The sequence below is a fragment of the Qipengyuania flavescens genome (assembly GCF_029688735.1).
GTDB lineage: Bacteria > Pseudomonadota > Alphaproteobacteria > Sphingomonadales > Sphingomonadaceae > Qipengyuania.
In genome coordinates, this window is sequence record NZ_JARULD010000003.1 from 57121 (window position 1) to 171786 (window position 114666).

The following is a 114666-nucleotide window of genomic DNA, read 5'->3' on the forward strand; positions in this document are numbered from 1 at the left end:
CGACGAAGTTCCGGGTGATTCGGATGCGCCGACCGAGCAACACGGCATGTGTGGGCACGGCCATTGTCATCATGGGGCAAGCTTTGCCAGCACCGTGCAGAAGGATTCGGTCCCTCATTTGGTTGTGGTTCCCGATGCGCCTCCCTCCGAGGCGCTCGCTTCCGACATTACCGACCGACTGAAGCGCCCTCCTCGCGCCTGACGACCGTCACCGCGCTGCATGCCGCAGCGCAGTTCGGATTGTCAGCAGAGGAATTTTCGGAAAATGTTAGCCATTCATTGGCGAGGAGTCCTCCTTGGAGGGCTGTTCCTCGCCGCTCATGCCACGACCGTGGCGGCGCAGGAGCGTGAGCTTCTGACGCTCGAAGACGCGCTGAGCCGCTCAGGTGTCACGGGCGAAGTCGATGAAATCTCCGCGAACCCGCGTATGGTGGGACCGCGCGCCGAAGCGGATGCCGCTCGCTCGCTCGTCGGACAGGCGCGTCTCCGACCGAACCCCGAAGTTTCGTTCGAGGTCGAGAATATCGCCGGAAGCGGCGCTTTTTCCGGACTGCGGGCTACCGAATACACGCTTGCGGTGGGGCAGCGCCTTGAACTTGGCAACAAGCGGGGGACCCGGGTCGAAGCTGCCCGGGCGCAAGCACAGCTTGCAAACCTTCGCGCCGACCTGTCCGATGTCGAACTCGGCTACCTCGTCCGCGAGCGATATGTCGCAGCGGCGGCCGCTGCATCGCGCGTGGAACTGGCCCGCGATGTGGTCGAACGGAACGAAGAGCTCGCTCGCATTGCAGGACTGCTGGTCGAAGTAGGCCGTGAGCCACCTTTGCGCGCCTTGCGTGCAGAGGCGGCTCTGGCAGAGGCGCGCGCCGAATTGCAAGCGTCTCAAGCGGCCAGTCTCGCGGCGCGCACTGCTCTCGCGTCTCTCTGGGGCGTTCAGGACGTGCCCCCTGTAGTCCCGGCGGACTTTCCGGACATCCGGCCACCTGGAGTTGCACTGGCTGCGGCGAGAGGGCTCCAGTTGCGGGTGGCGCGCGCCGAAAGCAGGGCTGCTGCGGCAGATATTGATCGTGAGCGCAGCTTGCGCGTTCCCGATCCGGTCGTCTCGGCCGGTGTGCGCCGTTTCGAAGAAAGCAACGACAACGCATTCCTTGTAGGCGTCTCGATCCCGCTTCCGTTCAGCAATCGCAATCAGGGCAATATCGCGGCTGCAGAAGCGAGGCTTCGCGCCGCAAATGCACGCGAGGCCGTGGCACTGGCGGATTTTGAACAATCGGTAACCCGGGCGCGGGCGCAGTATCTCGCTGCTGAGGCGCGCGTCGAAACGCTTTCCCGGACATCGCTGCCCCAGGCCGAAGAGGCGCTGCGGCTTGTCCGCATCGGCTACCGCAACGGCCGCTTTCCGTTGATCGAGGTGTTGAGCGCTGCCGAAGCGCGCGATGCAATTCGTGAAGCCCTGATCGCTGCCCAGCAGGACCGGGGGCAGGCTGCTGCTGAATTGATCCGGCTGGCCGCACAATGAGGAATATTCAAATGAACCGCAAGAAACTGGCGATCATCGCCGGAATCGTCATTTTCGCTACAGCTTTGCTTCTGATGCTTTGGCCTGACAGTGAAGTCGATACCGGTGGCGTCGAAGAAGCAGCCGAAACAGAATTGCCGGAGGGCCTCGTTCTGATCGGCGAAGAACAGATTCGGGCTGCCGAAATTGTAATCGGTACAGTACGTTATGGTGCATCCGTCGACCTGGTATTTCCGGCCACGGTAGCCGCTAGTCCGACCGCAAGTGCGCGTATCGATGCGCGCGCATCGGGTGTGGTACGCACTGTGGGCAAGACGCTTGGTGATTATGTCCGCCAGGGCGAGACTGTTGCACGGATTGAAAGCGCCGATGCTGCTGCGCTCGCCTCGCAGCTCAGTGCAGCTCGTGCTCGCGTGACCGAACTGTCGTCGGCATTTGATCGTGAACATCGCCTTTTCGAGGCGAATGTTACCGCACGGCAGGATCTGGAAGCCGCGCGCGCCAATCTCGATGTCGCCCGTTCCGAATTGAACCGGGCCCAGGCCGCGGTCAGCGCTGCCGGGGTAAGCGGTGACGGTCGCTCGCTCGCCGTCACCAGTCCCCTATCCGGACGCGTGACGGCTGCGCCAATCGTACTTGGCTCCTTCGTCGATGCCGGCGAGGAACTGTATCAGGTCGTCAATCCGAACGGTCTCCAGGTCGAAGTCGCGCTACCGTCGGAAGATGCCTCGCGCATCCAGCCCGGCGATGAGGCAGCACTGATTGTTGGCGATGGTCGCGAGATCGGCGCGCGCGTACGCTCTGTCACGCCTTCGCTCGATCCTGAAAGCCGAAGCGCGACAGCTGTCCTCAGCATCTCGCGCGCTGTTCCAGGTCTTCAGCCTGGCTCGTTCCTTCAGGCTCGCATCCGCCCTTCGGGAGAAGTGGATCAGACCCTTATCGCGGTTCCTGAAGATGCCGTGCAGGTGCTTGAGGGCCGCGATGTGGTGTTCGTCCGGACTCGCCGCGGGTTTCAGGCGCGCGAGGTGGAAACGGGCAGCCGATCCGCCGGGATGGTGACGATCCTGTCCGGCCTCGAAACGGGTCAGCGTATCGCGACCGCCAATGCCTTCCTGCTGAAAGCCGAGCTCGAAAAGGAGGGCGCAGAACATGGCCATTGATCAAACGTCGTCCCATTCGGACGAGAATAGCCATCACCATGGCCTGATCGGGATGATCCTCGATGTTGCCGTGCGATTCCGCTGGGCGATTATCGTCCTCACCATTTTCGCGGCAATCTATGGCGCATTCAATCTGTTGCGCCTGCCGATCGACGCGGTGCCGGATATCACCAACACACAGGTGCAGATCAATACCAGCGCGGCTGCGCTTTCGCCTTCTCAGGTGGAGACGCAGGTGACCTTTCCAATCGAAACCGGGCTTGCCGGGATCGAGGGATTGGAGATGACCCGATCGATTTCGCGCAACGGCTTCAGCCAGGTCACCGCCATCTTCGAGGAAGGCACCGACATCTACTTTGCTCGCCAACAGGTGAACGAACGTCTCGCGCCGATCGGCGCCTCGCTGCCTGAAGGGGCGGAGCCGACCATGGGGCCAATTTCCACCGGGCTTGGCGAAGTGCTCATGTATACAATCGAATACGAGCATCCCGGCGGCAAGGGAGCGACCACAGGCGGCCGGACTGGGTGGCAGAGAGATGGCAGCTTCATAACCGAGCGCGGCGACCGGCTGGAAAGCGAGGTCGCCAAGGCTGCCTATCTGCGTACTGTGCAGGACTGGGTCGTGGCACCCCTCATGCGTTCGATCGACGGCGTGGCCGGGGTCGATTCAATCGGCGGTTTCGAGAAGCAATTCCTCGTTCAGCCCGATCCGGCACGGCTTACAGGCTACGGCCTGTCTTTCGACTCCCTGATCAATGCGCTCGAGGCCGCCAATCTCGCGGCGGGCGCCAATTTCGTGGACCGGGCCGATGAAGCCCTGCTCGTTCGCGTCGATGCGCGACTGGGCGGAATCGCCGATATCGAGGAGGCTGTCGTCGCGACGCGCGAGGGTGTGCCCATCCGCATCGGCGATGTAGCGAATGTCGAAATCGGGGGCGATCTGCGCACGGGGGCTGCTTCGCTGAATGGCGACGAAGCGGTCGTCGGCACTGTGTTGATGCGCAGCGGTGAGAACAGCCGCACCGTATCGGCTCAGGCGGCAGACCGACTGGAAGAGGTGCGCGCATCGCTACCCGACGGCGTGGTGGCAGAAATTGTCTATAACCGCTCTTCGCTTGTCGATGCGACGATCGCCACGGTCGAAAAAAACCTGGTCGAGGGCGCCTTGCTGGTTATCGCGGTGCTGTTCCTCCTGCTCGGCAATATCCGGGCCGCCATTATCGCGGCCCTGGTCATCCCGATCTCGATGCTGATGGCGGCCATCGGCATGAACAGGCTGGGCGTCTCGGGCAATTTGATGAGCCTCGGCGCGCTCGACTTCGGCCTGATCGTCGATGGCGCGGTGATCATCGTCGAGAACAGTGTCGCGCGGCTTGCCACGCGCCAGCATCGCGAAGGCCGGCTGCTCAGCCTGGGCGAACGCCTTACCGAGACGCGGCTTGCCGCGCAGGAGATGATCAAGCCGACGGTCTACGGACAGGCAATCATTTTGCTGGTCTATGCGCCGCTGCTCACCTTCACCGGGGTCGAGGGCAAGACGTTTTCGCCAATGGCGATTACGGTCATGCTCGCGCTGGCTTCGGCCTTTGTGCTGTCACTCACCTTCGTGCCCGCGATGATTGCGGTCCTGCTTAACAAGAAGCTGACCGAGAAGGAGGTGAAACCGATCCGTATGGCAAAGGATCGCTACGGTCCCGCTATTCGCAAGACCATTGCGCGTCCTTGGCCGGTTATCGGTGCTGGTGCTGGCCTGTTTGCTGTCGCGGCAATAATGTTCGGCTTTCTTGGCAGTGAGTTCACTCCCCAGCTCGACGAGCGCGACATAGCGGTGCAATCGCTTCGGATTCCTTCGACCTCACTCGAACGATCCTTGGCGATGCAGCGGCGGGTCGAAGACAGGCTCGAGGAGTTTCCGCAGGTCGAGCTGGTCTTCTCGCGAACCGGTACGGCAGAAGTCGCCAGCGATCCCATGCCGCCCAACGCATCGGATGCCTATGTCATTCTGAAACCGCGTGAGGAGTGGCCAGACCCGGATTTGCCAAAGGATGAACTCGTTGGCGAGATGGAGAGTGCACTTGGCGGTCTTGTCGGGAACCTGTACGAGTTCAGTCAGCCTATCGAACTACGTTTCAACGAACTGATCGCAGGCGTACGCGGCGATGTGGCGGTCAAGCTGTACGGCGACGATCTCACCGCACTGACCGAAGCGGCGGGCGACGTTGCAGGCGTACTTCGCGGTGTCGAGGGTGCGGCCGATGTAAAGGTGCAGCAGGTGACGGGCTTTCCGACGCTCGACATCGCTTTCGATCGTCCCACCATCGCGCGGTACGGTCTCACGGTCGAGGACGTGGCGCAATCCGTTGCCATCGCCCTTGGCGGCCGACCGGCGGGCCTGGTGTTCGAAGGCGACCGCCGCTTCGATGTCGTCGTACGCTTGGCAGACGCAACGCGCGACGATTTCGACCAGCTAGGAGCCCTGCCGATCGTCCTCGAAAACGGCGTCACGGTTCCGCTGCGAACGCTGGCCGATTTTGAGGTCGTCGATGGTCTCGCCGAAGTCCGGCGCGAACAGGGTCGCCGGCTCGTCATCGTTTCCGCCAACGTCCGCGAACGCGATCTCGGTTCCTTTGTCGAAGAAGCGCAGGAAGGTGTTTCGGCCCAGGTCGATCTGCCCCCTGCCTCCTTCATCGAGTGGGGCGGGCAGTATCAGAACCTGCAGGAAGCGCAGGCTCGGCTCGCGATCGTGGTGCCCATCTGCTTCGCCGTTGTCCTGCTCCTGCTGTACATGGCGCTTGGTGGATGGGTTCCGGCCCTGGCGGTGTTCAGCGCCATCCCGATGGCCTTGGCGGGCGGTGTGTTTGCCCTCGTGTTGAGAGGCATGCCCTTCTCGGTATCGGCGGCGGTCGGCTTTATTGCCCTGTCGGGTGTGGCTGTGCTCAACGGTCTCGTCATGATGACCGCGATCCGGCAGCGTCTTGAAAGTGGTATGCCACTTGATGACGCGATCGCAGATGGCGCGCTCGCGCGCCTGCGACCGGTGTTGATGACCGCGCTGGTGGCCTCACTCGGCTTTGTACCCATGGCTCTTGCAACCGGAACAGGGGCCGAAGTGCAGCGTCCTTTGGCTACGGTCGTCATTGGCGGCCTGATCACTGCGACCGCACTCACGCTGTTCGTCCTTCCCGCGATCGCGCGGCTCGTACTGCACAGTTCCGACGACGAGCGAAGCTGGCGCGAGAAGTGGTGGGACCGTCTGCGTCGCAATGTGACGAGCGATGAAGAGCGCGAACTGAAGGACATCGCATGACCGATCGGGAAAGGAGAATACGGTGCTGGCACTGAAGGAAGAGAACGGACTGCTCTGGATACGCGCCGGAGGCAGGCTGGAGGATGAAGACTATAACCGCTTTGTTCCCCAATTCGAACGTATCGCGGAGCGCGAGGCCGGCACCGTCCCGATGGTAATCGAGCTCGCGCCTGATTTTTCGGGCTGGGACCTCGGAGGTCTCTGGCGCGATCTCAAGTTCGACGTCCGGCATAAGGATTGTTTCGGCCGGATCGCCATAATCGGTGACAGCAAATGGGAAGAGTGGGGCACGGAGATGTCATCGTCGCTCTTCCGCGCCGAAATGAAGTTCTTCCAACCATCACAGCGTAGTCATGCCGAAAGCTGGGTACGAACCGGGGAGGACGCAGCATGAGTGGCGGTCATGAGGTCGATGTCGGGTCGCCTGAAAAGCGCAAGACCCTGTGGGTTGTCCTGTGGCTTAACGTGGCCATCGCGATCGGCTTTTTCGCGGTCGGGTATTTTGCCGATTCCAACGCGCTGTTGGCAAACGGCCTCGATAATTCATCGGATGCAATCGTCTATGCGCTCAGCCTGCTTGCGCTAACCCGCTCGCGGACCTGGAAGCGCGGAGCCGCGCGCTTCTCCGGCATCATGCTGCTGATCTTCTCTGCTGGGGTCATTTTCGATGCTTACCGTCGGTTCGTGGAAGGTTCCGATCCGGGCGGCATGCTGATGATGGCGATGGCGTTCGTCGCGGGATTGGTGAATCTCTACTGCCTGCGCCTGTTGCAGAAGATGGAGAACAAGGACGTCAATATGCGGGCGGCGACAACGTTCAGCTTCAACGACTTCATCTCCAATGGCGGGATCATCATCGCCGGCATCGTTGTGCTGATTACCGGTGCCAACTGGCCCGATCTGGTGGTCGGAATAGCGGTCGCCTGCATAGCGCTCTACGGCGGAGTGCAGATCCTGCGCGATACGCATATGGATGTGCATGAGGAGGCGGGGACCGTCCACGGCGAGAAAAGGAATTGACGCTATTCGATACTTTGTTTGCCGCGCAGGACCTTTCGCGGGTCCTTGTCCTGGCGATGCTAGCAGGCATCGGGGTCATGATTGGCGGCAAATTGGCGAAAGGCAATTGGAACTTCCTGCATCCGCTCCTGCCAGGCGGCGTTTCGGGTGCCTTTACAGCCCTTGCCGTCTTGCTAACTCTTCCGCTGGGACAATCCCCTCTCACCCGCTGGGCACTCACTGGTTTGATGCTGGCGGGCGGGCTGCTACTTCTGCTTTTCAGCGAGCTTGGCCGATACGCAAGACTCAGACGGGGTGATGACGGACCCGAGCGATGTTTCGATAGGCCAACCCTGGTTCGTCGCATCTCGGTGTCGATTGCGTTCGAAATCCTGCCTTACAGCGTTCTCTTGGGTGCTGCCGCTGCGGCATCCGCCACGACAGCAGTGGCGGTGTCTGCAGCGCTTGTTTTTGCGAACCTGGAAATAGGACGCCAGGCGATCGATGAATACCGATCCGCCCAAGTGAGCAGGATGGACCAGCTTGCGCTACTTGTCCTCTTTTCCCTGCTTTTCATCGGCATCGCTCTCTTGACCTTTTGGGCGCTGCACGGATTCACCGACAGCGGGCGAGGTTGGCTAGCGGCTATTATCCCGGGCTTTCTTATAGTTGCATCGGCGCGCGCGCTGCTTCGCATGGGAACCGGATCGGTCGCCGCCAATCACATGACGCTCCCGGCATTTGTCGGAGGATTCGCCCTGCTCGGCCTCGCGATCTCGGCGCTTGGAGAACTGTCGCGCGAACTCGATGTTTCGAACAGCACGTTCCAGCATTCCCCCGCGCAGTCCGTTACGACGACCAAGAGAAGAGAAAAAGGAGGCAGGTAATGGCACAATCCGGCGGTCATGCCGGGCACAGTCACGGCGAAGAGAACATGAGCGACGGCCGCCTTGTATTGGCCGTCGCCCTCAACGTCCTGCTGACTGTTGCCCAGATCATCGGGGGGATATTGTCGGGTTCGCTCGCACTGATCGCCGATGCGCTGCACAACTTCAGCGACGCGGCATCGCTTGGACTGGCTCTGTTTGCGAGGCGGATCGGGCGCCGGCCAGCCGACAAGCTTATGACCTTCGGCTATGCTCGTGCGGAAGTCGTGGCAGCTCTCATCAATCTGACGACTTTGCTTATCATCGGCTTCTATCTGCTCGTCGAGGCGATCAACCGTTTCGCAGACCCTCAACCCGTTGAGGGGTGGACCGTAATCTGGGTCGCCGGGATAGCGTTGGTGATCGACGTGGTTACGGCGGTGATGGTCTACGCCAGCTCGAAAAACTCCCTCAACATGAAAGCCGCCTTTCTGCACAATGTGTCCGATGCGCTGGCTTCGGTCGGTGTGATCGTGGCTGGCGTACTCATTCTGCGATACGAACTTTATATCGCCGATCTGATCATCACCGTGGTCATTGCTGCCTATGTGATCTGGCAAGGCGTCACTTTGTTGCCTCGCACGGTGCGGCTCTTGATGGGTGCGGTGCCGGACGAAAGCGAGTTCGATCGCATTGTGTGCGACCTGCGTGACACAGAAGGCGTGGCCGACGTCCATCACGTCCATATCTGGAGCATCAGCGAGCATTATCGCGCGCTTGAGGCGCATATCGTTCCTGCCGAATCTTCGTTGCAGGCTTTCGAGGATGTGAAGGCGCGGGCTCGCGGTATGCTCGAGACGCAGCACGCCATCGCCCATGCAACGTTCGAAGCCTGTCTCGCTGCGGACTGTGATCCGGACATGATCCCGGACCATCAGGTCGAGAAGAACCATCACCATGACCACGACCATTGACAAGCGCGGCGATCGGGTCGGTCGCTGTGGGCAAGCAGCTTGGCAGCGCACGGCATGAACCGCCCTGCAACTCGTAAAATGAGGACCAACGAATGAAAGCATCCGATCTCATGGTCGCCGCACTCGAAGCCGAGGGAGTCGAATATGTTTTCGCCGTTCCAGGCGAAGAGAACCTGGATCTCCTGGAATCGCTGCGAACTTCCGCCATCACGCTGGTTCTGGCCCGTCACGAACAGGGCGCTGGCTTCATGGCGGCGACCTATGGCCGCCTGACCGGCAAGGCAGGTGTGTGCCTGGCAACGCTCGGGCCTGGTGCCACGAACCTGACCACACCGGCGGCCTATGCCGCGCTCGGGGCCTTTCCGCTCGTCATTATTACCGGGCAGAAACCGATCAAGACCTCGAAACAGGCCCAGTTCCAGATTGTCGACGTCGTTTCCCTGTTTACGCCGCTCTGCAAGGCTTCGACCCAGATCGTGAACGGCAATCGCATTCCCTCGCTCGTTCGCGAAGGGTTCCGTCTGGCGCAGGAAGAAAGACCCGGAGCCGTCCTCCTGGAACTGCCCGAAGATATCGCTGAAGAGGAAACGATCGAACCGGTCATACCGCCGCATGACAGGCGTTATGCGGTCGCCGGAGATGCTGCGCTCGACGAAGCGGCCCGGCGTATTCTTGCTGCGGAACGGCCCTTGCTATTGATCGGAGCTGGAGCGAACCGCCGCCGCGCTTCGAAAGCGTTGCGCAAATTCGTGTCTGATACCGGCTTTCCCTTCTTCGACACCCAGATGGGCAAGGGCGTGGTCGATGAAGATAGCGAACTCTATCTGGGCACTGCGGCGCTATCGTCGGGCGATTATGTTCACTGCGCGATCGAGAAGGCCGATCTGATCGTCAATATCGGTCACGACGTGGTGGAGAAGCCGCCCTTCTTCATGGAGCCGGACGGTCAGACCGTCATCCATATCAATTACAAGGCGGCTGAAGTCGATCAGGTCTACTTCCCGCAGCTCGAAGTCATCGGCGACATCGCCGGATCGGTCGAGCGGCTGGGAAGCCGCCTCGATGGCAAGCTGCAGTGCGACCGCAGCTATTATACCGCCCTGCATCACGAGATTGCTTCGCACATCTCCGAGACCAGCGACGACGAACGTTTTCCGATGGTCCCCCAGCGCGTGGTTGCCGACGTACGCAGCGTAATGGCGCGCGATGATATCGTTGCGCTCGACAACGGCATCTACAAGATCTGGTTCGCCAGAAACTACATCGCCCACGAGCCTGGCACCATCCTGCTCGACAATGCATTGGCGACGATGGGCGCGGGCCTTCCATCGGCCATGATGGCTGCGATGCTGGCGCCGGGGCGCAGAGTGCTCGCGGTATGCGGCGATGGCGGGTTCATGATGAACTCGCAGGAACTGGAAACGGCCGTCAGGCTTGGACTGAACCTTGTCGTTCTCGTTCTGAATGATGCAGCATACGGGATGATCCGCTGGAAGCAGGACCAGCTTGGCTTTCCGGACTACGGCCTGACCTTTTCCAATCCCGACTTTGTCACCTACGCACAAAGCTATGGAGCGACCGGCCACCGTGTCGAGCGAAGCGCGGATCTGGTTTCGGTCCTGAACGCCGCATTCGAGGCTGGCGGCGTGCACCTTGTCGACCTGCCCGTCGATTATTCCGAAAACAAGAAGGTGCTGATCGACGAACTCGGCGCAAAGGTGTGCGAGCTATGAAAACGATCGTTCACAATCCCTTCGACCGCTCGCCGATTGCAGAAGTAGCGCTTGTCGACTGGGCTCAAATCGATGAATGGCTGAATGAAGCGCAGTTGCTCCACCGCGACCGCCATGGCTGGCTTGCCGTGCACGAGCGTATCGCCATCCTCCGGCGGGCTGCGGATATCATGCGCGAACGAGCCGAGGATCTGGCTCTCCAGATCGTCAGGGAGGGCGGCAAACCCCTGGTCGATGCGCGCGTGGAAGCCAGTCGCGCAATCAACAGCGTCGACTTGTGCGTTCAGGCGCTCAGCGATGGCGGCGGTCACAAGATCCCCATGGACCTGACAGAAGCGGGTGCGGGAAGGACGGCATATACATTCCGCGAACCGATCGGTCCTGTCGTGGCGATCTCGGCATTCAATCACCCCCTCAACCTGATCGTCCATCAGGTTGGACCGGCGGTAGCAGCCGGGTGCCCCGTTCTCATCAAGCCTGCGCTGGAAACGCCTCTGTCATGCCAGAGCTTCGTGAGCATTCTTCATGAAGCCGGCCTGCCCGAGGCCTGGTGCCGGTTCGCACCTTGCGGCAACGATATTGCCGAAAGAATGGTAACCGATCCGCGCACGGAGTTCTTCTCATTCATCGGTTCTGCGAAGATCGGCTGGATGCTTCGCTCGAAGCTGGCGCCGGGAACCCGCATTGCTCTCGAGCACGGCGGCGCGGCGCCGGTAATCGTGGACAGCGGCGTGGAGCGCGCAGCAGTGATCGCCTCGTTGCTCAAAGGCGGGTTCTATCATTCGGGTCAGGTCTGCGTTTCCGTGCAGCGCGTGTACGTCCCTGCTGCAGAATTGAAAGACTTCGCTCATGACCTAAGGCGAGCTGCCGAAAAGCTGGTAGTGGGCGATCCCGCCGATGCTGAGACCCAATGCGGACCCCTGATCCGAACGGAGGAAGTTGACCGCGTCGAACGCTGGGTCGATGAAGCCATCGCAGCAGGAGGCACCCTGGTGTGCGGGGGAAGCCGTCTGAGTGACACTCTTTTCTCCCCGACCGTCATTGTCGATCCTCCCGAAAGTGCCAAGATATCCCGGGAAGAAATCTTCGGCCCCGTGATCTGCGTGTATGGCTATGACGATATCGACCTGGCTATCGAGCAGGCCAATGCCCTGCCTTACGCCTTTCAGGCCGCTGTATTCAGCGATCGGCTGTCAATCGCCAATCATTGCATACAGTCTCTGGCGGGATCGGCTGTGATGGTGAACGACCATACGGCATTCCGCGTGGACTGGATGCCTTTTGCAGGGCTGCGCCGCTCCGGGCTTGGCGTCGGCGGGATCCCCTACACTATGGCGGATATGAGCATTGAAAAAATGGCCGTCTGGAACTGGCCTGCGGCGGCATCATAGCCCGTTCGACAGACCCGGGATGGCGACACGGGCAGCTTCGCACTCGTCGGCCTTTCCCGAAGTTAAGTCTCTTATGGGCGGCCGACAAAAGCCGTGCATTGGCGAGCCTGACCGAACTGGCGCACGAGGCGCGGACATCAAGGCTCGGCGGTACCCGCAAGTGCATCGATGATGCGGCAATCGCCTACAGTGTCTTGCTCGCAGGCAGCGATCATACGCCCAAGTTCCGTCCGCAACGCCTCCAGGCTCGCGATCTTGCGCTCGACCTCGCCGAGATGGCTTCTGGCCAGAGCGTCGATGCCCGCGCAGGACCGGTCGGCATCATCGGAGAGATCGAGCAATTCCCTGATGCGTGCCATGGAGAAGCCGAGATCACGCGCGCGCCGTATGAAGTTAAGGCGCGCTTCCTCTGCTGGTCCATAATCGCGATAATTGGCCCGCGTGCGTGGAGGGGCAGCGAGGATACCCTCACGCTCGTAGAAGCGGATTGTTTCGGATTTGACGCCGGTTATCCGGGCAAGTTGACCAATTCTCATGACAAAGGCTCCTGCCGCTTGACCTTGTAGTTACTACAAGGTGCATAGGGCGGATCGACGCAAGGAGTCGAGTAAATGGGAAAGACCTGCTGCGGCCCCGATGAGGCCGGTGCAAACAACAACGATCCGACATGGCGGCGCATTCTGTGGATCGCACTGGGCCTTAATGCAATCATGTTCGGCGTGGAGATCGTGGCAGGCATTGCTGCGGATTCGCGCGCCTTGCAGGCCGACGCGCTCGACTTTCTCGGTGATGCGGCAAACTATGCTATCAGTCTCGGTGTAGCGGGGATGGCGCTCGTCTGGCGCGCGCGTGCGGCTCTCGTAAAGGCGGCGACCATGCTGGCTTTCGGCCTGTGGGTGCTCGGCTCGGCCATCTGGGGTTTCTTTGTCGGGGCGTCGCCCGACCCGGGAACGATGGGCGCCATCGGTTCTCTTGCTCTGGCGGTAAATCTCGCCGTCGCCGCGATGCTGTTCCGGTATCGCTCGGGCGATGCGAACATGCGCTCGGTGTGGATCTGTTCGCGCAACGACGCGATCGGTAATATCGCCGTGCTGGCGGCAGCGATTGGCGTTTTCGGCACCGGCCGTGCGTGGCCCGATCTGGTTGTGGCGAGCATCATGGCAGGACTGGCGGTGTGGGGAAGTGCCGAAGTCTCCAAACAGGCCCGTGGCGAACTGCGCTCTACCTAAACTCCAGAATATCCCCGCGATCGGGGGTTGGAGGAAATACATTTCCGTCTACACCCTGCTATTGCGGATTAATTGCAACAGATATAGAGACCCCTCATGCATCGCATCGTCTCCGCCACCGTCCATCCGGCACTGCGGCTCATTCTGCTGGCGCTTGCGCTGTGTCTGTCCGTCACCGCGAACGCGGAAGAACCCGACGTGCGAACCACCTGGCGTCTGCTCGATTATATCGCGGTCGACTACGCCTCCGCCGTTTCCGAGGGACGTGTTGCCGACGAATTCGAATATCGCGAAATGGTGGAGTTTTCCGATGTCGTGGCGCGGCAGATCGCTGCATTGCCGGATACTAAAGACAATCAAGCACTCATCCGCCGATCGGACCAGCTGCGAGCTCTGATCGCCAATAAGGAACCCGCCGAGCGAGTTGGGCGCTTAGCGCGCGCGCTGGCAGCCTCGTTGCTGACAGCCTACCCGGTTCCGCTTGCCCCTTCGCAAGCGCCCGACCTTGACCGCGCCCGCACTCTCTTCGCGCAGAACTGCGCCTCGTGTCACGGCGCCGCCGGAAGTGCGCCACCGGCCGCAATGCAGGCACTTGATCCCCCGCCGATCGACTTCACCGATATCGACCGGGCGCGGCAGCGCAGTGCGTTCGGGCTTTACCAGGTCATCACGCAAGGGCTGGAAGGAACGTCCATGGCCAGCTTCGCATCGCTGTCCGACGAGGATCGCTGGGCGCTTGCATTCCATGCCGGCAGCATTGCTTTTGAAGATGTGGCCAAGGGCGAGCGTATTTGGCGGGAAGATGATGGCATACGCCAGCTTGTCCCCGATCTCGAGACGCTCGCCGCGCTCACACCGGAAAGTCTGGCCGAGCAGATCGGCGAGGACCGTGCGCTCGCCGTCATGGCCTATCTTCGCGCCAATCCCGATGCGGTGGGACAGGCAAATGACGCAGGTTCGCTCGCCTTCGTTCGCGATACGCTCGATCGCAGCCTGTCAGCTTATCGGGCTGGCAACCGAGAGGAAGCGCGGCAGCTTGCCCTGTCTGCCTATCTCGACGGGTTTGAACCCCTGGAGGCCCTCCTGGCAACGCGCGATGGCGGTTTGATGCGGGAGGTAGAACAGGCGCTCGGGCAATTCCGGGCCGGAATAGAGTCCGGTGCGAATCCATCCGAACTACAGCAACTAAGGGCTCGCATCGATAGTCTGCTGGCAAGAGCCGAGGAAGCGTTGGCTCCTGAGGCGGCCAGCGAAATCTCGACCTTTCTCGGGGCGTTCACCATTCTCCTGCGCGAGGGGATCGAAGCAATTCTGGTTGTGATCGCCATGATCGCCTTTGTGAAAAAGTCGCAGCGCTCCGAGGTATTGCCCTATATCCATGGTGGGTGGATCGCTGCTCTTTTCGCAGGTGTCGCCACCTGGGTCGTAGCAACCTACTTCGTAAGCATCAGCGGGGCGAGCCGCGAGATGACCGAAGGGATCGGCGCGCTGCTTGCGGCTGTCATTCTCGTATCGGTCGGGATCTGGATGCATGGCAAATCCCAGGCCGAGGAATGGCGGCGCTATATCCAGGAAAAAATGGGCAAGGCGCTTTCGCGCGGATCGGCATGGTTTCTCTTTGGTCTTGCATTCGTGGTCGTCTACCGGGAAGCGTTCGAGACTATCCTGTTCTACGCTGCCCTGTGGAACCCGCAGAGCAGCGGCATCATACTGGCAGGTGCCTTGTCCGCAGTAGCGCTGCTGGCGCTCATTGCATGGGCCATGCTGCGCTACAGCCGCAAACTGCCGATCACCCAGTTCTTCCGCTACAGTGCTATCCTGATTGCGATCCTTGCGGTCATTCTCGCGGGCAAGGGCGTGGGCGCTTTCCAGGAGGCCGGAGTTCTTTCCGCCACTTTCATTGCCGGCTTGCCGCGCCTCGCCGAACTCGGCTTCTTCCCGACTGTCGAGACGATCGGCGCGCAATTGCTCACGCTGCTGGCCCTGATTGCCGGATTTCGGGTAAGTCGATCACCATCGGGACCGCAGCCGGCAGCTGTCGAGGGATAGGAGATCCCGGTTTGCGATCAGCGGGGTCCGGTGCCGAGACGGCGCGCGAGCCACAAGGTGGCCGTGGGAACCGCGACCCACATCACGATCGGTACCAGGCCGATTTTGGTCCCGGGCACAAGCGGCATGATTGCACTATAGGACCACCCCCAGTCGGCACCGACAGCCAGCACTTCGACCATGGCAGTAATGGCCAGGCCGATTCCCAGGAACACGACAAAACGCGAGATCGGCCAGTCTACGAGCCACGGCGTTTTACCACTGCCGACAGAGGCGCCGAGATAAGCGGCCACCATGATCCCGGCATCGCCGAACGAGGCCAGGCCGCAGCGACGTGCTGCCTCGGCAGGCGACAGACCTCCCGACTGGTAGAAAGGAAGCTGGAGCATCTCCCAGGCGAAAGCGATGAGAATTCCGAATATCGCGATCCAGAGGGCTGGATGAGCACCGCGCCATTCGCGCGATTCCTCAGAGATTTGGTCCTGATCCTGCATCGTCTGATTCGTCACTCCTGCGATCTCCGTCCCGTCCCCATCGCTCAGGTATCGAATTTGGGAAGAGCGAGGGCGCGCAGGCGCAGGGCGTTGCCGATCACCGATACCGAAGACAGGCTCATCGCTGCGGCCGCGATCATCGGGTTCAAAAGCAACCCGGTCCATGGATAGAGGACACCTGCTGCGACCGGTATGCCGAGCGCATTATACGCAAAGGCAAAGAACAGGTTCTGCCTGATGTTGCGCATAGTGGCCCGAGACAGGACGAGCGCCTGAACAACGCCGACGAGGTCGCCGCGCACCAATGTCACGCCCGCGCTTTCGATCGCGACATCGGTACCCGTTCCCATCGCGATGCCGACATGCGAAGCGGCAAGCGCGGGTGCGTCGTTTATGCCGTCGCCGGCCATAGCGACCCGGCGACCCTCGCTCTTCAACTGCTCGATCTTGCGATGTTTGTCCTCGGGCGAGACGTTCGCTTCGACTTCGTCGATACCGACCTGGCTTGCTACCGCACGCGCGGTGGCTTCGCTGTCGCCGGTAAGCATCACGATCTTGATGCCGCGCTCATGCAACGCGGCAATAGCGGTGCGGCTGGTTGCCTTGATCGGATCGGCGACCGCGATAAGGCCTGCCGGTGCCCCGTCCACGGCCACGAACATCACCGTCTGTCCGAGGCTTCGGCCTTCGTCCGCCGTTGACCGCCAGCCTTCTTCGAGCGCCCCCATACGCTCCATCATCTTTTCATTCCCGATCGCGACCAGGCGCTTGTCGACATTTGCCTGGATACCTTCGCCGGTCACGGATTCGATATCGGAAGCGTCGAGAATGGCAGCGCCCCTGTTTTGAGCCCCTTCCACGATCGCGTGGGCGAGCGGATGCTCGCTTCCTCTCTCAACGGCAGCGACAAGGCTCAGCAATTCCTGCTCGTCGAAATTTGGCTGCGGTTTTACGTCGACAAGATCAGGCTTGCCCCGGGTCAGCGTTCCGGTCTTGTCGACGACCAGCGTATCGATCTTTTCCAGCGTTTCGAGCGCTTCGGCGTTCTTGATCAGGATCCCGTGCTGCGCGCCCTTGCCGGTACCGGTCATGATCGACATCGGCGTCGCCAGTCCGAGCGCGCAGGGACACGCGATGATCAGAACGGCGACCGCGTTGACGAGCGCGTAGGCAAGGGCCGGTGCCGGTCCCCAGATGGCCCAGACGACAAAACTCACGATAGCGACAAGGACGACGATGGGTACGAACCATCCGGTGACCTGGTCGGCGAGCCGCTGGATCGGTGCCCGGCTGCGCTGCGCCTCCGCCACCATCTGCACGATCTTCGAGAGCATGGTGTCCGCGCCGACCTGCGTCGCGCGCATGGTGAAGCTGCCGGTCTGGTTGACAGTGCCCCCGATCACGGGATCGCCAGCGCTTTTCTTGACGGGAATGGGTTCGCCACTGATCATGGATTCGTCGATGGCACTGCTTCCATCCTCGAGCGTGCCATCGACGGGGACCTTGTCGCCCGGACGCACGCGCAGCAGGTCCCCCGACGTCAATTCATCGAGCGGTACTTCGCGCTCGTCCCCGCGACCGAAGATCTTCATCGCGGTCGGGGGTGCGAGTTCGAGAAGCGCTCGCAAGGCGCTCGATGTCGATCCGCGCGCCTTGAGCTCGAGCACCTGCCCGAGCAGCACGAGGGTCGTGATAACCGCTGCGGCCTCGTAATAGACGCCGACCCGGCCCGCATGATCGCGGAATGCCTCGGGAAAGATGTCCGGGGCGAGGGTTGCCACAAGGCTGAACAGATAAGCGATGGCAACGCCGAAGCCGATCAGGGTGAACATGTTGAGGTTCATGGTTCGGACTGATTGCAGCGCGCGGGTGAAGAAGGGCCAGCCGCCCCAAAGCACCACCGGAGTGGCCAGCAGAAGCTGCAGCCACTGCGCGGAAGCGGGTTCGATGATCTGATCGAACGGTCGCGACGGGATCATGTCGCCCATCGCATAAGCGAAGAGCGGCAGGGTGAAGAGCGCGCTCCACCAGAACCTTCGCCGCATGTCGACCAGTTCGGGATCGGGACCCTCGTTCAAGGTGACCGTTTCGGGTTCGAGGGCCATCCCGCATATCGGGCAAGAGCCCGGCCCCGGCTGCCGGATCTCCGGATGCATCGGACAGGTGTATATGGTACCTTCCGGGACATGCTCGACAGCATCGAGGTGCGCCTTCGAAAGATACATCTCCGGATCCGCGCGGAACTTGTCGAGGCAGCGCGAGGAGCAGAAGTAATGGTCGCCACCCTCGTGTCGATCGACGAAGCGGGCGCCGTCCATCTTCACGCTCATTCCGCAAACGGGGTCGGTCGCCATACCCTCGATTGCATTGTGCCCATCGCTCATCTGTCGTTCTCCCCTAATTGGCCATCACCACGAACTGCCCCATCATGCCTGCGTCCTCGTGCTCGAGGATATGGCAGTGATACATGTAGGGAGTGTCGGGATCGGTATTTTCTTCGAACCGCAACAGCAGCCTGACCTGTTCACGCGGGTTGACGATTACGGTGTCCTTGAAGCCCGCCTCTTCCGCCCGCGGAGGCCGACCGTCCCGGTCGAGCAAGCGGAACTGCACGTTATGAATATGAAAGGGATGGGCCATCATCGATGCGTTGGCGATTTCCCATATTTCCCACTGACCCACCGGTACGCGCTGATTGATGACGTCCATGTCCATGGTTTCGCCGTTGATCGACATGCCCCGGCCCATCATGCCCATATCGAGCACGAAACGGCGGCTGCGAACGGCGAGTGAGGGGTCTGGCGCAGCAAGCGCGGCCAGAGTGGGCGGGAGCATTACTGGAGTTGACGCGCCTGAGGGGCGCATATCGAGGATCGAAAACGTGCGCCCCTGCCTCTCGCGATCGGCCCGGTTTCCCATCATTCCGCCGCCCATCATACCCCCGCCTTGCCCGCCCATCATGCCCATGGCGTTAGCAGGGCTGCTGGCAATCAGCCGGAGCGGGCGCCCTTCGGAAAGATCGACGATCACTTGTGCGCGTTCGCCTGGGGCAAGGGTAAGACTGCGAACCTCGCTTGGCGCGGCAAGCAGGCCGCCATCGCTTGCGATGAGTTGCATCGGACGATCACCTTCGAGCGAGAAGGTGTAGAACCGCGCATTCGATCCATTGAGAAGCCGCAGGCGCAGCGGACCGGCGGCGGCCTCGAAAACGGCATTGGCCGTTCCGTTCACATAGATGCGCTCACCCATCACCCCCATCATCCGCGAGTGCATATCGAGCGGGTAAACAAGGCGGCCCGCGCCGTCGATCACGCGATCCTGCACGACGAGCGGTATGTCATCTACACCGTACCGGCTCGGCAGATCGAGGCGATCCTCTTCCTCGTCGCGCACGTAGATCGGGGCAGCAAGTCCGGCATAGACCTGTGGTCCGGCCCGGCGATGCAGATGCGAATGATACCAGTATAACGAAGCGCGCTGGCGTATTTCGAAGGACGGGCTCCAGCGCTCGCCGGGCCGTATGAGCTGGTGCGGCCCGCCATCCGCTGTGGCGGGAAGTTCGAAACCATGCCAGTGGACGGTCGCATCTTCGGCAAGCTTGTTGTCGATGTGAAAGCGAACCTGTTCGCCGCGGCGCATTTCGAGGGTCGGGCCGAGATAGGATGCGTCGATACCGATCGTCGGTGACGCCGTGCCGGGCACGAATTCTTTCTCGCCCGGTGTCAGGGACAGGCGAAAGACACGCTCGCCCCGTTCGATCGTTCCTGCCTGTAGCCGAGGTATGGCAAGAGGATTGCTTTCGCCTCCCTGATCGAGCGACATCCTGCTTTGCGTACCGCAACCCAGCAGCGGCAGCGCGGCGAAACCCGTCACCGCGAGGCCGGCGCTCTTGATGAAGTCGCGGCGATCCTTAAAGTCGGGCCTGTCGATACCTGGCATATTCACCTGTTTTTGCGTGGGAGGCACCGGCGCAACCGGGCGCCTCCCACCCACCGTCCTATCGCGGCGTTACCGAGGTAACGACGCTGCCTTCGGTTCCAGTACGAAATTCAAAGGCTATTCCCTCACCGACACTGACCTGTTCGAGGATTTGCGCGTCGGCTTCGAAGGTCATGGTCATCGCGGGCCATCCGATACTTTCGACCGGACCATGCTCGATGGTCACCGTGCCCGCCTCGGAATCGATGGCTGTAACCGTTCCCTCCGCGCTGGCGCTCTGCTCGCCGCCGGTCTCCTCCGCCATCGGCATTTCGCCTGACATGGGCATGCTGTCCGAGTTCGCCATGTCGTCTGACATCATGGTCTCTGAGCTGTCGTCTGCAGCGTCGCAGGCTGCAAGCGCCAGCGGTGCCGCGAGCAGGATCATGTAGGTTGGGGTACGCACTCTTCTTCTCCTTGAGGGTTGGCCGGTTTTTCCGGACGGGGGCGCCGCAACAACAGATAGGCGGCGGGAAGCAGGAACATGGACAGGAGCGGGGCGGTGATCATGCCGCCAACCATCGGCGCGGCGATGCGGCTCATGACTTCCGAGCCCGCGCCGGTGCCGATCAGGATCGGAAAGAGACCCGCAAGGATGACTGCGACGGTCATCGCCTTGGGCCGCACGCGCAGGAGCGCGCCTTCCCGGATGGCCTCGTCTACTTCTTCGGCGCTCAGATCACCGCGTCGCCGCTCCAGTGCGGCTTTCAGGTAAATCAGCATCACTACGCCGAATTCGGCGGAGACGCCGGCGAGCGCGATGAAGCCTACCGCAGTCGCCACCGACTGGTTGTAGCCCATCAGATAGAGCAACCAGTATCCGCCCGTCAGCGCGAAGGGCAGCGTGCCCATGATCAACAAGGCTTCGTCCCAGCGCCGGAAAATGAGATAGAGCAGCAGGAAGATGATCGCGAGCGTCGCGGGAACCACGATCTTCAGTCGTTCATAGGCGCGCGTCAGATATTCGAACTGGCCCGCATAGGACAGGCTGACGCCGGGAGGCAGATCGACCCCCGCGGCGACGGCCTCCTGCAGATCGGCGACCACCGAGGTAAGATCGCGGCCCCGGACGTCGACGTAGATGTAGCTGGTCAGTCGGCCCTGTTCGCTCTTGAGCATGGGCGGACCATCGCTGACGGCGATACGGGCGACAGTGCCGAGCGTGATCTGTTGGCCGGACGGCGTCAGAACCGGCAGGGCCCTGAGATCATCGACGCTGTCCCTGATTTCGCGAGGATAGCGCACATTGATCGGATAGCGCGCCAGCCCCTCTACGGTCCGTGCGACATTGGCACCGCCTATTGCACCAGAGACGATCTGCTGGATGTCGGCAATGTTGAGCCCGTATCGCGCGGCCGCCATCCGGTCGATATCGACATCGACATAGCGACCGCCCGACAGGCGCTCGGCCAGGGCGGAACTCACGCCAGGCACGGTCTTGGCGATACGCTCCACATCGAGTGCAACGCGTTCGAGTTGATCGAGATCGTCGCCTGAAACCTTGACCCCGATCGGGCTCTTGATCCCGGTCGCGAGCATGTCGATCCGGTTGCGGATCGGCGGCACCCAGACATTGGCGAGGCCCGGCACCTGAACGACCCGGTCGAGTTCCTCGACCAGCAGATCGGGCGTCATTCCCTCGCGCCACTCCTCGCGCGGCTTGAAGCGGATCGTCGTTTCGAACATGGTCAGGGGTGCGGGATCCGTCGCCGTATCGGCGCGCCCCGCTTTGCCGAACACCGTTTCCACCTCGGGGACCGACTTGATCAGGCGATCGGTGCGCTGCAGCAGCGCCGAAGCCTCGCCGGGGGAAAGGCCGGGCAGCGCGCTCGGCATATAAAGCAAATCGCCTTCATCGAGCGGCGGGAGGAACTCGCCGCCAAGCCGGGTGAGGGGGATCGCGGTGGTCAGGAAGATCAGCGCCGCGATCACCAGCGTTGCCTTTGGGCGCCGCATGACCCAGTCGAGCCCCGGACGATAGATTTTCGTCAGCCAGCGGTTGAGAAAATTGGAATCCTCCGAAGGGATCTTCCCACGGATCAGCCATCCCATCATTACCGGCACCAGCGTTACCGACAGAATGGCCGCGGCCGCCATGGCATAGGTCTTGGTGAAAGCGAGCGGAGCGAACAACCGCCCTTCCTGCGCCTGCAGGGTGAAGACCGGTAGGAACGACAGCGTAATGATCAGCAGACTGAAGAACAACGCCAGTCCCACTTCCTTCGATGCATCGGCGATGATCCGCCAGCGTTCCTTCACCGCGAGCACGGTATCGGGATTCTCGTGTTCCCATCGCTCGAGATGCTTGTGCGCGTTCTCGATCATGACGACGGCAGCATCGACCATCGCACCGACCGCGATGGCTATTCCGCCCAGCGACATGATGTTGGCATTGACGCCTTGGAAGCGCATCACGATGAAGGCCGCGAGCACGCCCAAAGGCAGGGTGATGATGGCGACAAGTGCCGAGCGCGCGTGCCACAGGAAAAGGGCGCATACGATCGCGACGACGATGAACTCCTCGATCAGCTTGGTCGTCAAATTCTCCACCGAGGCGTCGATAAGCTGCGATCGGTCGTAGGTGGTGACGATCTCGACGCCCTCGGGAAGGCTCGCCTGCAATTCGTCCAGCTTTTCCTCGACCGCCTGGATTGCGCTGCGAGCGTCCGCGCCCTGTCTGAGAACGATGATGCCGCCGGCGACCTCTCCTTCGCCGTTGAGCTCGGCAATGCCGCGGCGCAGCTCCGGCCCGACCTGGATTGTGGCGACATCGCCAAGGGTAACCGGAACCCCGCCAGTTGCAGTCCTGAGGGGAATCTCGCGGAAATCGTCCAGCGTCGTCAGATAGCCCGACGCGCGTACCATGTATTCGGCCTCACCCATCTCGACGATCGAACCGCCGGCCTCCTGGTTGGACGACTGGATGGCGTTTACGATCTCGGCATGCGTGACGCCGAACGATGCCATCCGGTAAGGTTCGAGCACGATCTGGTATTGTTTCACCATACCGCCGACACTCGCGACTTCGGCAATGCCGGGGATCGTCTTGAGCTCGTAGCGCAGAAACCAGTCCTGCAGGCTGCGCAGCCCGGCAAGGTCATGACCGCCCGTGCGATCGACAAGCGCATATTCGTAAATCCACCCCACGCCGGTTGCATCGGGTCCCAGCGTGCTCGTGACGCCATCGGGCAGGCGGTTCTGCACTTGGTTGAGATATTCGAGCACGCGCGACCGTGCCCAGTAAAGGTCGGTACCGTCCTCGAAAATGATATAGACGTAGCTGTCGCCGAACATCGAGTAGCCGCGTACGGTCTTCGCTCCCGGCACCGACAGCATGGTCGTGGCCATCGGGTAGGTCACCTGGTCCTCGACAATCCGGGGCGCCTGGCCCGGATAGTTGGATCGGACGACAACCTGGACATCGGACAGATCGGGCAAAGCATCGACCGGAGTTGTGCGGACGGCCCAGAACCCGCCAAGGGTCACAGCTATGGCGGCGAGGACGATGAAAAGCCGATTGGCGATCGAGGCATCGATAATGCGCGCGATCATTGCCCGGCACTCCTGATGGTCTCGATACGGGGGCCGGCGTCCTGCTGGGTGAAGGTAAAGCGCACTCTATCGCCTTCCTCGAACCCGCTGATCTGCGCTGCATTCTTCGTGCGGAAACTCATCGTCATGGCGGGCCAGTCTAGCCGCGGGACAGGTCCGTGCCGCAGCGTGACGGAGCCATCGGCAATCTTCTCGATCGTCCCCATTGCGCTGAATGTCACTGGTTGGTCTTCACCGTCCCGGTTCGGACCTGCCTCATCGATCGCACGAACATCAAGTCCTGCCAGGCTTGCCTCGGAATCGAGCAGGAACTGGCCCGAGGTCACGACCTCTTCGCCTTGCGAAAGGCCGGCCAGCACTTCGGTCCTGCCTCCCGCCTCACGGCCGATCCGGACTTCGGCAGGCATGAAGCCGCCCTCGTCCTGCTTGATCATGACGATGGTGCGGCGCCCGGTCCGGATCACCGCTTCGGAAGGAACCAGCAGAGCGCGCCGGGTGTCGGGGGTCAGCGAGACCTGCGCGAACATGCCCGGCTTGAGCCGTCCGGAAGGATTGGGCAATTGTGCGCGGACGGTGATTGTCCGGCTGGCATCCTGTGCGCTCGGCAAGATCGCGATGATCGGTCCGGAAAATCTCTCATCGGGAAACGCGGTCAGGGTTGCACTGACAGGTTGGCCGACCCGGATATTCGCTGCTTGTGTTTCGGGCACCGATGCCTCGAGCCAGATCGGCGAGAATCCGGTTATTTCCGCCAGGGTCTGGCCTGCCATCACGGTCATGCCGGGTCGCACGCCGAGCATGGTGATGGCCCCGCCGGTCGGCGCGGTGACCGTGATCGTCGCCTGCGCGCGGCCGGTCCGGCCCACCGATGAAATTTGCCCATTCGACATGCCGAGCAGCCGCATCCGCTCGCGCATGGCCTGTGCAAGCTGTTCATCGCCGCTGTTCAGGACGGCCAGATATTCCTGCTGCGCTCCTCCCCATTCGGGTACGAGAATATCGGCCAGCGGCGCGCCTCGGCTCACCACATCGTCTGGAGCACGCCCATAGGTTCGTTGTACAAAGCCGCCAGCCCTTGGCTGGACAATTGCAACGTCCCGCCCATTGTAAGCGAGAACACCGGTAACGGACACGTCCGGCTCAAGTACGCCGTATTCGGCCTCGGCGGTGCGGATGCCGAAGTTCTGGACAAGCCCCGCGTCGATCTGAACCCCGGAGGTGGCCTCCTCGCCAGCGCATTTGGGAACAAGTTCCATATCCATGAACGGCGATTTTCCAGGCTCGTCGAAACGCTGTCCCGGCACCATCGGATCGTACCAGTAAAGCACGTCCTCACATTCGGCGCTGGATGATCCCCCGTTGCCATTTGCCTGACTTCCGCTCTCACCCCGCTGCGATAACCCGTATCCTGCGGTGACGCTGATCAGGGCGACCGTTGCCGCCATCGTCCAGGATTTCTGGCGCGGCGACAGTTTGTCCCACGCGGCTCCCATTTTGGCTCTCATGGCTGGAACTCCGTATAGGTCAGTCGCAAGGTCGTCGCGGCTTCAACTGTCGCCTCCTCACGCTCAAGGATCTCGATTTGTAGGAGCGCCAGCGCCTTGATCGCTTCGATGACGTCCAGCAGTTCGGCGCGGTTTGCCGCGAAGCTGGCCCTTTCGAGATCAGCCCGGCTTTGGGCGAGGGGTAGCAACTCCTCCGTGGCTCGCTGCCACTGGCGGTATGCGCTGCGCCAAGCGGCAAGGTCGGCCTCGAATTGCGCTTGCAGTTCGCGCAAGCGATCAAGCTGAATTGCTTGCGCTGCGCTTGCTTCGGCTTCAGCAGCGGCAATCCTCGGGTTCTGCCGCCTGCCCGCAAAGATGGGGAGCGTAATCGAGCCCATGACCGAGACGACATCACCGAACATCGGATCGCGCCTGCCATAGCTGACATTGATGCCGAAATCGGGCCGCTTCTCCGACCGGGCAAGATCGATCCTCGCATCTGCCTGTCGAACCTGTGCGATAGCGAGAATGATATCGGGATTAAGCTCTAGGGTCGCCCGGAGTCGCTCGGCATCGACATCCGCCGCGGGGATAGCCCCGGTGGCAACTGCGCCTTGCACAGCAGCATATCGCGCCAACATGGCCCGTGCCGCGTCAAGGTCGCCTTCTAGGCGGGTCCGCATGTCCTCGACTTCCAGTACCGCACGGCGAATTTCGAGGCTCTCAGCCGGCCTGGCCGATCCCGCCGCAACGGCGCTCCGCGCCAAGGGCACCAGCCTTTCGATCTGCCTAAGTGCCTCATCGATAACATTCAGAGCCTGTTGGGTGTACGCGAGCGAAATCCAGGCCTCGCCTGCTCCAAGCCGAGCCGTGAGCTGCGCGCGGGTCAACTGCGCGGAAGCCAGATCTATATCGGCCACTGCCATGCGCGCTCTCGCATGGCGCTCCGCGAGATTGGGTATGTCCTGCTCCACACCGACCTGGATCTGGGTGGGCAGCTGCCGGTCGATCTCGAAGGCTGCCGGGCCTGCCACCGGAAGGTTCTGAATCCCAGCGCGGAGGCGAGGATCTGGTAGTTCGTCAGCTGCATCAGCGACGCTGCGACGTGCATCGAGCTGCAACTCCCGCGCTCGCACCTGTGGCTGTTCGCTAACGGCCGCTCTCAATGCCTCCTCGTAGCCGATTGACTGCGCGTAACTAGCTGGCGCCAAAGCCAGCAGGACCGGAAATGCGGTCCAGCAAATTTTCTGCATGATTTCTAGATTCCGCTAGAGCGCGCGATATAAGCGCGGACGGAACAAACGACCATCGCTAGGCGCGACGGAAAATTCGTTCAGCTTCAGTATGCAGGGCAGTCCCTGGCAATACTCAGAATTGCTCTTGCGGGGGCGGCGGCTCGGGTCCTTGTTCAACGAGAGCCAAAGAATATGCGGCAAATGGGGTGAACAACGAACGCACAGCAATTTTCGTACGTTCGCCTGATGGGGCTGTGATCATGGCCAGTGGAGCGATACAACCGAGGGCCACAAGGCAATCCAGGCGAAGATTTTTGCACGGTCCGGGTTGGTCTTCCGAAGCGGTCGTAGCACCAGTCTCCATGCGCATCTCGTTACACGCCGCCTCGCTTCCCGCCGGTGCTTGCGGCACCGCCGAGGCATGAGCGGCCGACTGGACAAAGAGTCCGCAAGCAATCAGAAAAATTCCAAGAGAGCGCAGTAACTGCATCATCTAACTCTACGGGCGCAGCCGAGCCTCGACAAGCCTTCGGGATCTGTTGTGGTAGAAATCATAAATACGGTCCGCTTGCATGGGACATGAGATCAGCAGGATTCACCGATCATTGTTCGGATGGTGCCTGCCCCGCAGGGAGGCAGCAGGCTTAGGCGAAGACAATCTGGCAAATTGACGTGTGGTGCTCAGGATTACCCTGCCTCTTCATTCGACATCTGTTCCTGTTTCATCTTCATCATTTCATTGCAGTTGCGCATCATGTCCATCATTTGAGCGCGCATTTCCGGATCGTTCATCATCGCCATCATTTCAGCGCGCATCTCGGGGTTGTTCATCATCGCCATCATCCCGGACATGTCACCATCCATGTCCGACATTTCGCCCTGCATTGCACCATGCTCGTGGCTGCTCTCTTGGCCTTGCGAGCTCTCTTGTGGAGCGGGCTGATGATCGACTTGGGATTGCGCGGCCGCAGCTGTTGCGAGACCGGCGGTCGCCAAGGCTCCGAGCGCCGCTAATTTAAAACCATTCATAAAAGTTCCTTTCATTGTTCCGATAAGTTCAGCTTTGCGTCGTAATGCGCAGGAACTGGAAGCGCGCGAACTTGCCGCTCAGGTCACCTGCCTGGGTCATCCGCACATATCTGGCTTGCATTTTTTCCAGGGCGGTGCGGCTTCTGGGCATGTCGGCGTCAATGCGCGGGAGTGCGCTTTCTTCTTATAACCTTTCTCCGCGAATCGAACATTACCCAAAAGATAGGGCTTCCCATCATGGGAAGGTCAAGAGGGGCGTCAGAATAAAAATTGTCGGCGCAGGCTGTTTGCTTTCCTATCGTGGGAAAGTTATCCAGCATGCATGAGCCAACTGCACACAATTGGTGAGGCCGCCGCAGACAGTGGCGTGTCGGCCAAGATGATCAGGCATTATGAGAAAATCGGTCTGATCGGAGCGGCCGAACGCACCGAAGCTGGCTATCGGCTTTACGGCCCTGCCGAAATACATACGCTGCGGTTCATCCGCCGCGCCCGCAACCTTGGCTTTTCGGTAGATGATATCGTCGAATTGCTCGGTCTGTGGCACGACGAGAAAAGAGCCAGCAAGGATGTCCGGGAGGTTGCCGCCGGACACTTGGGTGCTCTGCGCGCCAAGGCGGCAGAAATTCTTTCCATGATCGACGCTCTTGAGCATCTTATCGCGGGTTGCACGAACGATGACCGGCCAGATTGTCCTATTCTCAAAGATCTTTCCAACGATGCCAATCCTGCCTTAGCAAAAGAAGTCGGTCACAAGTTCGGATACCAGCGGGTCTGCTAAAAACAGAGTTGGCGCTGGTCTGTTCTCATGGTTCGCTTCATTTTTGGGTTGGACCAGCAATTGGCTGAGGACGCGTCCGACATTTGACCGGCGAGACACATAAGACTCCTGGAGCGGGCCCGAAGGTGCTGCGTCGTTGTTCGCAAAACCTCAAGCTTGGCCAGTTTCGCGATTGCAGTTTTTTGCCAAGGCGTGGTCTGCCCGTTTGCGAAGTTTAATTCGCAACAAATCTCGGTGTCAGCTCTATTGAGTGGAACATATCCATTCGCTGAAACGATCTTTTCTCCAAGCTCCCGACCTTTTCCCATTCAGCCAATATGAGGGGTTGGAGCAGATGGCTCGTACTGTAAGCGTGACCCATCAGAGACGCACCAAGAACAGCACCTGCGCGACCTCCTTGTGCGGTCCAGGTCGGCACCGAGTTCGCCAATTCGTCGCATGGAGGGGGCTTGACCTTCCAACGATGGGAACCGTTACCTTATGATTTTCTATGATTTGAGCGAAGCTGCCCTGACGGGAAATGCTTTTGCACAGACCGACCGATGAAGGAGTGGAATTATGCATGTTAAGGACATTATGACGAAGGATCCCGCCTGCTGCGACAAGGATGCGAGCGTACAGGATGCAGCGAAGCTCATGGTGGGAAACGACTGCGGAGAGATTCCTGTTGTTGATGACCAAGGCGGTCTGGTGGGTGTCGTCACAGATCGGGACATTTGCTGTCGCGTCGTAGCTGAAGGCAAGTCGCCCGACACCCCGGTGGGGGACATCATGACCCGTTCGGTTGTCACTGTCACGCTGGATACCGAGGTAGATGCATGTTGCTCCACGATGGAGAGCAACCAGGTCCGGCGCGTTCCCGTGATTGATGACGAAGGGAATTGCTGCGGCATGGTTTCCCAGGCTGATATTGCACGGTCCGGTGCCGATGCAAAGACCGCAGAACTCGTCGAGGAAATCTCCAAGCCATCTCAGGAAAAGGCCTCATCGGGTTGTTGCTAGTCCGAGGGCAGCTGCAGGACCGTCCTCCCGCGAGGACGGTTCTGTCTTGAAGAGTAATCCCAAGATCAACGCGATGGAGTAGATTATGGCTAGAGGCGTCGTCCTGATAACCGGTGCAAGCGGATACATTGGGCGCGCTTTGGTTGATCGGTTGAGCGACCAGTACCGCATCATCGGCCTCGATCGCTCGGTCGCGAAAGACGTTCCCGGACTAGAAGCCTCATACGCCATCGACCTCGCGGACGAAGCGTCGGTTGTCGACGCCTTGACCAATGTGCGTGCCGCGCATTCAAACACGATTGCAGCTTGCATTCACCTGGCTGCCTATTTCGACATCACGGGCGAGCCAAACCCGCTGTACACCAATGTCAATGTTGAAGGGTCGCGCAGGCTGATTACGGCACTGCAGGACTTCGATGTCGAACAGTTCATCTATGCAAGCTCGATGCTTGTACACGAGCCCAAACCGCTGCCGGGCGTACGTATCGACGAATCCAGTCCGCTTGGACCGACGTGGCCTTACCCTCAATCGAAGGCCGATGCGGAACAGGTACTGCGCGAGAACCGTGGCGACATTCCGGTTGTGTTCCTGCGGTTTGCCGGGGTCTACGACGACAAGGGGCATTCCGCCTTTCTCGCCGAACAGATTGCCGGCGTCTATGAGCACCGCGTGTCGGCGCATCTGTATCCGGGGATGTTGTGCGCTGCACAATCGGCACTGCATCTTGAAGATCTGATCAAGGCGGTCGAGCAGACTATCGCGCGTCGCGCTGACCTCGAGGACGATTTGCCGATACTTGTCGGCGAGCCCGAAACGCTGGGCTATGCCGAGATACAGGACATCGTCCATTGCCAGATCCACGGCAAGGAATGGACGACAGTGCGCATTCCAAAGAGCGTGGCGAAACTGGGCACGTGGGTTGAGGAAGAAGTCCTTGGCCATGAAGGCTTCGTCAAGCAGTGGATGGTCGATGACGCCAACGCCCATTACATTCTTGATATTTCACGTGCCCGGAACCTGCTGGGGTGGGAGCCAGAGCACTCGCTCCGCGACACACTTCCGATCATCATCGACGCGTTGAAAGCCGACCCGCAGGACTGGTATGAAACGAACAAGCTGAACACGTCCCGCGTGGCCTGGCATCCAAAGCGTTCGGACGCAGAGAAGACCGAACCGGCGCGACCTCAATCGCAAGACACCGATATAGCGCATGATGGGCACCAGATGGACGGCGACATGAACAATATGGACGGCGATATGCGGCATATGGACGGACCCCAGCGCGGTACCCGCTGGACGCAGTTTGCTGTCATCGGACTCGGCCTCTGGCTTGCTGCAAGTCCGGGTGTTTATGACGTCGTATCCGCCGATACTGCCCGTGCGTCGGTCGTAGCGGTCACTCTTGAGCGGGGTTTGCCGTCGATCGAATGGCGGGCCAACGCTCTTGCTCTGAGCGATATGCTGAGCGGGATCGCATTGATGATTTTCGGCGCCATGTCGCTTTCGAAGCGTACCGCATGGCTAGGACAGTGGGCGACAGCCTTTATCGGTATCTGGCTGCTTTTCGCGCCCTTGTTCTTCTGGAGTCCGAGCGCGGCCCAATATCTGACCAATATGCTTGTCGGTACATTGGCAATCGCATTTTCCGTGCTGGTGCCGATGATGCCCGGAATGAGCATGGAAGGGATGATGGACAAGAAGTCCATCCCGCCCGGGTGGACCTACAGTCCCTCGACCGATGCCCAGCGATTCCCGATTGTTGCGATGGGCATTATCGGCCTTTTGATATCGCGCATGCTCACCTCCTACCAGCTTGGCCATATCGATATGGCGTGGGAGCCGTTTTTCTCCGGATTGCTCGCAGATCCCAAGAACGGTACAGAGGAAATCATCACTTCAGATGTATCCAAGGCCTGGCCGATCCCGGATGCCGGGCTTGGAGCGGTCAGCTATGTGCTTGAAATCCTGATGGCGGTCATGGGAACCCGCGCACGCTGGCGCACCATGCCGTGGATGGTCACCTTCTTCGGCATTCTGGTCATTCCGCTGGGTGTGGTGAGTATCTATTTCGTGATCATTCAGCCGATCGTGATCGGAACGTGGAGTACGCCGGCGCTGATTGCTGCCCTTGCGATGCTTATCATGATCCCGTTCTCTCTCGATGAAGTCATCGCCATGGGGCAGTATCTCTACTGGTCGAAAAAGGAAGGAAAACCGCTCGTCCGAACCTTCTTCAAGGGCGGCGCGGTGGCACACGGCGAAATCGACGATACCGACTATATGACCGATGCGCGCTCGATCTGGAACAACACGGTGCGCGGCGTGACCTTCCCGTGGACCCTGATGGCCAGCACGGCTCTGGGAGCCTGGCTGATGCTGACAAGGATAACGCTTGGCAGCGAGGGGGCGATGGCCAACAGCGATCACGTGGTGGGTGCTTTGGTGATTACGGTGGCAATCATCGCGACTGCGGAAGTCGCGCGCACCCTGCGCTTCATAAACGCTGCATTAGGTGCTTGGCTTGTCGCAGCGCCATTCCTCCTAGCGGGAGCGTCGTCTGCCGGAACGGTGGCGTCGGTTGCGGTCGGCCTGCTTTTGATCGGACTGAGCCTGCCTCAAGGCAAGCGTAGCGGTGAGCATTATGCTGGCTGGGATCGGTTTGTCGTATGACCGGTTGACCCGAGCAAAGCGGATCTGGCGCTCGTCCTTTAGGAACAGGATGAAGACGAGGTCGGACCCGCATTCTTCTCAGAGCATCGCTAGAAATGTGCCCTGAGTACCCACAAAATAAGTAGGAGTATTTTACATGACCCTTTCAATTGGCTCGACAGCCCCCGATTTCACAGCCCAGACCACACAAGGAAACATTCACTTCCATGATTGGATGGGTGACAGCTGGGCAATCCTCTTTTCCCATCCCAAGGCATTTACACCGGTTTGCACGACCGAGCTTGGTTATATGGCCGGGCTTGGCGAGGAATTTGCCAAACGCAACACCAAGATTATTGGCCTTTCGGTCGACAGCAGCCAGGATAATCGCGATTGGCTTCCCGATATCGAGGAGGTGAGTGGAAATAAGGTCGACTATCCCGTGGTCGGCGACAGCGACCTTCAGGTCGCCAAGCTTTATAATATGCTGCCGGCCGACGAAGCGGGTAATGCAGATGGGCGAACCGCAGCCGATAACGCCACCGTCCGCGCTGTCTATATCATCGGGCCAGACAAGAAAATTCGCGCCATGCTGCTTTATCCGATGAGCAGCGGGCGGAATTTCGATGAAGTGCTCCGGCTGCTGGATTCGGTCCAACTCACCGAACGCAAGGGTGTAGCGACACCGGTTAATTGGCAGAAGGGTGATGATGTGATCATTCCGCCTTCCTTGTCGGACGAAGATGCGAAAGCCAAATATCCCGATGGCTGGGACGAAAAGAAACCGTATTTGCGTGTGATCCAAGAACCGATCGACTAATTGCGCGAACAGGTTGCCAGCAATTGCATGTCGGCGTGAATAGAGCATGCTCATGCTAGAATTTGAGCGCGTCGCCACACCTGCGAGTGGATCTATCTGTTCGATATATAGATTGGCAAGAAGCGTAAGCGATTAGGTGTACGGTGAAACCAAATCCGGTCCTGATCGGTTTTCTCCTCGTTAATCGAATGGCTGCCCCACCTCCCCCTGAACCCTGCGGATCGCAGGTGTCCCGGGGCCGTTCAGGAACCCCGCGCTTCACCCAAGCCTGGCGCGGGGTTCCGTCTCTCAGGTACAATAGCTGTTGAGCGCGGCTATGTTGGTCAAAGGACTGCGGCGTCCGCCGAGCTTGGACACCTCAGCTGCGTGACGGGGTTGAGGAGCTGTCAGAAAGTTTGACGCAATTGACCTCGACCTTCATTTGGTGGAGGGCTATGCCACATCCGCGAAATACAATGAACCCTCGCGTGTGAAGCCTCTGTTCGAAAGAGTACTATGGCAGACCTATTTGAAGACTTCATATGGGTAAGGGCCGTTCGTGGTTGCTAGTCGCTTGATGGCCGAACCGACTCATGCTGTCGAACCACTACCTTTGCACGACGGCAAGACGACCGTTGTTAGCATCATAAGCAGTTCGGCTGCTGTTTTGGCAGCTTGCTCTTGCTGCATTCTACCGATGGTGCTGGTTGCCGCCGGGCTGAGTGCGAGCCTGAGCAGTGTTTTGGCACCTCTGGGTTCGCTCCATTGGCCAATGACCGCATTTTCGATGATTGCGGTGGCGGCTAGTTGGCTCATTGTTCTGCGCAAGTATCGGCATAAGAGTCATTGCCACTCCCGGGCCGCAGTTAAATGGCTCAAGAACCGTCAGATAATTTTGCTCCTGGTTGCAACCGTGATGAGCTTCATCGCGGCCGCCTGGGGCTATTTCGAGCCAACTCTCATGAAAGCATTTATGTAATCCGAGGTTCTGAGAGAACGACACTCGGATTGGCTCCTTTTACTGCGATAGCGAAACTTTGCGGGGGTCTATAAAGCGCCACCGGACAATGAGGGTTCAGACGATCTTCTGCGCGCAACGTCCTACAGACAAATGCGCCTTGGCAATGTTCGAGGGGAAGCATTTTCGGAATCGAGCGAAAAAAAAGCGGTCTTAATTGCGACAGGTTCAAAAAAGCTCCCCAATCCCGAAGGACTCCAATTCGATTGTCATCCCGATGTGGTTCTGATGATAGCCTCCCGGTTCGTTCAAATGATTGGGAATGCGGATAGCGCGCAATAGCCCGCACATGGCTCCGCGGTGGCCAAGGCAATCCAACCTATCCCTGCGGTGATTTCCCGCCGAGCTCGTGCAGTCGCTCGACAGCATCTTCAGAGCAATTTCCGCATTTCAGATTGGTAGGCACGGCCACGTCGATTTTTTCAAGGTAGGGCAGGTCCAGCACGGCCCTGATCTGCTGAAATTCGAAAAAGTGAGACATCGCCATTCAAGCGGGGGTTGCGTTTGCCTGCCTGTATGATCGTCGAGACGCGCCCCCCTGCACAATCAAGCGCAGGATAGACCAGCGTGTCTTCCGGTAGGCCAAACAGCTTTCGCGCACGGCCCTGAAGGGATCGCGGGTTGGCCATTTTCGAGGTTTTCCAGCTTTTTAGCCCTGCGCGTTTGTCCATGCGCCCATGGAGCCCAGATAGACGTCGAGGTGTTTGAAGCCTTGGCTTGCGAGCCAGCCCGCTGCTACGCTCGCCCTCATGCCGCTGGCGCACATCAAAGTGTAATGACGGTCGCGATCGAGCTCTTTCCAGCGGGTGTTGAGCTCGCCGACATAGACATGTTCGGATTCATCGATGCTGCCTTGCTGCCGTTCGTCAAGGGCGCGCACGTCGAGCAAGGTCCAATCTTCGCTGTCCTCAGCGAGCCTGCGTGCGACTTCCTCGGTGTCGATCATGGCAATACTTTGCATCGCTTTGCCCTGTGCGGCGGCTGGGATCACGCCGACATAACCGCCGACAATATTATCGAGACCAATGCGCACCAAATGCGCCATAGCTTGAGCGAGCTCGTCTTCTTCGGAAGCGATTAGGGCTATCGTGTCGCCTTCGCTGATGAACCACCCGGCAAAGGCGGGTATCATTCCCACTGGAAGGCACACGGCACCCTGCATATGACCGGCGGCATAGGCGAGCGGCTCGCGTACATCGACCAGGTGATCGGCGCCGCTCTCGCCGAGGTCTTCCAGCCCCAGAAGCCTTGGCCGCATGACTCGCGGCGCGGCATTGGCGCCTTCGAGATTGAGCCGCTCCATTAGCCGAAAATAAGGTGGCTGGTAATGATGCTCTTCTACCTTCGCCCTGATGAACTCGTCGCGGTCAGCAATGCGCAGCCGCGGGTTGTTGCGCCGCTCATGGCCGATTGTCGAGAATTCCCGGTCTGCCATTTCGGACCCGCAAACTGATCCGGCACCGTGCGCCGGGTATATGATTGTCTGGTCACCCAGAGCGCAAATCTTTTGCAATGAATCGTACAGGAGGCCCGCGACCTCCCGCGCGCGCTCGGGATAGAAATCGGTTCGGCCGACGTCGCCCACGAAGAGCGCATCGCCGGTGAACACGCCGACCGGTCCTTCGGGATAATCGTCGTCGTGAAAGACGAAGGCGAGATGATCGTCGGTGTGACCGGGGGTTTCGAGCACTTCGACCCTGATCTTACCGATCTCGAAAACATCGCCCTCTCGCGCGGTGTCGGCGAACACAACCTCATCCGCAGGGTTTGGACCGTGCAGAACCCGGGCGCCGGTCATTTTGGCCAGTACCGGCGATCCCGTGATGAGATCCTCATTCCTGTGCGTTTCGAAGATATGCGTGATCTCCAGCCCTTCGGCGCGGGCTCGCTCGAGATATATCTCGCAGTCGCGGCGCGGATCGATGACCGCTGCCTTGCCCTGCGAACCGATCAGATAGGAAAGGTGCGAAAGGCCGGGGGTCTTTATCTTCTCAAGCAGCATATCTTACCTCGTTGTTGGAATGTTTCCGCAAGTCCGCATCGATCTAGTCGATCCCGAGTTCGGCTTTGAGTGCCGAGACATTCTCGAAGCGGTCTGCTTCTGGACGGGCGATAGCGGGCTTGGCGTTGACCCAGGTGTTCTCGCAGACGAATTCGAGCATCGCTGCCGCGAGGTCGGCATGCCGGCAACGAAAGCAACCCTCGGCAAGACGCTCGTCGGAGATGACGGCTTCGCCCGTATAGGGTTCGTCGAGAAGCCAGCCCGGTCGCGCCGCCGTCCATTCCAGGCCTTTCGCGCGCTCCAGAAGATCTTCCATGACACGCATCTGTTCGAGAATATTGTGCAAGGCTGGTCTTGCTGTGAGCTCGAACCATGCAGGAACGCTGGGCTGCGGCTCTACGAACGCCGCCGATATCACGACGATCCGGGAAATGCCGGTCGCCGACATCGCTTCCACAAGCCTGCGGGTTCCCTCCGTGTAAAGCGGAGGCGGATCGATCGCCGTGGATGGGCTAAATCCTATACCGAGTGCGGAAATAACAGCACGGCAACCTTCGATCTCGCTGCTGAAGTCGTCATTGAGTACATCGCACTGGAGGTACTCGACATTGTCGGCCCGGTCCGATGGTTCGGGCAAGGTGTGCTCGAACGCTCGTACCGCGATGCCCTTGCGGACCGCATGGCGCAATATTTCCGTGCCGGTCTTTCCTCCGGCACCGAAGACCGCAAGGGGGGCTGCATCGCTCACAGGCTCAGCTTCCACTGTAGCACCTCATTATAAATTCGGCCGCGCGTGCCGGGCCGATCATGATCATGGAGCAGGCACCGACGGAAGCCGGCGCCCGCTCGCTCGTGTTCACGCTTCGCTGTTGCCGCAGGTCGTGTACCCCCAGAACCCGAACTCGTCCTTCATCCGGGGGCCGGCGACGATGAGCTCCTGCATCTGCAGGCCAGCGTCTCCTTCGTCATCGAGAAGGCGCGTACGGATACGAAGCTCACCATCCGCATACTCTTCCGAGCCGCTTGCCGTCACGGGGATCAGTTTGCCATTGATCTTGATCGCCCCGCGACCGCTGTTGTCGTAGACGAATGACGGGAACGCGACCTCGGTCAGGCGGAACTGGCACGTGTTCTCGGCTCCCAGCGCGGCGAGGTCCGCGTCGCTCATGGTCTCGGGCAGCATGAGGCCGGGGCTGAGATTGGCAAGAGCGCTCGCAGCGCTCTCTATCGGAGCTGCCGTTGCCGGAGGATCGAGCTGTGCTTCGCGGTCATTACCGATCGCGGTGTTGGTATTGCAGGCCGCCAGCGGAAGGGCTGCAAGAGTCAGAAGTGCGATCTTGTTCATTGCTGCATCTCCTCGGGCAGGCGCTCTTCGGTGCGCGGACCGTTCTCCTCGATGTCCTGGATGAGATATTTCATCTCGGCGATCTCACGCCGCTGCGCGACGATGATGGCCTGCGCAAGTTCGCGAACCCGCGGATCCTTCAGGCTCGCTCTCTCGCTGGTCATGATCGCGATCGAGTGATGCGGGATCATCGCGGCCATGTATTCGGTGTCGTCGACCGTTGTCTGGCTGCGTACGAGCCATAGCGCGAGCGCGAAGACGAGGGCTCCGACACCCAGGATGATGAAGTTCTTGGTCCGGTCCTTGTACATGCCCCACATGAAGAGAAGCATGACCACCATCATCGTCGCGCCCATGACGAACATCATCCAGAAGCGCGTCTCGCTCCAGAACACGTCGTCCATGTCGAAGCTGTTGGCGTACATCAGGAAGAACATGATCACGGTCGAGGTCGATACCATGGCCATGAACCGCCAGTAGTTGCCGCCCCCTCCCTTATCCGAGTGGGATGTGCTTTCAGTCATGCGTTTTCTCCTTCCTTCATCATGGTCCAGAACAATTGTGCCGAGCAGCTGATGAGCGCGAAGCCGGTCAAGGCTTCGACGCCGGCAATGACGCGCAAGTGCTCGGTCGGGTAGATGTCGCCGAGCCCCAGTGTGGTCACGTTGATCAGCGAGAAATAGAAATAGTCCATCGCACTCATCGTCGGCGTCTTGTCGAACCCGCCGAGGCCCAGCTCCGCGCCCAGCCAGAAACCGCCAGCGAAAAGCGTCGCGACAAGCAGGTGCGATGCCAGGACGAGAAGCGCGACACCAAGCTTGGCAGAGAAATTTCGGCGTGCGTCGAGCATGCGATGCCCGACACCGAGAATCGACAGATGCGCGCCGACCGAAGCCAGAAAAAGTGCAATGGCGAGCACAACTGCGGCGATCATCTATAATCTCCATCGTGAGTGGCAGGCATTTCACGAAGCGCGGGATTTCGACGGAGATAGAACCATTCGGCTCCGAACACTGCGGCGATGCCTGCGACCGCATAGGCGACGACCGCAGGGTCGGTTTCGAGCTTGGCGAGGGCAAAAGCTGTCAGGACTACGCCGTCCGCCACGAGCGCCGACCAGAGGATCCAGGCACGCGCGCCAATCTCTTCCCGCAAACCGCGCAGCACGCCCCAATGCACGAGCATATCCATTACGAGATAGAAAAACGCTCCGAGCGAGGCGATCCGCGAAAGATCGAACAGGACCGCGAGCGTGCCTGCGACAACAACAGTATAGACCAGCATGTGACTGCGGATCGGCCCGCTCATGCCAAAATGACTATGCGGGACCATCTTCATCTCGGTCAGCATCGTCAGCATTCGCGAAACGGCGAAAACACTGGCGATGACACCCGAGGTCGTGGCTGCGATCGCGATTGCGACTGTGAAATAGAAGCCAAGCTCTCCGAGCGCGGGGCGCGCAGCCGCCGCAAGCGAATAATCGCGCGCCTCAGCTATTTCTGACGCGCTGAGGCTGGCACCGACCGCCACCGCGACAAGGAGGTAGACGACCACGCATATTGCGATCGAGATGATTATGGTTCGACCGACATTCCGGTGCGGATTGATGATTTCACCGCCACTGTTGGTGATGGTGGTGAAACCTTTGAAAGCAAGGATCGAGAAGGCGACCGACGCGAGCAGCGCGTCGAGGCCCGAAAGCGCGACCGGCTCTGAGAAGGCACCGTCCGAAAATCCGCTGGCCCAGATCGCCGCAATCGCGAACAGGGCGATGCCGCCGATCTTGATCGCCGACATAATGAGCGAAAATCCGCTGACCGATTTGTTGCCGGCGGCATTCACGAAATAGGCGAAGACGATGAGCGCCAGTGCCGCGACGGAAACCAGAATGCCGCTGCTCTCGAGCCCAAAGGGCCGCAAGGCATAGGTCGCGAAGGTTCGAGCGACCAGGCTTTCGTTGATGACCATCGACAGCGCCATCAGGAGCGATGCCGAGGCTGCCACGACGCCTGGTCCGTAGGCTTTCTGAAGGATCATCGCGATGCCGCCCGAGGAGGGCCAGCGGTTCGACATCTTGATGTAGCTGTAGGCGGCGAGCGAAGTAACCAGCGCGCCGGCAATAAACGAAAGCGGAAATAGCGGTCCAGCCAGTTCGGCAATCTGGCCAGTCAGTGCGAAGATACCGGCGCCGATCATGACGCCGGTTCCCATCGCGACGCCGCCCAGCAATGTTATCGAGGCCGCACTCTCGTTATGTTGATCGTCGCCATCTGTCTGCAAGTCTTTCCCCTGTCGATGTCCTCCCGTCCGAGAAACATCACGCCAGACAGTACGTTGCGTAGCGCCTCACCCCTCAAAAAAGTTTCGACATGGTGCGCGCCTGCCCCAGGGGGCGGTTTGGCAAGATAGGGAGTCCGCTTTTCGCGAGGCTTCTCTCAGCACAAGGTGCGTCGATAGGAGGCGACGCGTATCGCCAGGGTGGCCCACTGTGAATTTTCTCTAGCAGGTCTCGCGAGAGGTAACTGGCCCTGTTCGATCAATCTGACGTGCCCAGCAGCCGGATTAAGCTCGACCGGGGGATCGATTGCGCAAATGTGCCTGCGCTTCGCGCACGTCGAGCTCACGCGTGCTGTTTCCGATACGTAACATCAGGCGCGCGGTACCTCCCTCTACGAGGTAGACAGGATCAGCGCTCCTTTCAGCAATGACCCGGCATACCGTCTTCTCTGTCATTTCGTGAAAACGGCAATGGACCAAAGCGCACGCGTGACCGCCGAAACCATCCTTCACGAGGTCCATCACAAGGCGCTCGAACCCATCCCGATTGGCATGTTTGAGTGTCTGCATATCGGCTTCAATGCCAGTGATGTTCCCATCGTCTCCAACCCCGATAAGCAGTGTTCCGCCCTCATGGTTGAGAAAGCCGGCAACCGTTTTGAGTACGACCTGCTGGAGTGACCGGTTGACCCGGTTCTCACGCCTGTCCCACCGCAAGGACGATTTGAATTCCAATCGCTCGCCCTCGCCGCGTGCGATAAGAAGCGGCAATTCCTCGTCGAGTTCGCGTTCGAGAAAAAGTACCTTGGACTGAGCTCGCGCCAACCGCATGTGATACATGCCAAATCCCAGACCAAGGGCGCCGCCGATCACCGCGTAGATGGCGCTCATGGGAAGCATTTCGAACGCGAAAGCATTTACCAGCCGGCCGATCATGAACCCAATGGCAGTATTGCTGCCGGTGTCGTGCGACGGACCGAACTCGTACCAGAAGACGAGGGTGGTTACCGGATGGAGGATCGTGATGCCGAGGGCAGCACCAAGAACCGCATGGGCGGTTAGCGTTCGAGCGCTATGTGAAGGCTTTGTCCTGTAGATCGCGCATTCCCTTTTTTCGTTTTTTCAGGCTACCGGCCTAATGGCTTCGCATGCAAAACGTCTTGTCCCGCGAAGGGCATCGGGAAATCAGACCGAATTACCAGTTCGTCTCCGGAAATACCGATAGAGCGGAACCGCGATGAGTGCGATGTACCAGCCATAGAGAAAGCTCCCCACCGCTCCGGCGAGGAACCCGCGCGGCGTTAGCCATTCGAACCATGGCAGCAACGGAGCCCAGGCTTCATGCATGTGAAAACGCTCGGGCGCGAGGACTCCAAAGGCAATGCAAAGGAGATAGCTGACAAGCAGGAACACGCTAAGCGTCCAGCCCCATGCGAATATCGAGCTCTTGATTGATCCTTTTACCATCGCATTTCTCCCACTTCGTGCGTGCTGAAATCATGCAATTGGACGGGTCCGGGGCGGTGGGGGCAGCCAGCCCCGGACCCTGCGAGAATTCGATAGGCTTCTTACCGCCTGTCCCGGTTTTACCGGGTTCTGTGTCGCTTCCCGCAAATAATCTTCATCACCTTCATCCCTTTCACGGTGACGCATGGTGTGGTTCCACACACTCACGGAAAGGACGCGAAGACGCTCCGTCCGGCTGAACCAAAGGCGATGACCTCGAAGGGCTGCACCCGGTCTCCTGCCTCCATGCCGGGAGATCCCAGCGGCATTCCCGGAACCGCGAGGCCGGCAACGCCGGCGGGCCGTTCGCGCAAAAGCTTGGCGACGGCTTCTGCAGGCACGTGACCTTCGATGATGTATCCATCGACCTCCATCGTATGGCATGACCATAACTCTTGGGGTACGCCCCGCGCGGTCTTGATCGCCGCCATGTCGTTGCTGTCGACCGATGCCACCTTCGTGTTCATCCCGTCTTCGACATGGCCTGCCCAGTTGAGACAGCACCCACATCCTGGATCCCGGAACATCGTATAGGTCGCTGCCTGAGCCACGTTCGAACAGGCTGCCAGCACGAGCAAGGCCGCGCTGCTAATCGATCGCCGGAACAGGGCAGGCTTTTTCAAATTCATTGTGCAATTCCTTTCTTGTATCCGCGCCATAGCGAGATCGTCCCGGTTGCCGTCGGGAACCGTTGGAGCAGGCATGGCTCGGTGAAGATTTCGGCGAACAGTTTTTCGACTTCGCCGTCGGCGCTGGGCTGCGTGTCGCTTATACCGTCAAGAGACTGGACGGTCGCCCGGAAGAGGCTCCGCATGAGTGGGCTATCCTGCTTCATATAATCGGAGATCAACACGGTTCCGCCTGGCACGAGCAAGCTTTCGATGGTTTCCAGGATTGTCTGCTTCTTGCGCAAGGGGACCTGGTGCAGGACGAGGCTGCTGACGATCTTGTTCGGCTGCCACCCTGCGGGTAGCTTGAGGCTTTCGAGAAAGCCATTGTGCCATTTCACGAGATCGGCTCCCGCGCCAAACTTGCGCCGCGCAAGCGCGAGCGCATCCGGGTCGGGTTCGACACCGATCAGACCCGCTTCCGGACAATCCGTCATCAAGGCCTTGAGAAGAGTGCCGGTTCCGCTGCCAACATCGATCACCCGGTCGCCGGGGACAAGGTGCAGCTCTTCGACAATCCTTTGGCGCCAGAGATGTTCGCGGGTGAACAGACCGATCGCCCGGTCGTAAAGCGGCGTCAGAAAGCTCTTGCCAAGAAGAGGCGTAAATTCGCCGTGATCTTCAGGTGCGGTGATATTGTTCACGAGCTGGTTCCCATTCATCCCGGGTTCGACCCGATTCTGACAGACCCGTCTCGGTTACGTATGGCGCTGGACATTCCCTCAAAAAAAGAAGTTTAAGGGATTGTGCAGGCGAGCGCGTATAGGACACGTGCAACCCACAGGAGTTTTCGGATGCGTGACAATCACTCTCTTGATGCGGTGCTCGGAACGCTTTCCACCACCGCCGCCAACGAGGTCCCAGCCGACTTCATGGATGGCGTTTGGCAGCGCGCCGGACAGCTTGGCGAAATCGCCGACCGACGCCGCCGGACGGCCCTTTTCGTCGGTCTGTTCGTCGTCGGGCTTGGAGCTGGCGCCGGAACGAGCGGTTGGCCCGGCGGCTATGGCACGTCTTCCGCGTCATTTGGCGAGGGTCTTATCCTCGGCGAACAGCTGTCCCCATCGGCGCTCCTCCATGTGGAGCAATAGGGTTTGAAGACGACGCATATCGTTCTCGCGGTGCTTCTCGCAGCACTTGCAGGATGCCTCGGCGCGATTGCCGCGGATCGCTGGGCCAATCACGAGGCCGGCTCCGGCCTCCACGATTTCGTGCACGACGAGCTCACCCTGACGGCCGACCAGGAGCAGCGTCTCGATGCGCTCGAGGCCCGTTTCGCTGTCGAAAGGGCACGGCTCGAAGGATCGGCGCGCGCAGCCAATGCCCGGCTCGCCCAGGCGATGGAAAACGAGCATGAATACGGCCCCGAGGTCTCGGCCGCGATCGACGAGGTGCATGCACGCATGGGCGATCTGCAGAAGGCAACAGTGCGCCATGTCTTCGACATGCGTGAAATTCTCGAACCCGAGCAGCAACGCCAGTTCGACCGCAAGGTCTCCGACGCCCTGACCCGCGACCCGCGCGACTGAAGCGCCATGTCGGGGGCGGGCGACAATCCGGATGAGGCCCTTGTTTCGCAGGCGAGGGCTGGAAACAAGCGGGCTTTCAGCCAACTCGTCGAGCATGAAACCGGTCGGCTTCTCGCGCTTGCGACACGCATGCTTTCCTCTCCTTCTCAGGCCGAGGACGTTGTTCAGGACAGCCTCGCTTCGGTGTGGCTGACGCGCCATCGGCTCGATCCGGACAAGCCGATCGGACCCTATCTGACAACCGTCGTCCTCAACCGCTGCCGGGACCGTTTGCGCAGGCGCAAGGTCGCGGGCTTTTTCGGACTGTCGGGTGATGACGGACTCCATTCCATCGCCGACGATTTGCCGGGTCCTGAAGCGTTGGCCGTTTCCAGGGAAGAGCTCAATCTCGTTCAGGCCGAGATCGCACGAATGCCCGTAAGGCTGCGCGAAGCCCTCGTGCTCGTGACCATCGAGGGGCGTAGCCAGGCCGAGGCAGCCGATCTTCTCGGAACGACCGAAAAGGCGATCGAAACCCGCGTATACCGCGCGCGCAACAGGCTGAAGGAGCGCTTCGAAAAACTTTGAGGGGTTGGCTGGGCGCGCGCGTAAGTAACGGTAAACGCCACGTCAGGAGCCCTTTATGATCGCCGTCAATCGACGCAAGTTTCTCGGAGCCGGAGCAGGAGGAATGGGTCTGCTCGGCCTTGCCGGGGCGATGCCTGCCTGGGCACGGGGCGCGGACATCCTCGCAGGTAACGCCCGCAAGGGGCTGGACGAGATATCCGGCCCCAATATCGACCTCACCGTTGCCCGATCGGCCTTCGCGACCGGCAACAGGCGCGGCGGCGCGATCGCCGTCAATGGCACTATTCCTGGTCCGCTGTTGCGATTGCAGGAAGGCACGACCGTCCGGCTCAATGTCCATAACCAGCTCGAGGAAGATACCTCGATCCACTGGCACGGTCTGCTCGTGCCGTTTCAGCTCGATGGAGTGCCCGGCGTGAGCTTCCCCGGCGTCAAACCGGGAGAGACCTTCACCGCCGAGTTTCCGGTTCGCCAGTCGGGTACCTACTGGTGGCACTCGCATAGCGGCCTGCAGGAGCAGGCCGGGCATTACGGCGCGATCGTGGTCGACCCCGCCGGACCCGATCCGGTCCAGGCCGACCGCGAATATATCGTGGTGCTGAGCGAATTCAGCGAAATGTCGCCCCACACGATTTTCGACAAGCTCAAGAAGGGCGAAGGCTACTTCAACTACAACCAGAACACCTGGACCGACGATTACCCGCTTTCGGGCGAGGATCGCCGGATGTGGGCGAAAATGCGCATGATGCCGACGGACATCCTCGACGTGTCGAGCGCGGCTTATACCTATCTTCTGAACGGCCATGGCCCGCTCGACAATCTGGAATACCTCTTCCGCCCGGGCGAACGCGTGCGGCTGCGCTTCATCAATGCCGGCGCCATGACCTTCTTCAATATTCGCATTCCCGGCCTGCCGATGACCATCGTTCAGGCGGACGGGCAGAACGTCGAGCCGGTGGAGGTCGACGAGTTCCAGATCGGTGTGGCCGAGACATACGACGTCGTCGTGACGCCGGGCGCGCAACAAGCCTACACGCTGGTCGCGGAGTCGATGGACCGCTCGGGCATGGGTATTGCCACACTCGCGAGCGCACCCGGCGCTCGCGCCGCCATTCCGCCGCTGCGCGATCCGCCGCTTCTGACCATGGCCGACATGGGCATGAGCGGCATGGACCACGGCTCGTCTGGCGATGCCGGCATGTCGGGCATGGACCACGGAAGTGGCGGCGACATGGCGGGGATGGATCATGGTTCGTCCGGCCAATCCGAGATGGCAGGCATGGCCGGCATGTCGGGGATGCAGATGCGCGACACGTCGCTTCTGCCGCCCGATGTGAAGGTCGGGCCCGGTCTCGACATGGTCTCGATGAACCCGGTCGACCGCATGGGCGATCCCGGCATCGGTCTCGCCGATGTGCCGCATCGTACGCTCGACTATCGCAAGCTGCGCGCTCTGACTCCACACCGCGAGGGCCGCACGCCGTCCCGGCGAATGGAAATTCATCTGACCGGCAATATGGAGCGCTACATGTGGTCGTTCGACGGCAAGAAGTTCTCCGCCGTCTCAGACGAGCCGATCCGTTTCGCCTATAACGAGCGCGTGCGCGTGAAGCTCGTCAACGACACGATGATGGCGCACCCCATTCACTTGCACGGTCATTTCTTCGAGCTGGTCAATGGCGCGCCGGCCGATCGTCAACCGCTCAAGCACACGGTAATCCTGCAGCCGGGTGGCAGCGCGCAGTTCGACCTGACGGCGGACGAGCCGGGCGACTGGGCCTTCCACTGTCACCTTCTCTACCACATGCATGCCGGGATGTTTCAGATCGTCACGGTCGCCAATCCCGACGGGAGCGAAGCATGAAAATTCGTATTGTCAGCCTGCTCGCATCGGTCGCAGCCGGCTCAGTTCTCGCCTTCCCCGCGGCGGCGCAGCATGCCGGTCATTCGCCGGCGGAGCCGCAGCAAAGCGCCGAGGCGCAGGCTGACGCGAAGACGAAGTGCGAGGAAGAAGCCGAGCGCCATCGCGCGATGGGGCATCCGGTTGCAGATGGAGCATGCGAACCGGCTGCTCAACCTGAAGCCGCCATGGACCGCTCGCAGATGGATCACTCAACCATGGATCATGGTGCGATGACCGCTCAGGATGGCCATTCTGGCATGACAATGCCTGTGGACGCTGCCCGTCCACAGGCATCGCCCGAAAGTCATGAAGGAATGGATCACGGCTCGATGCCGCAGGGCAAGCCCGGCGAAGGCGCGATGGATCATTCGCAGATGAATCACGGCGAGATGGGTCAGGCGGAGGCCAGTTCGTCGATGGACCATGGGCAGATGGATCACAGCCAGATGAACCATGGGGAGACGCCTTCGCAGGACAGGCAGGGCATGGACCATTCGGCGATGCAGATGGGCTCGGACGATGATATCCCGCTGCTGCCGCCTCCTCCAGAAGCAGGGAGCGGCCCAGCGCGCGCGGCGGTCGCCATCTGGGGCGAGGAAGCCATGAACGAAGCGCGCCGCGAGCTTGTCCGCGAGACCGACGGAGGAATGCGCTTCTGGTTTCAGGGCGACCGGCTCGAGTACCGCGCCCGCGAGGGGAAGGATGGATATCTGTGGGACATCCAGGGATATTATGGCGGCGACATCGACAAATTCTGGTTCAAGTCCGAGGGTGAGGGCAGCTTCGGCGAACCCATAGAAGGCGCCGAGGTCCAGGCGCTCTGGAGCCGCGCCATTGCGCCCTTCTTCGATTTCCAGGCGGGTGTTCGCCAGGACCTGACCGGTCCGGAACGCACGCACGCGGTTATCGGTATCCAAGGGATCGCGCCTTACCAGTTCGAGGTCGATGCCGCGGCCTTCGTCTCCACCAAGGGCGATGTGACGGCGCGTTTTGAGGGCGAACTTGATCAGCGCATCACGCAGCGGCTGATCCTTCAACCGCGTGCCGAAATCGCACTTTCCGCTCAGGATATTCCCGAACTCGGCATTGGCGCTGGCCTCGACCGGATCGAGGCAGGTCTGCGTCTTCGCTACGAGTTCGCACGCGAATTCGCGCCCTATGTCGGCGTTTCCCAGGAATGGCGCATCGGCGACAGCGCGGATTTTGCGCGGGCCGCCGGAGAGGATCCGAGCGTCACCAATTATGTCGTCGGTGTGCGATTCTGGTTCTGAAATCTCAAAAAGGATAGAACTTCCATGACCAAGACTTTGACACGCATCGCGGCGACTGCGCTTGTTGCCACGCTGATACCGCTGCCAGCCTTCGCGCAGCAGATGGACCACTCTTCCCATGCGAACCATCAGATGCACGCGATGGACGCTTCGGCGGACGATGTCGCGGGCGCTGAAGAAACCCTCAAGGCCTATCGCACCGCTCTTGAAGCGCGCGACGCGCAGGCAATGCGCGCGCTCTTCGCCGAGGACTCGGCGATCTTCGAGAATGGCAAGGCCGAAGGAAGCTTTGCCAATTACATGGAGCACCATTTGGGCCCCGAGCTCGACGCGATTGTGAGCTTCACCTTTACCGACCCCACGCTGACCGTCACCCGGATGGGGCACATGGCCCATGCCTATGAGACGTATGGCTATCGCATCGAACTTAGCGATGGCCGGGTGATCGAGCGCGACGGCGTGGCGACATCGGTGCTTGCTCACGATGCGGACGGGTGGAGAATCGTCCAGTACCATTCCTCGTCGCGCGCGCCGCGCAACTGATTACGGCTTTCGAAGAGGTAGCACCGGTTGGCAACGCCGTCGCTGAAGCTGCGCCTGCATGTGCTCGGCAGCAAGATCCACAAATGGCTGGCGATTTTCGTCGGTGTCCAGGTTCTCTTGTGGATGGGAACCGGCGCCCTCATGTCGTTTCTCGACCTGGAAGAAGTTCGCTCCGAACATGTCGTTTCGCGTGAACAAGAGGCGCTGCCCGCCGATGCCCCGCTCCCGGCCTGGGTCGCAAACGACGGTACTCTTGCAGCGGTAACGACACGTTCGCTCGACGGCGATGCCGTGACCGAGGTCCGCAAGGTTGACGGTAGCGTGAGCCTCCACGATCCGGTGACTGGGCGTAAACTCTCCCCCATCTCGGCGGCAACGGCAAAATCCATCGCCTTGCGCGCATGGACCGGGCCGCGCACGACCATCGAGGCCGCACGGATCGTCGATGACCCCATCGGAACCGAGTTTCGCGGCCCTTTTCCGGCCTGGCAGGTCACCTATGCTGACGAGGCTTCGACGCGCATCTACATCGATGCCGCCAGCGGCACGCTCGGGGCGGCGCGCAGCGATACATGGCGCCTGTTCGATTTCATCTGGGGCCTCCACATCATGGACTGGACCGAGCGCGACCGCATCAACAGTTGGTGGCTGCTGCTGTTCGGCATTGGCGGCACGATCATAGCCCTGTCGGGTTTCGTCCTGCTGGCGAACCGGATGCCGAGGCTGCGCCGCCGCGCAAAGAAGAGCAAGCTCGCCTGAGCCCATGGGGCTTATTCGCGTGGGCGAACGCCTTACCCTCGTTCGCCAGGCCGAACGCGGCCAGGAGCCGAATGCGTTCGACGATCGCGATGATGCCGCCAGCAAGCGTGACCACCCGGGCGCACTTCAGTCGCGCTGAACTATCAAATTAATGCGAGGGGCACGCGGCTGCCGTGCGTATCAGGCACATAGGTCGCACTTTAACTGCAGGGTCGGGAGACATACGAGACATGAAAGCCCCCTCATTTCTGGCGCTGCTCGCCGCAAGCCTGCTCTTCGTCGGACCCGTTCAGGCTCATGGCGACGAAAAGCACGGCGAAGAGGCGAGCGCCGCGCCTGCTGCCACCAATGGCGATGTGCACGACCAGGCGGCCATGGCGCAGATGGGCGAGACTGCGGATGCTGGCGAGTCCTCCGGCGCGCACGATGAAGCGGGCGCAGCCCATGACGAGGCCGGTGGCCATGCGGATGAGAGCGAAACCGGCGTCATGGCCGTACTGAAAAAGCTGCATCCGGCAACGATCCACTTCCCGATCGCCTTGTTTTTCATGGCTGCGGCCACCGAATTGTTCGTGATGCGCCGGAAAGGAGCGGGCCTGGAAAGTGCGGTGCGCGTACTCGTCTACGGCGGAGCAATCGGCGCAGTCGTCGCAGTTCTGTTCGGATGGATTCACACCGGTCTGTGGTTCGGCGGCGATACTGTCATGCAAGTCCATCGATGGACCGGTATGCTGATCGCGGTTCTCGGTATTGCGATGGCATACCTCGCGAGCAGGCCGAGCCAGAGCCGCGCATGGTTGCGCGCGTCGATCTTCTCCATGGCGGCACTCGTTCTCATCCAGGGGTTCCTTGGCGGCGAGCTCGCGCACGGACCGGACCATCTTGGCGTTTCGTGTCTCTGAAGGAGTTGAATAACATGCGAATTCTGAAATCGAACACCGCGATAGCATTTCTCGCGACCGCGCCATTGACGTTCGCTCTCGCCGCTTGTGACCAAGCGCAGGAGAGCACACCGGCTGCTGAGGTTTCGCCTATGGGCGGAACTGCGGTGATGCCTGGCACGGCACCCGAGGCGGGTCTTGCAGACCCGGCAACCTCTCCCTCCGAAAATGAGGCAGCGGCCGCACGTCAGGACGCTCTTTCGACAGGCGATGCTGCCGCGCCCGCGTCTCGGCGAGCTGCCTCTCCGGTACCACGTGCAACTGCCACATCCGCCGCGCCGGCACCGCGCGCGCAACCCGAGAGCGAGGCGACCCCGCCCGCCGATCCCCATGCCGGCCATGACATGTCCTCGATGGCCGATCACGACATGGAAGGCATGTAATCCGGCGCATGGCCCATCAGTCAGGATAGTCAGGAGAAATCGTCTGCAAGCAATCGTGACGAAAATCCGGACATCAGAAAAGGACGGCCCCGCCTCCCCCCGAAGCCCTGCGGGTCGCAGGTGCCCATGGGGCCGTTCTGGAACCCCGCGTGAAGACCAAGGACCGTAAGATTCGCCACGACGGAGCGTCCCACGACTACTCGTTTGCACGTAAGCTCGACGATCGTCTTCAAGGGCGGGATTACGAGCTTTCGATCAATGTAATTACGCCCTTCCACGAGCATAGCGGCAATGCTGAGGCGCTGCGGATGGCCAGCATGTCAAGCGACGAACTGGTGATCCTGGTCAAGGCAGACGACCGCTTCGCCCGTGACCTGGTGATGTACAAGCAGACTGAGAAGTATGTCCGTCAGACTAGGGCGACCGCCCCTCAGGCCTCAATCGAACGGATCATTAGTGAGAAGGGGCAGCAGAACGCGAACCGCTACAGGGATCTTTCAACTCGGGCGAGAACTCTGATCGCGGAAGCGCAGTTGTACGTTCGCGGAGAAGAGCTGGATTTGCGCGGCGAAGATCCGCAAGCTAGGGTCCGGCGCGCATTCCAGACGCTGATCGACAAGGTCTACACCAATCTGCCGATGCTGCGCGGCGCGACCTATGCCGAGACTGATATCGGACGCTTCCTGAGGCAGACCAATGAGGGTGCCCTGATTTCGGGAGGCAGTAACCTGACCGAGGCCGAGCAGGAAGTTCTCAACTTTGCGCAAGGCAATGTTCGCACCGGTGTTCGCACTTCGGTCAAGGCGATCGTCGAGAAGTTCGAGGTCAAGCCCTATGGCTGGCCCAACGCTGCGATACTCTGCACGGTCGCCAGCCTCTTCGCTCATGGCAAATTAGAAGCCCGATCAGATGGTGCTCCGCTGGAAGGCGATGCGCTGGAGAAGGCGCTCAAGAACGCGCATGCTCTGGCGAACATCGTGCTCGATCTGCAGGTTGAGTTCACGGCCAATCAGGTCCGGTCCCTCAGGGAATTCTATGCCGAGATGTTCGATAGCCAGCCTGTCGCGTCCGAGGCGAAGGGTTTGGGTAGCTCTTCACGCGCGGCAATGACCCAGTTGGCGAGCTCGACAAGCGGCGCGATATCGACCGGCCGACCCTGTTCACGGCGCTCACCGGTGGCAGGTTCGAATTCGAGCGCGCCCATGCCTCGGCGACCAGTGTAACAAAGGCGCTCGACCGGATCGAAGCTGTCGGCTGTGCGGCCCTGCTCGGCAAGCCAGCGGTTGATGAGGGCGTTGCCAAACTTGTCGGGCAGGCTGTCGGCCAGCATGCCCGGCAGCCCTTTGAAGGTCTCGTAATTCAGCGCGGGAAAATCGTAGACGCCGCTTCGTAAGGGCATTGTCAGCGGGGCGACTTCGATACCGCTGCGGCTGAATTCCGGAGTGTATTCGAAAACCCCGACATCGCGATCCTCATCCCACAGGACGGCGCCGATCTGACGACCCCAGAGATTGACTACGGCACGCGTCATGGGGCCTCGTCACCCCAGCTCCATTCCTCGCCAGCCTCGCCTTCAGAAGACTTGCGCACCCTTTGCCGCGCCTTGCCGTTGTCGGACCGGGGATCGAGCGGGCTCAGCTTGGCGTCCGGCATGACATCCAGAAGGCGGTCTTCAATTTCAAGTGCACGCATTATCCTGGCAAGGCTATCGATGGTTCCGCCATTGCCGGCTTCCAGGCGGGCGAGCGTTGAACGCGAGATGCCCGCCATTTCCGCAAGTTCGGCCTGCTTGAGATTGCGTGATATGCGATACGCTTCGATCTGCTTCCCGAGGTCGGATAGCAGCACCGAGAGAGGGCGCAGATCTGGTGAATCATAATGTGGCATTATCGAGACATTATCTCCAATATGGAGCGTTGTGTAGCGATTTTGCGTCTTTACATGAAGGCGCTTAATGTGTCAATATCGAGACGTAAATTGGCTTATCAACGATAATGCATCAAATTTGCTACTTTATGTAGGTCGGAGTGATGAAAATGAAAGACGAGAAAGGTCACAACGAGAGTGACTGGAAGGGCCTACGAGAGATCGACCGCGCCATCTCTGAAAATCGCCTCACGTCATACTCTTGGAAGAAGGCCTGGGCCGATCGATGGGCTCGAGCAGTGATCCTCGCCGCTGCGTTCATTTTAATCGGTTTCGTCGTCTTTGTGATTGTGCAGGACGTGATCCTGTAATCACCTATTGCCCCACTCCTTCACCTCATCAGCCGCTTCCTCGCTTGCACCTGTGGCGCCCTGCGTTTGGCGGTCCAGGTAACCTCGAACGGTACCAATCCTTCCACGACCCTGCTGGCGAACCCGTTCGACCTCATCCGTGATGTCAGATCGATCAGGAGCATCGGGCATTGAGGGACCACCCGCAGAACCTACAGCTCCCCTAGCTCGCACCTGCCCCGCACTACCGATCCCCGGGCGGCTGACAGGAGCGAAGTCCGGCAATGAAAGGTCGGCTTCGATGTCGTCCTGCAGCCGATCGGCATAGCTTTCGACAAACCGCGATTGCAGCTGTTGGCCGCGCGCGCTCATCTGGAACTCGATGTCGTCGAAGCGCACCGGCCCGTAATAGTCGCGATTGGCTTCGATCTCGGCCATGCCCCATTCGCGATAAGCCTGGCTCAGGTTCAGCGTGCCTGCGGCACTGTTGGCCTCGTACCAGCTGGCTTGGTTCTCGAGGCGGCTGGCCATCTCTTCGGCCCGACGCGCCTCTCGCGTGTAGCTTTCGGCTTCGGTCAGCGATCGGCTGAGACCCGACGAGCTGGTCGATACCTGCGATACCGAGCTCGAGCTCGTCTCGCGCAGAAAGCCTTCACGCGTGTTCGACCAGTTGCGACTGTCGGAAAGCTGGCGCAGCGTTCCCATGATCCTGCCGCGGTCTTCCGAAGCGATTCCGATATCGCTGTCTGTCCATGACTGGTTGCGGCCACCTCTGGCCTTGGCACCCACTTGAGCTACGCCAACATTGGCTCCAGCCCCACCACTTACCTCGCCATTGAGGAACCATGAGATCGTAATGTCGTCGGAGGCGCGCCGGGAAAGGCCGAACTGCTGCTGGAGCGTCCTTGAGGCATTGTCGACTTCGCTGAATGCCGTGCCGATGCTGTCGTTCGTGCCGACGCCGCTGACTGTGTCGGAGCTCTGACCCTGGCTGTAGGCGTTGCGGATCTCGCTGAACCGGGTGAGCGCAGAGCTCGTCGATTGCTGGGCGAGGTTGGCATAGGTCTCGCTCTGCGTTCGGCTCTGGCTAGCCATCGTTCCGAGGCGTCCGGTGAAGTCCTGCCCCAGCGTCGGTGTGAACGGATAGCTTGAATTCGGGACAGCAGCGAACTCGCCATCGGGGAAGCTGGTAGTCTGCGTGCCGCTATCGCTGAAACCACGCGTTTGTGCCGCGCCATAGGCGATGTTGGGTGCCAGATTGCCCTGCGCAAACTGGCGGGAAAACACCGTCGAATTGTCGATGTTCGAGTTGCCTAGTGAGACATTGCCGGTGCTCGCTTCGCGCGAGGCTTCCTCGGCCGCGTTCTGACTTGGGTTGAGATAACTCGTTGCCTGGCCCGAAATCGCCAGCGCACCACGTGCCACCCCGCCGGCAAGGAAAGGGATCGAGGCGACAAGATAGCCCGCCAGGATGCCGATATCGCTGTTGACGTCGCTCATGCCGGCAAAGGTCGCGAGGCTGAGGCCCGTGCTGCCGCCAGCGGCGGCGACATCGCCCGCGCCTTTGAACATCAGGATCATGTGCAGGATGACGAAGAGCGGTCCCCACGCCGCAAGGTAGAAGAAGCCGGTGACGTAGCCTCTCAATGCAATGGGTCCGGTCCGCGGCACCAGGAACAGCGGGAACAGGACAGGGAACAGCGCGTAGAACACCACTGTCAGCACGACATTGAGGATCGGGACCCATTTCATCGCGTTGTGCGCGATCGAGGAATAGGTCCGCTCGGTCTGAATATCTGCCCGGGTCTGCGCGAAGACGTCGATACTGCCCGTGCCGCTCGCCCCGGCAAAGCCGTGCATAGCCTGGTTCATGGCATTGATCGTCAGCACCTGGCGGAAGATGTCGCTCGCGCTGCGCGAGATGCCGGTGAGATACTGATAGGCAATCGGGAGGTCGGCCATGAGCTTGGCCTTGGCGAGCGCTTCGGTCTGGCGCGGATAGAGCTGACGCCCCGCAATAAGCGTCATATCGTCAATGAGGCTCGCCCACTGACCCGACAGCGCGGTGTAGGCTTCACGGCAGGTGATGATCGAGGCCGTCACGCTGTCGTCGGCCTGCCGGGTCAGGAATTTTTGCGCGCGCGCCGCGCTGCCCGGTGCGATCGTCGCCCAGATATCGTCGCTTTCGGACAGCTCCTTCATCGAGTAGCGGCCGAGAAGCAGATCGTAGAACACGCATTGCCGGACATGCTCATCGAAGTTCGCAGCAAACTCCGGATCGGAAATGCGCAAGCTGCGCGTCGATTCAAGCAGCCGCGCGCCATAGATCATGCCGTTCCTCGAGTAGTTGAGGTCGTCGGGTAGGCCGAAGACAAGCTCGGCAGAGCGGGTCAGATAGTCCCCCGCCTGGCTGGTGAAGCTTGCCATCAGGGCGAGCCCGAGCGGGACATTGGCCACCGTTGCCGGTGCAAGGCTGGGATTGACCCGGTCGGTCACATGGACGTCCATGCGCGGCACCATCAAGCACATGTAGATAAGCGTCGCGCCGAGGAACCAGTTGAGCCAGGCACGCCAGTCCTGGTTGAACGCGACCACTATGACCGCGAGCACCATGCCCATGACCAGCGCGACCTGAATGAGGCTCTTGTAGCCGCCCGCACCGGTCCAGGCGGCAACGGCGTTGAGGACGTTGACGATGTACTCGCCGCCGCCGACCGTGAAAATCTCGACCATGCTGCCTGACCCTTATGGAACGATGGAGCGGGACTGCATCCCGCGCGACCAGTCGAGCGCGGCCGCCATCGACGGTGACATCGAGGCAGCGAGCATGTTCTCGATCATCGCCGTCTTTTCGATGATCTGCATGATCGCCGAGACCCGCGCCTGTCCGGTCGCTTGCCGCTGGGCGAGGCTCGATCGCACCTCGGCAACCTGAGCGCGCCAAATCGCAAGCTTCGCTTCATCGGCCGCGATGAAACTCGCCATCGAGCGTCCAGCCTCTGCGGTGATGCGCTCGAGAATGGCATAGAGGAGATCGATGCTGGCAATCTCGGCCAGCGTGTCGCGGTCGTCGGTGGCCATCCCGCGACCATAGGCCGCCTGTACGGTGAGGATCTTATAGAGCGGCACCGATGCCACCTGGAGCAATTCCTTTTCCTCGTTGCCGATCGCTGTGTCGCTGCGGATGGCCTCGACCATGCTGCCGATGAGCCGGGCAACGCGCGGCCGGATGGCCTTTGCGCTCGTGAGGCTCATCTGCTGGAAAGTGGGGTTGAGGCACTGGTCGGGCTCGTCGCACTGAAACACCCGCACCGACTGGCCCTGTGTCCCGTCGAGCAGCGCGGTCACCAGCGTAGAAGAGGCATCGCCCGCGAAAGGCACGAACTTGCCCGGTTCGTCGTCGCGGGGCGGCACGTAGATCACCGTGCCGATGAGCGTCATCGCATACTCGGCAAGATCGCGGTCGAAAGTGCCACCGGGGTTGAAGAAGGCGCTCTGCTTGAGGACATGCCAGGTGTAATTGCGCGGCACACCGGGATTGACGTCGGCATAATCGGCGCCGGCGCCCTCGTTGGTCGAGGCGCGCTGGCCCCTGGTGCCGCAACCATGCTTGGCCGCGGCATAGTCGGTGAAGATGCCTTCGGAATTGCCGATCGCTTCGCAGATCGCCTTGTCGGCGAGATCGCCCTTGGGCCAGACGCCGCCGACCAGCCCCTGCGCCATCTCGCAGGAGTTGATCGAGAGATTGTTCATGAGCTGCGCCTTCTGGCTGAACTCCTGCATGATCTTGTTGCACTCGGGGCAGACGGTATCGATCGCCAGACTAAAGGCGAACCCCACCGCATTGTTCGCGACGGCCTTCAAGAGCGCGACCATCTCGCTCGCGTTGATGAAGGAGAAGGACCCGGCGAAGATATCGATACCGCCGCAACCAGCGCGGGCACGCGGCAGCTGGAGATTGGCGATGTTGGCCGTCTTTTGCGGGAAGCGCGTCCAGACATTGCCGAGGCTGTAATAGCCCGCCGACTGTCCTTCGAATGCGCTCGGCCCGGTGACATTGGCCGCCGCGCCCATGTCGTCCATGAAGCGGTCCATGCTGTCGCCGACGTTTGCGCCGACGGGGGACGCGACCATGCTGGCGGCAGCTATGGTGAGCGCCGCATTGCGGATGCTAGTAATCATGTCCGGCTTTCGTCAGGGGTCGTCGTGACGGTGGTCGCCGTGGCGATGCGGTAGGGCGTTTGTCCTGCGACCTGTTCGTCGCAGGTCAGCTCGGTAAGCGGATCACCGGGCTCGGTGCACCACTTGCGGCCGCCGGACCATCCCCACTGCAAGCAAGGACCGTCCCGGTGTCCGGTCACCTGGCAAAGAGCGCCCGAAAATTCTTCGCAATCCGGCTCACCTGACAGGTTGAAGCTACCCAATGGGCTGCAAAGATAATGATACTGCGGTCGCTGGCTGACCGCGGCGACGAGCGGCACCGTGCATTGGCCCACCGACTGATCGATCCATGTGCCCGTATTGCAGGTTGCAGTATATGTGCCTGCCGACCCCGAACCAGGCGGCAGCGGAACGCACGATCCCTGGCTGCCCGAAATTGCCATGCCGCTGGTGTAGTCCAGCGGCGTCTCATTGATCCTGAGGCTGCGGGCGATCACGTCCTCGATCTCGTCCGGCTCGAACCGAGCGCGATTGGCCATGCTGTCGCGGATGGTGCGCATCGGGGTGCTGGTCGTCGCCGCGCTGCGGGCGCGGGCCTCGATCTGGTCGGGATCGCGCGCAAGATCCTGCAGGTTGCGCGTCGCTTGCGGATCGAAATTGGGAATGCGCGCCGCGTCGGGATTGGTCGTTGCGGCATCGCGCGCTTCGCCCAGCAGCTCGGTGGCAAAGTCCTTGCCGTCGGCCCTTGCCGCATCGCGGGTCTGAGCGTGAATGGAAGCCGCGCTTGTGAGGGCGAGAAGTGCGGCAAGGAGATGGGCGAGGGTTCTGCCGGTCATGGCCGTTCCTCCCTGGAGAGCTGGCGCAGATGGAGACGGGCAAGCTCGGCGCCCGGACCCTTGCCCGAGGCAAAGGTCTCGAGGACTTCGCTTACGCTGATATTGCCGGCGATACGGTCGTGCGGCGGCACCTCGCTGGTGCAATCGAACCCGTCGCAGGGACTGAACTCGGTGCTCAGCATGACGAAGCTCGGTGCGGCCTCGATGTTGAAGGCGCGGAACAGCCGCGGATCGATGCCGAGCGAACCGGCTGCGTCTCGGGTGCTCCAGATGGCGGCGAGCCGCTTCTTGAACGCCTCGCTGTTTCCTTGCGGGAAACCGCGCAGCACGGTGACGCCTCCCGCCCTGGTCATGTCGTGCACCAGTGCTTTCAGCGCTTCGGGCGGCATCGACAGGCTGGCAAAGGCAATGAAGCGCGGGGCTCCCCCGAGTGATGCCTTCTCGGCGGCAGCTTGCCCCGCGATCATCGCGTCGAAGTCGAGGACGGCGTCAGTCTCGATCGCCTTGATGCTGTCTGCGTAGGCCGTGCGATTGGCCTGCGCTTGCGTTTGGATAGCCTGCGCGTCCTCGGTCAACGCTTCGGCGCGTTGGCGAACATTGGTGCTGAGCGCCTGCGCATCGTCGGCGTGTTCGGCCGCTCGCTCGCGGATCGCTTCGAGGTCGATGCCTTCGGGCGCGCTCTGGGCGAGACCGAGGCCACCGAGGGTGACGGCAAGGCCGACGGGCAAAAGGAGGAGGTGCTTGTTCATAGCGCGCAGCAGTTCCGCTTGCGCCAGACGAGGTATCCCATGTCTTCGCCGATGGCGGGGATGACCTGTCCTGCGACTTGAAAGGTGGTGGAGGCGCCGATGGGCGGGCAGGCATAACGGCCCGAGGTCGCCGGGTTGGGGTTGGTGGCCTGGAAGCGGTATTGCTGCTTGCGCATCACCGGCATGAGATATTTGCCGCACAGGCCCTTGGACCCCATCGTCCCCCACGAGACGAGTTCGCGGTGAAGCTTGTAGGCAAAGCGCGAGAGCACGAGGCGCGAGGCCTGGACGTGGCCTATGCTGGCCGAGACATTGCCGTTCATCGGATACATCGATCCCTGGCAGCCCGCGCACCAGAACATCTCGTCGATCGGCAGCTTCGCGGTCGAGGCGACGCAGTCGGCCGCACAGGCGGCGAGCGCCAGCGGGTTGGCGAAGAGCACGGCTTCAGGGTTGATGATCGCGGTGAGCTCGGAATCCTGCCACAGCGGATCGATCTCGGAGATGTAGAGGATATCGATCGAGCCCGATTCCAGGCACAGGAAATCGGCGACGATCTCCATCCAGTAGATCAGCGGATAGGCATACCAGTGGACATGCCAGCTCGAATAATACTGGCTCGCACCGCCCACTGCCGATGGACCCGAGATCGAGCGGAAGCCGATATCGAAGCCCGGATCGAGTTTCATGCCGCCAAGGTTCACGAAGCACCACGGCTTCATGCTGACATCGGCAAGCCGAACGGGCTCCCAGAAGCCCATCGCGATCCCCGGCCTCAGACCGCACAGGCACACCGGCAGATCGGGGTTATCGGGATCGGGCCGGCTCGACGGCCAGATGTCAAGCCCGCCGATGGAGATCGGGAACAGGCAAGACCAGCAGATGTCGGTGATCGGGTTGACGAAGCTGCCGGTGCAGCGTCCCGGACCGGCATCGGCCATGGCGGGCGTTGCGGTCGCTAGACCAAGAATGGCGGCCAGCATGAGCGCCAGCTTTCTTAAGTGCGTCATTGGGCTGTCCTCCTTTTCGGTGGCAGCGCGATTTCGCTAATCTCGAGCAGGCGGCCCTGCTGGCGCACGCGTGCGGGCACCGACCTGATCCCGAACCTTTCCGTGAGTTTGCCACCCTGGTCGAAATAGAAGCGGCGCTGGCGAGCCTTCATCAGCTCGAGCGGCGCGCCCTTCACCAGGATCAGCTTCGCATTGGCGTCCTGCTTGAGCGCCCAGGCGAGCTGGTCGGGATCGTCGCCGTCGAGGAACAGGAGATCGGCGCGAAGGCCGACGCTGTCGAGCGGATTGACCCTCGTGCCAGCGGCATGGATCAGCTCGCCTTTTGCCCCGCGGATATCGGCAGCGAGCGTGATCGTCGGATCGAATTGCCACCGCCGGGCTTCGCTGGCCCGGACGATCCCCGCGACGGGGTCGGGCCGGTTCACCCGCGCGATCGTGCGGCGCTTCAGGTCTTCATTGAGCCGCGCGGTCTCACCTGAACGTTCCATCTGCGTCAGGCGCGAATGGATCTGCTCGAGGAGGTCGCGTTCGATCACGGGAAACACCGTGCCGCGCTGGCCATAGTCGCGCGCCAGCACCTCGGCAGGGCAGAGCAGGACTGCAAGCAGGGCCGCAGGGAGGATGAGCTTGCTCACAGGATCGCCCTCCCGCTGCCGAGGATCTGGCCGCGGCAGACGAAACCGATCTCGGCGTAGCGGCTGTCGAGGCCGCGGGGATGGCTGGTCCCGGTGTAGAAGCAGCCGTCGGGGATCGGGCCTTCGGGGCCTTTGTGAAGCGCAATGCCGAGACGGGTCTCATCGAGCCGCGCGGCGATCTTGCGACCGTTGATGAAGACCTCGTGACCACGGTGGCTCACGACATCGCGCGGCACACCCAGCACCCGTTTGCCGAAGAGCTGCGCGCCTTTTCCGAAATGCATTTCGACGAGCCTGCTTGCGGGCGGCTCGAAGAAGATCAGGCTGCCGCGCTCGATCCGCGCGTGCTTGTCGAGCCAGAAGGCCCAGTTGGGCAAGCTCGGGCTGGCATTGATGAGGAAGGCATGGTCTTTGGCGAAGGCGTCGATTGCGCCCCATCCGAGTGGCAATAACACCAGCGCGGTCAGGACAAACGGCCGTTTGATCGTGCGGACGACGCGAGCGGCAAACTGCGTCACTGATGGCCTCCCTGCTCAAGCTGGCGGGCGATCCGTGCGCGCAGTTCGTCGGTGGCATCGGGGGCATCGCCCGCGAGCACCGCTTCGCCGACCAGCACCACGCGGCCGTCGGTCCCCATTTCTGCAACGGCACGCTCGGACGCCTGGAGGAAGGCGAGCACGCGCGCCTGACTGGCTTCGGGATCCTGCTCTGCTCGCGCTTCGGCATCGACGAAAGCCGCGATGGTTTCGCCAAGCCGGACGGTGACGATCTGCTGGCGCGGCTCGGACAGCGCGCGGCTGACCCAGGCCGTCCAGAGCAGCGCGGCCACGAGCGCGAGCACGCCAAGAATTCTGAGCAAAAGCGGGCGATTGAGGGATGGTAATCTGCGTGTGTCAGTCACGGTTTGTCTCCCGGGCCGGATGGTTGTCGAGATCGGCCGCGAGCCGCTTCAGGAAGCGCGGCATGCGAAACAGCGTCACCGCACCGGTCAGCACGAGGAAGCAGCTCTTGAGGTCCTGGCTGAACAGGCTGCGGCGCAACCCGTCGGCTTCGAGGTAGCGGTCCGACAGATTGGCGAGCTGGGTGAAGAGGCCGCCAAGGTCCCAGCCCGCAACGAACAGGAACAGCGCGAGCGGCAATCCCAGCACGATCAGCAGCGAAGTCGCGGCAAAGCGCGCGGTCTCGATGAGGACGAAGCAGGTCCCTTGCAGGAACGGCAGCAGGCTGCGGAGGTTTGCCGGAGGGGTCCGGCCGGCAAGATGCGAGACCATCATTGTCCGCCTCCCGCTACGATCCGGATGGCATCGGCGAGGCTGTGCCCACGCCGCTCGCAGTCCTGGATCGCGGCATAGGTGTCGGGATCGGAGGAGTAGATCGTCGCCGAGAAGGGATCGAGCACGAGCCGGCCGACCGCCTCGGTCTCGGGACCCTTGATGAAGACCTCGCTGTACTCGGTCCCCGAACGCTTGAGGCTGCGGATCAGCGTCTCGGTGCGGTCGTCCATGTCGAGCCGCGCATTCGCCCTGAAATCGGCGATCGTCTCGGCCTTCTGCTGGAGCACCAGCATCCAGTCGCTGTTTTCCAGGGCAGCGCGCGCGCCATCGGACTTGTAGTAGTCGTTCAAGGACTGGGTCGCGGTCGCGAGCGCGCCGCCGTACTTGCGCGCGGTGCGGGCATAGGTCTCGACGAACTCGCCCATCGACCCGCCCTTGAGCATGGCCCAGGCCTCGTCGATCAGCAGCAGTTTCTTGGTCGCTCGCGATGAGCGCGTCATTGCCTGGCTGGTCATGAACATGATCGCCGAAAGGACGACGCTGCGCAGTTCCTCGCGGGACGCGAGATCGCTCATCTCGAAGACGGTGAAATCATCGTCGAGCGCGAAGCTCGCCTTGCCTGCAAAGAACCCGCCATAGCTACCGCCGCGGCAGAAGGGCGCGATCGCGGTGGCGAGATCGCGGCCCGCCTCGCTTTCCGATCCATGGAGCGCGTGCGCGACATCGTCGACCGATGCACCGCTCCCCAGTGTCTCCCAGGTCGCAGTCACCGCCCGGTCAATCAGTCCGCGTTCGGTATCGCTCGGCGCGGTGCCGGGTCGCGCCATCTGGCCGATGATCGCCTTGATCATGGCAAAGCAGTCGAGGCGGTAATCCTCGTCTTCGTGCGCGCGGGCATCGTCGACCATCGAGAATGGGTTCAGGGAAAAGCCCGAGGCGAGCGTGAACTCGACGAAGCGTCCGCCCTGCAGTTTGACCGAATGCTCGAAGCTGCGCCCGTCGTCGATCACCACGACCTTGGCGCCCGCGCCGCGCAGGGCAGCGCAGAGCTCCTGCAGCAGCACCGACTTGCCCGAGCCCGACTTGCCGCAGATCGCGATATTGTGATTGCCGGCAGTGTTTTCGAACGGCGACCACCAGAAAGGCTGGCCGCGCCGACCGACGAGCAGGAGGTGCGGAATCACGCCGCCGAGATATTCTCCCTGCATCGGCGCGATATGCGCCGCCGTCGTCGAGAGCATGGTCTTGAGGCGTTTGAGCCGCGCCATATCATCGGCGAGGCCATCGGCAAGGCTCAGGGGAAAGGCAGCGACGAGGCCCTGCAGCTGGAGGAAGCGCTCGTCTGCCAAATCCCAGCCCGCTGCCTTGTAGATCGCCTTGATGATGCGTTCGTGCGCGTCGCCCTGGCCGAGCGGCGAGATGCTGGTGAGCCCGTAGAACAGCTTCACGAGCTTCTTGCCGGCCTGGAGTTCTGCCTGAACGTGGCGCCATTCTGCCGACTGTTCGGCGAGTTTGGGGAGAAAGCGCGCGCTCTTGGTCTGGCTGAGGCTGGTTGTGCGCATGAACTTGAAGCCCGCGCGCGCCGATGCGGCTTCCTGGTCGGGGTAGACGAGGCACAGCATGGTTGCCGTCGGACAGGGGAAGCGCAGCTTGTCGGTGAACATGTCGCCGATGAGCCGCGCGCATTCCCAGGGCGCCCAGCGCTCAGGGGTAGAGCGCACGGCATAGTGGCGCACGTCGAAATGGTCGGGATAGCATTCGCCGACTTCGGGATTGCCCTCCTCGTCGCGGCCCGTCTCGCGGAAGCGCTCGGTCCTGAGGATCAGGCGATCGTCGCCGACCTCGAGTTCGATGTCGCGGCGGATCGCCTGGACATCGAGCGTATCGTGCGGGTTCCACGCATGGATGTCGGTCTCGTGCGCGGTGGTCGGCGAGGTAAGCTCGTCGATGAGCGCCAGCAGCCCGCCCGGGCGCAGCTCTTGCGCGAAGAGGCCGAGCGAATGGAGCATGCCCATCAGCCCTTCGCGGCATTCGGAGAGTTCGGCATCGGTTACGCTGCCGGGCACCGGCACACCGAGCGAGACGATCAGCCGGACGTTGCGGGCGTGGAAGGGCGCATGCGCCGAGCCCGAAGTCCAGACGAGATCGTAAAGGCGCCTGGTGCGCGCCCTGGCGATCGCCTCGTAGATGCCGCCCTGCTCGTAGCGCGGAGCGAACCAGGGGCCGACCACGCTGCCGATCCGCGGGGATGCGAAGTTCAGGACCTGGAGGCAGGCACCCTGCGGCAGGCCTTCGGAGAAGAACTGGCCGAGGATCTCGCCGGTCCGTTCGTCGGCACCGATCAGCGGGGTGACTTCGAGCACGAAGCCTTTCGAGCGGGCGTTGCGGTAGAGCTTCGCCCCCTCGTCATAGACCCGGTAGGGCAGCCAGTCCGAAAGCATGTCGAGCCCGAAATGCGCCTGCGGCTTCTCAGGCCGAGCCGTGTCGGCAAACAGGCCTCGCGAGAGTGCGTCGCGCGCGGCAGCAAGGGATAGCGTCACCGGCTCTCTCCTTCGGTCATGTCAGGGTGGGGGACCGGCTCGCGGGGAGGGGGAAACGAGCCAGGTCCCCCGGGTTCCGGCGCGTCAGCGCCGGGCATCGCCGGAACGGGCTGCGAGGGGATGAACAGCTGTTCCGGCAATGTGTCTGTTGGTTGGAAATCGGGTGTGGGGTTGACCTCGCGTGTCGCGGCAATAGTCGATGCCAGCGAGCGCAGGACTTCGCGGCGGCCCTGCGGCGCGCGCCAGCCTGTCCCTGCCTGTTCGGGCAGCGTCAGGTGAACGACGCGCGCCTCATGGTCGCGGCCCGCCGCGTCACGGTAGGGCGTCAACACGATCTGCAGGCGGCGAACCGCTTCGCCTGTCGGGGTCACCGTCCGATGCGCGCCAGACGTGTCGGCCTTCTCGATGCCGGTCGCCCCGGCATCGATCGTGGAGGTCGGCGCACAGGTCCCTTCGGGAGCACGGCAGGCAAAGCTGCCTTTCACATTGCCGCCAAGGCTGGCGCAGCCACTGGCCAAGAGGAGCGGCGCAGCGAGCACCACGGCGCGAAGGATCGGAAGCCGGCTCATTGCGCCACTCCCTTGCCTTCGGCGACGAAGCGGCGGATCGCCGCGGCATCGCGGTAGCCATGGAGCACCGCCCCATCGCGGGCGCGCACGATGACCGGAGTTCCGGCAAACCCGTTGGCCTTTGCGAAGGCTTCGTTGGCATCGAGTGCCTTGGCGTCCTTGCAGGTCTTGGCACTCGCCGGAGCCTGGCCGGCGTAGGCCGCATGGAGCGCCTTTGCCGGATCCTTGGCACACAGCACGGCCTCGGAAATCTTGCGGCTCGCCGCGCCAAAGATCGAGATCGGTCGCTCTTCGACATGGACCTTGGCCTTGGCGAGTTCAGCGGTCAGGCGTTGGCAGTAGCCGCACTGGAAATCCGAGAAGACGACCAGGCGTTCGCCCTTGGGGTTGCCCCAGTGGATCGCGCCGGCAACCGGAAGCGACGAGAGGTCGACATGGCTGGCGGCCGCCTGGACAGGCGCTTCGTCGCGTCCCGCCGGCGCATCGCTGGCTACGCGTGCCGCACCGGCCGTGAGCAGGTCGGGATTGAGTTCGAGCAGGCGGGCGGCGGTCACGTCGCGCCGCTCTTCCATGTCGTAGAGACGGCCCACGAAGAGATAGCGGGCGGTCTCGTCGATGTAGAACAGCGTGTCGCCCGAGACGACTTCGCACCAGGGGCCCAGCGTGTCGCAGCTGATCGCATCGATCGGGGTCTTGGGCAGCCGCAGTTTCAGTGCCTGCGCGACATCGCTCGCCATGCCCGCAGCGCTCGCAGGCATCGCAGTGACGGCAGAGACGCCGAGCGTCAGCACGGCGGCGGCGCTCGAGAGGGCAAGGGCAAGGTGGGCGGCGCGGGCCTTCAGGCTTGGCGGCGAGTCATTGTAGATCATTTGGAGGGGCTCCTGACGTGGACGCCGTCGAGAAAGACGATCTCGACCTCGATGCCGGTCGGCATCTCGACGACGGGTTGGTATTGTTCGGCGCGTTCGATGAGGTATCGGCTGACGGTGTCGGCGGCTTCGCCGGCACCCTGGCCAAAGCCACCGGCGAGGATGTCGGTCGGCGACAGCGCCTCGCGCTGACCGTTGGCGCCGACCTGGCCGGTGAAGATGCCGTTGGCGTTGGCGGAAAATCCGCGCCCGAAGCCGCCAACGATCCCGGCCAGCAGCGCTTGGCTGACAAGGCTGCCTTCGCGGCTGACCACGCGGCCACGCACACCCGACTTTCCGGCAAAGGAGATGAACCCCTTGACCTCGCTGACCGCGAAGCGGCCACCGGGCTGCGCGCAGGTCATGCGCACCAGCTTGACGTAGACCTTCTCGGCCGAGAGATCGCCGCGCGCCGCGCCATTGACGAGGCAGCCGGTAATGTCGGTGGTGAGCAGTTTGTTGCCGCGCATGACCGAGCGGGCCGGTCCGGTGATCCGGAGCACCACGGGAAGCGGATCGCTCTGGCTGGCAACGCCGGTCGAGGCGTCGACGCCCACGATGACCGTTGCCGGTGCGTAGCTGTTAGGCGGCAGGTAATCGCGGCTCGCTTCGAGCAGCAAGGCTGGCGCAGTCTCTGCCGCACGCGGCTTGCCGTCCTTGCCCGTCTCCGCGCCGAAACTCATCAGGTTGAGCTGCCCGCCCTGCGCCTCTGGCCCTCCTTGCGGTGGCTGGACAGCCCCGCCGGTGCCGACGCCGGGACCATAGGCCGGTGGTGGCGGCAGCGGCGGCGCGGCGGCCGGCACCTTCGCAGCGTCGCTAAGCTGTGACCGCAGATTAGCGTTCTCGGCCGAGATCGCGTCGATCGCCGCCTGGCCGTCGGAGCGCATCTGGGCGTTCTCGCTGCGCAGGGCTTCGAGCTCCTGCTCGATTTCGGGGCGCGGCAGCTGGGCTTGCTGCAGATCCTTGATCGCGCGGCCCTGTGCATCGAGCCGGTTACCGTAGCTAGCGACGAACTCGCGCTGCGAGAGGTTGCGATTGACGAGGCCGCCGGTGTCGATCGTCGCCGCACCATTGGCATCACTGCCGTCCTCGCCGCCATCGCTGCCAAAGATGAACATCCCGCCGCCGATGAGCGCGATGGCCCCGATCCCGGCGAGCAGCATCTTCTGGCGCTGCGCGATCTGCGAATTGAGGTTGCGCCGTCCGCTTTCGCGCGCTTCCGGCGAGCCCGGCAGGGGCCTCTTTTCGGCGTCCTTCTGTGTTGCCTCGGCCATCAGTCGAGCCCTCCCTTGGCAAAGACAAGGAAGGCACTGGTCGCTTCACCGGGAGCGAGTGCATCGCGGCCATAGGCAAAGGCGATCGCGCCTGCGGGACCCTCACGCTCGGAGCCAAGCGCAAGGCTATCTTGGCCGAGGTTGCGTACGAGGAAGCGCTTTCCGGTAAGTTCATCGCCCTGGTATTCGACGACCAGCTGGACCTCGATCCCGCCGGTACGGCGCGGAGCCGAAAGTTCGGCGCGAGCGGTGAACCCGGGCAGGACGGCATCGCTCGCCATCGCCTCGATCAGGCGGATCGCGGCGTCCTCGGGTCCGGTCTCGGTCTCCCATTCGGTAGCCGCTGCTTTTGCGAGCGCGGGATTGGTGATGAAAAGCTGGGTCGCTTCCTCGCCGCCAAGGCGGCAGGCGAATTTGTAGACGTAGCCCGCCTTGCTGGTGGCGAAGAAGCTGACCCGGGCGGCGGCAAATTGCGGGGGCACGGAGATATAGATGTCTCCGCGCACCGGCTCGTGCGTCACCTGGAAGTCGTTGTAGGGAAAGCCGCTCGCGATCTTCGAGACATTGGCAAAGCCGTCATCGATGAGCGCAATCCGGGTGAGTTCGCCGCGTGCGAGTTCGCAGTCGATGGTCGCGTTGTCGGCGGCCTCGACGAACTGGTCGGCATGCGCAGGGATAGGGGCGAGCGCGAAGGCGAGTACGGCGAGGCCGGTCAGCTTGATTCCGGGATCGGGGCGCCTTGTCGCGCCGATCGCGAACCAGGCAAGGCCGGTTCCGGCAAGCGCGGCAGCGAGGGGAGATGGGAGAAGGCTCATTGGCCGGGTTCCTCCTTGTCGGTGGGAAGTTGCTCGAAGCCGGCGAGCGCGAGGCTGAGGCCACGCTTCGACCAGCGGAAACGGAAGGAGCGCCGCTGGCTCGCGATCACCTGCGCGCCGACAAAGGTCTTGAGCGTGCCGGTGACGGTCGAGGTCAGAGCCTTGGGATCGACGTGCATTTCTGCGATCACGAAGGCCTGGCTGATGTCCGAGCCGCGCTGTTCCTCGACGATCCGGACGAGCTCGGCCTTGAGGCGGCCGTGCGCGGCGGGATCGGCGAGCTTCAGGATGTTCGCCATCCAGTAGTCGAGGCTTTCCGGTGCCCGGTTGAGGAGCATCAGCGCCGTGTCGCGGGTGACGAGCTCGAGATAGGGCGCGTCGATCCCGCCGCTCGAGACGGTGATCCGCTCGGCGGTAATCGGCACCAGCACGACCTGCTCATCGCGGGTCACCGCGGCGCCGAGGCTGACCAGCGTGGTGAGGCCAAGGACACCTGCCAGCACGGCAAAGCGGTTGCGTTGCCGCAGGTAGGTCTGCGCCTGTTCGTGCGCGAATTCTGCTCGCATGGTTCGCCTCCCTCAGCCCGCCAACAGGCGGCAGTGGGAGGGCGGCGTGGCCTTCAACCCGAGAAAGCTCCCGGGCAGGTACCAGTACGCAGCATGCACCAGTGCCGAACCGGCGCCGCGTGCCTTTGCCTTCCGCAAGGCAAGCCAGGCCCCGGCGGCCAGGCCGATACCGATGAAGATATGCTGCGCGAGAATGCCCCAGGCGAAGGGAATAAGGATCCCTGCAAACTCGTCGATGGTCCAGAAGCCGATGAGCTCCGGGTCGTCGAGCCGCCGTGGAACGAGGTACCTGTCGGCCATGCCGCCCTCCTGTCGTGACCGGATCCGCTGATCAGATGACCGCGGTCACGACCGAGGTGACGATCGGAACGCCGGTGCCGACACCGATGCCGACGCCGACCGGCACCGCGACCTGGCCGAGCGAGAAACGCCCGGAGGCGAGACCGATCAGGCCGCCCGCAAGGCTGAGCACAGTGATGATCTTGCCGCCCGAACCTTCGAGGAAGTCGGTGAACTTGGTCAACGCGGGATCGAAGGTGGTATCGGCCCCGGCAAAGGCGGCACCGGCGCAGGCCAGCGCCACGCAGGCGGGAAGAATGTAGTCGCGGCCGCGAGCCCCGTTGGGCGAGCGCTGCTGGACCGGAAGGGCAGTCTTGGTGGTCATGGATGGAACCTTTCGAGGGATTGAACATCAGCCAGCGATGCGTTCGCTGTATGTTCTTTCCTCTCCCCGGAGCCGGGCTGTAGGAAATCGGGAACTGGATTTTGGGGCTGCTGCCCAAGCAAAAAGCGACATCTGGAGGTGCGCAAGCTGGGATTCGCGCAGGTTGATCGCGGATCAGCGCCAACTGTGCCGCGTTTGGCGAGGAGCGTGCCGCCATATGCGCGAACACGACCGGAATTCGCGCGAATCGCCGAAGGAAGCCGATTCGGTGGCTCCTCTATGTTCTGTAATTGTTCTTTTCGTTTTCCTACAGGCTTCCTTCGCGGTTAGCCGGTGAGTCGATCACCTCCAGAGATAAGGATTCGTCGATGACCAACATGGCGCTCTTTGCCGAACAACAGGTTCGCGCCGACCTTGCCCGGCTGCTTTTGGCTGCCGTCGAAGCCAGCGGCCGTGCACGCTGCGACATCGCGCGCAACGCGCAGATCCATAAAGATGCCTTGCGCCGGGTCCTCGCCGGCGAACGCTCGGCCAGCCTCGGAGAAGCCTTGCGCATTCTTGCCGCGTGCGGCGTCGCGCCGCACGCACACCTGCTCCTGTTCCTCGTCAGCAGCGGCGATCATGCGATTGCGTGGCTGCAATCGGACCTCGCGCAGTTCTTCGAGGACTTTTCCGGCGAACTGCCCTCGGCGCTCGAACGAGTCCTAGGCAACCAGGTTCATGAGGTGAAGCCGCGTTGGGCCAAGGGCACGGCACACCGTGTCGCCCGCCTGCTTTCCGATCACATCGATGAGCTCGAACGTAAGGACGCGCTGCTTGGCGATGTCTTCGCCGGTGCCGAAAGAGGCCATCGTGGGTGAAGAGATCGACAAAGGAGCGACGGAGTCTCGCCGGGTGACGCGGCTTATTCGCTTGCCCGAAGTGCAGCACCGCGTCGGGCTTGGCCGTTCGACGATCTACCGTTGGATGAGCGAGGGCAAGTTTCCCAAACCCGTACAGCTCGGAGGCTATTCCGTGGCATGGTCGGAAAGAGAAGTCGAAGCCTGGATTTCGGACCGCCTGAAGTGACCGCTTATTGGTCTGGAGCTGACTGGTTGGAGGCGGACGTGCCATCGACAGGGGCAGTCAAAGGCATCCTTTGCGCGGTCGCCGGATCGAAGCAGTCGGCCCGATACCCTCGAGTATTGGGAGCGCTCGTCGCTGCAAGAACCGAGCTGCTTTCGGAAGCCACCGGCGCCTATTAAGGAACATACAATATTGAGTAGGTCGAGCCGATCATGACAAAGTGCATCGAACAAGATTTCCCGTGTCAAAATCAAGAGTACGATGCGTTCGATCAAATAGCGCTCTTAGAACTAAGCCAGCCAATTTCTGCCCATGAGTTGGTGAACGAGAGCGCATTTTGTGCGGAACTGCCGGTCGACGACGAACTTCGTATTGGGAACATAACGTACAAGCTCTATCTTAAATTCCTCCGTGGTCAGACAGGCCTCTATCACCTGTGGGTAGACTATGACGCCTGCGACGACCATGGCAATTACACGATGTTATGCGTGTATGTCGGGAAAGGGTTTGCTGAGCTTCGCGTTGATAGCCACGTCAAAAAAATGGCCGAAGAATGCCCAGCTATACGTGACATTCACCAGCATGGAGAATCGTCTCTCTAAGTACTACGAGCAATTGTTTCTCGATGTGTACGATTTCGAATTAAACAACATTGAGAATTCTGGCGCAGAACATCTGTTTGCGGTTTGGGATGAGGAACGCCATCACTTGGAAACGCACTTGAATGAGGTTTCCAATCTGAGCAAAATTCAAAGTTTCGACGACTGGTAAGAAGTCGTAATCCGACCGGCCTCAGGTCGAACGAACTCCAGTCTACAGCCCACGCCGTTACCGGTCTGGACGTCTGGTGTTTTGGCGCAGAGCGGCGGCGATATTACACCCCAAAAGCGACCGCCGAGCACGAATATGGCCGCATGATTCTTCAAGAGATCGCACACCTGCGTGGAGCAATGAGAGCTTCCGGATCAGATCGGCTTAATGCCTTCGAATTGGACATCGGCAGCGTGTCCCCGCCAGATGGGCCTTTCAACGTTTTCCGCCAACGCAAAGCCAAAAGATGCGAAATTCCCCAAGTGACTGAGAGCTTCGCATTGCTTAGCGATGGCCTCTACGTTGCTCGGGATCTGAGCCACCTTTTCTGGATATCGCGCTGCTCGTACGATTACCCACTCGGGTCCATTGTCTCCGACAAATCAGATGTTCGGATCGACGTTGGGATTTGAGTGAGTGGACATGATCTCGAAACCCTTCCTTTGGAGCCATTGCTTGACAACTTGAACTGCAAAATCAAGTAGTTCCCAGTCGGTAACCTCAATGAGTTCATCTGAGGCCAGGGAAAACGGATCGACCGATTGCGCGTTTCTAAGGTCGATCAAGCCCCAACCGCCCAACTGCGGTTTCCAGCCTGTCAGCGTCCTTCCCATCGGCCAGAGGTGACCTTCCCCCCGAAAAGTGGTCCGTTTTGAGAGTTAGGATTTCGGCTATTTACGGCTTGAAAGGGGCTGATGAATGGCACGGAAGAGATACACGCCGGAACAGATTATCGGGATACTGCGTGAGGCCGAAGTTCGGCTCTCGCACGGAGAGAAGATCGGGGAGATCAGCCGATCGCTGGGGATTTCGGAGCAGAGTTACTATCGCTGGCGACGCGAGTACGGTGGGCTGAAGGTCAGCCAGGCTCGGCGATTGAAGGATCTCAAGAAGGAGAACCAGCGGCTCAGGAAGGCGGTGTCTGATCTTACGCTCGATGCGCTGATCCTGAAGGAGGTTGTCGAGGGAAAGTACTGAGCCCTTCACGGCGTCGGCTGGCCATCGACCATGTGCAGGAGGCATTAGATATCTGCCAGCGCCGTGCCTGCCGGGTCGTTGCCCAGCACCGCTCGACCCAGCGCAAGCTGCCCGCACCACCAGCCGACGAGAAGCCGCTGACAGCTGCAATCATCCGGCTGGCCCAGCAATATGGTCGCTACGGCTATCGCCGGATCACGGCGCTGCTGCGCAATGAAAGTTGGTTGGTGAACGCCAAGCGGGTCGAGCGGATCTGGCGCCGTGAAGGGCTCAAGGTTCCGCAGAGACAGCCAAAGCGCGGGCGTCTGTGGTTCAACGATGGATCATGCGTGAGGCTGCGTCCGCAATATAGTGGCCATGTGTGGAGCTACGACTTCGTCATGGATCGCACCCATGACGGCAAGGCCTTCCGCATGCTTACCGTGATCGACGAGTACAGCCGCCAGTGCCTGGCGATCCATGTCCAGCGCAAGCTCAAGAGCGATGATGTCCTGGCCGTGCTGACCGAGCTGTTCCAACGCCATGGTCCGCCTGATCACATCCGTAGCGATAATGGCGCTGAGTTCACTTCTCATGCCGTGCGCGACTGGCTCTGGCGGATTGGTGTGAAGACTCTCTACATCGAACCCGGATCACCATGGGAGAATGGCTACAACGAATCCTTCAACGGCAAGCTCAGGGATGAGCTTCTCAACGGGGAGATCTTCTACACTCTGAAGGAGGCAATCATCCTGATCGAGCGCTGGCGTATCCACTACAACACCGTCCGGCCACACTCTTCGCTGGGCTACCAGCCGCCGGCCCCACAAACGATCTTGCCTCGTCCTGCCATGCTGCCTTACGCTGCGCTCCAGGCCGCCCAGCAGGGCGACCCCAACCGCCGGAACTCTAACTTAACCGGTGGACCACCCTGATGGGGCAGGTCAGCAGCATGGTGGCGGCAGGCACCGCTTCGGCAGGTTTCTGTTCGGTCATTTCCACTCTTCTCCCTTGATGTAGCCAATATCGGTGCCGGGCGGCCGTGGTCTAAGCGTTCATTGTGTGTGGTCTTATCAGTTCCATCTAGGAATGAGTGCTATTCCCGCGAAAGCCAGAACAATTCCTGCCAGTAACAACGATTGGTCGGCCAGCAATGCGGCAGAGATGATCAACGCTGCCACCACCGGACCCTTGACGGGGGTGCTGCGGTCCTCTTCCCGCGTCAGATGGTTCAGACTGGCTGGGTCGATGGATACCTGAATCGTACCTGATCGAGCGACCGAGGCAACGTTATCGATTAGCTCGGGCAGCGATGCCGAGAAATCAAGCAGGCCACTGCGGACCTTGGCCAAATGATCCCGCGCGGCTCCGATCGAAAATCGCTCGGCAAACAATTGCATCACGATCGGCTTCGTTTCTTCGGCGATATTGTAGTCCGGCGCCAAAGAGCGAACGAAGCCCTCTGCGGTCAGCAGGGTGCGCAGCAAAATAGCGAGGTCGGGCGGCAATACGAGGCGATAATCGCGCAACAATCCGAAAACCCGATCGAAAATTGCCGCGAATTCTATCCCGGCAAGAGCTGTGCCGCTAAATTCCGCGATCAGCTCATCCAGGTCCATCACCAATTGCGCGCGATCCACGAGTGGATTGCCTGCCCAGTCGAGCAGCAGATCGGCCACCTTGTCTATCTGTCCGTTCGCGATAGCGAAAATCAGTCGGACGATTTCCTGACGCCGCGCGCCGCTGAGAAAGCCGACCGAGCCGAAATCGATGAAGCCTACCTGGTTCCCTTCCATCCAGAAGACGTTGCCGGGATGCGGGTCGCCATGAAACTCTCCATTGAGAAGGATCATCCGTAGCACTGCATCGGCATAGCGCTTCGCGAACTGGGCATTCCCTGCCGGATCAGTTGCCGGGTGCCGCGACGCGGGCTTTCCGCCCAGGGCTTCCTGCACATTGATCGTCAAGCCTGTGAGTTCCCAGTGGATCGCGGGCGTCTTCACCCCAAGCATCTCCAGATAACCGCCAATCCTTTCACAGGCACGTGCTTCTGCCGCCAGGTCCATCTCCCGCGCTAAATTCTTGGCGAATGTCTGAAGGAATTCCACGGGTCGATAGCGGGCAATGTCGCTTGACCGACGCTCGGCGAGGCCCGCGAGCCGTGTCAACAGCCTCATGTCCGCCTCGATCCTGGACGCCATGCCGGGTCGGCGGATTTTCACGATAGTCTCGCTTCCGTCCAGCAGGGTTGCGACATAAGTCTGCGCGATAGAGGCTGAGGCGATCGGGTTTCTCTCGAAAGCGGCGAATTCACGTTCCCAGTCGCTGCCCCAAGCCGATACAATCACCGGTTCGATCTTATCGAACGGCAGCGGTTCCACCTGGTCGTGGAGAGTGCCGAACGCGGAAATCCAGGGTTGTGTAAACAGATCGCTTCTGGTCGCCAGGAGCTGGCCAAGCTTTATTCCGACAGGGCCGACATCGCGCAACAGCGCCACCACCGATGCAGGACGCAAGTCCTCGGTATCTGGCTCATTCTCCGAAACCGGCATAAAGCCAAGCAAGCTTCCGAGATTTTTCAGACCGTGCCGGGCGAAAATCTGACCGAGTTCTGCTAGCCGCGTCAGTTCACCGACACTGTTTTCCAGATCATGCTTCATCGGCTTTCTTCGCAAGTGTCAGCCTGCTTCTGATTCTCCGCAACTTTTCGAAGCATCGTACGCAGGAGGTCGATTTGAGGCGCAGACATTCCCTTCCAGAGAATTTCGTGGAGTCGATCAGCCGCTTCGCGCAGTTCCGGCCAGATGGTTCTTACTTGCTCGGTGAGGTGGAGGTTCCAAACCCTTCGATCGTGCGCCGCCCGCTCTCGCTCGATCAAACCTTTTTCAACCAAAACTGCGACAGCCTGTCCTATCGTCGCCGATTCAAGCTCGAGCAGGCGAGAAATCTCGGTCTGTGTTAGCGTAGGTTCTCGCAACAAGGACGCGATGATCCGCCATTGTGTTTGATTGAGGTCGAGCCCCACGATCAGAGCGTCGAAGGTCCGCCGAGCGGTCCTGTTCACCTCTTCTAGCAAATAAAGGATGTCATCCTTTTCGTTGGGGGCGTAATCACGTATCTCATCTTTCGGCATATGCTTATCCATAGCGCTATCTTGGAAGGCTCGCGCATGCCTGGCGTGTTCAAGCTCAGCGTCAACCATATTCGCTAGCAGTGCCGCCATGCAAACACTCGCTGATTTCACGCTACAGCAGAAACTGAATCCGATGGTCGCTCAAGCTGATAAGGAACCGAACGGCGCTGGGTGAGTGCGGGGGCTCCGGCCACCTCGCCTGCCACGACTGCCGGGATGTTATGATCGCATGCGCTCGGCGTCCCTCATCTGAGCATCAGACCCCCTGAAGGGCAAACGCGGGCGTGAACGCGGGGCATGGGCTCGATTTCGAGTGATTATGGCTCGCTGCCCAGATTGTCATGCATCCTAGCCAGCGATCCGCGTAAGCGCTCCAGTTCCCCAAAACGGATCCCCCCGAGCAAGCGAGCATACATTGCATCAGCTTCTACTCGCATCTTGGGAAGTAGCTCGATTGCGGCAGGGCGTAAATGAACCCGCCAAACGCGCCTGTCGTTCTTCGCGCCTGCGTCTTTCCACCAGCTCAAGTTCTTCCAGGCGATCAATAGTCTGGCCGATGCTAGCGCGCTCTAGCTTCAGTTCCCGAGCCAGCTCTGTCTGGGTCATGCCTGGGCTCCGAAAGATAAGCCAATATACTCCATTGCGTCCGCGTGAGCCCGAATTGTTCAACCGAAGAATCGGCGGTCCTGCGCAAACGCCGGGTCACTTCCTCCATAAGAAAGAACAGCCGATCGGTATCGGTGAGGGAACTTGCCCCCCTTTGTATCCGCGTCATAGCCCGTCATGGCAGCCATCTAGGGCAACCTACCATAGCGGATCAGGAAATAAAGCCGTTTACTGTAAATCGATTTACAATATGAGGTTGCGGTATGCAGTCGCAAACTTTCCATATCGGGGGAAATGGTGGCATCTCCATAGCAGCCGAAGCGACCGGAAATGCCGATGCTTTACCGGTCTTGCTCGCGCATGGGGGCGGCCAGACCCGTCACGCATGGAAACGTGTCACAGCCGATCTCGCCAATGCGGGATTTCGTCCGATCGCAATTGATATGCGCGGTCATGGCGACAGCGAATGGTCTGCCGAGGGCGCTTACGAAACGCGCGACTTCGCTTCAGATCTCGTTGCGATCGCTTCAAAAATGGACCGCAAGCCAGCGCTCGTCGGGGCCTCCCTTGGCGGGTTGGCCGGACTGATCGCCGAAGGACACCTTGCGCCGGGCCGCTTCGCGTCGCTCACTCTCGTCGACATCGCGCCGCGTATGGAGACGGGGGGCGTTATGCGCGTAGTCGGCTTTATGGAGGAGCACGTGGAGACCGGTTTCTCTTCACCGGACGAAGCGGCAGAGGTCATCGCGCGCTACATGCCACATCGCCGCAAGCGCGGAGCCGGCAAGGGCTTACGGCGCTATCTGCGAGAGAAGGAAGACGGCCGCTACTACTGGCATTGGGATCCGGCCTTTATCCGCAACATCACACTAGCCAAGCGAAGCGATCCGGCTCATCAGGAACGCCAGTTTGATGCGCTGAACGATGCAGCCAGCAGGCTTTCGCTGCCATTGCATATTATTCGCGGCGGATCGAGCGATCTGGTTTCCGAAGACGCGGTCGCGCAATTGCTCGAACTTGTTCCACACGCTGAATACACCGACATCGCAGAGGCAACACATATGGTGGTTGGCGATGCCAACGATGCCTTTTCGGCAGCGATACTCGATTTTCTCAAGCGTAATCACAGTCCGCAGGGAGCCGTTACATGACCGATAATCTGACAAGGATCGATCCTAAGCGCCTCGAAGAGATCCTGCAGATTGCCCCGTTTCACCGGTGGCTTGGCCTCACTTTACGGTCATGCTCGAACGAGCAGCTTGAACTGGAGATGCCTTGGCGCGACGAGATCGTGTCAAACCCGGCAATCGGTTCAGCGCATGGCGGCGTGCTCGCCTCTCTGATCGATTTAACCGGGCTCTACACCTTATTGTCGCAAGGTACAGGGGCCAAGGCGACCGCCGATCTGAGGGTCGACTACCACCGCCCGGCAACCTCGGGACCACTCGTAGCATCGGGCAAAATAATCAAGATCGGTAAAAATATCTCGGTCGCTGAAACACGTGTATACGGTCCTACTGGCAACCTTTTGGCTAGCGGCCGCGGTGCCTACGTATGCTAACAGCGTTATCCTAATGGAACTAACTGCAGGGCGAAAATTAGCAGGTCTGTTCCTCGAAGACCTGCAAAATAGTCCCACGACTTTCAGAGCGAATTGCGTCGCGATAGCCGCCTTCCAATGAGTGACGTGACCCCCTGATCTTCCCCCCAGCCGGGATTAGAGCCGAGCTGCGTTGATGCGTATGAGCGCGGTTGAAGCAATGGGCTGCGCAGCGGAGCCCGTAGGGCGTGGCGAAGCAGGCCATTGCTTATCTAGTTCGGCGGCGAACGCCGCCGGTGTCGCGTAGCCAAGGGATGAGGGCGGTCTCTCTCGGTTGTAGTCTTCCACCTGACCTGCCCCATCAGGGTGGTCCACCGGTTAAGTTAGAGTTCCGGCGGTTGGGGTCGCCCTGCTGGGCGGCCTGGAGCGCAGCGTAAGGCAGCATGGCAGGACGAGGCAAGATTGTTTGTGGGGCCGGCGGCTGGTAGCCCAGCGAAGAGGGATTCCTGCAGCGAACACCGCTGCCGGCCTCTCCCTATCACATCATCGACGATATTGAGCACACGGAACTTTTGTTCGGACGCCACCTAGTCGTGAGCAAATAAAAGTTCGAAAAAGAGGGCTCGACACAGCGAAGCGCCGAACCCTCTTGCAATTAGCGAGTAAGTTTAAAACTTGCCGCGCACGGTGATGCCGTAAGTCCGGGGTTCCGCAAGAAAAGCGGAGAACGTTTGTTGCGGAGCCACGAAAGGCGTGTTGAAGGCCACCTGCGTATACCCAACGTCAAACAAATTATTGACCCATCCCTCGATCGCGAAGCGATCCGCAATATTGGTCAGACCCACACGCCCGTTCACTACGACGAAGCTGTCCTGTTCCTTGCCGAAGAGCAGGTCGGAGCCGGTGTTGTAATCACCAGCCATACGAGCGTTCACGAAGACCAGGCCTTCGAGCCCACTGTCGCCGATTGGCGGCGTCCACGTAAGCGACGATGTTGCCACGATCTCTGGTGCATTCGACAGGTTGTCGCCTGGCAGCAAGCGTAGTGCGGGGTCGAGCGGTGCCCCGGTATCGTCCCCGATAAGATTGTCTTCAAAGCTCGTATCAGAATAGGTGACGCCAAGGGTAATATCCAAATCACGAGCGGGCCGTAGATAGGTTTCGATCTCGACACCTTGAGCGATCAGACCTGGTGCAACTTCATCGGAAGAGCATGCACCGGTTGTCGCGCTTGCGTCTCTGTCGGCCCCGCCGAGATCGCTATCGCAACTATTGACCGTCTGCACAATGTAGAACGCCCCATTGAACGTGTTCAACTGGAAGTTACTGAACTCTTGCCGGAAGCCTGCAATGCTAACCCCGAACTCGCGTGTCGAGTATTTGAGGCCGATCTCATATGCATCGACTGTTTCTTCATCGAACTGCAGCGCGGCTGCCGAGATATTGGCCGGATCGAACGCAAGCGGATTTGACAGTGCAGACCTGTCGAGGTTGAAACCGCCCGCCTTGTAGCCGCGTGAATACGAACCGTAGACTAGCAGATCGGGAGTTGGCTTCCAGCTCAGGATAGCCGTGCCGGTAAACTCCTCTTCTTCGCGCGAGTCTTCGAGAGAAACTCCATCGAGCTCCGATGTCGAATTGCCTTGGCAGGAAAGGCTGATGATACCACCGGCCAGAGGTGCCAAAGTCGGAACACCCAGAAAGCCTCCGAGCAGATTGCGGTTTGTCGGACAAACCGTGTTGTCGTTGCGGAAAGTTGCGTCGAAGTCCTTGGTTTCGTTTGTATAACGAAGCCCCAGCGTCAAATCGAGCGTATCCGTGATCGCAAAGATATTATGCGTGAAGAACGCGAAGTTCTCACTCGTCTGATTGTAGACCTCGCTGACCGTTCCCAAATCGCTGATGCTTGCAAGGTTGTTGATACCTGCGAGGATCGCCGGGGTTGCAGCGCCGAATGCCGGGCTTCCGGTCAGCGTACCGTCCAATGCCGCCACGTTGGCACCCAGGCAATTGGAAGCCCCCGGATTGACCAAAGCCGGGTTGATCGCGATAGCGATGCGGCACGCTACGAAATTGCCGTACTGGGTGCCGAACCGCAGATTGTCACGCACCTGCAGTTCTTCATTGGCGTAATACGCGCCGATCAACCAATCGAGTTTGCCATCGAAGGCCTCACCGGTAAGGCGCAGTTCCTGAGTGAATGTTTCAAAGTCTCGAGCAAGAGCATTCTCGGTCGGAGCGCGGTAGAGAATATCGACAGTAGTGTAATCGGTGTCAGATCCCTGGCTGTTGGCATATTCACGGTAGCCCGTGATAGACGTCAACGTGACGTTCCCGAAATCCCAATTGATCTCAGCCGAAATACCGTAGTCTTCGGTTTCGCCTTCATAGCTTCTGCCCGGCGTAGGGTACAGGTCGCGGTTGAATGTATCCTGGGTGAGGGCACGCGGATCCTGCCCAAGCGCAAGCAACACGGGAACGATCGGATTTGCGGTACTCGTCAGGGCGGCCCCATCCGATGGCCTCGTAAAGGGATCAAATCCAGCGCTGATCCGTGCAAGCGGAGCAAACTCGGGCTGGACGAACGTCGCGGCACAGCACGCTTCGTCCTTTTTGGAATAATCCCCGACAAGGCGAATGGACAGGTCGTCATTGGGTTCGAACAGGAGCTGACCGCGGACCAGATAACGATCGCGATTGTTGATCGTCCCGCCGTTGGTAATATCGTTGTAGAAGCCGTCGCGCTCAAAGTAAACGCCGTCCACACGCGCAGCTACGGTGTCGCCAAGCGGAGCGTTTATGCCACCTTCGACGCGGATCGCATCATAGTTGCCATAAGTGAAGGCCCCGTATGCGCTGAAATCGAACTCGGGCGGTGCGGTGTAGATATTGATCAGGCCTGCCGATGAGTTCCGCCCGCCCAGAGTACCTTGGGGACCGCGAAGGATTTCGACCCTGTCGATAGGGCCGAGCTCACTCAGGGCGCTTCCCGAACGAGAGCGATAGACTCCATCGACAAAAACCGCGACCGAACTTTCCAGACCAGGGTTGTCGCCGACCGTGCCGATACCGCGAATACGCGCGGAACCGTTAGCTTCGTTGCCGGTGGAAGACACCAGCAGGGACGGTGCAACCTGGTTCAGCTCACGTATGTCGCTGGCGCCCGAATTCTGGAGGGTTTCTCCGGAAACAGCTGACACGGCGACTGGAACATCCGCCAAGACCTGCGATCGCCCTTGCGCGGTAACAATGATTACGTTTTGGTCTTCGACATCGGCCCCTTCAACCAGATCCGCATCGGGTTCGCCAACATCCTGGGCGAAGGCGGCTGTCGGTGTGAAGGCAAGTGCCGCTGCCAATGCACCAAGGGCGCAATGGTGGCGTGATGGAAATCTTTTCATGTGCCTCTCCTCTAAGAATGTGCCCCATCCTAGGCACTAGTCGATGTTAGAAACGATGCCGATAAGCGCGTTTCATTTCAAGACTTGGTAGATGAATTGACGGATTATTTCACATTGTCGACAAGCATGTGGCAAAAATGCCATGCAGGTCACTACATGCAGGTTTCTAGTAGCCAGAAAGCTTGGAAAATCGGTCCTTTAACCAGCTCGACGAACCGAAGCTCTGCTCCAGCACGCGGGCGCGCTTGAGATAGAAGCCGACGTCGTACTCATCGGTCATGCCGATCCCGCCGTGCAGCTGGATGCCCTCGTTTGCCATGGTGTGCATAACGCGGTTGGCTTCCGTCTTGGCGATGGTCGCCGCGCGCGCCACGCCGAAGCCGGCATCGACGGCTTGCAGGCCCGCCTCGACCGCGCTGCGCATCTGGGCGAGATCGGCGAAGAGGTCCGCCATGCGGTGTTGCAGCGCCTGTAAGCTCGCCAGCACCTGGTTGAACTGCACGCGCTGCTTCAGATAGTCGAGCGTGTCGTCGAACACCTGCTGCGCCATGCCGAGCATTTCGGCTGCGGTGAGCACGCGCGCGCGGTCGAGCACGTCATCGAGCAGGCTGTCGCCGCCATTGGCGAGCTTCTCCGCCGCCGCGCCGTCGAAGGTGACGTCGGCATGGCTGCGCTGGTCGGTCAGCTTGCGGGTGGTGAGCGCGACGCCGTCGCCTTTCTCGACCAGGTAAAGCCCGTCCTTCGCCGCGACGACGAACAGGTCCGCACCATGCGCTTCATGGACGAAGGCCTTGGTGCCGCTCAGCTTGCCGTCGGACACACTGGTCTCGATCTTCGCAGGATCGTGGCTCGGCCCTTCGTCGACGGCGAGGGTGGCGATGGCCTCGCCGCTCGCCAGCCTGGGCAGCCACCTGGCCTTCTGCTCGTCGCTGCCGCCAAGAACGATCGCCGAGGCGGCGACGGTGTTCATCACCAGCGGGCTGGCGGTGAGCGTCTTGCCGAGTTCCTCGACGACGAGGCCCGCGGACAGGAAGCCGAAGTCCGACCCGCCATGCTCTTCGGGGATGATGACCCCGGCCCAGCCCATCTGCGCCATCGTCGCATAGGCGTCGCGGTTGAAGGCTTCGGGCTCGCCGCTGGCGCGGACCTTGCGGAATTCGGTGACCGGGCTTTCGTTGACGGTCCATTCGCGCGCCATGTCGCGCAGCATTTCCTGTTCTTCGTTGAGAACGGCCATTGTCCTTGCTCCCCTCTCTTACTGGTGGTCGAGCATGCCGAGCACGCGCTTGGCGATGATGTTGTTCTGGATTTCGGTCGAGCCGCCATAGATGGTGGTCGCCTTGCCGAAGAGCCACGCGCGCACGGCCTCCAGCTCGCCGTCCGAAAAGCCGTCGCCTTCCCAGCCGAGGCCCTGCAACCCGCGGATTTCGATCAGCAATTCGCTGCGTTCCTGGCTCAGCTTGGTGCCGAGCTTCTTGAGCACAGAGCTGATTTCGGAGACGCCGCCAGCTGCCTTGCTCTCTTCCATCGCGCGGCGCGCGGTGAGCAGGAAGCTGTTCCAGCGGATTTCGAAATCAGCGATCTTGTCGCGCAGCACCGCATCGGCGAGTTCGCCGTCGGCGCCCGTCGGCTGGTACTTCTTGGCGATATCGCCAAGGCTCTGGCCCATGAGACGGGCGAGGCTGCCGCCGCCCGAGATATTGGTGCGCTCGTGCTGCAGCAGGCGCTTGCCGATGGTCCAGCCCTGGCCTTCCTCGCCGACGAGGTTTTCCTTGGGCACCTTCACGTCGGTGAAAAAGGTTTCGCAGAACGGGCTGGTCCCGCTGATCATGGTGATCGGGCGAACTTCGACACCGGGCTTGTCCATGTCGATCAGCATGAAGCTGATGCCCTTGTGCTTGTCGCTCTTGTCGGTTCGCACAATTGCAAAGCACTTGTCGGCCCATTGGCCGCCGCTGGTCCAGGTCTTCTGGCCGTTGACGAGGTAGTGGTCCCCCTTGTCCTCGGCAAAGGTCTGGAGGTTGGCAAGGTCGGAGCCGGCATTGGGTTCCGAATAGCCCTGGCACCAGCGGATCTCGCCGCGGGTGATCGGCGGGATGTGTTCCTTTTTCTGCGCCTCGTTCCCGTATTCGAGCAGCGTCGGCCCGAACATCATGACGCCCATGCCGCCGATCGGGTTGTAGGCACCCGCCTTGGCGAATTCCTGGTCGATGATCTTGGCCTGCGCCTTGGTGAGGCCGCCGCCGCCGTATTCCTTCGGCCAGGTGGGGGTGCCCCAGCCGCGCGCGCCCACGGCTTCGCGCCACTTGGTCTGCGCCGGCGTTTCATTGGTGGGGCCGTCCACGCCGGCCAGCGCGTTCGACTGGCCCTTGAGTTCGGCGGGAAAATTGTCCGCCAGAAACTGCTGCACTTCCGCGCGGAAGGCGTCTTCGTCGGTCTGGGTTGCGGGCTCGATTTGTGTGGCCATGGGTGTTTTCTCGAAGAATCAAGGAAAGACAGATAAGAATGTAGGCTACGGGGACGAGGATCCCTCCGTCAGTATTGTTGTTCGGGTAGGTGAAGAACCAATCCATCCAGCATCGGCTTCATCGGAATCTGACAGGCAAGGCGACTGTATTCAGTGGTGCCTTCGGCGAACTGCAAGAGGTCGGCCTCCATTCCATCATGCATAAGCCGACCCACCTTGTCGATCCATTCGGGATCGACATGCACATGACAGGTCGCGCAAGCACATACCCCTCCGCAATCGCCATCGATACCCGGCACGTCATTGTATAGCGCCGCTTCCCTGGCTGTCTCGCCTTCTTCTATTTCGACCTCCCGTCGCTCACCATCGCTAGCCACGAACGTAATTTTGATCATCTTGAACTCCGCATTTCGATCTCGAGAGTCAGCGGGCGCGGAGCCGCACCGGCAGCCTGGTGATTCCGCGGACGAGGTTTGAAAAAAGACGCTCTGGTTCACCTGTAACCTCGACCCGGGAAAAGCGCTTGTGAATTTCTTCCCAGATGATCCGCAGCTGCAGTTCCGCGAGCCGGTTTCCCATGCAGCGGTGAATGCCATAGCCGAATGAGAGGTGATGGCGCGGATTTTTGCGGTCGATGATGAACTGGTCCGCGCGCTCGATAGCACTCTCGTCGCGGTTGCCTGACAGGTACCACATCACCACCTTGTCGCCCTTCTTGATCTGTTTGCCGCCGATCTCCCAATCTTCCAGCGCGGTGCGGCGCATATGAGTGAGGGGGGTCTGCCAACGGATGATTTCCGGAACCATTTTGCTAATGAGCGAAGGATCCGCGTCGAGTTTCGCGTACTCGTCCGGGCTTTGGTTCAAGGCGAGCACGCCGCCGCTGATGGAATTGCGTGTTGTGTCGTTTCCACCGACGATCAGCAGCATAAGATTGCCGAGAAACTCGAGGAACGGCATGTCGCGCGTGGCGGGAGAATGAGCCATCATCGAGATGAGGTCGTTCTTCGGCTCCTCGTTTATCCGTTCGTCCCACAGAGTCTTGAAATACATCGCGCAACCGATGAGTTCTTCGCGCCGCGCCTCGTAGGATTCGACGATCCCGGTTTCAGGTGCCGCAGTTGCTACATCGGACCAGCGCGTCAGCTTGCGCCGCTCCTCCCAAGGGAAATCAAACAAGGTTGCCAGCGTCATCGTCGTCAACTCGATCGCAACCTTATCCACCCAGTCGAAATCTTCGCCAATCGGGAGTTCATCGAGAATCTCTCCCGCGCGCTTGCGGATGATCGGCTCGAGCAGTTGCAGGTTGGACGGAGCCACTGCCGGAGTCACCGCCTTGCGCTGCTGATCGTGCTTGGGCGGGTCCATCGCTATGAACATTTCAAGTTCGAGCGCGCCTTCCACCGAATGCATGTCCTGGATTGCAATTCCGCCTAGCTTCGCTTCCGAAGAGAAGACCTTATGATTGGTGTCCACCGACATGATGTCGTCGAACTTGGTAATGGACCAGTAAGGGCCGACATAGCTCTCGCGGCAGTAGTGGACAGGTTCTTCGGCGCGCAACCTGTCAAAAAATAGACCGATGGTATCGTTCTGAAACAGGCTTGGCCGGGCCACGTCGATTTCCTCGATCGGAATTGACGCGATCCTCGCCGCGGCATCCGGCTCGGCGATCTGGCTGTCCATAAGAACTATTCCTTCTACATCTCAGGCCTGATCGGCCTTCAGTCATCCTTAAGGGAGACATCTCGTGCAGTCAATAAATCGTATACTCTTTTAGTCCCTTGCAGACACCAATCCCATCGGATAGTGTGCCGATCCAGCGAAGGTTTGCTAATATCCTTATACTGTTTATTCGAGAGGTGCGGGTGTGCTGATGAGTGGCGGATGCCGGCGATGAAGAAGGCCAAGCGTGCCCTTTCTCTTGCGCAAAGCATCGTGAGGGACATCGAGGCGGGTCGCCATAACCCGGGTGACAGGCTTCCGCGCGAGGATGAAATGCTCGCGCGTTACGAGGTTGCGCGCGCAACTTTGCGGGAGGCTTTGCGGTTCCTGGAATTGCAAGGGGTCATCCATCTCCAGCTCGGCCGTGGTGGAGGTCCCGTCGTAGCCCGTCCGCAGACCGGCGATTTTGCAAGCAGTTTGTCATTGATTCTGCATTTCATGGAAGCCGATTTGCGTGGTTTGCTTGAATTGCGCGAAGCAATTGCTCCCGATGTCGCAGGGTATGCAGCCCAGCGTGCAACTACCGCTGATCTCAGCGCGTTGGCAGGGTGTCTGGCGGAATTGAGGCATCATGAAGCCTCTGATCAATTCGAGGAACTTAATCGCAGATTTCACGACTTGTTGGGTTGGGCGAGCGGCAATCCGCTGTTCGGTTTGCTGACCTCTGCGATGCATCTGTTGACCCGCGAGTTTTCCCATTCGCTGGGATATTCGGCACAGGAACGGGCGGTGCAGATGAAGTTTCTGGTGCGGGTGCTCGAGGCAGTGCGGACTGGCGACAGCGCCGCGGCCCGTCAAGCAATGAGCCGGTTGGTGGCCGGCTCTGCCGTCTATCTTTCGGAGCGCAGTCCCGAGCTGGTCTCGCAGCGGGTGCGGTGGGGGCAGCTGTAGAATTTTCAATAGTTTGAGTGTGCGTTTAGGCAAGTGGCTGGAGAGGAAGAATGGCGTTGAAGAGCCGAATATGCGAAATGCTGGGGATCCGGTACCCGATCCTGCTTGCCGGGATGGGCGGAGCGAGCGTTCCGGCGCTGGCGGCTGCGGTTTCGAATGCCGGCGGGCTCGGGGTCCTGGGTGCCGCGGCGTGTTCGCCCGATCAGTTGCGTGACTGGATTCGCCAGACCCGGGAATTGACCGACAAACCTTTCGGTGTCGATACGCTGCTCCCCGCGTCGGTCAGGCGCGGCTCTGCCCCTCAAAGCGGTGCTGCACCCCAAAATCCCATGGATCTGATGGGTGAATATCAGCAGTTCGCGCGCGACTTCATGGATCGTGAAGAGCTTCCGGAGGTCGATGCTGCCGCCGCCATGCGGGCGGCGGGCGCGCCTGAAATGGGCAAGGGCGGCCCGCAGTTGTTCTCGAAGGAATTCTTTGAGGCGCAGATGGAAGTGGTGATCGAGGAAAAGGTGCCGGTTTATGCTGCCGGCCTTGGCAATCCTGAACCCTGGATGGATCGGCTCCATGCCAATGGCACCAAGGTCATGGCGGTGATCGGCAAGGTCAAGCACGCCGAACAGGTCGTCGGGTCGGGCATCGACATGATCGTCGCGCAAGGGCACGATGGCGGAGGTCACAACTCGCCGATCGGGACTATTTCCTTGATTCCCCAGGTGGTCGACGCCGTTGGCGATCGTGTTCCTGTCCTTGGGGCCGGCGGTATCTCGGATGGCCGGGGTGTTGCCGCTGCGATGATGCTGGGGGCAGAGGGCGCGTGGGTCGGCACGGCATTTCTCGCGACCGAGGAAGCGGGCATCGAGCGCTTCCAGAAAGAGGCGATCACCGAAAGCGGCGATACCGATACGGTCGTTAGTCGATCGCTTACCGGCAAACCGGCGCGCATGATCCGGAACAAATGGGCCGACGCCTGGGTGCAGGCCGGAAAGGAACCTCTGCCGATGCCCTATCAGTCGATGATCTCCGGCCCGGTCATGGCCTCCGGGATCAAGGCCGAGCGCAAGGATGTCATCCCCGGCTTCGCGGGGCAAGGCATCGGCCTGATCGATTCGATCCGGCCTGCCGCCGAAGTGATGCGCGACCTGGTCGATGGAGCCGAGAAGGCGTTGGCGTCCGCTGGTATCTACAAGTGAAGCGCAGGAGGCAAGAAGATGGCTTACGCCAAAGGTCATGAATTGCGCCGCCCCGTAGAGCCTCTCAGAGCGCTGGGGCAATGAGGCAGTTGATTGCCGACAAGGAGGATACGGCGCAGGTGTTCCGTATCGTCAAGGCATTGTCGGGCAATTCCTATTATCGGAATTTCAATCGCTTCATGAAGTCGAGCGATGGGCGGCGTATCGCTTCCGACCGGGCCGACCTACTTGAAACCTTGTGCGATCGCAAACGCCTTGCGACCTGTGCGTCTGGCACGCTTGGCCGAGCCTACCTCGATTTTGTTTACGGGGAGGGTCTGACAGCAGAAGGTCTGGCGGAAGCCAGCGAGGCCGGAGGTCTGGAGGACCTCGGCGACCCCGATGTTTCCCTCTATCGTCGGCGCCTTCGCGATTCGCATGACCTGTTTCATGTCGTCACCGGATACGGCAGGGACGCACTGGGCGAATTGTGCGTGCTGTCCTTCGGAAACGCGCAATTCTATAATCACGGGATCGCTTTCATCGTGGGCGTCGGCATTCCCAAGATGAAACTGGAAGCTGCCCAGTTGCCAGTGGCGCGCGCTGCATTTGAAGCGTGGCGCCGGGGCCGGGCTGCAGCCGATCTGACCACCTTCTACTGGGAAGAAAATCTCGATCGTCCGTTGGAGGATGTCCGCCGCGAGTTGCGACTGCGTCCGCCGGAGACCTATCAGAGGGTGCGCGCTCTTTCCGAACAGCTCGAACGCGATTACCAGGCGGTCAGGCAGGCATGAGCTTAAGCGACAAATCGGCCATCACCGGAGTGGGCGAAACCGCTTTCGTGAAAGGCACCGAGAAAACCGCGGTCGACATGATGCTGGAAGCATCGCGCAAAGCCATAGCAGATGCAGGGCTGAAGCCGTCGGATATCGACGGCATGGTTCCTCCGCCGATCTACACCACCTCGGAAGAGATGGCGGCTAACCTCGGTATCGAAGTTCTGCGCTATGCCTCTACGGTCCACATGGGCGGGGCGAGCCCTACCACGGCACTCCAGAACGCCGCGATGGCAATTGCCAGCGGCTTATGCGACCATGTGCTGGTGACGCTCGGGTGGAACGGTTATTCCGCCTTGCGGCCCAAGCCTGGCGCACCGCCGACGCGGCCGATGAACATGAACACCCTGACGAATACGATCCAAGGCTATTACATTCCGTATGGCGTGTTCCTGCCGGTGCAGATGTATGCCTGGCTCGCCACCCGGCACTCCCGAATTTACGATATCGGCCCGGAAGCGATGGCGGCCGTTGCACTGGCGTGCCGTCGCCATGCGCAGATGAATCCGCAGGCCTTCACTTATGGCCGGGAACTGGATGCCGAAACCTACCATTCCGCGCGCTGGATATCCGAACCCTTTCGCCTCTACGATTGCTGTCTGGAGACTGACGGGGCATGCGCAGTCGTGGTTTCGCGAATAGACCGCGCCAGGGACATGCCGCATGTTCCCGTGAGCATCGCCGGTGCGGCTGAAGGGCATCCTTACCCCGCCGACGATATCCCTTCGCGTCCCGACCCCTTCAAGATCGGCCTGAGCTACGCCGCGCCGCGCGCGTTCGAAATGGCGGGGGTCGATCGCGAAGACATGGATTTTCTGCAGATCTACGACTGCTTCACCTACGTGGTTCTCCTTCAGCTGGAGGCCCTGGGCTATTGCGAACCAGGTGGACAGGCAGAGTTCGTCGCGAATGGCCAGATCGAGCTGGGCGGGCGCTATCCCGTCAACACCCATGGCGGCCTGCTGAGCGAGGCCCATGTTTGGGGACTGAACCATGTCGTCGAGGCGGTGCGTCAGTTGCGCCACGATTGTGGGGAGCGGCAGGTCGAAGGCGCCCAGACCGGCCTGGTGACCGGCTGGGGCGATCTGGGTGACGGCAGTATAGCGATTTTGAGGAGGTTTGCGTGAGCGACGAGAAAGATCTGCCGCCCAAGATGCGCCCCTCGGCGCAGGCCGCACCAGCCAAGCCAAAGCCGCGCCCGCAGGATCCGGTGGAGCAGGAATTCTGGAACCGGTGTCAGGACGGCAACCTTTACTTCCAGCAGTGCGAAGGATGCGGCAGTTTTCGGCATTTGCCGCGCTATATGTGCGCCCGATGCGGTTCTCCTGAATGGTCGTGGGAGCGTAGCACCGGCAATGGCACGCTGTTTTCCTGGACGGTGACCCATCAGGCACTGCATCCCGCCTTCGCCGGCGAGATTCCCTTCATCGCTGCGGTGGTGGAACTGGAGGAGGGAGTGCGCATGGCAACCCGGCTGGTCGATTGCGCGCTCGACGAGCTTGAGCTCGATCTGCCGGTCACGCTGGATTTCGAGCCGATCTCCGAAGATTTTCGCCTGCCAGTATTCCGACCCGTCGCGATCGCGCGCGCAGAAGGATAGACCAAGATGGATCTCGACTACGGACCCCAGTATGACGCGTTTCGCGAGGAAGTGCGCCAGTTCCTGCAAACCCACGGTCACCGCGCACCCGATGGCCAAGGCCGTGCCGCGCGCCCTTCCCCCGAAGCCGTCGAATGGCAAAAGCTGTTGATCCTGCATGGTTACACGGCGCGTACGATTCCCAAGGAATACGGCGGATACGGAGCCGAGCCGGACATCCTGAAATCGCGGATCATTGCCGAGGAATTTTCGCGCGCTGGCATCCCCGCAGGCCTTGCGAACCAGGGCATTTCCATGCTCGTTCCCACGCTGCTGGAACTCGGAACCGAAGCCCAGAAACGGCAATGGATCGAGCCGACCCTAAATGGCGAGATAGTCTGGTGTCAGGGATATTCGGAACCTGGAGCGGGATCGGACCTCGCCGCGCTCAAGACCAGCGCCCGCGTCGAAAATGGCGACTTTGTCATCAACGGACAGAAGATCTGGACCAGCACGGCCAAGCAGGCGGACATGATCTTTTGCCTTGTTCGGACCGAACCGGACGCGCCCAAGCACGGCGGCATCTCCTACTTGATCTTCTCGATGGACACACCAGGGATCGAGGTCCGACCACTCAAGACCATGACCGGTCATGCCGAGTTCAATGAAACGTTCTTTACCGACGTGCGGGTTCCCCTGGATCAGATCGTCGGGCAGCGCGGGCAGGGGTGGTACGTGGCCAATGCCACACTGGGCCATGAACGTGGCATGCTGGGCGACCCCGATGCACTGGAAAACCGGCTCCAGGCGCTGGTCAGGCTGATGCAAAAAGAACGCATCGGCCAGGGTTGCGCAATGGACAACGCCGTTCTGCGTGACCGGCTGGTTGCATTGCAAGCCGAAGTCGCGGCGATGAAATTCAACGGCATGCGCATCCTGTCGAACAGCCTTAGGGGGGATGCCGGCGGCATGGCGAAACTTGTCGTGAAGCTGCAGAGCTGTGAGCTCGCCCATCAGATTTCCGCGCTCGCGATCGACGCAATGGGCGAGATGGGCATACTCTATCACGGAAGCGAGCGCGAGCGCGAAGACGGTGCCTGGCAGTGGAACTACATGTTCCAGCTTGGTCTGATCATCGGTGGAGGCACCGCCCAGATCCAGAAGAACATCATCGCCGAACGCGGGCTGGAAATGCCGCGCGAACCCAAGTTCGCAACGCCTCCCGCCGTCGAACAGGCGACGGCCGTTGCAAGCGGGCAGAATAAGGGAGCCGCCTGATGGATTTCGGACTTTCGCAAGACCAAGAGATGCTCTGCGACGCGATCAGCCGCACTCTTGCTGATACTTGTCCGCTCGATCATGTGCGCGAATGCGCGGAGGGCTCGGTTCCCTTCAGCGACAACGTGCGTTCGGCGCTGGGCGAAATCGGCATTTGGGGAATGATGGTTCCCGAGCAACATGACGGGCTCGGGATGACAATGCTCGATGCCGCCGCTGTGGCCGAGCAGCTCGGCTATGCCGTCGCGCCGGTGCCTTTTATCGGTGCCCATGTACTGGCACCCCTTGCGCTGGCACAGGGCGGTAGCGAGGAGTTGAAGGCGCACTGGCTGCCGAGGATAGCGAAGGGCGAGGCGCAAATCGCCGTCGCGATCGCGGAAACGGTGGAGATCCGGGACCGGGCAGGCGTGGACTTCGACGGCGCAAAGCTCGACGGAACGGCTTTGTTCGCGCTCGACTTCCTGGAAGCCGACGCGTTTCTGGTAGCCGATACCGCCGGTCGTATGCACTTCGTAGCTGGCGATGCTGCGGGTCTGGAGAAGGTTGCTCTCAAAACGATCGACCGCACCCGGAGCGTAGGGGAGCTGCGGTTTTCTGGCGTAGCGGGCGAGGCTCTCGCGGACGATGGTGGGGCCACAGTCAGGCGCCTGCGGGACGCCGGCCGGGTGCTCCTGGCCGCCGATAGCCTCGGTGCGGGCCAGGCTATGATCGAAAAAGCGGTCGACTATGCCGGGCAGCGCGAACAGTTCGGACGAGTGATCGGCAGCTTCCAGGCGGTCAAGCATATGTGCGCGGAAATGGCTGCCCGCCATGAACCATGCCGTTCGCTGGTCTGGTATGCCGCCCATGCGTTCGATGCGACGCCCGACGAGGCTTCGCTGGTGGCATGCCATGCCAAATCACATACGGGCGAAGTCCACCGTTTTGTCGCCCGAACCTCAACCGAGGTGCATGGGGGGATGGGTTTTACCGATCTCCTAGGTCTGCATTTCTGGTTCAAGCGAATCGGTTTCGACCGCCAGGTTCTGGGAAGTCCCGAAGCGGTCCGGGCCGAAGCAGCGGCCTTGCAGGGGTGGACGCAGGTCGCATGAGACGATGAATTAGGCGCACGCTACCGACAAAATCGTGGCCACCAAGGAGAGAGGAATTAATACGTGATCGACTGGAACCTTGGCGACATCCTTGATGCAATCGAACCTGCGGTCCCGGAAGATGCTCCGGCGCTGATTCACGGCGACCGGATCATTAGCTGGCCCGAAATGTCGAAGCGTTCGAACAATTTGGCGCGCAATCTGCGCGCGCAAGGTGCAGGCGACGGGGCGAAGATAGCCTTCTACATGCGCAACCGTTCCGAATACGGGGAATTGATGGCCGCGTGCTTCAAGGGCCGCCTCACGCACGTGAACATCAATTATCGTTACCGTCCCGAGGAGGTTTTCTACATCTTCGACGATTCCGATAGCGAGGTAATTGTTTACAGTTCCGAGTTCCGCGACTGCATTCTTGAACTGAAGGAACGGTTGACCAAGGTTCATACATTTGTAGAAATCGGCGATGCTTCGCAGATCGCTTCCTTCGCGCTTCCTTACGAAAAACTTGTAGAAGGTAACGGCGCGCCTCTCGATATCGAGCGTTCTCCCGATGACCTGCTGTTCATATATACAGGCGGTACCACCGGCATGCCCAAGGGCGTGATGTGGCGACACGATGATATGCGCAAGGCTCAGCTCGACGCGCAAAAGCTGCTGGGTCCGGTTCCCCAGACCATGGAGGAAATGGTGGCCCTGGTGAAGCAGGGCGAGCTTGCGCGCATCACTTTGCCGGCGTGCCCGCTGATGCATGGAACCGGGTTCATTACTGCTATCGGCACGCTCATGTCGGGCGGGGCCATCGTCACGCTGTCCGATCCATCCTTCGACGCGGAAGAATTGTGGGATGCGGTGGACCAGCACAAGGTGCAGAGCATCGCCATTGTCGGTGACGCTTTTGCCAAACCCATGCTGCAGGCGCTGGACGCCCACCCGAAGCGCTGGGACACGAGCAGCCTGATTTCGATCATCTCGTCCGGCGTCATGTGGAGTAAACAGGTAAAGGCGGGCCTGTGCAAACATATCCCCCAGGTCATCCTCATGGACAGTTTTGGCGCTTCGGAAGGGCTGGGCTACGGCTTGTCGGTGACGACCGCACAGGGCGGCACCAACACCGCGAAATTCGGGATCGGGGAATTTTGCGACGTATTCGACGAGAACGACCGGAAGGTCGAGGCGGGGAGCGGCGTGCCCGGCTTTATTGCCCGCAAGGGCGCAATCCCCACAGGATACTACAAGGACCCGGAAAAGTCGGCCAAGACTTTCAGGACGATCGATGGCGTGCGTTACTCCATCCCGGGCGACTGGTGCCGGGTGGAATCCGATGGAAGCCTGACCTTGCTGGGCCGCGGCAGCGTCTGCATCAACACCGCAGGTGAAAAGGTTTACCCCGAGGAGGTGGAGGAAGTGCTCAAAACCCATCCCGCCATTGCCGACGCGCTTGTCGTCGGGGTGCCTGACGAAAAATGGGGCGAAGCGGTGACCGCTGTGGTGCATTTGACCCAGGATGCGGACTTCGACGCGCAAGCGATCAAGGATCACGTGCGCCAGCAACTGGCAGGTTACAAAACGCCCAAGGCGATTTGCCCAACGCAAACCGCCTTGCGCGCGTCAAACGGCAAGGCGGATTATACTACGGCTAAAGACATCGCGAAAGCGGGTGCCGGGGCCTCGTGAGCCATTCGCCCCCTCCTGACTATGATGTCGTAATCGTCGGGGCCGGGTTCAGCGGAATATACCTGCTTTACAAGCTGCGTCAGGCGGGGTTCGATGTTCTGCTGGTAGACGCAGCGGAGCAGCCGGGCGGAATCTGGTACTGGAACCGCTATCCGGGAGCACGGGTCGATTCCCAGGTTCCACTTTACGAATTTTCCATTGCGGAAGTATGGAAAAGCTGGACGTGGAGCGAACGATTTCCAGGCTGGGAAGAACTGCGCGCCTATTTCCTCCACGTCTGCGATACGCTCGACCTCTGGCCGGCAATGCGAATGAAAACACGGGTCGAAAGCGCGCCGTTCGATGAAGACACCGCCTGCTGGCGATTGAAGCTCGACGATGGCGGAAAAGTAAGCGCGCGTTTCCTCTTGCCGGCGCTGGGGTTCGCCTCGAAACCCTACATTCCCGATATCCCGGGCCTTAGCGATTTCGAAGGCGAATGGTGCCATACCGCCCGCTGGCCGCAGGAAGGCATCGACCTTTCCGGCCGCCGGATCGCCCTGATCGGCACGGGTGCCAGCGGCGTACAGGTGGCGCAGGAGGCGGCAAGCTGTGCGGAGCAGCTGACGCTTTTTCAGCGAACCCCGATTCTCGCCCTTCCCATGCGGCAGGAAAAACTGGACGCTGATCGTCAGCTTCGCGAAAAATCCGAATATCCCGCTGTCTTCCAGAAAAGGCTTACGACAAGTGGCGGTTTCGAATGCCAATCGCTGGACATCTCGGCCCTGGCTGTGACCGAGGAAGAGCGGACTACGCATTTCGAGGATTTGTGGCAGCGAGGAGGGTTGCGCTTCTGGTATCATAATTTCGCTGACATACTGACGAACGAGGACGCCAATCGCCACGCCTACGAGTTCTGGCGTGACGAGGTGCGCGAGCGGATCTGCGACCCGACCATTGCCGAGAAGCTCGCTCCCGATGAGCCGCCACATCCCTTCGGGACCAAGCGACCATCGCTCGAACAGAATTATTACGAGATCTTCGCACAAGACAATGTGACGCTGGTCGATCTGAACGACACCGCGATCACTCGCGTCACCGAGGCCGGGATAGAAACAGCCACTGGCATGATCCCGTGCGATCTCATTGTCTTCGCGACCGGCTTCGATGCCGGTCGTGGCGGGCTCATCGACATGAACATCACCGGCCGCGGTGGGCTGGCGCTGGCAGAAGCATGGAAGAGTGAGATCAAAGCCTATCTGGGCATGGCCGTCGCCCAATTTCCGAACATGCTGTTCGCCTACGGCCCGCTCAGCCCTTCAGGCTTTTCCAACGGTCCGACAAGCGCCGAAATCCAGGGTGACTGGATCTGCGATTTCCTGATCTGGCTGCGCGATAACAGGATCGGCCTTTTCGAAGCCGATGCGCTGGCCGAGCGAAGCTGGACCGATATGGTCGCCCAAGTAGGGTCGATGACGCTCTTCCCCAAGGCTGAATCGTGGTACATGGGCGCCAATATTCCCGGCAAACCCCGACAACTGATCAATTTCCCCAGCGTATCTGGTTACGCCGATCTATGCCACGATGTCGCACGGCACGATTATCGTGGTTTTATCAGGAATACACTATCCGGTATGGAGACTGCGCCGAAATGAATGAAATGAAACCAATCCACGACGGGTCAACAGATATTGATCCCGTATGGGCCGGCGACGGGGCGGATATACCCGAATGGTTCGCCTGGGCGCTGAGCGTGCCCCGTGAGGAAGGCTTCGTAGAGGTTGGTGGCGCGCGGGTGCATTATCTTCGCTGGGGCAGGCGTGACCGGCCCAAATTGCTCATGACTCACGGTTTTCTCGCCCATGCCCGCTGCTTTGCCTTCATCGCACCGTACCTTGCCGAAGACTACGACGTGGTGGCGTTCGATCTGGCCGGTATGGGCGATAGCGAGATGCGCGGCGTGGCCGATATAGCTGCGCGGGGAAAGGAATTTGTCGAGATCAGCGAAGCGCTCGATTTGTTTGCGGATGGAAGCAGACCGACGATCATCGCCCATAGCTTCGGCTCGGGTGCAGCGCTGACCGCCGTTTCCCAATCGCCGGATGCCTTCGCCGGCGTTATTGTCTGCGATCTCATGGTGATGCGGCCCGAAAAGCTGGAGAAATACTGGACCATGGGCAGATCGAGCCCCGGGTCGGGTAATCCTGACAAACCGGTGCGACGCTACCCCACCTACGAAGCGGCGCGCGAGAGGTATATCCTGTCGCCGCCGCAGGCAGTTGGTGAGCCGTTCCTGATGGATTACATGGCCTATCACTCTCTCCGCCGCGATGGCGAGGAGTGGACATGGAAGTTTTCTCCCGAAGTGTTCCGGCGCAGCAACAAGCCCGACGAATGGCTGACAGTAGGCCAGAGGCTGGTCGATGCGCCCGGGCGCAAAGCGATTGTGTACGGCGAGAAAAGTCAGCTCTTTGATCGCGATTCCGCCCGCTATATCCGGGAACTGGGAGGGGGAAAGATACCAATTGTTGCAGTGCCCGATGCACGCCATCATCTCATGCTGGATCAGCCGCTCGCGTTCGTCGCTGCGCTTCGGGCGGTACTGGCCTTTTGGAGCCTCTGAGATCCCCCATACTAAGAGGCTGGTTCCTGGTCAGAGGCCAGCGAGATGGGGGCAAAGGGCGTTCATATTCATCTTGTACTATATCCGAACCATTGTCGCCGTCGGCACGACGAACGCTTCGTTGGTCTCGATGCCAGCTGGGGCAAAAGCTTTATCGGGAGCAACTCGCTTAGCGCGCCAACCATTGCTGATCTTTAGCAAACGTTCACTCCGCGTGCGATCTGGATCGTGGCCCATGGGGTCAAAAGATAAGGCGCTTTACTAATATCACGCGGACGTATATGCCCATGGACGGGGATTGGGCTAATTCTTTCCCTCTCCTCTCCACAGACTAAGGGGCGACCCTCGAGGTCGCCCCATTTTGCAGTAAGCGGCGGAGCCAATTATCGTCGCACTGAAGAGATGGGAAGGGATGCTATATGACACTGAGAGCGATGGTGCTCGCCACTTCGGCCATCTTGGCTTGGCCGCAGATGGCTTTAGCGCAGGATTCCACAACTGATGAGGCGGAACCCCAAGGATCCGTAATCATCGTGACGGCCCAACGCCAATCTCAAAGTCTGCAAGAGGTGCCGATCGCGGTCAGTGCCTTCGATGCTACGGCTCTCGAAAGCCAGCAGATCGAAAACGCTGCTGACCTTCAATTGACGCTCCCGAACGTCTCATTTTCGAAGGGCAACTTCACCGGGTCGTCCTTCACCATCCGTGGTATCGGCGATCTTTGTGTTGGTGTGACGTGTGACGCAGCGACGGCTATCCATATCAATGGTTCCCCTCTTTTTGGTACCCGGCTGTTCGAAACAGAATATTTTGACCTTGAGCGAATTGAGGTCCTACGGGGGCCGCAGGGCACCCTCTTCGGCCGCAACGCTACCTCGGGTGTTGTCAACCTTGTGACAGCCAAGCCTGACCTCGGTTCTTTCGGCGCGGCCGGAGAGTTCGAGTATGGGAATTACAACAGCATCAAGGCCGAGGGGGTGGTCAATGTCCCGATCGTCGATTCTATCGGCGTTCGGGTAGCCGGATTCTTTCTGAATCGCGACGGTTACACCACAAACCTTTTCGACAATTCGGATGTCGACGACCGAGACATGTACGCTGTTCGTGGTTCTCTTCGTTTTGAACCCGGTGCCGATACCACTCTCGACTTCATGGCATATTATTTCAGGGAAGATGACACCCGTTTACGTAATCAAAAGCAGGCCTGCCAGCGTGACCCGCTCGGCGTGCTGGGTTGTCTGAACAATCGCCGCGACTTTGACATCACCAATGCCAATTCCACAGTCGGCGCAACGCTCAGTTCGCAAGAGTTCTTCGCTATTCAGGGAATTCCCTCAGTACTGGGATTGGGAAGCCTGTACGGCCCCGATGCATTTGCAGGATTCGATAAGCCCGACGATGTGCGCACGGTAAACACGGCGTATACTCCATTCTATTTTGCCGATGAAGTGCAGCTACAGGCCCGTCTCGAGCAGCGCATCGGAGCTATGACACTGACTGCAACCGGTCTTTATCAGGACACCGAAGTCGATTCCCGGCAGGACTACTTTCTGGGCATTCAGGATCGTACCGCCTTTGCTACGGCCTTGAACGTGTTGTCCGGCTTCGCGGCCAACGGTTTGCCTACCGGCCTCCCCGCACCTGCACCGGCGTTCGTGCCAGGTTCGTCGGCGTATTTTACCCCGATTGTGGAGGCTCTCATCCCCAATGGCCCAGGGGGCGTATTGTGCACCTCCGATAACGATGATGGGAACAGGGGCGCGTTCGAAGGTAATGTATTGTGCGGCGAAACGCCGCTATCCTTCGACAGGTCTTCAGAGCAACGCGAATCCTGGAGCGGCGAAATCCTCCTTTCCAGTGATTTCGACGGAGCATTCAATTTCCTGCTCGGAGGGATCTATGCAAAGTCCAAGACTACCGACAACAGTTACTATGTAAACTCATTCGCGCTTGACTACGCCAGTGCCATTCTGGGATCGTTTGGTACTTTGGCAGGCGGTGCACCGCCATCCTACTTCGCAACATCCATGTACCGCAACAATTCTCTCGAGGCTAATCTTGAGAGCTTCGGTGTGTTCGGGGAGATCTACGTCGACCTGACCGAGCGTCTGACCTTCACCGGAGGTTTGCGGTATAACGACGACAAGAAAGACGTGACTGCGCGCACGACCTTGATTAGCTTCCTCAATCCTTACGCGAATGACGGGGAGCCGTTCGACAGCCCGATCACTCCCTTAACCGGTCCCTCTGGTCTTTTTGATGCCGATCCTGGTACGCCAGGTGAGCAGCTGACGCAATTTAGAGAAGTAGGTTTCGATGAAATAACCGGGCGTGCGGTGCTCGACTACGAAGTTACGCCTGACAATTCGATTTACGCATCTTATGCCAGGGGCTATAAATCCGGGGGTATCAACCCGCCCCTTTCGCCCGTTTTCGATGTGGCTGAAAGCTTCGGATCAGAAACCATCGACGCATTTGAAATCGGATCGAAAAATACCTTTGCGAATGGCGCACTGCAATTAAACGCTACTGCATTCTACTATAAGTATAGCGGGTTGCAGCTTAGCCGCATCGTCGCCCGTACCTCAGTTAATGATACTATCGATGCCGATATCTGGGGTGTGGAACTAGAGTCCGTTATCCGGCCCGATCCCGATTGGCTTGTCAACTTGACGTTCAGTTATCTCAACGCGGAAGTTGCCGGCGACCAGTTCTTCTCCAATCCGCGCGACCCGGGTGGCGGCGATCCTGATGCCGTCATCATCAAGGATATCAGCAACGGTGCTAATTGTGCCGTAACCGGGCCAGCCCCCGGCGTGGCCGACGCATTCGTCGCCGGAGTGAACGCAGCTCTGGGTCTTCGTGGTCCCGAAGAATTTCCTAACGACGGCAATCTTGCGTCAAGCGGCGCATTCAGCATTTGCGATGTCTTGGCCGGAGCCGTTCCGGCGGGCAGCGGCCTTGCGGTATTAAGCCCTGGCGTAGAGGTCAACTTAAAAGGGAACAAGTTGCCGCAGGCCCCCGAAATGAAGGTTTCGATGGGTGTGCAGTACACCGCCACTTTCGACAATGGCATGACTCTGGTTCCTCGCGTGGACGTAGCGCTGACTGGTGAGCAATACGGCAATATCTTTAACGGCAGGGTCAACCGGATCGAGCCATTCGTGCAAGCCAACGCGATCGTGCAGTTGAACAGTGCGGATGAGCGTTGGTTCGTGCGCGGATTTGTTCAGAACATTTTCGACAGCAGCTCGGTGACAGGCTTGTACTTGACCGACGCATCCTCGGGGAATTTTACCAATATCTACACTTTGGATCCTCGTAGATATGGTGTTGCTTTGGGGTTCAGTTTCTAACAGGTCCAGATCGTGTTGGCGGGGAGATTGGTGGTCCTCCCAACGACCCGAACGGACAGTGCCAGCTAGTTCGTATTTCGACCCATGACTTTATAGCTTTTCCAGAGCGGCGTAATGCTCGATGACCGCCTCGTAAGCCTACCGACAAGGCGGTCATCGAACCGGCCAAATGCGAGCTGCACTCGAAATGCTTTTACGATCGCTCGTTGATGTCGCTACGAGATGCTCGCGGAAAGCTTAAGGCCTTACATAGATACGACAATGAAGAGTCACCGAATAGTGCAATCGGGATATCCGATGGTGATACTGGCAAACGCACTCTGCGAAAGGCGGAAACATGCTGACCCCTATGATCCAAGATTGGGTCAAAGTGCACGAGGTGCTGACGCGTTAGGAAAAGTTGGAAGGGGCTGCGGGGCAGACTTCTGAGAAAACTTATCCTAACTCTGTTCAGGTTTCATAACTGATTTTCGATCGACCGGAGCAGGCTCAACCGACGTGCGATTGTCGCGAGACAATTCGACCCATCCCAACCCAAGCGACTTCTGGATCGCGATCCAGCCATTTGTCATGGCGGCGATCGCCCGATCGAGATTTGCTCTGGCCTGTTCGCGCTTGCGGATCGAAGTGTTGAGTTCGCCTTGCGAGATTACCCCCGCGGCGCGGCGTTGCTCGTTAAGCTCCGCAGCCGTGTCGGCCTGTCGACTGATCTGCGCCAGCGCGGCTACGTTGGCTCTTTGTTGCCCGAACCGGGCAAGCGATTGTTCGGCGTCGCGCAGTGCGCCAAGGACCACTTCAACATAACGCGCTTCGGCCTCGTCGCGCGCACTCTCGGCCTGATCGATCGATGCTGCCGTGCGGCCGAAATCAAGCAGGTTCCACTGTAGCCGCGGCAAAGCGATTGCCGATAAGTTGCCCGGGTCCAGGATGTCGTCGGGCTCCGATCCGCCCAAACCGAGAATCCCCATGAAGGAAATCTTGGGGAAGCGAGCAGCCTCTGCCACGCCAATCCGAGCATTCGCCGCGGCCAGCATGCGTTCGGCGGCTCGAACATCCGGCCGCCGCGCTATTAGCGCTGCGGGATCGCCCACCGCGACCCGTTCGGGGGGAAGCGGAATTTCGGCCTGAGCCGCCAGGAGCCCGTCGAGTGCGCCGGGCGCTTCGCCCGTCAGCACCGCGAGCGTGTCTTTGAATACATCGATGTCCGCTTGAGCTTCCGCGATCTGCGACTTGAGCAGTTCGAGCTCGGCGTTCGCGTTACCGACCGGGAACAGCGCGAGAGCGCCCTGTGTATAGCGCTGATAGGTCAATTCGAGAATTTGCTGCTGCAAGTCGCGCTCTCGCTGGACAAGCTCGAGCCGCCCTTGCGCTTCTCGCAGGCTCACATACGCCCGCGCGATTTCGGCGGCGAGCTGGACTTTCGCATCCTCGGCGTTCGCCACCGAGGCCGCAGCCTGAGCGTTAATGGCCTCGACACGCCGTGCCTGCCCCCCAGCGAAATCGATCTCCCAGTTTGCGTTGAGCCCGAGGTTGTAGACGCTGAGGCTGTCCTGCTCTTCGGTGTCTGCAGGAGCGCCGGGCGATCCCGGGGGCGGGCCGCTGCCGATATCTAGCCCTGGGATATTCGCCTGGACCGCAGTCGCCTGCGCAGCCACGGCGGGTAGCCGGTTGGCGCGCTCCTGGCGGACAGAAGCCCTTGCCTGTTCGATGCGAGCGCGCGCTGCGGCCACGCCCGGATTGCCGGCCAGCGCACGCGCCTCAAGTTCATTGAGAACCGGATCGCCGAGCAGCGTCCACCAGTCGCCGGCAATCGGCGCCAACGGATCGATTTCGGGGCCGGCCCGTACGAACGCATTGCCTGCGTCGGTCGCAAGTTGCGGGGGGCCGGCATAGTCGGGACCGGACATGCAACCCGCGAGGAGCGCCATGGGAGCGAGGAGGGTTAGGGTCTTGCGCATAGAGTTCTCAGTGCATCGAAAGGGATAAGTTCTTCGGGAGAGGCTTGAGGAACAGTACCAGCGGCACCGTGACCAGGGTAATCGCGCCCATGGCGAAAAAGACATCGTTGTAGGTCATCACGAACGCATCGCGCTGAATGATGCCGGAAAGCATCTCCAGCGCGGCCTGTGGATTGCCCAACGACGCCGTCATGGTGTCCAGGTATTCCTGTAGCCGGGGGCTGTTGGCGTTGAGAGTTTCTTCCATCCGCCGACTATGATGCCACAGGCGCTGGTCCTGGAACGAAGCAAGCCCGGCGAGCGCGAAAGAGCCCCCTAGGTTTCGCGCCGCGTTGAAGATGCCCGAAGCATCGCCGGCATCCTCCTTGGCAACCGAAGCTACCGTCGCCTGGTTGAGGAACATCATCGTGAGGATCATGCCGATGCCGCGCAGGAACTGGCTTTCGGTGAACACTCCACCTCCCGATTCCGCTGTCAGATTTATGCTGACGAAACAGCTTAGCGCCATGATGAACATGCCCGCGCCGACCGCAATGCGGATGTGAATCCTGCGGATCATGAACGGGAGAACGGGCATCAACAGGAAAGCCGGAACGCCCATCCAGAAGATCACAAGTCCGGTCTGCAAGGCATTATAATCGGAAATTATCGCGAGAAATTGCGGGATCACGTAGGTCGAGCCATACATGACCATGCCAAGCGCCAGTGCCATCACCACGACGCTGGCAAACTGCCTGCTGAGCATCAGGCGCAATTTGAGCACGGGTTTGCGCGCGTAAAGCTGTCCGTAGGTCAGAAGTGCAAAACCCACGACCGTCATCAGTGTGAGCTGGACGATCAGCGTGGAATCGAACCACTCCTCACGGTGGCCTTCTTCCAGAACGATGGTCAGCCCACCCAACCCAAGGATCATACCAGCTATTCCCGCCCAATCAGCCTCGCGCAGGTAAACCCAGTCGGGCTTTTCATGGGGTAACCCGATGAATAGTAAAGCAAGGAGCAACGCGCAGACGGGCACGTTGACGAAGAAGGCGTAGTGCCAGCTCAGGTTCTCGGTAAGCCAGCCCCCCACCAACGGGCCCATTACCGGCCCAAGAACCACGGTCATTCCGAAGAGCGCCATGCCAATCGGCTGTTGCGATGGAGGCAGTCGCTTTGCGACGATGGTCATGGCGGTTGGAATAAGCGCGCCGCCCATGAACCCTTGACCGGTGCGACCGATGATCATCGTCGTCAGATCGGTGGCAATGCCGCACAACACCGAAAAGGCCGTGAAGGCAGAAACCGCGACGATGAGCAGCGTGCGAAGGCCGAGCAGTCTTTCCAGCCACGCGCTCAGAGGGATGATGATGATCTCGGCAACAAGGAAGGCTGTCGCGATCCAGGTGCCTTCGGTTCCGGTCGCGCCGATTTCCCCCTGGATCGTCGGCAGCGCCGAATTGACGATCGAGATGTCAAGCGTTGCCAGCATCGCCCCCAGCGCACCGGCGGCTACGGCGATCCAGGCCGTAGCATCGGCCTTTTCGACCGGCGGCGAAACCGCTGCAGCGGCGCCTGCCATCGGTCAGTCTCCGGCCGCGTTGCGGATCGAATCGAGTTGGTCTCTAGCGGCGCGCGTATCGACACTCGCGACAACAGACATGCCCGGCACCAGCAGACGCAGGATCTCGGGCGAAGCCTGAATGGATATGCGCACCGGGACGCGCTGAACGATCTTGGTGAAATTACCCGTCGCGTTCTGTGGCGGAAGGATTGAGAATTCTGCCCCGGTCCCGGGGGCGATGCTTTCCACTCTTCCTAATAGCTCGAGGTCCGGCAGCGCGTCGATTTCCAAGGTGACGGGTTGCCCCGGGCGGACAAGTCCGAGCTGCGTTTCCTTGAAATTTGCTGTCACGTAGAGGCGGTCGGTCGGTACGAGGCTCATAAGGCGTTGGCCAGGCTGGACAAATTGTCCAGGTCGGACCGTGAGGTCACCCACCCGCCCGGAAATACTGGCCTGGAGCGTGGTCGATGACAGGTTCAGACGGGCGGCCTCGAGTTGCGCACGAGCGGCGTTGGCTTGCGAATTGGCCTGGTCTATCTGCTCGCTAAGCGTGTTCTGTCGGCGCTGTGCCGCCGTGAGCGCGGCGCGCGCTGCCGCGACTTGAGCCTGCGCTTCTCTGGCCTGGGCCTCCAGCTGATCGAGCCTCTCGCGCGGCTCCGCTCCCGAAGCGGCAAGGGGGCGGTACCGGACAACCTGCTCAGCAGCGAGACCAGCCTGTGCAGATGCTGCTGCGAGCTGTGCACGGGCCTGGGCAATTGCCGCGTCCTGCTCTTGTTGCTGGGCGCGTACCGTATCTGCTCCGGCGAGCGACGCGGCGATCTGGGCTTCGACCTGGTTCGTTTGGGCACGATAATCTCGCACGTCCAGCTGGACAAGTGCATCGCCCGACGCGACCGTTTGATTCTCCGTCACTAATACGCGCTCGACGTAGCCCGCAATTTTGGGGGAGATGATGACGCTGTCGGCGGCAATATAAGCGTTGTCGGTGGACTGCTGGAATCTGCCGTACGTCTGATGATTGTAATACCAGTAGCTCCCGGCGAGCAGGACCAGAATGCCGGCGATCAGCAGACCCAGCCGGACCCGCGGACTGGACAACCCCGTCGGACGTGCGCCTTCATCGCTAGCCCCTGCTGTCTCGTCCGCCATGATTATTTCGCTCCTCGCCATCGTTTGAGCCGCTGCGCGAGCGATATAGCGGCCAAAACAAAATGCGAAAGTCCTTTACTATTTTTCTCCGATCGATAGGAATGTCTCATGCCAGAAGATGAGGGCACTCTCGCACTCGACAATGTCATCACCCACGATGATCGAGCGATCTTCATGATGGACCAGATCAGCCGCGCCGCGCGCAAGGCATTCGATGACCGAGCACAGCCGCTGAGCCTCAATCGTACGCAGTGGCGTGTGTTGGCGCAGCTCATCAGAGCTCCTGCCCTGAACCAGACGGACATCGCCAGGAGACTTGAAATCACATCCTCCAGCAGCGGCCTGGAAGACATGACGCCTTCGCGCTTGAGTGACCGGACGCGGCTTGCGCAAGTCATAGCAATATTCGGTCGCCACGGGCGGGGCGGCATCACGCCCGTGTTGGGACTAGGCCGATCTCAAACCAAAACACATTCGACGCGCCCGGATGCCCCGCTCGTGGCGATTGCGCCAGGGGACGAACCTCGGTCATGTTCTATAGCGGACAACCGAATGGAGCATGCGGGACGCGAACTTTCATTGCACCGGCCCTCTGCCGGACGAACAAACCGCTGGCGGCGTGCTAGATGGAAACTAACGCAAACTTCTCCCTAGTGGCGTGGATCGTTGGCATTCTGATGCTTACGACCATCGCTTTCGCGATGTGGCTAATCGATCCCAGACCAAATCAGGAAACATATCAGATCAAGTTTGATCGCTCCGTGGAAGGCCTTCAGTCGGGATCGACTGTAACACTATTGGGAGTCCCTGTGGGACAGGTAACATCGGTCCGTCTGGCGGAAAATGAACCGGAAAACGTGGTCGTTGTTCTGACTCTCGATCCTTCTGCGGCGAAAGTCCACGGCCTTGAAGCGACAATCAGCACGGATCTGATAACTGGAGAGGCTGCGCTCGTGCTCGAGGGCCGACGGGGTCGTGAGGGCATTTACACCGACAAGTCAGGAAAAAAGATCATTCCCGCCGCGGACGAAACCGGACTATTGGGGAGGGATGCGACCGCCACTGTAGAGACCGTGGCAAATAGCATTCGCGCTCTGAACGAAGGACTGGAGCCAGAAAAGCAACGGGTGATCACCTCCGATCTTGTCCGGCTTCGAGTCACGACGGCCGCACTCGCATCGGACGCCGAAGGTTGGGACGAACGATTGGCCTCAACAAAAGGAAGATTGTTAGACTTAGGGCAAAGGGTTGGTGGATGGGGAAATAATCTTCGAGATGCAGATCGGCGGATCTCAGGGCGGAGCGCTTCTGCTATCGCGCAACTACGCCTTCGCCAATTCAGGGAGGGGGTGCAGAACGCTGAAAACAAACTTTCCCAGATAAGGAGTGGCATTCCGGCGGTCGAAGATTCTTTGGTTGAAGGTGAAACGGACCTTCGCGAACTTAGTCGCGAACTTGCTCCTCTCAGTGAAAAAATCGAAGATATTCAGGTTGAGGGAATTACATCAAATCCTCCCCTCCCAGACTATCGGCCAAAAAGAAGAGAAGCTGGAACGAATATCGATGATTTAAAGTAAACCGAACGGATGACTGCTTCCGGGCAGAGCGCGCAGCCCGTAAAATAGCGGAGATTGGAGCGCAAAGCGGATAACGACCTACTCCGCGGTCAAGTTTGAAATTGAAATTCCGAGTCCTAAAAAAGGCATCGAACCAATACATTAGAGGGATTTTGCGGGCCTTTTGCGGGCTTTTCAGCTTGACCGAAATATCTAAACATCAGAAATTAAACGGAAAAGAAGTTCGAATGTGATGCCTCTTCTGGCACCATTTTTCTAAAAGATCAGATTTCCGCACAGTCGAACGCGTAGATCGTCCGGCTTGCGAAGCTGCGTCCGGGGCGCAGGATCGTGTCGGGAAAGTGCGGCTGGTTGGGACTGTCGGGGAAGAATTGCGTCTCCAGCGCGACGGCGCTGCGAGGGGCGTAGTTTTTCCCGTGTTTGCCCATCGGCTTGTCGCCGAGGAAGTTGGCGGAATAGAGCTGTAGACCGGGCAGGTCGGTATGGACCGTCATGCGGCGACCGCTGGCAGGATCGAACAGCGCGGCCGCTTTTCGGACGCCAGCGCCGTTTAGCGCGAAGCAGTGATCGTAGCCCTTGCCGAGCGCGAGCTGTGCGTCCGGGGCGTCGATGTCGCGGTCGAGCGGCTTGGGCTCGCGGAAATCGAGAGGCGTCGATGCGACATCGGCCAATGCCCCGGTCGGAATAAGACCTGGCGTTACGGGTAGGTAGCGGTCGGCGTGGATCTCGAGGACGTGGTCGAGCACGCTGGGCGCGCCCGCGCCTGCCAGGTTCCAGTAGCTGTGATGCGTCGGATTGAACGGTGTCGGCGCGTCGGTTTCTGCCGCGTAGTCGATGACGAGCCGGTGATCCTCGGTCCAGACGTAGCTTACGGTGGTGCGTAAATTGCCGGGGTATCCTTCGTCCCCGTCCGCGCTGTCCAAAGTGAAAAGCACGCCGTTGCCCTCGCTCGTGGTGCAAGCCTCCGCGCTCCAGATGCGCTTGTCGAACCCTTCGTGTCCGCCGTCTAGGGCGTTCGGCGGCTGGTTTGCGTCGAGGTCGTAAGTGCGTCCGTCCAGCGTGAAGCGCGCGCCGGCGATGCGATTGGCGAAGCGTCCAATGACCGCGCCGTGGAAGTGTGGATCGGAGAGATAGGTAGTGGCGCTGTCGTAGCCGAGGACTACGTCCGCGAGTTCGCCTCTGCGATCGGCTACCTCGAGCGACAGGATCGTCGCGCCTAGGTCCATCACCGTCAGCCCCGCGCCGTCCGCACTTTCCAGCCGCCAGCAATGGACATCGCGGCCATCGGGCAGGGTCTCGAAGAACTGCTTTCGTACCATACCTACAAGCGCAGCAGATCACCTGCACAACGACAAGCGCGAAGTGCGGATGGGGGCGAAAATGCGCTGTGGCTTGAAAAGCAGGCGCAAACAGTGTGCTGCATGAAGCGACGCAAGAGAGAGGCATTCGCGATGAAGATGCGGTCATGGCTGTTCGCGCCGGGGGACAGCGAGAAGAAGATGGGCAAGGCGGCCGACGGCGATGCCGATGTCGTAATTTTCGATCTCGAGGACGCGGTTGCGCCGGAGAACAAGCCTGCGGCGCGCGGCATGATCCGCGACTATCTCGATGCGCATCCGGACAAGCGCGAGCGCATTTTCGTGCGCGTCAATCCGCTCGACGGGCCGTATACGTTGCACGATCTTGCGGCGGTGATGCCGGGGCGGCCCGGCGGGATCATGCTGCCCAAGGCCTATGGCAGGCAGGATGTCGAGGCGCTGGACAAGTACCTTTCCGCACTGGAGGCAGCGAACGATATCGAGCTCGGCTCGACGCAGGTGATCGTGCTGCTGACCGAAGTGGCGGAGAGCATGTTCCACGCTGGCGACTTCAAGGGTGCGCCGCGGCTGGTGGCGCTGACCTGGGGGGCGGAGGATCTTGCCGACAGTATCGGGGCGGCGAGCAATCGCAATCCCGACGGCAGCTTTGCGTTTACCTACGAACTGGCGCGCAGCCTGTGCCTGCTGGGCGCGGCTACGGCGGGGGTTCCGGCTATCGAGACGATCCAGGCCGACTTCCGCGATCTGGATGGACTGAAGTCGCGCGCGGAGACTGTCCGGCGCTCGGGCTTTCGCGGCATGCTGGCGATCCATCCGGCGCAGGTGGAGGTCATCAACGCAGCCTTCACGCCCAGCGCGGAAGACATTGCCCAAGCCGAGGAGATCGTTGCGATCTTCGCTGCCAATCCGGGCGCGGGCACGATCGGCTGGAAGGGCGGCATGCTCGACCGGCCGCATCTGTCGCGGGCACAGCAATTGCTGGCCCAGGTCGGGAAGGGGTCCGACTAGACGTTAGTGGTCGGAGCGTCCGAAATCGGGCCGCGCATCGTCCTGCCCTTCCTCGATGATCGAGCGGCGGATGGTGCGGGTGCGCTCGAACAGCTCGAAAAGTGTCTTGCCGTCACCATTGCGGATGGCGCGCTGCAGGGCGGTGAGATCTTCGGTGAAGCGGCCCAGCACTTCGAGCACGGCGTCGCGATTGGTCAGGAAGACATCGCGCCACATGGTCGGATCGCTGGCGGCGATGCGAGTAAAATCGCGAAAACCCCCGGCGGAATATTTGATCACCTCGCCTCGCGTCACGTCCTCGAGGTCGCTCGCGGTGCCGACGATGGTGTAGGCGATAAGGTGTGGGATGTGGCTGGTCACTGCGAGCACCAGGTCGTGATGCGCAGGCTCCATGATCTCGACTTTCGCGCCGAGGCCCTTCCAGATATTTGCGACCTGCTCGACTGCCTCGGCAGGCGTGGCATCTTCGGGGGTGAGGATGCACCAGCGGTGGCGGAAGAGTTCGGGAAAGCCCGCTTCGGGGCCGCTTTTCTCCGTACCCGCTACGGGGTGCGCCGGGACCACCACGGCATCGGGCAGCGCCTTTGCGATGGCCTGCGCGACGCTACGCTTCGAAGACCCGACATCGCTGACGATCGCACCGGGCGGCAGCGCGTCTGCGATGCTCTGCGCCGCTGCACCCATCGCGCCGACGGGTACACAGAGGATGACGAGCTGTGCTTCGCGCACCGCGTCGTCGGGGCTGTCGCAGACGGCGCCAACCAAGCCGCGCTCCGATGCTTTTCGGCGAACGTCCGAATCGGCATCCCATCCGGTGGTGGTGATGTCAGGGAGCATCTCGCGCATGGCGAGGCCGATAGAGCCACCGATCAGGCCAAGGCCGATGATGGCAATCCGCTCGATGCTCACGCGGGTTCTCCGCAGAGATCGCGCAGGACAGCGGCGATGGCATCCATCTGCTCCGGCGTTCCAATCGTAATCCGCAGCGCTTGCGGCAGACCCTGCCCGGGGAGGTGGCGGACGGCATAACCCGCCTCGGCAATCGCTTCGAGCGCTGTCGTCGCGGCGAGATCGCCTTCGAACACGACGAGGACGAAGTTCGCCTCGCTCGGCAGGGCGCGCAGGCCGTGATTGCCGAGCGCCGCGATCTGGCTGGCGAAGCGCGCGCGCGCGGCTGCGTTGGCATCGCGCGATTTTGCGACGAAGGCTTGGTCCGACAGAGCCGCCAGCGCTGCTCTCTGGCCGCTCGCAGTTACATTGAACGCGCCGCGCAGTCGATTGAGCGCATCGATCAGGGCTGGTGCCCCGGTCGCCCAGCCTACGCGCTCGCCCGCAATGCCATAGGCTTTCGCGAAGGTACGGGTGACGAGGACATTGTCGTGCCGGGCGGCGAGATCCATGCCGCCGTCGTCTTCGCCCTCGGGAAGAAATTCGGCATAGGCCTGGTCGACCACCAGCAGCACATCCTTCGGCAGGCCGGCATGCAGGCGCTCGACCTCGGCGCGCGGCAGGAAGGTGCCGATGGGATTGTTCGGATTGTCGAGCAGCACCACGCGCGTCCGCCCGGTGACGGCGGCGAGGATGTTGTCGACATCGGGTGCGTAATCGGAGTCCTCGGCCAGCACGACATCTGCCCCGACCTTGTGCGCCAGCAGCGGGTAGAGGGAGAAGGAGTAGAGCGAAAACAGCACTTCGTCGCCCGGCCCGGCGAAGGCCTGAACTGCGCCATGGAGGCATTCGCCCGAGCCGGTGCCGCAGACGATCCGCGCCGGATCGATGCCGTGCAGCGCGCCGATGGCCTTGCGCAATTCCGTGGCGTCGGGATCGGGATAGAGGTTCGGCTCGTGTCCGCCGGCAAGCGCCTCGATCACCCTGGGGCTGCAGCCCAAAGGGTTCTCGTTAGCCGACAGTTTGACCAGCGGGCGGCCGTCGGCAGCCTTGGACTTGCCGGGCACATAGGCATGGATCGTTTCGATCCACGGTTTCAGGGTAGGACGGTCTGACATCTTGCGTCTGCGCCATAAAGAATTACGGCCCTTCGACAAGCTCAGGGCGAACGGTTAGAGCGCTGAGTTCTAAATCCGTTCGTGCTGAGCTTGTCGGTAGCGAAGCTGGCGGGTACCGCCAACCACCGTTCTTTTTGGCGAATGAAGGCTTCGTTTGAGCAGGACCTCGCAAACGTTGACATTGCCGGCACCGCTGCCGCTCGACGGCGGGGGCGAGCTGTCGCGTGTCGAAATCGCCTACGAAACTTACGGCGCGCTCGACAAAGACCGCTCCAACGCCATTTTGCTGTGCCATGCGCTGACCGGCGACCAGTATGTCGCCAGCCCGCACCCGATCACCGGCAAGCCCGGCTGGTGGGAGCGGACGGTTGGGCCCGGCAAGCCCATCGATACGGATCGCTTTTACGTCATCTGCCCCAATGTCATCGGCAGCTGCATGGGCTCCACCGGCCCGGCGAGCGAGGCTTCGGACGGACAGCCCTACGCCATGCGCTTCCCGGTCATCACCATCCGCGACATGGTGCGCGCCCATGTCGGCCTGCTCGACGCGCTGGAGATCGCGACGCTGCACGCCGTGGTCGGCGGATCGATGGGCGGGATGCAGGCGCTTAGCCTCGCGGCCAACTGGCCGGAGCGCGCAGACCGCGTCCTCGTCATCGCTTCGACCAGTCGCCACTCGGCGCAGAATATCGGTTTCCACGAACTCGGGCGGCAGGCGGTGATGGCCGATCCGCGCTGGAACCAGGGCGACTACTATGGCGGCGAGGCACCCGACAGCGGCCTCGCCGTGGCGCGCATGGCGGCCCATATCACCTATCTCTCAGAAGAAGCGCTGACCGAAAAGTTCGGGCGGAACCTGCAGGATCGGGAAGCCAAGACATTCGGCTTCGATGCCGATTTCCAGGTCGAGAGCTACCTGCGCTATCAAGGGAGCGGCTTCACCCAGCGGTTCGATGCGAACAGCTATCTCTACATCACCCGTGCGATGGATTATTTCGACCTTGCCGAGGAGCATGGCGGCAAGTTGGCAAATGCGTTTGCAGGGACGCGAGCGCGCTTCTGCCTCGTCAGCTTCGACAGCGACTGGCTCTACCCCACGGCGGAGAGTCGCCACGTGGTCCACGCGCTCAACGCGGCGGGTGCGGCGGTGAGTTTCGTGGAGCTCTCCGCGCCTCATGGTCACGATAGCTTTCTGCTTGATGTCCCGGCGCTCGACCGGGTGATCGGGGGATTTCTCGGATGACGCTGCTTCACACTCCGGCCACCACGTTCGGGTTGAGGCCGGACCTCGCTGTGATCGCTAAGCGAGTGAAGCCGTCCTCGAAGGTGTTAGATATTGGTTGCGGAAATGGCGAACTCATGGAGGTCTTGCAGACTCACATGTGGTGCGATGTACGCGGGATAGAGATCGACGGCGACTGCGTCGAGCGCTGCGTCAGCCAGGGCCTTAGCGTGGTCCAGGGCGATGCCGACCGCGACCTCGCCGACTATCCCGACAAGGGCTTCGACTACGCGATCCTCAGCCAGACGCTGCAGACCGCCGCGCGGCCCGACCGCATGCTGGACGAGCTGCTACGCGTCGGCACCCGCGCTTTCGTCAGCTTCCCCAATTTCGCCCACTGGCGCACCCGCGCTGCGCTGCTGTTCGGCGGCCGCATGCCGGTAACGCGCGCGATCCCGGTCAGCTGGTACGCCACCGAGAATATCCACCACGTCACGGTGAAGGACTTCCGCGACCTCGCGAAGGAAAAGGGCGCACGGATCGAACGCGAATGGTTCTTTGCAGGGGAACGGCAGTTGGGCCGAGCGGGAGCCAACGGCCGCGCGGAGTTCGCCGTCTTCGAACTGAGCCGCTAGGCCCCCAACCGCTCCGCGTGCCACGCGACATGCTCGGCCATGAAGGTCGAGATGAAATAATAGGAGTGGTCGTACCCCTGCTGCATGCGGATTTCGGGACTCATGCCGGCCTTGGCGCAGGCCATCGAGAGGGTGCCGGTCTTGAGCTGCTCCTCGAGGAAATTGTCCGCCGTGCCCTGATCGACCAGCAGATGGTCGAGCCGCGCGCCGTCCTCGATTAGCGCGACTGCGTCGTATTCGCGCCATGCCGCGCGATCCTCGCCGAGATAGCGGCCGAGCGCTTTTTCGCCCCACGGTACTTGGCTCGGCGCGACGATCGGGCTGAAGGCGCTGACCGAGCGGAAACGGTCGGGATTGCGCAGGCCGATGGTCAGTGCGCCGTGGCCGCCCATCGAATGGCCGGTGATCGATTGCCGCTCCAGGTCGACCGGAAATTCCGCCGCGATCACTTCCGGCAGTTCCTGCTCGATATAGCTGCGCATCCGGTAATGCTTCGCCCACGGCTCTTGCGTCGCATCGACATAGAAGCCCGCGCCCTTACCGAAATCGTATTCGTCCGCATCGGGCACATCCTCGCCGCGCGGGCTGGTGTCGGGCGCGACGAAGACGATGCCGTGCTCGGCGCAGGCGCGGCGATATTCGCCCTTTTCGGTGACGTTCTCATGCGTGCAGGTGAGGCCGGCGAGATACCACAGCACCGGCAGCTTGATCCCGGGCATGTGCGGCGGGACATAGACCGAGAACGTCATCTCCGTCCCGGTCTCGCGCGACTGGTGGGAGCAGACGAATTGCTCGCCCTCATAGGCCCTGTTTTGCGAAAGATAGTCGAGCGGCATGCGTCTATTTCCTGTCGTATCGTCTCTTCGGCTCGCCCCAATACGCGAAGGGCGCAGCCGGCCAAGAACCGCTGCGCCCAAAGCACCCCTGTGCGGGACGATATGATCGGTTGCCCTTAGCCCGGGCGATACATCGCGCAAACCTTGTTGCCGGCCGGATCGCGCAGATAGGCGAGATAGAGCTTCATGCCCGCGCCTTCGCGGATGCCCGGCGGATCCTCGATCTCGGTACCGCCGTTCTCGCTGCCCGCCTTGTGCCAGGCGTCGGCCATGTCTTCGCTCGAGGCGGCAAATCCGATGGTCGAGCCATTGCCGCAGCTGGCCGGCTGGCCGTCGATGGGCTTGGTCAGGAGGAAGATCCCGCCATTATGCATATAGATCACCCGGCCCTTGGGATCGATCTGCCCCTCGTTTCCGCCGAGCGCCTTGAAGCAGGCATCGTAGAACTTCTTCGAGGCGTCGATATCGTCGGCCCCCAGCATGACGTGACTGAACATATATTTTCTCTCCTTTACGTTTCGATTCGCTACCTTAATGGGACCCCCGGACCGCGCAAGCAGTCAGACGTCGACCGCGACAGTCGCCGTCTCCGGATCGCCCGTATTCGGCGACTCGGCAGGATCCAGCATCAGCAGCTGGACTTCCCCCTTGCGCGCGGCGGGGCGGTGTTCCTCGCCCGTTGCGATCAGCAGCAGCTCGCCCGGCAGCAGCGTTTCGGTGCGGTCGCGAAATTCGACCTCCAGCTCGCCTGAGATGCACAGGAAGAGTTCGTCATGGGTATGGCTGTGCCAGTCGAATTCGCCATCGAGCTTCGCGATACGGACCTCGTGCCCTTCGTATCGCGCAACGATGCGCGGCGCCCAATGCTCGGTGAAGGTGGCGAATTTGTCGGCGAGGACGACCTTCTCCGCCATCAATAGACCACCACCGCGCGGATGCTTTCGCCGGCGTGCATCAGGTCGAAGCCCTTGTTGATTTCCTCGAGGCTGAGCGTGTGGGTGATCATCGGATCGATGGCGATCTTGCCGTTCATGTACCAGTCGACGATCTTGGGCACGTCGGTGCGGCCCTTGGCGCCGCCGAAAGCCGTGCCGCGCCAGTTGCGACCGGTGACGAGCTGGAACGGGCGCGTTTCGATCGTCTTGCCCGCCTCGGCTACGCCGATGATGATGCTGGTGCCCCAGCCCTTGTGGCAGCATTCCAGCGCCTGGCGCATCACGTCGGTATTGCCGGTGCAGTCGAAGCTGTAGTCCGCGCCGCCGTCGAGAAGCTCGACCAGATGCGCGACGACGTCCTTCGTCTCCTTCGGATTGACGAAATCGGTCATACCGAACTTCTCGCCCCACTCCTTTTTCGACGGGTTGATGTCGACACCCACGATCCGGTCCGCACCCGCCATCTTGGCGCCCTGAATGACGTTGAGGCCAATCCCGCCGAGGCCGAAGACGACGACATTGTCGCCCGGCTTCACTTGCGCGGTGTTGACCACTGCGCCGACGCCCGTGGTGACCCCGCAGCCGATATAGCAGCTGGTCTCGAACGGCGCGTCGGTGCGGATCTTGGCGACCGCGATTTCCGGCAGCACGGTGAAGTTCGAGAAGGTCGAACAGCCCATGTAGTGGTAGATCGTCTCGCCTTTATAGGAAAAGCGCGAAGTACCGTCCGGCATCAGCCCCTTGCCCTGCGTTTCGCGGATCGCGCTGCACAGGTTGGTCTTGCCGCTGAGGCACATTTTGCACTGGCGACATTCGGGCGTGTAGAGGGGGATCACGTGGTCGCCCGGTGTCACGCTGGTGACGCCCGCACCCACCTCGCGCACGATCCCGGCGCCTTCATGGCCGAGCACGCTGGGGAACAGCCCTTCGCTGTCCAGCCCGTCGAGCGTATAGGCGTCCGTGTGGCAAATGCCCGTCGCCATGATCTCCACCAGCACCTCGCCCGCCTTGGGGCCTTCGAGGTCGAGTTCGACGATCTCGAGCGGCTGTTTCGCTTCGAAGGCTACGGCGGCGCGGGTCTTCATAATTCGTGTCTCCTGTTTGCCCGCGGACCTAGGCAAAGCGGCGTAGCCTCGCAAGGACGGTTGCCCGCCATTCAGGCGAGGGGATATAGAGACGCGGCATGACGAAACTGCTTCTCGCCGCCGGCCTCGCCCTCGCATCGCTCCCGCTCGCCGCGCAGGATGCGCCTGCTACTGCAGAGGCCGCGCTGCCCACACTAACGCTCGAACAGCGCAGCAGCCTCCGCTGCGGCGTCGCTTTCGGCCTGATCGCCAAGGGCCAGGCGGAAGGCGATGCGCGCGCCGCCGCCTATCCCGCGATGGAGCCGCGCGGGCGCGAATTCTTCGTGCGGACGATGGCCGGGCTGATGGACGATCACGACCTTACCCGCGAACAGGCGAACAAGCTGGCCTTCGAAACCACGGTGACGCTGATGAACGAAGGGCTGGAAGCGCGCGAGGCGATGATGCCGAACTGCCTCCTGCTGCTGGAGGCTTCGGGCGTTTGAGCCCGTTCATGGCAGACTCAGCGCAAATGCGGTAAATACCGCGCGACCAGATCTCGGGGAATGACCATGCGTAATGCCGTCCTGCCTCTCGCCGCCGCGCTCGCGGTGACTGCCGCGCCTGCCGCCGCGCAGGATTACGACGCGCCGGACATGGATGCTGCGGCCGACGCCTTGCCGCTCGCCGACATGGCCGAGGATATGCGCGATCCGGAGCGCCAGCGCGACATGGCGCTGATGCTCCAGACCATGACCGAAGTGCTGCTCGACCTGCCGATCGCTCCGCTGGCCAAGGCCGCGGCCGATATGGCGGGGGAGAAGGCCGAGGAAATCGATCCCGATCTCACCCTGCGCAAGGTTGCGCCCGATGCGGGCCGGTTGAGCGAGGAAGTCGCCGTGGTCGTCCCGCGCGCGATGCAGGCGATGGGCGGGCTTGCCGAAGGGCTGTCCGAAATGACGCCAGCGCTGCGCGATATGGCCCGCCGGATGCGTGAAGCGCTCCCGAAAGACTAACCAGCCGCCGATCCACTGGAATTTTAGCGTCTTCGCGCGCCGCCGTGGTGGACGCGCGAGTCGCACTGGTGCATGAGCGGTGGACCGATGTGGCAGCTCTACCAGTTCCCCCTGTGTCCCTTCAGTCGCAAGCTGCGCCTGCTCATGAGCGAGAAGAACGTCGCTTATGAGCTGGTGCGCGAGAACCCGTGGGAAGGGCGCGACGAGTTCTGGCAGCTGAACCCGGCGGGCCGCACGCCGGTGCTCCACGATCCCGACCGCCGCATCGCTCTCGCCGATAGCCGCGCGATCTGCGAGTTGCTGGAGGAAACGGTCGACCGTAATCCGATGATCAACGGATCGGCGCTGCAACGCGCGGAAATCCGCCGGCTGGTCGCGCTGTTCGACGAGAACCTCTATGCCGACGTCACCGCGCCCGCACTGCACGAGAAGATGAAGAAGCGCATCGTCTTGCGCCAGTCGCCCGATGCGCAGGTGCTGCGCCAGATGGGCCGCCTGCTGCACGGCCACCTCGACTATATCGACTGGCTGGTGGACACGCGCCAATGGCTCGCGGGGCCGACGCTGAGCCTTGCCGACCTCGCCTGCGCGGCGCAGCTTTCGGTGGTGGAATATCTCGGCGCGATGGACTGGAAGGGCCACGAACAGGCGCACGACTGGTACATGGTGATCAAGAGCCGACCGAGCTTCCGCCCGCTGCTGGCCGAGAAGATGGAAGGCCTGCCCCCGCCGCGCGAGTATGCGGCGTTGGATTTGTGAGAACGGCCGGCCTGATCAGTGTTCTCTTTCGTTTTTCATCCACGGCTCGCGCTGGACCCAAATTTTCGGGACCGAATACTTTTCAGCCCAACCTTTAGCAGCAGCTAACGCCCGCTCTAGATTCACATCGTTCTCTGATGGTGAACCGTAGAAAACGCTTTCACCATTCGGTTTGCGGCTCCAGCCGCTCCCATAAAAGCCGCCCTCATCGTTCGCTTCGACTAGAAGCCAACGCTCCTCGTCCCCAAGCACGGGGAGCTTTTCATGAGGCTCAAGGTAGACGACTTCTGCCATTG

The 114666-nt window shown here is 60.9% G+C and carries 110 protein-coding genes and 3 pseudogenes (1 of these 113 only partly in view); 54 read left to right on the plus strand and 59 right to left on the minus strand.

From position 1 onward, the window contains the following. The 10 genes from P8R33_RS10100 to P8R33_RS10145 all read left to right on the plus strand — a co-directional run. Positions 1-202, plus strand: the 3' portion of a protein-coding gene (locus tag P8R33_RS10100) for a hypothetical protein (protein WP_156843013.1). 173 nt of this gene lie to the left of the window's left edge; 202 of the gene's 375 nt are visible here — the last part of the coding sequence; its start codon lies off the left edge, out of view; it ends in the stop codon at positions 200-202. Between the two features lie 63 nt (positions 203-265). Continuing rightward, a complete protein-coding gene (locus P8R33_RS10105) occupies positions 266-1519 on the plus strand; it encodes a TolC family protein (protein ID WP_156843014.1) in 1254 nt (417 codons plus the stop codon). A gap of 11 nt (positions 1520-1530) precedes the next feature. Further along, entirely contained in the window at positions 1531-2679 is a 1149-nt protein-coding gene (locus tag P8R33_RS10110; protein ID WP_156843015.1) for an efflux RND transporter periplasmic adaptor subunit, read from the plus strand. 43 nt (positions 2680-2722) lie between these two features. Further along, on the plus strand, positions 2723-5986 hold the full coding sequence (locus tag P8R33_RS10115; protein WP_156843026.1) for an efflux RND transporter permease subunit: 3264 nt from the start codon (positions 2723-2725) through the stop codon (positions 5984-5986). Positions 5987-6008: 22 nt separating this feature from the next. Beyond that, positions 6009-6380, plus strand: a complete 372-nt coding sequence (locus P8R33_RS10120; protein ID WP_156843016.1) for a SpoIIAA family protein — start codon at positions 6009-6011, stop codon at positions 6378-6380. Then, positions 6377-7006, plus strand: coding sequence for a cation efflux transmembrane domain-containing protein (locus tag P8R33_RS10125; protein ID WP_156843017.1), 630 nt, complete (start codon positions 6377-6379; stop codon positions 7004-7006). The genes P8R33_RS10120 and P8R33_RS10125 overlap by 4 nt, the downstream gene beginning before the upstream one ends. Next, complete coding sequence (locus P8R33_RS10130) at positions 7003-7872, plus strand: hypothetical protein (protein ID WP_156843018.1); 870 nt, start codon at positions 7003-7005, stop codon at positions 7870-7872. The genes P8R33_RS10125 and P8R33_RS10130 overlap by 4 nt, the downstream gene beginning before the upstream one ends. Next, positions 7872-8825, plus strand: a complete 954-nt coding sequence (locus tag P8R33_RS10135; RefSeq protein WP_156843019.1) for a cation diffusion facilitator family transporter — start codon at positions 7872-7874, stop codon at positions 8823-8825. The genes P8R33_RS10130 and P8R33_RS10135 overlap by 1 nt, the downstream gene beginning before the upstream one ends. A 92-nt stretch (positions 8826-8917) precedes the next feature. Continuing rightward, positions 8918-10558 carry an acetolactate synthase large subunit gene (locus tag P8R33_RS10140; protein WP_156843020.1) on the plus strand — a complete coding sequence of 547 codons (1641 nt, stop codon included), beginning with the start codon at positions 8918-8920 and terminating at the stop codon, positions 10556-10558. After that, the gene (locus P8R33_RS10145) at positions 10555-11949 is read left to right on the plus strand and encodes an aldehyde dehydrogenase family protein (RefSeq protein ID WP_156843021.1); all 1395 of its coding nucleotides are present in this window, start codon (positions 10555-10557) and stop codon (positions 11947-11949) included. The genes P8R33_RS10140 and P8R33_RS10145 overlap by 4 nt, the downstream gene beginning before the upstream one ends. 137 nt (positions 11950-12086) lie before the next feature. Here P8R33_RS10145 and P8R33_RS10150 read toward each other — a convergent pair whose 3' ends face one another. Further along, the gene (locus P8R33_RS10150) at positions 12087-12485 is read right to left on the minus strand and encodes a MerR family transcriptional regulator (protein WP_060703638.1); all 399 of its coding nucleotides are present in this window, start codon (positions 12483-12485) and stop codon (positions 12087-12089) included. 75 nt (positions 12486-12560) lie between these two features. Here P8R33_RS10150 and P8R33_RS10155 point away from each other — a divergent pair, with 75 nt between their 5' ends. Next, the gene (locus tag P8R33_RS10155; RefSeq protein WP_010240550.1) at positions 12561-13178 is read left to right on the plus strand and encodes a cation efflux transmembrane domain-containing protein; all 618 of its coding nucleotides are present in this window, start codon (positions 12561-12563) and stop codon (positions 13176-13178) included. 96 nt (positions 13179-13274) lie between these two features. After that, a complete protein-coding gene (locus tag P8R33_RS10160; RefSeq protein ID WP_156843022.1) occupies positions 13275-15227 on the plus strand; it encodes a cytochrome c/FTR1 family iron permease in 1953 nt (650 codons plus the stop codon). Between the two features lie 17 nt (positions 15228-15244). Here the strand turns inward: P8R33_RS10160 and P8R33_RS10165 are convergent, their stop codons facing one another. The 8 genes from P8R33_RS10165 to P8R33_RS10200 form a co-directional block, all read right to left on the minus strand. Then, on the minus strand, positions 15245-15736 hold the full coding sequence (locus P8R33_RS10165; RefSeq protein ID WP_224801916.1) for a hypothetical protein: 492 nt from the start codon (positions 15734-15736) through the stop codon (positions 15245-15247). Positions 15737-15765: 29 nt separating this feature from the next. Continuing rightward, entirely contained in the window at positions 15766-18105 is a 2340-nt protein-coding gene (locus tag P8R33_RS10170; RefSeq protein WP_278328884.1) for a heavy metal translocating P-type ATPase, read from the minus strand. Positions 18106-18118: 13 nt separating this feature from the next. After that, complete coding sequence (locus P8R33_RS10175) at positions 18119-19660, minus strand: multicopper oxidase family protein (protein ID WP_278328885.1); 1542 nt, start codon at positions 19658-19660, stop codon at positions 18119-18121. A 58-nt stretch (positions 19661-19718) separates the two neighbouring features. Beyond that, complete coding sequence (locus P8R33_RS10180; protein WP_225082053.1) at positions 19719-20105, minus strand: copper-binding protein; 387 nt, start codon at positions 20103-20105, stop codon at positions 19719-19721. After that, positions 20084-23251: an efflux RND transporter permease subunit gene (locus P8R33_RS10185; RefSeq protein ID WP_278328886.1), complete on the minus strand. Its 3168-nt coding sequence runs from the start codon at positions 23249-23251 to the stop codon at positions 20084-20086. The genes P8R33_RS10180 and P8R33_RS10185 overlap by 22 nt, the downstream gene beginning before the upstream one ends. Continuing rightward, positions 23248-24744 (minus strand): efflux RND transporter periplasmic adaptor subunit, encoded by a 1497-nt coding sequence (locus P8R33_RS10190; RefSeq protein ID WP_119511744.1) that lies wholly within the window; start codon positions 24742-24744, stop codon positions 23248-23250. Before P8R33_RS10190 ends, P8R33_RS10185 begins: the two co-directional genes overlap by 4 nt. A gap of 8 nt (positions 24745-24752) precedes the next feature. Further along, positions 24753-25988, minus strand: coding sequence for a TolC family protein (locus tag P8R33_RS10195; protein ID WP_278328887.1), 1236 nt, complete (start codon positions 25986-25988; stop codon positions 24753-24755). Positions 25989-26657: 669 nt separating this feature from the next. Beyond that, the gene (locus tag P8R33_RS10200; protein WP_147391751.1) at positions 26658-26999 is read right to left on the minus strand and encodes a hypothetical protein; all 342 of its coding nucleotides are present in this window, start codon (positions 26997-26999) and stop codon (positions 26658-26660) included. Between the two features lie 322 nt (positions 27000-27321). On the opposite strand from P8R33_RS10200, the gene P8R33_RS10205 reads away from it, so the two are divergent. From P8R33_RS10205 to P8R33_RS10225, 5 genes are all read left to right on the plus strand, one after another. Beyond that, positions 27322-27780, plus strand: a complete 459-nt coding sequence (locus P8R33_RS10205) for a MerR family DNA-binding protein (RefSeq protein WP_278328888.1) — start codon at positions 27322-27324, stop codon at positions 27778-27780. A gap of 558 nt (positions 27781-28338) precedes the next feature. Next, positions 28339-28782, plus strand: a complete 444-nt coding sequence (locus P8R33_RS10210) for a CBS domain-containing protein (RefSeq protein WP_119511740.1) — start codon at positions 28339-28341, stop codon at positions 28780-28782. 85 nt (positions 28783-28867) lie between these two features. Further along, a complete protein-coding gene (locus P8R33_RS10215; protein WP_278328889.1) occupies positions 28868-31453 on the plus strand; it encodes an NAD-dependent epimerase/dehydratase family protein in 2586 nt (861 codons plus the stop codon). Between the two features lie 136 nt (positions 31454-31589). Further along, complete coding sequence (locus P8R33_RS10220) at positions 31590-32252, plus strand: peroxiredoxin (RefSeq protein WP_119511738.1); 663 nt, start codon at positions 31590-31592, stop codon at positions 32250-32252. A gap of 556 nt (positions 32253-32808) precedes the next feature. Beyond that, positions 32809-33210 (plus strand): hypothetical protein, encoded by a 402-nt coding sequence (locus P8R33_RS10225; protein ID WP_156323799.1) that lies wholly within the window; start codon positions 32809-32811, stop codon positions 33208-33210. Between the two features lie 688 nt (positions 33211-33898). On the opposite strand, the gene P8R33_RS10230 is transcribed toward P8R33_RS10225, so the two are convergent. The 10 genes from P8R33_RS10230 to P8R33_RS10275 form a co-directional block, all read right to left on the minus strand. Further along, positions 33899-35251 (minus strand): MBL fold metallo-hydrolase, encoded by a 1353-nt coding sequence (locus tag P8R33_RS10230; protein ID WP_278328890.1) that lies wholly within the window; start codon positions 35249-35251, stop codon positions 33899-33901. 43 nt (positions 35252-35294) lie between these two features. Next, positions 35295-35999, minus strand: coding sequence for an NAD(P)-dependent oxidoreductase (locus P8R33_RS10235; protein WP_278328891.1), 705 nt, complete (start codon positions 35997-35999; stop codon positions 35295-35297). Between the two features lie 108 nt (positions 36000-36107). Beyond that, positions 36108-36596 carry a DUF6692 family protein gene (locus P8R33_RS10240; protein WP_278328892.1) on the minus strand — a complete coding sequence of 163 codons (489 nt, stop codon included), beginning with the start codon at positions 36594-36596 and terminating at the stop codon, positions 36108-36110. Beyond that, positions 36593-37120: a DUF305 domain-containing protein gene (locus P8R33_RS10245; protein WP_182849627.1), complete on the minus strand. Its 528-nt coding sequence runs from the start codon at positions 37118-37120 to the stop codon at positions 36593-36595. The genes P8R33_RS10240 and P8R33_RS10245 overlap by 4 nt, the downstream gene beginning before the upstream one ends. Further along, a complete protein-coding gene (locus tag P8R33_RS10250; RefSeq protein WP_278328893.1) occupies positions 37117-37530 on the minus strand; it encodes a potassium channel family protein in 414 nt (137 codons plus the stop codon). Before P8R33_RS10250 ends, P8R33_RS10245 begins: the two co-directional genes overlap by 4 nt. Then, positions 37527-38876: an APC family permease gene (locus tag P8R33_RS10255; RefSeq protein WP_278328894.1), complete on the minus strand. Its 1350-nt coding sequence runs from the start codon at positions 38874-38876 to the stop codon at positions 37527-37529. Before P8R33_RS10255 ends, P8R33_RS10250 begins: the two co-directional genes overlap by 4 nt. A 282-nt stretch (positions 38877-39158) precedes the next feature. Beyond that, the gene (locus P8R33_RS10260; RefSeq protein ID WP_123880436.1) at positions 39159-39809 is read right to left on the minus strand and encodes an AlbA family DNA-binding domain-containing protein; all 651 of its coding nucleotides are present in this window, start codon (positions 39807-39809) and stop codon (positions 39159-39161) included. A 249-nt stretch (positions 39810-40058) separates the two neighbouring features. Then, positions 40059-40340: a DUF5676 family membrane protein gene (locus P8R33_RS10265; protein ID WP_054527892.1), complete on the minus strand. Its 282-nt coding sequence runs from the start codon at positions 40338-40340 to the stop codon at positions 40059-40061. 203 nt (positions 40341-40543) lie between these two features. Further along, positions 40544-41008, minus strand: coding sequence for a DUF411 domain-containing protein (locus tag P8R33_RS10270; protein WP_160673288.1), 465 nt, complete (start codon positions 41006-41008; stop codon positions 40544-40546). Continuing rightward, on the minus strand, positions 41005-41691 hold the full coding sequence (locus tag P8R33_RS10275) for a class I SAM-dependent methyltransferase (protein WP_229660409.1): 687 nt from the start codon (positions 41689-41691) through the stop codon (positions 41005-41007). The genes P8R33_RS10270 and P8R33_RS10275 overlap by 4 nt, the downstream gene beginning before the upstream one ends. A gap of 150 nt (positions 41692-41841) precedes the next feature. Between P8R33_RS10275 and P8R33_RS10280 the strand changes: the two genes are divergently transcribed. The 11 genes from P8R33_RS10280 to P8R33_RS14815 all read left to right on the plus strand — a co-directional run bounded on the left by P8R33_RS10280 (position 41842) and on the right by P8R33_RS14815 (position 50166). Continuing rightward, a complete protein-coding gene (locus P8R33_RS10280; RefSeq protein ID WP_066761572.1) occupies positions 41842-42138 on the plus strand; it encodes a hypothetical protein in 297 nt (98 codons plus the stop codon). A gap of 3 nt (positions 42139-42141) precedes the next feature. Then, the gene (locus P8R33_RS10285) at positions 42142-42576 is read left to right on the plus strand and encodes a Spy/CpxP family protein refolding chaperone (RefSeq protein ID WP_008603940.1); all 435 of its coding nucleotides are present in this window, start codon (positions 42142-42144) and stop codon (positions 42574-42576) included. Positions 42577-42582: 6 nt separating this feature from the next. Continuing rightward, positions 42583-43143: an RNA polymerase sigma factor gene (locus tag P8R33_RS10290; protein ID WP_278328895.1), complete on the plus strand. Its 561-nt coding sequence runs from the start codon at positions 42583-42585 to the stop codon at positions 43141-43143. Between the two features lie 55 nt (positions 43144-43198). Beyond that, positions 43199-45007, plus strand: a complete 1809-nt coding sequence (locus P8R33_RS10295) for a copper resistance system multicopper oxidase (RefSeq protein ID WP_054522842.1) — start codon at positions 43199-43201, stop codon at positions 45005-45007. Further along, entirely contained in the window at positions 45004-46317 is a 1314-nt protein-coding gene (locus P8R33_RS10300; protein ID WP_278328896.1) for a copper resistance protein B, read from the plus strand. The genes P8R33_RS10295 and P8R33_RS10300 overlap by 4 nt, the downstream gene beginning before the upstream one ends. 24 nt (positions 46318-46341) lie before the next feature. Beyond that, complete coding sequence (locus P8R33_RS10305; RefSeq protein WP_009823989.1) at positions 46342-46860, plus strand: YybH family protein; 519 nt, start codon at positions 46342-46344, stop codon at positions 46858-46860. Positions 46861-46887: 27 nt separating this feature from the next. Then, positions 46888-47619, plus strand: a complete 732-nt coding sequence (locus P8R33_RS10310; RefSeq protein ID WP_009823988.1) for a PepSY domain-containing protein — start codon at positions 46888-46890, stop codon at positions 47617-47619. A gap of 4 nt (positions 47620-47623) precedes the next feature. After that, positions 47624-47758 (plus strand): hypothetical protein, encoded by a 135-nt coding sequence (locus P8R33_RS10315; protein ID WP_267900630.1) that lies wholly within the window; start codon positions 47624-47626, stop codon positions 47756-47758. A gap of 91 nt (positions 47759-47849) precedes the next feature. Then, a complete protein-coding gene (locus tag P8R33_RS10320) occupies positions 47850-48521 on the plus strand; it encodes a DUF2231 domain-containing protein (protein ID WP_278328897.1) in 672 nt (223 codons plus the stop codon). Positions 48522-48670: 149 nt separating this feature from the next. Beyond that, positions 48671-48943 (plus strand): hypothetical protein, encoded by a 273-nt coding sequence (locus tag P8R33_RS10325; protein WP_278328898.1) that lies wholly within the window; start codon positions 48671-48673, stop codon positions 48941-48943. Between the two features lie 149 nt (positions 48944-49092). Continuing rightward, positions 49093-50166: a hypothetical protein gene (locus P8R33_RS14815; RefSeq protein ID WP_446532509.1), complete on the plus strand. Its 1074-nt coding sequence runs from the start codon at positions 49093-49095 to the stop codon at positions 50164-50166. A 23-nt stretch (positions 50167-50189) separates the two neighbouring features. On the opposite strand, the pseudogene P8R33_RS14820 reads toward P8R33_RS14815, so the two are convergent. Together P8R33_RS14820 and P8R33_RS10335 are read right to left on the minus strand one after the other, a co-directional pair. Further along, positions 50190-50474: pseudogene (locus P8R33_RS14820) on the minus strand (HipA N-terminal domain-containing protein); the annotation flags it as partial. Then, entirely contained in the window at positions 50471-50791 is a 321-nt protein-coding gene (locus P8R33_RS10335) for a helix-turn-helix domain-containing protein (RefSeq protein WP_278328900.1), read from the minus strand. The gene P8R33_RS10335 and the pseudogene P8R33_RS14820, both read right to left, overlap by 4 nt. 188 nt (positions 50792-50979) lie before the next feature. Here P8R33_RS10335 and P8R33_RS10340 point away from each other — a divergent pair, with 188 nt between their 5' ends. Continuing rightward, entirely contained in the window at positions 50980-51180 is a 201-nt protein-coding gene (locus P8R33_RS10340) for a hypothetical protein (protein ID WP_278328901.1), read from the plus strand. On the opposite strand, the gene P8R33_RS10345 is transcribed toward P8R33_RS10340, so the two are convergent. Genes P8R33_RS10345 through P8R33_RS10425 form a run of 17 tightly spaced genes read right to left on the minus strand, consistent with a single transcriptional unit; the run spans position 51181 to position 67160 of the window. Further along, positions 51181-53892 carry a conjugal transfer protein TraG N-terminal domain-containing protein gene (locus P8R33_RS10345; protein WP_278328902.1) on the minus strand — a complete coding sequence of 904 codons (2712 nt, stop codon included), beginning with the start codon at positions 53890-53892 and terminating at the stop codon, positions 51181-51183. It lies immediately after the preceding gene. Between the two features lie 12 nt (positions 53893-53904). Then, a complete protein-coding gene (locus tag P8R33_RS10350; RefSeq protein WP_278328903.1) occupies positions 53905-55341 on the minus strand; it encodes a conjugal transfer protein TraH in 1437 nt (478 codons plus the stop codon). Then, complete coding sequence (locus tag P8R33_RS10355) at positions 55338-56156, minus strand: hypothetical protein (RefSeq protein WP_278328904.1); 819 nt, start codon at positions 56154-56156, stop codon at positions 55338-55340. Before P8R33_RS10355 ends, P8R33_RS10350 begins: the two co-directional genes overlap by 4 nt. Then, positions 56153-56905 (minus strand): type-F conjugative transfer system pilin assembly protein TrbC, encoded by a 753-nt coding sequence (trbC, locus tag P8R33_RS10360; RefSeq protein ID WP_278328905.1) that lies wholly within the window; start codon positions 56903-56905, stop codon positions 56153-56155. Before trbC ends, P8R33_RS10355 begins: the two co-directional genes overlap by 4 nt. Beyond that, positions 56902-57915, minus strand: a complete 1014-nt coding sequence (gene traU, locus P8R33_RS10365) for a conjugal transfer pilus assembly protein TraU (protein ID WP_278328906.1) — start codon at positions 57913-57915, stop codon at positions 56902-56904. The genes trbC and traU overlap by 4 nt, the downstream gene beginning before the upstream one ends. Beyond that, positions 57912-58550 carry a type-F conjugative transfer system protein TraW gene (gene traW, locus P8R33_RS10370; RefSeq protein WP_278328907.1) on the minus strand — a complete coding sequence of 213 codons (639 nt, stop codon included), beginning with the start codon at positions 58548-58550 and terminating at the stop codon, positions 57912-57914. Before traW ends, traU begins: the two co-directional genes overlap by 4 nt. Beyond that, a complete protein-coding gene (locus P8R33_RS10375; protein WP_278328908.1) occupies positions 58547-59068 on the minus strand; it encodes a S26 family signal peptidase in 522 nt (173 codons plus the stop codon). Before P8R33_RS10375 ends, traW begins: the two co-directional genes overlap by 4 nt. Then, positions 59065-59451 carry a type-F conjugative transfer system protein TrbI gene (locus tag P8R33_RS10380; RefSeq protein ID WP_278328909.1) on the minus strand — a complete coding sequence of 129 codons (387 nt, stop codon included), beginning with the start codon at positions 59449-59451 and terminating at the stop codon, positions 59065-59067. The genes P8R33_RS10375 and P8R33_RS10380 overlap by 4 nt, the downstream gene beginning before the upstream one ends. Continuing rightward, on the minus strand, positions 59444-59824 hold the full coding sequence (locus P8R33_RS10385; RefSeq protein ID WP_278328910.1) for a hypothetical protein: 381 nt from the start codon (positions 59822-59824) through the stop codon (positions 59444-59446). The genes P8R33_RS10380 and P8R33_RS10385 overlap by 8 nt, the downstream gene beginning before the upstream one ends. Further along, positions 59821-62364 carry a type IV secretion system protein TraC gene (gene traC, locus P8R33_RS10390; RefSeq protein ID WP_278328911.1) on the minus strand — a complete coding sequence of 848 codons (2544 nt, stop codon included), beginning with the start codon at positions 62362-62364 and terminating at the stop codon, positions 59821-59823. Before traC ends, P8R33_RS10385 begins: the two co-directional genes overlap by 4 nt. Then, the gene (locus tag P8R33_RS10395) at positions 62361-62933 is read right to left on the minus strand and encodes a hypothetical protein (RefSeq protein ID WP_278328912.1); all 573 of its coding nucleotides are present in this window, start codon (positions 62931-62933) and stop codon (positions 62361-62363) included. The genes traC and P8R33_RS10395 overlap by 4 nt, the downstream gene beginning before the upstream one ends. Next, positions 62930-63802, minus strand: coding sequence for a DsbC family protein (locus tag P8R33_RS10400; RefSeq protein WP_278328913.1), 873 nt, complete (start codon positions 63800-63802; stop codon positions 62930-62932). Before P8R33_RS10400 ends, P8R33_RS10395 begins: the two co-directional genes overlap by 4 nt. Further along, positions 63799-65115 carry a TraB/VirB10 family protein gene (locus P8R33_RS10405; protein ID WP_278328914.1) on the minus strand — a complete coding sequence of 439 codons (1317 nt, stop codon included), beginning with the start codon at positions 65113-65115 and terminating at the stop codon, positions 63799-63801. Before P8R33_RS10405 ends, P8R33_RS10400 begins: the two co-directional genes overlap by 4 nt. Then, complete coding sequence (locus P8R33_RS10410; protein WP_278328915.1) at positions 65115-65930, minus strand: type-F conjugative transfer system secretin TraK; 816 nt, start codon at positions 65928-65930, stop codon at positions 65115-65117. The genes P8R33_RS10405 and P8R33_RS10410 overlap by 1 nt, the downstream gene beginning before the upstream one ends. Then, positions 65927-66496 carry a type IV conjugative transfer system protein TraE gene (locus P8R33_RS10415; protein ID WP_278328916.1) on the minus strand — a complete coding sequence of 190 codons (570 nt, stop codon included), beginning with the start codon at positions 66494-66496 and terminating at the stop codon, positions 65927-65929. The genes P8R33_RS10410 and P8R33_RS10415 overlap by 4 nt, the downstream gene beginning before the upstream one ends. Positions 66497-66508: 12 nt before the next feature. Then, on the minus strand, positions 66509-66796 hold the full coding sequence (gene traL / locus P8R33_RS10420) for a type IV conjugative transfer system protein TraL (RefSeq protein ID WP_011415885.1): 288 nt from the start codon (positions 66794-66796) through the stop codon (positions 66509-66511). Between the two features lie 31 nt (positions 66797-66827). Continuing rightward, positions 66828-67160, minus strand: coding sequence for a hypothetical protein (locus tag P8R33_RS10425; protein WP_006834207.1), 333 nt, complete (start codon positions 67158-67160; stop codon positions 66828-66830). Positions 67161-67528: 368 nt separating this feature from the next. Here P8R33_RS10425 and P8R33_RS10430 point away from each other — a divergent pair, with 368 nt between their 5' ends. The 3 genes from P8R33_RS10430 (at position 67529) to P8R33_RS10440 (ending at position 68827) form a co-directional block, all read left to right on the plus strand. Further along, positions 67529-68020 carry a hypothetical protein gene (locus P8R33_RS10430; RefSeq protein ID WP_209198259.1) on the plus strand — a complete coding sequence of 164 codons (492 nt, stop codon included), beginning with the start codon at positions 67529-67531 and terminating at the stop codon, positions 68018-68020. Beyond that, a complete protein-coding gene (locus P8R33_RS10435; RefSeq protein WP_063511184.1) occupies positions 68013-68228 on the plus strand; it encodes a helix-turn-helix transcriptional regulator in 216 nt (71 codons plus the stop codon). The genes P8R33_RS10430 and P8R33_RS10435 overlap by 8 nt, the downstream gene beginning before the upstream one ends. Before the next feature lie 209 nt (positions 68229-68437). Continuing rightward, on the plus strand, positions 68438-68827 hold the full coding sequence (locus P8R33_RS10440) for a hypothetical protein (protein WP_196793211.1): 390 nt from the start codon (positions 68438-68440) through the stop codon (positions 68825-68827). A 363-nt stretch (positions 68828-69190) separates the two neighbouring features. Here the strand turns inward: P8R33_RS10440 and P8R33_RS14845 are convergent. After that, positions 69191-69649: pseudogene (locus tag P8R33_RS14845) on the minus strand (DUF8840 domain-containing protein). Positions 69650-69734: 85 nt separating this feature from the next. Between P8R33_RS14845 and P8R33_RS10450 the strand changes: the two are divergent. Beyond that, positions 69735-70927, plus strand: a protein-coding gene (locus P8R33_RS10450; RefSeq protein WP_369765956.1) for an IS3 family transposase whose coding sequence is annotated in 2 segments (ribosomal slippage) — positions 69735-69984 and positions 69984-70927 — 1194 coding nt in all. Because the reading frame shifts where the segments join, the coding sequence is not laid out codon by codon here. Between the two features lie 138 nt (positions 70928-71065). On the opposite strand, the gene P8R33_RS10455 is transcribed toward P8R33_RS10450, so the two are convergent. The 3 genes from P8R33_RS10455 to P8R33_RS10465 all read right to left on the minus strand — a co-directional run bounded on the left by P8R33_RS10455 (position 71066) and on the right by P8R33_RS10465 (position 73731). Further along, positions 71066-72652: an ABC1 kinase family protein gene (locus tag P8R33_RS10455; protein ID WP_006834199.1), complete on the minus strand. Its 1587-nt coding sequence runs from the start codon at positions 72650-72652 to the stop codon at positions 71066-71068. Continuing rightward, positions 72649-73215 carry a MarR family winged helix-turn-helix transcriptional regulator gene (locus tag P8R33_RS10460; RefSeq protein WP_006834198.1) on the minus strand — a complete coding sequence of 189 codons (567 nt, stop codon included), beginning with the start codon at positions 73213-73215 and terminating at the stop codon, positions 72649-72651. Before P8R33_RS10460 ends, P8R33_RS10455 begins: the two co-directional genes overlap by 4 nt. A 330-nt stretch (positions 73216-73545) precedes the next feature. Next, on the minus strand, positions 73546-73731 hold the full coding sequence (locus tag P8R33_RS10465) for a MarR family transcriptional regulator (protein WP_228135198.1): 186 nt from the start codon (positions 73729-73731) through the stop codon (positions 73546-73548). Between the two features lie 263 nt (positions 73732-73994). On the opposite strand from P8R33_RS10465, the gene P8R33_RS10470 reads away from it, so the two are divergent. After that, positions 73995-74882 carry an alpha/beta fold hydrolase gene (locus P8R33_RS10470; protein ID WP_006834196.1) on the plus strand — a complete coding sequence of 296 codons (888 nt, stop codon included), beginning with the start codon at positions 73995-73997 and terminating at the stop codon, positions 74880-74882. Further along, on the plus strand, positions 74879-75292 hold the full coding sequence (locus tag P8R33_RS10475; protein WP_006834195.1) for a hotdog fold thioesterase: 414 nt from the start codon (positions 74879-74881) through the stop codon (positions 75290-75292). The genes P8R33_RS10470 and P8R33_RS10475 overlap by 4 nt, the downstream gene beginning before the upstream one ends. A 156-nt stretch (positions 75293-75448) precedes the next feature. On the opposite strand, the pseudogene P8R33_RS10480 reads toward P8R33_RS10475, so the two are convergent. The 6 genes and pseudogenes from P8R33_RS10480 to P8R33_RS10505 all read right to left on the minus strand — a co-directional run. Continuing rightward, positions 75449-75628, minus strand: a pseudogene (locus P8R33_RS10480) (IS3 family transposase); the annotation flags it as partial. 311 nt (positions 75629-75939) lie between these two features. Continuing rightward, complete coding sequence (locus P8R33_RS10485; protein WP_067506369.1) at positions 75940-78672, minus strand: TonB-dependent receptor; 2733 nt, start codon at positions 78670-78672, stop codon at positions 75940-75942. Between the two features lie 166 nt (positions 78673-78838). After that, entirely contained in the window at positions 78839-79909 is a 1071-nt protein-coding gene (locus P8R33_RS10490; RefSeq protein WP_067506366.1) for an acyl-CoA dehydrogenase family protein, read from the minus strand. A gap of 18 nt (positions 79910-79927) precedes the next feature. Further along, positions 79928-81139, minus strand: coding sequence for an acyl-CoA dehydrogenase family protein (locus P8R33_RS10495; RefSeq protein ID WP_063511641.1), 1212 nt, complete (start codon positions 81137-81139; stop codon positions 79928-79930). Positions 81140-81207: 68 nt separating this feature from the next. Beyond that, positions 81208-81534: a 2Fe-2S iron-sulfur cluster-binding protein gene (locus tag P8R33_RS10500; RefSeq protein WP_006834191.1), complete on the minus strand. Its 327-nt coding sequence runs from the start codon at positions 81532-81534 to the stop codon at positions 81208-81210. 28 nt (positions 81535-81562) lie between these two features. After that, on the minus strand, positions 81563-82825 hold the full coding sequence (locus tag P8R33_RS10505) for a cytochrome P450 (protein WP_063511642.1): 1263 nt from the start codon (positions 82823-82825) through the stop codon (positions 81563-81565). Between the two features lie 210 nt (positions 82826-83035). On the opposite strand from P8R33_RS10505, the gene P8R33_RS10510 reads away from it, so the two are divergent. The 11 genes from P8R33_RS10510 (at position 83036) to P8R33_RS10560 (ending at position 97343) form a co-directional block, all read left to right on the plus strand. Next, the gene (locus P8R33_RS10510; protein WP_225982198.1) at positions 83036-83755 is read left to right on the plus strand and encodes a FadR/GntR family transcriptional regulator; all 720 of its coding nucleotides are present in this window, start codon (positions 83036-83038) and stop codon (positions 83753-83755) included. Positions 83756-83805: 50 nt separating this feature from the next. Next, positions 83806-84948 (plus strand): NAD(P)H-dependent flavin oxidoreductase, encoded by a 1143-nt coding sequence (locus tag P8R33_RS10515; protein ID WP_063511644.1) that lies wholly within the window; start codon positions 83806-83808, stop codon positions 84946-84948. Positions 84949-85028: 80 nt separating this feature from the next. Beyond that, on the plus strand, positions 85029-85721 hold the full coding sequence (locus P8R33_RS10520; protein WP_063511645.1) for a Coq4 family protein: 693 nt from the start codon (positions 85029-85031) through the stop codon (positions 85719-85721). Next, positions 85718-86890: a thiolase C-terminal domain-containing protein gene (locus P8R33_RS10525; RefSeq protein WP_006834186.1), complete on the plus strand. Its 1173-nt coding sequence runs from the start codon at positions 85718-85720 to the stop codon at positions 86888-86890. Before P8R33_RS10520 ends, P8R33_RS10525 begins: the two co-directional genes overlap by 4 nt. After that, complete coding sequence (locus P8R33_RS10530; protein ID WP_006834185.1) at positions 86887-87363, plus strand: Zn-ribbon domain-containing OB-fold protein; 477 nt, start codon at positions 86887-86889, stop codon at positions 87361-87363. Before P8R33_RS10525 ends, P8R33_RS10530 begins: the two co-directional genes overlap by 4 nt. A 6-nt stretch (positions 87364-87369) precedes the next feature. Continuing rightward, the gene (locus tag P8R33_RS10535) at positions 87370-88620 is read left to right on the plus strand and encodes an acyl-CoA dehydrogenase family protein (protein ID WP_063506922.1); all 1251 of its coding nucleotides are present in this window, start codon (positions 87370-87372) and stop codon (positions 88618-88620) included. Continuing rightward, a complete protein-coding gene (locus P8R33_RS10540; protein ID WP_050599567.1) occupies positions 88620-89711 on the plus strand; it encodes an acyl-CoA dehydrogenase family protein in 1092 nt (363 codons plus the stop codon). Before P8R33_RS10535 ends, P8R33_RS10540 begins: the two co-directional genes overlap by 1 nt. 63 nt (positions 89712-89774) lie before the next feature. Continuing rightward, entirely contained in the window at positions 89775-91385 is a 1611-nt protein-coding gene (locus P8R33_RS10545; RefSeq protein WP_006834182.1) for an acyl-CoA synthetase, read from the plus strand. Further along, the gene (locus P8R33_RS10550; protein ID WP_067505813.1) at positions 91382-93019 is read left to right on the plus strand and encodes a flavin-containing monooxygenase; all 1638 of its coding nucleotides are present in this window, start codon (positions 91382-91384) and stop codon (positions 93017-93019) included. The genes P8R33_RS10545 and P8R33_RS10550 overlap by 4 nt, the downstream gene beginning before the upstream one ends. Next, positions 93016-93987: an alpha/beta fold hydrolase gene (locus P8R33_RS10555; RefSeq protein WP_050599570.1), complete on the plus strand. Its 972-nt coding sequence runs from the start codon at positions 93016-93018 to the stop codon at positions 93985-93987. Before P8R33_RS10550 ends, P8R33_RS10555 begins: the two co-directional genes overlap by 4 nt. A gap of 419 nt (positions 93988-94406) precedes the next feature. After that, complete coding sequence (locus tag P8R33_RS10560) at positions 94407-97343, plus strand: TonB-dependent receptor (RefSeq protein WP_278328918.1); 2937 nt, start codon at positions 94407-94409, stop codon at positions 97341-97343. Between the two features lie 440 nt (positions 97344-97783). On the opposite strand, the gene P8R33_RS10565 is transcribed toward P8R33_RS10560, so the two are convergent. The 3 genes from P8R33_RS10565 to P8R33_RS10575 are packed head-to-tail and all read right to left on the minus strand — an operon-like array spanning position 97784 to position 101993. Further along, positions 97784-99271 (minus strand): efflux transporter outer membrane subunit, encoded by a 1488-nt coding sequence (locus tag P8R33_RS10565; RefSeq protein WP_067506500.1) that lies wholly within the window; start codon positions 99269-99271, stop codon positions 97784-97786. 37 nt (positions 99272-99308) lie between these two features. Beyond that, a complete protein-coding gene (locus P8R33_RS10570) occupies positions 99309-100862 on the minus strand; it encodes a DHA2 family efflux MFS transporter permease subunit (protein WP_063511168.1) in 1554 nt (517 codons plus the stop codon). Between the two features lie 3 nt (positions 100863-100865). After that, positions 100866-101993, minus strand: a complete 1128-nt coding sequence (locus P8R33_RS10575) for an HlyD family secretion protein (RefSeq protein WP_063511170.1) — start codon at positions 101991-101993, stop codon at positions 100866-100868. Between the two features lie 177 nt (positions 101994-102170). On the opposite strand from P8R33_RS10575, the gene P8R33_RS14825 reads away from it, so the two are divergent. Beyond that, the gene (locus P8R33_RS14825; protein ID WP_225082872.1) at positions 102171-102647 is read left to right on the plus strand and encodes a MarR family transcriptional regulator; all 477 of its coding nucleotides are present in this window, start codon (positions 102171-102173) and stop codon (positions 102645-102647) included. Continuing rightward, complete coding sequence (locus P8R33_RS10585) at positions 102620-103570, plus strand: MlaD family protein (protein WP_082837520.1); 951 nt, start codon at positions 102620-102622, stop codon at positions 103568-103570. The genes P8R33_RS14825 and P8R33_RS10585 overlap by 28 nt, the downstream gene beginning before the upstream one ends. 263 nt (positions 103571-103833) lie before the next feature. On the opposite strand, the gene P8R33_RS10590 is transcribed toward P8R33_RS10585, so the two are convergent. Then, positions 103834-104889, minus strand: coding sequence for an aldose epimerase family protein (locus P8R33_RS10590; RefSeq protein ID WP_278328919.1), 1056 nt, complete (start codon positions 104887-104889; stop codon positions 103834-103836). 102 nt (positions 104890-104991) lie between these two features. Here P8R33_RS10590 and P8R33_RS10595 point away from each other — a divergent pair, with 102 nt between their 5' ends. After that, the gene (locus P8R33_RS10595) at positions 104992-105897 is read left to right on the plus strand and encodes an HpcH/HpaI aldolase/citrate lyase family protein (RefSeq protein ID WP_278328920.1); all 906 of its coding nucleotides are present in this window, start codon (positions 104992-104994) and stop codon (positions 105895-105897) included. 3 nt (positions 105898-105900) lie between these two features. Here P8R33_RS10595 and P8R33_RS10600 read toward each other — a convergent pair whose 3' ends face one another. Continuing rightward, a complete protein-coding gene (locus P8R33_RS10600) occupies positions 105901-106806 on the minus strand; it encodes a prephenate/arogenate dehydrogenase family protein (protein ID WP_278328921.1) in 906 nt (301 codons plus the stop codon). After that, the gene (locus P8R33_RS10605) at positions 106803-107903 is read right to left on the minus strand and encodes a pyridoxal phosphate-dependent aminotransferase (RefSeq protein ID WP_278328922.1); all 1101 of its coding nucleotides are present in this window, start codon (positions 107901-107903) and stop codon (positions 106803-106805) included. The genes P8R33_RS10600 and P8R33_RS10605 overlap by 4 nt, the downstream gene beginning before the upstream one ends. Before the next feature lie 175 nt (positions 107904-108078). Between P8R33_RS10605 and metX the strand changes: the two genes are divergently transcribed. Both metX and metW read left to right on the plus strand, forming a co-directional pair. Continuing rightward, positions 108079-109146 carry a homoserine O-acetyltransferase MetX gene (gene metX / locus P8R33_RS10610; RefSeq protein ID WP_446532510.1) on the plus strand — a complete coding sequence of 356 codons (1068 nt, stop codon included), beginning with the start codon at positions 108079-108081 and terminating at the stop codon, positions 109144-109146. Next, on the plus strand, positions 109143-109760 hold the full coding sequence (gene metW / locus P8R33_RS10615; protein ID WP_278328924.1) for a methionine biosynthesis protein MetW: 618 nt from the start codon (positions 109143-109145) through the stop codon (positions 109758-109760). The genes metX and metW overlap by 4 nt, the downstream gene beginning before the upstream one ends. Here metW and fghA read toward each other — a convergent pair. The 4 genes from fghA to P8R33_RS10635 all read right to left on the minus strand — a co-directional run bounded on the left by fghA (position 109757) and on the right by P8R33_RS10635 (position 112616). Beyond that, complete coding sequence (gene fghA / locus P8R33_RS10620; RefSeq protein ID WP_278328925.1) at positions 109757-110596, minus strand: S-formylglutathione hydrolase; 840 nt, start codon at positions 110594-110596, stop codon at positions 109757-109759. The genes metW and fghA overlap by 4 nt on opposite strands. 116 nt (positions 110597-110712) lie before the next feature. After that, positions 110713-111093, minus strand: a complete 381-nt coding sequence (locus P8R33_RS10625) for a VOC family protein (RefSeq protein ID WP_278328926.1) — start codon at positions 111091-111093, stop codon at positions 110713-110715. Between the two features lie 63 nt (positions 111094-111156). Next, entirely contained in the window at positions 111157-111510 is a 354-nt protein-coding gene (locus P8R33_RS10630) for a cupin domain-containing protein (RefSeq protein ID WP_278328927.1), read from the minus strand. Further along, positions 111510-112616 (minus strand): S-(hydroxymethyl)glutathione dehydrogenase/class III alcohol dehydrogenase, encoded by a 1107-nt coding sequence (locus P8R33_RS10635; RefSeq protein ID WP_278328928.1) that lies wholly within the window; start codon positions 112614-112616, stop codon positions 111510-111512. The genes P8R33_RS10630 and P8R33_RS10635 overlap by 1 nt, the downstream gene beginning before the upstream one ends. 98 nt (positions 112617-112714) lie before the next feature. Between P8R33_RS10635 and P8R33_RS10640 the strand changes: the two genes are divergently transcribed. From P8R33_RS10640 to P8R33_RS10650, 3 genes are all read left to right on the plus strand, one after another. Then, positions 112715-113101, plus strand: coding sequence for a hypothetical protein (locus P8R33_RS10640; RefSeq protein WP_278328929.1), 387 nt, complete (start codon positions 112715-112717; stop codon positions 113099-113101). 66 nt (positions 113102-113167) lie between these two features. Beyond that, positions 113168-113611, plus strand: a complete 444-nt coding sequence (locus P8R33_RS10645; protein ID WP_278328930.1) for a hypothetical protein — start codon at positions 113168-113170, stop codon at positions 113609-113611. Positions 113612-113698: 87 nt separating this feature from the next. Then, positions 113699-114370: a glutathione S-transferase family protein gene (locus P8R33_RS10650; protein WP_278329064.1), complete on the plus strand. Its 672-nt coding sequence runs from the start codon at positions 113699-113701 to the stop codon at positions 114368-114370. 15 nt (positions 114371-114385) lie between these two features. Here P8R33_RS10650 and P8R33_RS10655 read toward each other — a convergent pair whose 3' ends face one another. Further along, positions 114386-114664 carry a hypothetical protein gene (locus P8R33_RS10655; protein WP_278328931.1) on the minus strand — a complete coding sequence of 93 codons (279 nt, stop codon included), beginning with the start codon at positions 114662-114664 and terminating at the stop codon, positions 114386-114388. Positions 114665-114666 lie beyond the last annotated feature (2 nt).

Coding starts and splice junctions, on each gene's coding strand:
- P8R33_RS10105 (WP_156843014.1), top strand. CDS start 266: ATGTTAGCCATTCATTGGCGAGGAGTCCTCCTTGGAGGGCTGTTCCTC.
- P8R33_RS10110 (WP_156843015.1), top strand. CDS start 1,531: ATGAACCGCAAGAAACTGGCGATCATCGCCGGAATCGTCATTTTCGCT.
- P8R33_RS10125 (WP_156843017.1), top strand. CDS start 6,377: ATGAGTGGCGGTCATGAGGTCGATGTCGGGTCGCCTGAAAAGCGCAAG.
- P8R33_RS10135 (WP_156843019.1), top strand. CDS start 7,872: ATGGCACAATCCGGCGGTCATGCCGGGCACAGTCACGGCGAAGAGAAC.
- P8R33_RS10140 (WP_156843020.1), top strand. CDS start 8,918: ATGAAAGCATCCGATCTCATGGTCGCCGCACTCGAAGCCGAGGGAGTC.
- P8R33_RS10145 (WP_156843021.1), top strand. CDS start 10,555: ATGAAAACGATCGTTCACAATCCCTTCGACCGCTCGCCGATTGCAGAA.
- P8R33_RS10150 (WP_060703638.1), bottom strand. CDS start 12,485: ATGAGAATTGGTCAACTTGCCCGGATAACCGGCGTCAAATCCGAAACA.
- P8R33_RS10155 (WP_010240550.1), top strand. CDS start 12,561: ATGGGAAAGACCTGCTGCGGCCCCGATGAGGCCGGTGCAAACAACAAC.
- P8R33_RS10160 (WP_156843022.1), top strand. CDS start 13,275: ATGCATCGCATCGTCTCCGCCACCGTCCATCCGGCACTGCGGCTCATT.
- P8R33_RS10170 (WP_278328884.1), bottom strand. CDS start 18,105: ATGAGCGATGGGCACAATGCAATCGAGGGTATGGCGACCGACCCCGTT.
- P8R33_RS10175 (WP_278328885.1), bottom strand. CDS start 19,660: ATGCCAGGTATCGACAGGCCCGACTTTAAGGATCGCCGCGACTTCATC.
- P8R33_RS10185 (WP_278328886.1), bottom strand. CDS start 23,251: ATGATCGCGCGCATTATCGATGCCTCGATCGCCAATCGGCTTTTCATC.
- P8R33_RS10190 (WP_119511744.1), bottom strand. CDS start 24,744: ATGGGAGCCGCGTGGGACAAACTGTCGCCGCGCCAGAAATCCTGGACG.
- P8R33_RS10195 (WP_278328887.1), bottom strand. CDS start 25,988: ATGCAGAAAATTTGCTGGACCGCATTTCCGGTCCTGCTGGCTTTGGCG.
- P8R33_RS10200 (WP_147391751.1), bottom strand. CDS start 26,999: ATGAATGGTTTTAAATTAGCGGCGCTCGGAGCCTTGGCGACCGCCGGT.
- P8R33_RS10205 (WP_278328888.1), top strand. CDS start 27,322: ATGAGCCAACTGCACACAATTGGTGAGGCCGCCGCAGACAGTGGCGTG.
- P8R33_RS10210 (WP_119511740.1), top strand. CDS start 28,339: ATGCATGTTAAGGACATTATGACGAAGGATCCCGCCTGCTGCGACAAG.
- P8R33_RS10215 (WP_278328889.1), top strand. CDS start 28,868: ATGGCTAGAGGCGTCGTCCTGATAACCGGTGCAAGCGGATACATTGGG.
- P8R33_RS10220 (WP_119511738.1), top strand. CDS start 31,590: ATGACCCTTTCAATTGGCTCGACAGCCCCCGATTTCACAGCCCAGACC.
- P8R33_RS10225 (WP_156323799.1), top strand. CDS start 32,809: ATGGCCGAACCGACTCATGCTGTCGAACCACTACCTTTGCACGACGGC.
- P8R33_RS10230 (WP_278328890.1), bottom strand. CDS start 35,251: ATGCTGCTTGAGAAGATAAAGACCCCCGGCCTTTCGCACCTTTCCTAT.
- P8R33_RS10240 (WP_278328892.1), bottom strand. CDS start 36,596: ATGAACAAGATCGCACTTCTGACTCTTGCAGCCCTTCCGCTGGCGGCC.
- P8R33_RS10245 (WP_182849627.1), bottom strand. CDS start 37,120: ATGACTGAAAGCACATCCCACTCGGATAAGGGAGGGGGCGGCAACTAC.
- P8R33_RS10250 (WP_278328893.1), bottom strand. CDS start 37,530: ATGATCGCCGCAGTTGTGCTCGCCATTGCACTTTTTCTGGCTTCGGTC.
- P8R33_RS10260 (WP_123880436.1), bottom strand. CDS start 39,809: ATGATCGGCCGGCTGGTAAATGCTTTCGCGTTCGAAATGCTTCCCATG.
- P8R33_RS10265 (WP_054527892.1), bottom strand. CDS start 40,340: ATGGTAAAAGGATCAATCAAGAGCTCGATATTCGCATGGGGCTGGACG.
- P8R33_RS10270 (WP_160673288.1), bottom strand. CDS start 41,008: ATGAATTTGAAAAAGCCTGCCCTGTTCCGGCGATCGATTAGCAGCGCG.
- P8R33_RS10280 (WP_066761572.1), top strand. CDS start 41,842: ATGCGTGACAATCACTCTCTTGATGCGGTGCTCGGAACGCTTTCCACC.
- P8R33_RS10290 (WP_278328895.1), top strand. CDS start 42,583: ATGTCGGGGGCGGGCGACAATCCGGATGAGGCCCTTGTTTCGCAGGCG.
- P8R33_RS10295 (WP_054522842.1), top strand. CDS start 43,199: ATGATCGCCGTCAATCGACGCAAGTTTCTCGGAGCCGGAGCAGGAGGA.
- P8R33_RS10300 (WP_278328896.1), top strand. CDS start 45,004: ATGAAAATTCGTATTGTCAGCCTGCTCGCATCGGTCGCAGCCGGCTCA.
- P8R33_RS10305 (WP_009823989.1), top strand. CDS start 46,342: ATGACCAAGACTTTGACACGCATCGCGGCGACTGCGCTTGTTGCCACG.
- P8R33_RS10315 (WP_267900630.1), top strand. CDS start 47,624: ATGGGGCTTATTCGCGTGGGCGAACGCCTTACCCTCGTTCGCCAGGCC.
- P8R33_RS10320 (WP_278328897.1), top strand. CDS start 47,850: ATGAAAGCCCCCTCATTTCTGGCGCTGCTCGCCGCAAGCCTGCTCTTC.
- P8R33_RS10325 (WP_278328898.1), top strand. CDS start 48,671: ATGCCTGGCACGGCACCCGAGGCGGGTCTTGCAGACCCGGCAACCTCT.
- P8R33_RS10340 (WP_278328901.1), top strand. CDS start 50,980: ATGAAAGACGAGAAAGGTCACAACGAGAGTGACTGGAAGGGCCTACGA.
- P8R33_RS10345 (WP_278328902.1), bottom strand. CDS start 53,892: ATGGTCGAGATTTTCACGGTCGGCGGCGGCGAGTACATCGTCAACGTC.
- P8R33_RS10350 (WP_278328903.1), bottom strand. CDS start 55,341: ATGATTACTAGCATCCGCAATGCGGCGCTCACCATAGCTGCCGCCAGC.
- P8R33_RS10355 (WP_278328904.1), bottom strand. CDS start 56,156: ATGACCGGCAGAACCCTCGCCCATCTCCTTGCCGCACTTCTCGCCCTC.
- trbC (WP_278328905.1), bottom strand. CDS start 56,905: ATGAACAAGCACCTCCTCCTTTTGCCCGTCGGCCTTGCCGTCACCCTC.
- traU (WP_278328906.1), bottom strand. CDS start 57,915: ATGACGCACTTAAGAAAGCTGGCGCTCATGCTGGCCGCCATTCTTGGT.
- P8R33_RS10385 (WP_278328910.1), bottom strand. CDS start 59,824: ATGATGGTCTCGCATCTTGCCGGCCGGACCCCTCCGGCAAACCTCCGC.
- P8R33_RS10395 (WP_278328912.1), bottom strand. CDS start 62,933: ATGAGCCGGCTTCCGATCCTTCGCGCCGTGGTGCTCGCTGCGCCGCTC.
- P8R33_RS10400 (WP_278328913.1), bottom strand. CDS start 63,802: ATGATCTACAATGACTCGCCGCCAAGCCTGAAGGCCCGCGCCGCCCAC.
- P8R33_RS10405 (WP_278328914.1), bottom strand. CDS start 65,115: ATGGCCGAGGCAACACAGAAGGACGCCGAAAAGAGGCCCCTGCCGGGC.
- P8R33_RS10410 (WP_278328915.1), bottom strand. CDS start 65,930: ATGAGCCTTCTCCCATCTCCCCTCGCTGCCGCGCTTGCCGGAACCGGC.
- P8R33_RS10415 (WP_278328916.1), bottom strand. CDS start 66,496: ATGCGAGCAGAATTCGCGCACGAACAGGCGCAGACCTACCTGCGGCAA.
- traL (WP_011415885.1), bottom strand. CDS start 66,796: ATGGCCGACAGGTACCTCGTTCCACGGCGGCTCGACGACCCGGAGCTC.
- P8R33_RS10425 (WP_006834207.1), bottom strand. CDS start 67,160: ATGACCACCAAGACTGCCCTTCCGGTCCAGCAGCGCTCGCCCAACGGG.
- P8R33_RS10430 (WP_209198259.1), top strand. CDS start 67,529: ATGACCAACATGGCGCTCTTTGCCGAACAACAGGTTCGCGCCGACCTT.
- P8R33_RS10440 (WP_196793211.1), top strand. CDS start 68,438: ATGACAAAGTGCATCGAACAAGATTTCCCGTGTCAAAATCAAGAGTAC.
- P8R33_RS10455 (WP_006834199.1), bottom strand. CDS start 72,652: ATGAAGCATGATCTGGAAAACAGTGTCGGTGAACTGACGCGGCTAGCA.
- P8R33_RS10460 (WP_006834198.1), bottom strand. CDS start 73,215: ATGGCGGCACTGCTAGCGAATATGGTTGACGCTGAGCTTGAACACGCC.
- P8R33_RS10465 (WP_228135198.1), bottom strand. CDS start 73,731: ATGACCCAGACAGAGCTGGCTCGGGAACTGAAGCTAGAGCGCGCTAGC.
- P8R33_RS10470 (WP_006834196.1), top strand. CDS start 73,995: ATGCAGTCGCAAACTTTCCATATCGGGGGAAATGGTGGCATCTCCATA.
- P8R33_RS10475 (WP_006834195.1), top strand. CDS start 74,879: ATGACCGATAATCTGACAAGGATCGATCCTAAGCGCCTCGAAGAGATC.
- P8R33_RS10485 (WP_067506369.1), bottom strand. CDS start 78,672: ATGAAAAGATTTCCATCACGCCACCATTGCGCCCTTGGTGCATTGGCA.
- P8R33_RS10490 (WP_067506366.1), bottom strand. CDS start 79,909: ATGGCCGTTCTCAACGAAGAACAGGAAATGCTGCGCGACATGGCGCGC.
- P8R33_RS10495 (WP_063511641.1), bottom strand. CDS start 81,139: ATGGCCACACAAATCGAGCCCGCAACCCAGACCGACGAAGACGCCTTC.
- P8R33_RS10500 (WP_006834191.1), bottom strand. CDS start 81,534: ATGATCAAAATTACGTTCGTGGCTAGCGATGGTGAGCGACGGGAGGTC.
- P8R33_RS10505 (WP_063511642.1), bottom strand. CDS start 82,825: ATGGACAGCCAGATCGCCGAGCCGGATGCCGCGGCGAGGATCGCGTCA.
- P8R33_RS10510 (WP_225982198.1), top strand. CDS start 83,036: ATGAAGAAGGCCAAGCGTGCCCTTTCTCTTGCGCAAAGCATCGTGAGG.
- P8R33_RS10515 (WP_063511644.1), top strand. CDS start 83,806: ATGGCGTTGAAGAGCCGAATATGCGAAATGCTGGGGATCCGGTACCCG.
- P8R33_RS10520 (WP_063511645.1), top strand. CDS start 85,029: ATGAGGCAGTTGATTGCCGACAAGGAGGATACGGCGCAGGTGTTCCGT.
- P8R33_RS10525 (WP_006834186.1), top strand. CDS start 85,718: ATGAGCTTAAGCGACAAATCGGCCATCACCGGAGTGGGCGAAACCGCT.
- P8R33_RS10535 (WP_063506922.1), top strand. CDS start 87,370: ATGGATCTCGACTACGGACCCCAGTATGACGCGTTTCGCGAGGAAGTG.
- P8R33_RS10540 (WP_050599567.1), top strand. CDS start 88,620: ATGGATTTCGGACTTTCGCAAGACCAAGAGATGCTCTGCGACGCGATC.
- P8R33_RS10555 (WP_050599570.1), top strand. CDS start 93,016: ATGAATGAAATGAAACCAATCCACGACGGGTCAACAGATATTGATCCC.
- P8R33_RS10560 (WP_278328918.1), top strand. CDS start 94,407: ATGACACTGAGAGCGATGGTGCTCGCCACTTCGGCCATCTTGGCTTGG.
- P8R33_RS10565 (WP_067506500.1), bottom strand. CDS start 99,271: ATGGCGCTCCTCGCGGGTTGCATGTCCGGTCCCGACTATGCCGGCCCC.
- P8R33_RS10570 (WP_063511168.1), bottom strand. CDS start 100,862: ATGGCAGGCGCCGCTGCAGCGGTTTCGCCGCCGGTCGAAAAGGCCGAT.
- P8R33_RS10575 (WP_063511170.1), bottom strand. CDS start 101,993: ATGGCGGACGAGACAGCAGGGGCTAGCGATGAAGGCGCACGTCCGACG.
- P8R33_RS14825 (WP_225082872.1), top strand. CDS start 102,171: ATGGACCAGATCAGCCGCGCCGCGCGCAAGGCATTCGATGACCGAGCA.
- P8R33_RS10585 (WP_082837520.1), top strand. CDS start 102,620: ATGGAAACTAACGCAAACTTCTCCCTAGTGGCGTGGATCGTTGGCATT.
- P8R33_RS10590 (WP_278328919.1), bottom strand. CDS start 104,889: ATGGTACGAAAGCAGTTCTTCGAGACCCTGCCCGATGGCCGCGATGTC.
- P8R33_RS10595 (WP_278328920.1), top strand. CDS start 104,992: ATGAAGCGACGCAAGAGAGAGGCATTCGCGATGAAGATGCGGTCATGG.
- P8R33_RS10605 (WP_278328922.1), bottom strand. CDS start 107,903: ATGTCAGACCGTCCTACCCTGAAACCGTGGATCGAAACGATCCATGCC.
- metW (WP_278328924.1), top strand. CDS start 109,143: ATGACGCTGCTTCACACTCCGGCCACCACGTTCGGGTTGAGGCCGGAC.
- fghA (WP_278328925.1), bottom strand. CDS start 110,596: ATGCCGCTCGACTATCTTTCGCAAAACAGGGCCTATGAGGGCGAGCAA.
- P8R33_RS10625 (WP_278328926.1), bottom strand. CDS start 111,093: ATGTTCAGTCACGTCATGCTGGGGGCCGACGATATCGACGCCTCGAAG.
- P8R33_RS10630 (WP_278328927.1), bottom strand. CDS start 111,510: ATGGCGGAGAAGGTCGTCCTCGCCGACAAATTCGCCACCTTCACCGAG.
- P8R33_RS10635 (WP_278328928.1), bottom strand. CDS start 112,616: ATGAAGACCCGCGCCGCCGTAGCCTTCGAAGCGAAACAGCCGCTCGAG.
- P8R33_RS10640 (WP_278328929.1), top strand. CDS start 112,715: ATGACGAAACTGCTTCTCGCCGCCGGCCTCGCCCTCGCATCGCTCCCG.
- P8R33_RS10645 (WP_278328930.1), top strand. CDS start 113,168: ATGCGTAATGCCGTCCTGCCTCTCGCCGCCGCGCTCGCGGTGACTGCC.
- P8R33_RS10650 (WP_278329064.1), top strand. CDS start 113,699: ATGTGGCAGCTCTACCAGTTCCCCCTGTGTCCCTTCAGTCGCAAGCTG.
- P8R33_RS10655 (WP_278328931.1), bottom strand. CDS start 114,664: ATGGCAGAAGTCGTCTACCTTGAGCCTCATGAAAAGCTCCCCGTGCTT.